91 protein-coding genes and 1 pseudogene are annotated in these 94842 nt (G+C 59.0%); 65 read left to right on the top strand and 27 right to left on the bottom strand.

Translation table 11 applies throughout. From position 1 onward, the window contains the following. Positions 1-237 precede the first annotated feature (237 nt). The gene (gene istA, locus QCE69_RS19685) at positions 238-1725 is read left to right on the top strand and encodes an IS21 family transposase (RefSeq protein ID WP_309932460.1); all 1488 of its coding nucleotides are present in this window, start codon (positions 238-240) and stop codon (positions 1723-1725) included. Continuing rightward, positions 1722-2573: an IS21-like element helper ATPase IstB gene (gene istB / locus QCE69_RS19680; protein WP_309932458.1), complete on the top strand. Its 852-nt coding sequence runs from the start codon at positions 1722-1724 to the stop codon at positions 2571-2573. The genes istA and istB overlap by 4 nt, the downstream gene beginning before the upstream one ends. A 148-nt stretch (positions 2574-2721) precedes the next feature. On the opposite strand, the gene QCE69_RS19675 is transcribed toward istB, so the two are convergent. Beyond that, positions 2722-2958, bottom strand: a complete 237-nt coding sequence (locus tag QCE69_RS19675; RefSeq protein WP_309932456.1) for a hypothetical protein — start codon at positions 2956-2958, stop codon at positions 2722-2724. Between the two features lie 130 nt (positions 2959-3088). Continuing rightward, on the bottom strand, positions 3089-4108 hold the full coding sequence (locus QCE69_RS19670) for an IS110 family transposase (RefSeq protein WP_309932454.1): 1020 nt from the start codon (positions 4106-4108) through the stop codon (positions 3089-3091). A 235-nt stretch (positions 4109-4343) separates the two neighbouring features. Between QCE69_RS19670 and QCE69_RS19665 the strand changes: the two genes are divergently transcribed. Continuing rightward, positions 4344-5192, top strand: a complete 849-nt coding sequence (locus QCE69_RS19665; protein WP_309932452.1) for an ATP-binding protein — start codon at positions 4344-4346, stop codon at positions 5190-5192. Positions 5193-5232: 40 nt separating this feature from the next. Beyond that, a complete protein-coding gene (locus QCE69_RS19660; protein ID WP_244195381.1) occupies positions 5233-5811 on the top strand; it encodes a TniQ family protein in 579 nt (192 codons plus the stop codon). A 64-nt stretch (positions 5812-5875) separates the two neighbouring features. Here QCE69_RS19660 and QCE69_RS19655 read toward each other — a convergent pair whose 3' ends face one another. The 3 genes from QCE69_RS19655 to QCE69_RS19645 form a co-directional block, all read right to left on the bottom strand. Then, positions 5876-7558 carry a phage integrase family protein gene (locus QCE69_RS19655; RefSeq protein ID WP_309932449.1) on the bottom strand — a complete coding sequence of 561 codons (1683 nt, stop codon included), beginning with the start codon at positions 7556-7558 and terminating at the stop codon, positions 5876-5878. Positions 7559-7606: 48 nt separating this feature from the next. Beyond that, the gene (gene ligD, locus QCE69_RS19650) at positions 7607-8659 is read right to left on the bottom strand and encodes a non-homologous end-joining DNA ligase (protein ID WP_309932447.1); all 1053 of its coding nucleotides are present in this window, start codon (positions 8657-8659) and stop codon (positions 7607-7609) included. A gap of 64 nt (positions 8660-8723) precedes the next feature. Next, entirely contained in the window at positions 8724-9011 is a 288-nt protein-coding gene (locus QCE69_RS19645) for a hypothetical protein (RefSeq protein WP_309932446.1), read from the bottom strand. 928 nt (positions 9012-9939) lie between these two features. Here QCE69_RS19645 and hydA point away from each other — a divergent pair. The 22 genes from hydA (at position 9940) to QCE69_RS19535 (ending at position 32185) form a co-directional block, all read left to right on the top strand. Further along, entirely contained in the window at positions 9940-11349 is a 1410-nt protein-coding gene (gene hydA / locus QCE69_RS19640) for a dihydropyrimidinase (RefSeq protein WP_309932445.1), read from the top strand. An 83-nt stretch (positions 11350-11432) separates the two neighbouring features. Continuing rightward, on the top strand, positions 11433-13073 hold the full coding sequence (locus QCE69_RS19635) for an ABC transporter substrate-binding protein (protein WP_309932444.1): 1641 nt from the start codon (positions 11433-11435) through the stop codon (positions 13071-13073). A gap of 51 nt (positions 13074-13124) precedes the next feature. Further along, positions 13125-14165, top strand: coding sequence for an ABC transporter permease (locus QCE69_RS19630; protein ID WP_309932442.1), 1041 nt, complete (start codon positions 13125-13127; stop codon positions 14163-14165). Then, positions 14162-15037 carry an ABC transporter permease gene (locus tag QCE69_RS19625; protein ID WP_309932439.1) on the top strand — a complete coding sequence of 292 codons (876 nt, stop codon included), beginning with the start codon at positions 14162-14164 and terminating at the stop codon, positions 15035-15037. The genes QCE69_RS19630 and QCE69_RS19625 overlap by 4 nt, the downstream gene beginning before the upstream one ends. Beyond that, complete coding sequence (locus QCE69_RS19620) at positions 15034-16698, top strand: ABC transporter ATP-binding protein (RefSeq protein WP_309932438.1); 1665 nt, start codon at positions 15034-15036, stop codon at positions 16696-16698. Before QCE69_RS19625 ends, QCE69_RS19620 begins: the two co-directional genes overlap by 4 nt. After that, on the top strand, positions 16695-17621 hold the full coding sequence (locus QCE69_RS19615) for an NAD(P)-dependent oxidoreductase (protein WP_309932436.1): 927 nt from the start codon (positions 16695-16697) through the stop codon (positions 17619-17621). The genes QCE69_RS19620 and QCE69_RS19615 overlap by 4 nt, the downstream gene beginning before the upstream one ends. After that, on the top strand, positions 17621-18379 hold the full coding sequence (locus QCE69_RS19610; RefSeq protein WP_309932435.1) for an SDR family NAD(P)-dependent oxidoreductase: 759 nt from the start codon (positions 17621-17623) through the stop codon (positions 18377-18379). The genes QCE69_RS19615 and QCE69_RS19610 overlap by 1 nt, the downstream gene beginning before the upstream one ends. A 14-nt stretch (positions 18380-18393) precedes the next feature. Beyond that, positions 18394-19317: an allantoinase PuuE gene (locus QCE69_RS19605; protein ID WP_309932434.1), complete on the top strand. Its 924-nt coding sequence runs from the start codon at positions 18394-18396 to the stop codon at positions 19315-19317. A gap of 56 nt (positions 19318-19373) precedes the next feature. After that, positions 19374-20090, top strand: a complete 717-nt coding sequence (locus QCE69_RS19600; RefSeq protein ID WP_309932433.1) for a GntR family transcriptional regulator — start codon at positions 19374-19376, stop codon at positions 20088-20090. Positions 20091-20525: 435 nt separating this feature from the next. After that, positions 20526-20795 carry a CopG family transcriptional regulator gene (locus QCE69_RS19595; protein ID WP_309932432.1) on the top strand — a complete coding sequence of 90 codons (270 nt, stop codon included), beginning with the start codon at positions 20526-20528 and terminating at the stop codon, positions 20793-20795. Then, a complete protein-coding gene (locus tag QCE69_RS19590) occupies positions 20792-21115 on the top strand; it encodes a type II toxin-antitoxin system RelE/ParE family toxin (RefSeq protein WP_309932431.1) in 324 nt (107 codons plus the stop codon). The genes QCE69_RS19595 and QCE69_RS19590 overlap by 4 nt, the downstream gene beginning before the upstream one ends. Before the next feature lie 1034 nt (positions 21116-22149). Beyond that, positions 22150-22542, top strand: a complete 393-nt coding sequence (locus tag QCE69_RS19585; RefSeq protein ID WP_309932430.1) for a hypothetical protein — start codon at positions 22150-22152, stop codon at positions 22540-22542. Between the two features lie 42 nt (positions 22543-22584). Then, positions 22585-23625, top strand: coding sequence for a hypothetical protein (locus QCE69_RS19580; RefSeq protein ID WP_309932429.1), 1041 nt, complete (start codon positions 22585-22587; stop codon positions 23623-23625). A 226-nt stretch (positions 23626-23851) separates the two neighbouring features. Continuing rightward, positions 23852-24109 carry a DUF3717 domain-containing protein gene (locus QCE69_RS19575; RefSeq protein ID WP_309932428.1) on the top strand — a complete coding sequence of 86 codons (258 nt, stop codon included), beginning with the start codon at positions 23852-23854 and terminating at the stop codon, positions 24107-24109. A 120-nt stretch (positions 24110-24229) separates the two neighbouring features. Further along, on the top strand, positions 24230-24622 hold the full coding sequence (locus QCE69_RS19570) for a hypothetical protein (protein WP_309932427.1): 393 nt from the start codon (positions 24230-24232) through the stop codon (positions 24620-24622). 339 nt (positions 24623-24961) lie between these two features. Continuing rightward, positions 24962-25594 carry a hypothetical protein gene (locus QCE69_RS19565; protein WP_309932425.1) on the top strand — a complete coding sequence of 211 codons (633 nt, stop codon included), beginning with the start codon at positions 24962-24964 and terminating at the stop codon, positions 25592-25594. Continuing rightward, positions 25591-27594, top strand: a complete 2004-nt coding sequence (locus tag QCE69_RS19560) for a helix-turn-helix domain-containing protein (protein WP_309932423.1) — start codon at positions 25591-25593, stop codon at positions 27592-27594. The genes QCE69_RS19565 and QCE69_RS19560 overlap by 4 nt, the downstream gene beginning before the upstream one ends. A gap of 25 nt (positions 27595-27619) precedes the next feature. Further along, positions 27620-28600, top strand: coding sequence for an ATP-binding protein (locus QCE69_RS19555; protein ID WP_309932420.1), 981 nt, complete (start codon positions 27620-27622; stop codon positions 28598-28600). Next, positions 28566-29207 (top strand): hypothetical protein, encoded by a 642-nt coding sequence (locus tag QCE69_RS19550; protein WP_309932418.1) that lies wholly within the window; start codon positions 28566-28568, stop codon positions 29205-29207. Before QCE69_RS19555 ends, QCE69_RS19550 begins: the two co-directional genes overlap by 35 nt. Before the next feature lie 100 nt (positions 29208-29307). Then, on the top strand, positions 29308-31014 hold the full coding sequence (locus QCE69_RS19545) for a site-specific integrase (protein ID WP_309932416.1): 1707 nt from the start codon (positions 29308-29310) through the stop codon (positions 31012-31014). Between the two features lie 288 nt (positions 31015-31302). Next, entirely contained in the window at positions 31303-31737 is a 435-nt protein-coding gene (locus QCE69_RS19540; protein WP_309932414.1) for a YeeE/YedE family protein, read from the top strand. A 1-nt stretch (position 31738) separates the two neighbouring features. Further along, positions 31739-32185: a YeeE/YedE family protein gene (locus tag QCE69_RS19535; protein WP_309932413.1), complete on the top strand. Its 447-nt coding sequence runs from the start codon at positions 31739-31741 to the stop codon at positions 32183-32185. A gap of 117 nt (positions 32186-32302) precedes the next feature. Here QCE69_RS19535 and QCE69_RS19530 read toward each other — a convergent pair whose 3' ends face one another. Continuing rightward, positions 32303-32488: a hypothetical protein gene (locus QCE69_RS19530; protein WP_309932411.1), complete on the bottom strand. Its 186-nt coding sequence runs from the start codon at positions 32486-32488 to the stop codon at positions 32303-32305. 144 nt (positions 32489-32632) lie between these two features. Here QCE69_RS19530 and tnpA point away from each other — a divergent pair, with 144 nt between their 5' ends. The 3 genes from tnpA (at position 32633) to tnpC (ending at position 34988) form a co-directional block, all read left to right on the top strand. Continuing rightward, positions 32633-33019 carry an IS66-like element accessory protein TnpA gene (gene tnpA / locus QCE69_RS19525; RefSeq protein ID WP_309932409.1) on the top strand — a complete coding sequence of 129 codons (387 nt, stop codon included), beginning with the start codon at positions 32633-32635 and terminating at the stop codon, positions 33017-33019. Further along, positions 32986-33354, top strand: a complete 369-nt coding sequence (gene tnpB / locus QCE69_RS19520) for an IS66 family insertion sequence element accessory protein TnpB (RefSeq protein ID WP_309932407.1) — start codon at positions 32986-32988, stop codon at positions 33352-33354. Before tnpA ends, tnpB begins: the two co-directional genes overlap by 34 nt. Before the next feature lie 65 nt (positions 33355-33419). After that, the gene (gene tnpC, locus QCE69_RS19515; RefSeq protein ID WP_309932406.1) at positions 33420-34988 is read left to right on the top strand and encodes an IS66 family transposase; all 1569 of its coding nucleotides are present in this window, start codon (positions 33420-33422) and stop codon (positions 34986-34988) included. A gap of 35 nt (positions 34989-35023) precedes the next feature. On the opposite strand, the gene QCE69_RS19510 is transcribed toward tnpC, so the two are convergent. The 4 genes from QCE69_RS19510 to QCE69_RS19500 form a co-directional block, all read right to left on the bottom strand. Beyond that, on the bottom strand, positions 35024-35275 hold the full coding sequence (locus tag QCE69_RS19510) for a hypothetical protein (protein ID WP_309882173.1): 252 nt from the start codon (positions 35273-35275) through the stop codon (positions 35024-35026). A 535-nt stretch (positions 35276-35810) separates the two neighbouring features. Continuing rightward, positions 35811-37430 (bottom strand): cytochrome c oxidase subunit I, encoded by a 1620-nt coding sequence (ctaD, locus tag QCE69_RS19505; protein WP_309932405.1) that lies wholly within the window; start codon positions 37428-37430, stop codon positions 35811-35813. Positions 37431-37471: 41 nt separating this feature from the next. Next, positions 37472-37906, bottom strand: a complete 435-nt coding sequence (locus tag QCE69_RS39555; RefSeq protein WP_409021222.1) for a DUF2244 domain-containing protein — start codon at positions 37904-37906, stop codon at positions 37472-37474. A gap of 44 nt (positions 37907-37950) precedes the next feature. Then, positions 37951-39204, bottom strand: a complete 1254-nt coding sequence (locus QCE69_RS19500; protein ID WP_309932404.1) for an FAD/NAD(P)-binding oxidoreductase — start codon at positions 39202-39204, stop codon at positions 37951-37953. Between the two features lie 102 nt (positions 39205-39306). Here QCE69_RS19500 and QCE69_RS19495 point away from each other — a divergent pair, with 102 nt between their 5' ends. The 14 genes and pseudogenes from QCE69_RS19495 to QCE69_RS19430 all read left to right on the top strand — a co-directional run bounded on the left by QCE69_RS19495 (position 39307) and on the right by QCE69_RS19430 (position 49571). Next, positions 39307-40026, top strand: coding sequence for an MBL fold metallo-hydrolase (locus QCE69_RS19495; RefSeq protein ID WP_309932403.1), 720 nt, complete (start codon positions 39307-39309; stop codon positions 40024-40026). 7 nt (positions 40027-40033) lie between these two features. Beyond that, entirely contained in the window at positions 40034-40828 is a 795-nt protein-coding gene (locus QCE69_RS19490) for a sulfite exporter TauE/SafE family protein (RefSeq protein WP_309932401.1), read from the top strand. Next, the gene (locus QCE69_RS19485) at positions 40825-41388 is read left to right on the top strand and encodes a DsbC family protein (protein WP_309932400.1); all 564 of its coding nucleotides are present in this window, start codon (positions 40825-40827) and stop codon (positions 41386-41388) included. The genes QCE69_RS19490 and QCE69_RS19485 overlap by 4 nt, the downstream gene beginning before the upstream one ends. Continuing rightward, on the top strand, positions 41385-41873 hold the full coding sequence (locus tag QCE69_RS39550) for a DsrE family protein (RefSeq protein ID WP_409021213.1): 489 nt from the start codon (positions 41385-41387) through the stop codon (positions 41871-41873). Before QCE69_RS19485 ends, QCE69_RS39550 begins: the two co-directional genes overlap by 4 nt. 21 nt (positions 41874-41894) lie before the next feature. After that, positions 41895-42704: a TlpA disulfide reductase family protein gene (locus QCE69_RS19480; RefSeq protein WP_309932399.1), complete on the top strand. Its 810-nt coding sequence runs from the start codon at positions 41895-41897 to the stop codon at positions 42702-42704. Positions 42705-42751: 47 nt separating this feature from the next. Next, positions 42752-43539 (top strand): annotated as a pseudogene (locus QCE69_RS19470) (transcriptional initiation protein Tat). Continuing rightward, positions 43536-44576 carry a substrate-binding domain-containing protein gene (locus tag QCE69_RS19465; RefSeq protein WP_409021212.1) on the top strand — a complete coding sequence of 347 codons (1041 nt, stop codon included), beginning with the start codon at positions 43536-43538 and terminating at the stop codon, positions 44574-44576. The pseudogene QCE69_RS19470 and the gene QCE69_RS19465 overlap by 4 nt, the downstream one beginning before the upstream one ends. Before the next feature lie 79 nt (positions 44577-44655). Beyond that, a complete protein-coding gene (locus tag QCE69_RS19460) occupies positions 44656-45357 on the top strand; it encodes a c-type cytochrome (protein ID WP_309932391.1) in 702 nt (233 codons plus the stop codon). A 35-nt stretch (positions 45358-45392) separates the two neighbouring features. Next, complete coding sequence (locus QCE69_RS19455; protein WP_409021221.1) at positions 45393-46298, top strand: c-type cytochrome; 906 nt, start codon at positions 45393-45395, stop codon at positions 46296-46298. A gap of 453 nt (positions 46299-46751) precedes the next feature. After that, entirely contained in the window at positions 46752-47546 is a 795-nt protein-coding gene (locus QCE69_RS19450; RefSeq protein WP_309932389.1) for an OBAP family protein, read from the top strand. A 743-nt stretch (positions 47547-48289) separates the two neighbouring features. After that, positions 48290-48673: a hypothetical protein gene (locus QCE69_RS19445; protein ID WP_309932388.1), complete on the top strand. Its 384-nt coding sequence runs from the start codon at positions 48290-48292 to the stop codon at positions 48671-48673. A 61-nt stretch (positions 48674-48734) separates the two neighbouring features. Next, positions 48735-49139: a hypothetical protein gene (locus QCE69_RS19440; RefSeq protein ID WP_250482171.1), complete on the top strand. Its 405-nt coding sequence runs from the start codon at positions 48735-48737 to the stop codon at positions 49137-49139. After that, positions 49123-49338 (top strand): DUF3717 domain-containing protein, encoded by a 216-nt coding sequence (locus QCE69_RS19435; RefSeq protein ID WP_309932386.1) that lies wholly within the window; start codon positions 49123-49125, stop codon positions 49336-49338. Before QCE69_RS19440 ends, QCE69_RS19435 begins: the two co-directional genes overlap by 17 nt. A gap of 26 nt (positions 49339-49364) precedes the next feature. Continuing rightward, positions 49365-49571 carry a hypothetical protein gene (locus QCE69_RS19430; protein ID WP_309932384.1) on the top strand — a complete coding sequence of 69 codons (207 nt, stop codon included), beginning with the start codon at positions 49365-49367 and terminating at the stop codon, positions 49569-49571. A gap of 101 nt (positions 49572-49672) precedes the next feature. On the opposite strand, the gene flgM is transcribed toward QCE69_RS19430, so the two are convergent. The 4 genes from flgM to QCE69_RS19410 all read right to left on the bottom strand — a co-directional run bounded on the left by flgM (position 49673) and on the right by QCE69_RS19410 (position 52876). Further along, positions 49673-49978 carry a flagellar biosynthesis anti-sigma factor FlgM gene (flgM, locus tag QCE69_RS19425; protein ID WP_309932383.1) on the bottom strand — a complete coding sequence of 102 codons (306 nt, stop codon included), beginning with the start codon at positions 49976-49978 and terminating at the stop codon, positions 49673-49675. A 165-nt stretch (positions 49979-50143) separates the two neighbouring features. Next, a complete protein-coding gene (locus QCE69_RS19420) occupies positions 50144-50587 on the bottom strand; it encodes a response regulator (protein ID WP_309932380.1) in 444 nt (147 codons plus the stop codon). A gap of 42 nt (positions 50588-50629) precedes the next feature. Next, positions 50630-50812: a hypothetical protein gene (locus tag QCE69_RS19415; protein WP_309932378.1), complete on the bottom strand. Its 183-nt coding sequence runs from the start codon at positions 50810-50812 to the stop codon at positions 50630-50632. Positions 50813-51181: 369 nt separating this feature from the next. Further along, positions 51182-52876 (bottom strand): methyl-accepting chemotaxis protein, encoded by a 1695-nt coding sequence (locus tag QCE69_RS19410; protein ID WP_309932376.1) that lies wholly within the window; start codon positions 52874-52876, stop codon positions 51182-51184. Between the two features lie 328 nt (positions 52877-53204). Between QCE69_RS19410 and QCE69_RS19405 the strand changes: the two genes are divergently transcribed. Further along, positions 53205-53693 carry a chemotaxis protein CheW gene (locus QCE69_RS19405; protein ID WP_309932375.1) on the top strand — a complete coding sequence of 163 codons (489 nt, stop codon included), beginning with the start codon at positions 53205-53207 and terminating at the stop codon, positions 53691-53693. A gap of 180 nt (positions 53694-53873) precedes the next feature. Here the strand turns inward: QCE69_RS19405 and QCE69_RS19400 are convergent, their stop codons facing one another. Continuing rightward, the gene (locus QCE69_RS19400; RefSeq protein ID WP_309932373.1) at positions 53874-54392 is read right to left on the bottom strand and encodes an H-NS family nucleoid-associated regulatory protein; all 519 of its coding nucleotides are present in this window, start codon (positions 54390-54392) and stop codon (positions 53874-53876) included. Between the two features lie 200 nt (positions 54393-54592). Between QCE69_RS19400 and QCE69_RS19395 the strand changes: the two genes are divergently transcribed. From QCE69_RS19395 to QCE69_RS19380, 4 genes are all read left to right on the top strand, one after another. After that, the gene (locus QCE69_RS19395; protein ID WP_309932371.1) at positions 54593-55330 is read left to right on the top strand and encodes a nucleoside 2-deoxyribosyltransferase; all 738 of its coding nucleotides are present in this window, start codon (positions 54593-54595) and stop codon (positions 55328-55330) included. 47 nt (positions 55331-55377) lie between these two features. Beyond that, complete coding sequence (locus QCE69_RS19390) at positions 55378-56310, top strand: site-specific integrase (protein ID WP_309932369.1); 933 nt, start codon at positions 55378-55380, stop codon at positions 56308-56310. A 165-nt stretch (positions 56311-56475) separates the two neighbouring features. Then, positions 56476-57171 carry a TMEM175 family protein gene (locus tag QCE69_RS19385; RefSeq protein ID WP_309932366.1) on the top strand — a complete coding sequence of 232 codons (696 nt, stop codon included), beginning with the start codon at positions 56476-56478 and terminating at the stop codon, positions 57169-57171. Between the two features lie 185 nt (positions 57172-57356). Beyond that, the gene (locus QCE69_RS19380) at positions 57357-57551 is read left to right on the top strand and encodes a CsbD family protein (protein ID WP_309932364.1); all 195 of its coding nucleotides are present in this window, start codon (positions 57357-57359) and stop codon (positions 57549-57551) included. 464 nt (positions 57552-58015) lie between these two features. Here QCE69_RS19380 and QCE69_RS19375 read toward each other — a convergent pair whose 3' ends face one another. After that, positions 58016-59173, bottom strand: coding sequence for a mechanosensitive ion channel family protein (locus QCE69_RS19375; protein WP_309932363.1), 1158 nt, complete (start codon positions 59171-59173; stop codon positions 58016-58018). Between the two features lie 573 nt (positions 59174-59746). Between QCE69_RS19375 and QCE69_RS19370 the strand changes: the two genes are divergently transcribed. The 4 genes from QCE69_RS19370 (at position 59747) to QCE69_RS19355 (ending at position 65267) form a co-directional block, all read left to right on the top strand. After that, positions 59747-61039, top strand: a complete 1293-nt coding sequence (locus QCE69_RS19370) for a DUF2254 domain-containing protein (RefSeq protein WP_309932360.1) — start codon at positions 59747-59749, stop codon at positions 61037-61039. Positions 61040-61222: 183 nt separating this feature from the next. After that, positions 61223-62140, top strand: coding sequence for a serine hydrolase (locus QCE69_RS19365; protein ID WP_309932358.1), 918 nt, complete (start codon positions 61223-61225; stop codon positions 62138-62140). A 63-nt stretch (positions 62141-62203) separates the two neighbouring features. Beyond that, positions 62204-63466 (top strand): sodium:proton antiporter, encoded by a 1263-nt coding sequence (locus QCE69_RS19360; protein ID WP_309932355.1) that lies wholly within the window; start codon positions 62204-62206, stop codon positions 63464-63466. 169 nt (positions 63467-63635) lie between these two features. Next, positions 63636-65267 carry a penicillin-binding protein 2 gene (locus QCE69_RS19355; protein WP_309932353.1) on the top strand — a complete coding sequence of 544 codons (1632 nt, stop codon included), beginning with the start codon at positions 63636-63638 and terminating at the stop codon, positions 65265-65267. A gap of 3 nt (positions 65268-65270) precedes the next feature. Here QCE69_RS19355 and QCE69_RS19350 read toward each other — a convergent pair whose 3' ends face one another. Continuing rightward, positions 65271-66281 carry a peptidoglycan DD-metalloendopeptidase family protein gene (locus QCE69_RS19350; RefSeq protein WP_309932351.1) on the bottom strand — a complete coding sequence of 337 codons (1011 nt, stop codon included), beginning with the start codon at positions 66279-66281 and terminating at the stop codon, positions 65271-65273. Positions 66282-66798: 517 nt separating this feature from the next. Between QCE69_RS19350 and QCE69_RS19345 the strand changes: the two genes are divergently transcribed. Beyond that, the gene (locus tag QCE69_RS19345; RefSeq protein ID WP_309932349.1) at positions 66799-67488 is read left to right on the top strand and encodes a haloacid dehalogenase type II; all 690 of its coding nucleotides are present in this window, start codon (positions 66799-66801) and stop codon (positions 67486-67488) included. A gap of 101 nt (positions 67489-67589) precedes the next feature. Here QCE69_RS19345 and QCE69_RS19340 read toward each other — a convergent pair whose 3' ends face one another. The 5 genes from QCE69_RS19340 to QCE69_RS19320 form a co-directional block, all read right to left on the bottom strand. Continuing rightward, on the bottom strand, positions 67590-67799 hold the full coding sequence (locus QCE69_RS19340; protein WP_309932347.1) for a DUF378 domain-containing protein: 210 nt from the start codon (positions 67797-67799) through the stop codon (positions 67590-67592). 129 nt (positions 67800-67928) lie between these two features. Continuing rightward, positions 67929-69011, bottom strand: coding sequence for a hypothetical protein (locus QCE69_RS19335; RefSeq protein ID WP_309932345.1), 1083 nt, complete (start codon positions 69009-69011; stop codon positions 67929-67931). Positions 69012-69114: 103 nt separating this feature from the next. Next, positions 69115-70143: a cytochrome d ubiquinol oxidase subunit II gene (cydB, locus tag QCE69_RS19330; protein ID WP_309932343.1), complete on the bottom strand. Its 1029-nt coding sequence runs from the start codon at positions 70141-70143 to the stop codon at positions 69115-69117. Beyond that, the gene (locus tag QCE69_RS19325) at positions 70140-71543 is read right to left on the bottom strand and encodes a cytochrome ubiquinol oxidase subunit I (protein WP_309932342.1); all 1404 of its coding nucleotides are present in this window, start codon (positions 71541-71543) and stop codon (positions 70140-70142) included. Before QCE69_RS19325 ends, cydB begins: the two co-directional genes overlap by 4 nt. A 317-nt stretch (positions 71544-71860) precedes the next feature. Next, complete coding sequence (locus tag QCE69_RS19320; RefSeq protein ID WP_309932340.1) at positions 71861-74137, bottom strand: FdhF/YdeP family oxidoreductase; 2277 nt, start codon at positions 74135-74137, stop codon at positions 71861-71863. Positions 74138-74817: 680 nt separating this feature from the next. Between QCE69_RS19320 and QCE69_RS19315 the strand changes: the two genes are divergently transcribed. Further along, entirely contained in the window at positions 74818-75531 is a 714-nt protein-coding gene (locus QCE69_RS19315) for a DUF4396 domain-containing protein (RefSeq protein ID WP_309932338.1), read from the top strand. 325 nt (positions 75532-75856) lie between these two features. Here QCE69_RS19315 and QCE69_RS19310 read toward each other — a convergent pair whose 3' ends face one another. Continuing rightward, positions 75857-76096 (bottom strand): TSUP family transporter, encoded by a 240-nt coding sequence (locus tag QCE69_RS19310; protein ID WP_409021211.1) that lies wholly within the window; start codon positions 76094-76096, stop codon positions 75857-75859. Between the two features lie 722 nt (positions 76097-76818). Here QCE69_RS19310 and QCE69_RS19305 point away from each other — a divergent pair. Next, on the top strand, positions 76819-78264 hold the full coding sequence (locus QCE69_RS19305) for an IS1182 family transposase (RefSeq protein WP_309932337.1): 1446 nt from the start codon (positions 76819-76821) through the stop codon (positions 78262-78264). Positions 78265-78695: 431 nt separating this feature from the next. Here the strand turns inward: QCE69_RS19305 and QCE69_RS19300 are convergent, their stop codons facing one another. Both QCE69_RS19300 and QCE69_RS19295 read right to left on the bottom strand, forming a co-directional pair. Further along, positions 78696-79718, bottom strand: coding sequence for an IS110 family transposase (locus tag QCE69_RS19300; protein WP_309932335.1), 1023 nt, complete (start codon positions 79716-79718; stop codon positions 78696-78698). 169 nt (positions 79719-79887) lie between these two features. After that, positions 79888-80541: a TetR/AcrR family transcriptional regulator gene (locus QCE69_RS19295; protein WP_309932332.1), complete on the bottom strand. Its 654-nt coding sequence runs from the start codon at positions 80539-80541 to the stop codon at positions 79888-79890. A 164-nt stretch (positions 80542-80705) separates the two neighbouring features. On the opposite strand from QCE69_RS19295, the gene QCE69_RS19290 reads away from it, so the two are divergent. The 4 genes from QCE69_RS19290 to QCE69_RS19275 all read left to right on the top strand — a co-directional run bounded on the left by QCE69_RS19290 (position 80706) and on the right by QCE69_RS19275 (position 83586). Beyond that, the gene (locus tag QCE69_RS19290) at positions 80706-81152 is read left to right on the top strand and encodes a hypothetical protein (RefSeq protein WP_309932331.1); all 447 of its coding nucleotides are present in this window, start codon (positions 80706-80708) and stop codon (positions 81150-81152) included. Between the two features lie 86 nt (positions 81153-81238). Continuing rightward, positions 81239-81643, top strand: a complete 405-nt coding sequence (locus QCE69_RS19285) for a hypothetical protein (RefSeq protein ID WP_309932329.1) — start codon at positions 81239-81241, stop codon at positions 81641-81643. 53 nt (positions 81644-81696) lie between these two features. Further along, positions 81697-82035, top strand: a complete 339-nt coding sequence (locus tag QCE69_RS19280) for a hypothetical protein (protein ID WP_309932327.1) — start codon at positions 81697-81699, stop codon at positions 82033-82035. 72 nt (positions 82036-82107) lie between these two features. Beyond that, the gene (locus QCE69_RS19275; RefSeq protein ID WP_309932821.1) at positions 82108-83586 is read left to right on the top strand and encodes a 3'-5' exonuclease; all 1479 of its coding nucleotides are present in this window, start codon (positions 82108-82110) and stop codon (positions 83584-83586) included. 4 nt (positions 83587-83590) lie between these two features. Here the strand turns inward: QCE69_RS19275 and flhC are convergent, their stop codons facing one another. Both flhC and QCE69_RS19265 read right to left on the bottom strand, forming a co-directional pair. Further along, positions 83591-84175: a flagellar transcriptional regulator FlhC gene (gene flhC, locus QCE69_RS19270; protein ID WP_309932325.1), complete on the bottom strand. Its 585-nt coding sequence runs from the start codon at positions 84173-84175 to the stop codon at positions 83591-83593. A 2-nt stretch (positions 84176-84177) separates the two neighbouring features. Continuing rightward, positions 84178-84474, bottom strand: coding sequence for a flagellar transcriptional regulator FlhD (locus QCE69_RS19265; RefSeq protein WP_309932323.1), 297 nt, complete (start codon positions 84472-84474; stop codon positions 84178-84180). A 421-nt stretch (positions 84475-84895) separates the two neighbouring features. On the opposite strand from QCE69_RS19265, the gene imuA reads away from it, so the two are divergent. The 6 genes from imuA (at position 84896) to QCE69_RS19235 (ending at position 94139) form a co-directional block, all read left to right on the top strand. Then, on the top strand, positions 84896-85603 hold the full coding sequence (imuA, locus tag QCE69_RS19260; protein WP_309932320.1) for a translesion DNA synthesis-associated protein ImuA: 708 nt from the start codon (positions 84896-84898) through the stop codon (positions 85601-85603). Beyond that, the gene (locus tag QCE69_RS19255) at positions 85527-86999 is read left to right on the top strand and encodes a DNA polymerase Y family protein (RefSeq protein ID WP_309932318.1); all 1473 of its coding nucleotides are present in this window, start codon (positions 85527-85529) and stop codon (positions 86997-86999) included. The genes imuA and QCE69_RS19255 overlap by 77 nt, the downstream gene beginning before the upstream one ends. Positions 87000-87003: 4 nt before the next feature. After that, positions 87004-90147 (top strand): error-prone DNA polymerase, encoded by a 3144-nt coding sequence (locus QCE69_RS19250; protein WP_309932315.1) that lies wholly within the window; start codon positions 87004-87006, stop codon positions 90145-90147. 193 nt (positions 90148-90340) lie between these two features. Continuing rightward, entirely contained in the window at positions 90341-92281 is a 1941-nt protein-coding gene (locus QCE69_RS19245) for an AAA family ATPase (protein WP_309932313.1), read from the top strand. Positions 92282-92543: 262 nt separating this feature from the next. Then, positions 92544-92849: a helix-turn-helix domain-containing protein gene (locus QCE69_RS19240; RefSeq protein ID WP_309932311.1), complete on the top strand. Its 306-nt coding sequence runs from the start codon at positions 92544-92546 to the stop codon at positions 92847-92849. Positions 92850-92852: 3 nt separating this feature from the next. Further along, the gene (locus QCE69_RS19235; RefSeq protein WP_309932309.1) at positions 92853-94139 is read left to right on the top strand and encodes a HipA domain-containing protein; all 1287 of its coding nucleotides are present in this window, start codon (positions 92853-92855) and stop codon (positions 94137-94139) included. The last annotated feature ends 703 nt before the right edge of the window (positions 94140-94842 follow it).

Raw genomic sequence — 94842 nt, 5'->3', positions numbered from 1 at the left:
GCCACAACCGCCGGGGCTTAAACCACGGTTCGACATGCGCGTAAATCTGTAGGTTTGTACTGGCGTTGCGGCAGCGGTGGAGGGCGTAGCCCGGAACCGCTGCCGCATCGCCGCGCCGAGGAGTCCGCCCCGCTGGCGGGGTGCCTTGTCGGTGGTCGTGGTAAATCGGGTATGAACAGCTCTTCCATGTAGCGAAGGGAGGCTGAGTTGCCCGGCCGACACATCAACGACCATCAGATGAGGCTCTACATGAAGTACAGGCTCAAGGAAGGACCAGCTCAAGCGGCTGCGCGCGCCGGGTTCAGCGCCGCCACGGGTTATCGCATCGATCACGATCGGCGACTGCCATCGCAGAAGAAGGCACCACGCGGGCGTCGGCGTCCCGATCCCCTAGCGGCAATCTTTGACACCGAGATCGTGCCGCTGCTCCAGTCCGCTCCCGGCATCCGGCCGATAGCCGTACTGGACGAGATGCTTCGGCGCCACCCCGAACTTCCGAGCAACGTGCGGCGCACACTGGAGCGCCGTATTCGTGACTGGCGTGCACTCCATGGCGAGGAGCAAGACGTTATGTTTCGTCAGGTACACGAACCCGGTCGTCTCGGGTTGTCCGACTTCACCGAGATGGGCAGCCTGGGCGTCACGGTGGCGGGTGTCGCGCTTGATCACCGCCTCTATCATTTCCGGCTGGCCTGCTCGGGCTTTGAGCACGCTCACGTCATTCTCGGCGGCGAGAGCTATGTCGCGCTGGCTGAAGGGCTGCAGAACGCCATCTGGGCACTCGGGGGCGCGCCGCGCGAGCATCGCAGCGACAGCCTGTCGGCGGCGTTCCGCAATCTCGATGCCGACGCGCGCAAGGATCTCACCACGCGTTACGATGCGCTGTGCGCGCACTACGGCATGCAGCCCACACGCAACAACCGTGGCGTTGCTCACGAGAACGGCTCCATCGAGAGCCCTCATGGCCACCTCAAGAGCGCAGTGCGCGATGCGTTGCTTCTGCGCGGCAGTCACGACTTCGACAATCTCGGTTCCTATCGCCGCTTCATCGACGAGATCGTCGGTCGAATCAACGCGCGTAATGGCAAACGCATCGAGCTCGAGCGGGCACTGCTTCAGCCGCTTCCGGTCCAGCGTACGTGCGACTACGAGGAAACGCGCGTGTATGTCACGACTACCTGCGGCTTCGTCCTGCGCAAGGTGTTCTATACCGTCCCATCACGGTTGATCGGCCATCACCTGCGCGTACGGCTGTACGACGACCGGCTGGAACTATTTCTGGGCGGCACGGCCCTGATGACACTGCAGCGCGGCCGCGCGGGTCCCAATGGCAAGCACGGCCACGTCATCAACTACCGGCACGTGATCCACGCGCTGCGCCGCAAGCCCATGGCGCTGCTCAACTTGGTCTACCGCGATCAGATCTTTCCGCGCGAGGCGTATCGACTGACCTTCGATCGCCTGCTTGAGCAGCTACCGCAGCGCCAGGCATGCAGGACCATGGTTGAACTGCTCAGCCTGGCCCACGAGCACAACTGCGAAGCGCAACTGGCCCAGGCGCTGCAGCAGTGTCTGGATGATGGACAGTTACCCGACCTGGACGCACTGTGCTCGCGTTTCGAAGCGAAGCGCACGAACAGCATGCCGGAGGTGAACGTCCAGCTAGCACCGCTGAGCGACTATGAGGCTCTGCTTGACGACATCGCAACGGAGGTGACGGCATGAGCCTCGACATCGACGCCACCCGCCTGTCGCTGCTGCTTAACGATTTGCGGCTGCCCGCCATCAAGCAGATCTGGTCCAGCTTTGCCGAGCGCTCCGACACAGAAGGCTGGCCGGCAGCGCGCCTGCTGATGGCGCTGGCCGAACACGAGATCGCCGAGCGCGATCGACGCCGAGTCGAACGTCACCTCAGGGACGCGAAGCTGCTACCGGGCAAGACATTGGAGAACTTCGATTTCGACGCGGTGCCAATGGTGTCGCGCGCGCACGTCTCGGCGCTTTGCGCGGGCGACGGCTGGTTGCGGAACGGCACCAACCTGATTCTTCTAGGGCCTAGCGGCGGGGGCAAATCGCACTTGTCGTCGGCGATCGGACTGAGCCTGCTGGAGAAGGGCTGGAAGGTCCTCTTCGCTCGCACTACCGACCTCGTGCAACGGTTGCAGGTCGCGCGCCGCGAGCTCGCACTTGAGTCCGCCATCAATCGGCTGGATCGCTTCGACTTGGTCATCCTGGACGATTTCGCATATGTCAGCAAGGATCAAGCAGAGACGTCGGTGCTGTTCGAGCTCATCAGCGCCCGGTATGAGCACCGTTCCCTTTGCATAACGGCCAACCAGCCGTTTGGCGAATGGGACAAGGTTTTCCCCGACCGAGCCATGACGGTGGCCGCCGTCGACCGGCTGGTCCACCACTCGACCATCTTCGAGCTGAACGTCGAAAGCTACCGTCGCCGAACTGCCCTGCAGCGCAAGCAGCAGGGGCCGGGGCGCCCGGCCAGTAGAGCGACACCAAAGAACGTTGGCGTGCCACCGACACAGGAGGATCAGCACGGCATCGACTTCACCGAATGACCCGCTGTTCTCATCCTGATTGACGCGCGGCTTTATCATCCTGATTGTCGCGCCGGCAGAATAACTGCGACGTCACCATTACACAGCAATCCTCAGCTACCAAGGGCTTCAGATTGATTGTCGCGCTACACCCACTTGCCCGCGTCAATCAACGCCGCGCGTCAATCAACAAACGCTTGCCAGCGTCAATCAACATCGGCATCATCCATTCTGCCGCGACATTCTCAACTTGATTTATATGAACGCCCCCGATGCGCCAGGTTTTCTTGTGCTCTGATTCGACAGGATAGGTTGCAGCTTTATATGCGGCCTTTTTGCAGCCCCATCCGCTGCTGGCCCCGATGAAATCCGCTGACTCGCTCCTCATTTGTCGCACGAGCTGCATGCTCAAATCAAGTTTCAGGTTTGGCGAGTCCCGGTCCGACCTGTCTTGTCATCACACTCGATTGCCAACGCAACCTTTCGACGTCACCCTGTAATCTCCACATTCGCTTATCAGTTCGGTATTCCCGGATTCAGGCTGCCCGAATACTAACGTGGTCGGATCTGTACGCTTTGTCGTGCGCGAGAACTGCCCAGATCGTTCGGGCCATCTTGTTGGCCAATGCTACGGTTACCACGTTTGACGGCCGTCGCTTCTGCATCTCCTCGGCCCATGTTCCAGCGTGCTTCGCGTGAAAGAGAACGCTGCGAGCGCCGTGGATAAGCAGCGTACGTACATATGTGTCGCCGCGGCGGCTAATGCCCAATAATTGAACCTTTCCGCCCGTGCCAACCTGCTTGGGCACGAGACCGAGCCAGGCAGCAAACTCGCGCCCGGACCTGAAGGCCTTCGCGTCGCCCATGGTCGCAACGGTAGCTGTCGCTGTCAGCAAGCCAACGCCCGGAATCGCGGCGATTGCTTTGCATGCGTTATCGTCTTTCATCCACGTCTGCAGACGCCGTTCAATGTCAGCAATCTGTTTGTCAAGCCGCTCAAGGTCGCTCCAGAGTTCGCGTAACGACTCAATCAGCATCGCCGGCAGACGCTCGGCCAGCTTCGCGAGCACCCCGGGAATCGCCTTGTCGAGCGCGGCGCGGCTCTTGGCCATTACCTCGCCGTATTCGGTCAGCAACCCCCGCAGACAGTTCATCTGCGCCGTTCGAAACTTGATCTTCTGTTGCCGCAACCGGTGCAGCGCCAATACAGCCTGCTGCCCTTCTGTCTTTACTGCGACGGCCTTGCCGGGCATCTGCGTGGCCATCCAGATCGCACGCGCATCCGCCGGGTCATTCTTGTTGCCCATCACGAAAGCCTTGACGAACTTCGCCGGCATCAGTTTGACCTGATGGCCCATCTCGATTAATCGTCGCGCCCAGTGCTGGGCACCTCCACAAGCCTCCATGCCGATCAGACAGAGCTCGCGATTCGCGAAATGCTCAAGGAATACGGCACGCTTCAGTTGCTTGCTCACGATCTCACCTGAGTTAGCATCGACCCAATGCAGTTGGAAGACGTTCTTCGCGATATCCACCCCGACCGTCGTATACTTCATTTCGGACCCTCCGGTTCGCCTGTGAAGATCTCAATGATCTTCCATTTGGGCACTTTGATGCCGTCGGCCCGTGAGGGTCCCCTTCCTTCAGCCTCTCGCATCCGGTAGGTGGGGGCGTTCATTCCATTTGTCGCGCGTCTCTCATCCGGATTGTCGCGCCACAAACTACCGCATTGCGACTCCGGCGATCCAGGCCTTCTATGACCTGGTAATCCGGTGTCTGCACTACAGGATCATGGGGGCGCTGATCTACGGGCCGTCCCGCATCGGCAAGACGCGGGCGATCGAGTACGTGCGACTGCTGCTGGCGCGCAACTATCCGAAGATGACCAGCTACCACGCGCAGTGTGAGCACAAACCCCGGCATGCCGAAGGCCCGTTTTTTGCGAACTTGCTCGAGGCCGTCGGGGACCCTGATCCCAACGCGGGTTCGAACCCGTCGAAGCGGATGCGACTCTCGCTGAGAATACGCGAAGCAGCCGCGCGCGCGGGCAGCGGCACCGTACTGCTTTTTTGCGACGAGGCACAACGCTACAACGAGAACGAATATGAGTGGTTGCGCGATGTCCACGATGCTCTGGACCGTCAGCAGATCAAGCTTTTCACGTTTCTGGTTGGTCAGCAGGAGCTTCTCGCGCAGAAGACCGGCCTGCAGATCGCCGGAAAGACGCAAATCGTCGCGCGACTGATGGTCGACGAACTGTCTTTCTATGGCATCCGCGACGCGGAGGACGTGGCCACCTGCCTCGACGGTTACGACAGGACCGCTTACCCAGAGGGCAGTGACTGGAGCTTTACGCCCTTTTACGTCCCGCGCGCATTCCAGGCCGGATATCGTCTAGTCAGCAACGCCGGTGTCCTCTGGCACGCATTCGAGTCTGCCCACCACCGCGCCAATCTGCCCGGCAGGCTCGAGATACCGATGGAGTCGTTCGCGAGGGCGGTCGAAATCGTGCTGAAGGAGAGTGAGCTTAAGGACGCTCTACAATACACGCCGGACATTGCGCTGTGGGCCCATGCGGTGCATCACTGCGGCTATGTCCAGTCCCGTCATGCGACCGGCCGCGTGCTCGTCGCCGCCTGACGGAGAGCGCGGCTCAGCGCCGCGTTTTCCGATCATGAGGATGGACGAGCATGAATTGACGCCGGCCATGGGCTACGTCTTCAGCGCCCGGTGGGTGGATCCGTGTGAATCGCTCGTTTCCATCTTCTGGAAATTTGCCAGGGCGAACTCGGCCGCGGGTCACGTCATGGCGCGCCTGCTCGGTCCGGAGATTGATCCATACGAGGGTGTTGCGCCGAGGGCAGATGTGGTCGACGTCCGCCGGCTTCGCCACGCATTCGATGTCCCACCGAAGATGCTTTACGGATCGCTGATACAGACGTCAAAGCGGGGCCGTTGCAGCGATCGTCTTCGTCGGTGTCACCGCTGTATGGGGCGCGGCTACCACAGCGTCATCCATCAGTTCGATCGTGTCGATGTCTGCCCGGCCCATCATCTGCCGCTCGAGACCAAGTGCCGACGTTGCGGATACGAAGCACCCTTCGTGATCAATGTGCGGCTCCTCGAAGCGCCGTACAGATGCGCGAATTGCCGCTGGGCCTATGGAAACAAGGCATATTCGCCAGCCTCGCACCGGCCCATGACGCGCGCGGAGCGCATTGCCATTTGCGGGAAGTCCTACCGGCTGCACTTCGGGTAGGGCCCGCTGCGCTGGCAGTGCGGGCGGGCTTACCGGTGCTTCTTGGCGAGCCCCGGTTACCGGCCTACCACTTGAAGTGCCGTGCAGCAAACGCCTGATCGAACTGCCTGGCTCGCTGCACGTCGTCACTGTGCAGATAGGTCGATGTCGTCGAGATTGATGAATGGCGGAGGTTGTCGCGCACCATGATCAGCTCGGCGCCCCGCGCCAGCGCGTGCGACGCGTGCGTGTGCCGCATCCAATGCGGGCTCGCCCGGCGCAGCTTTTCGGCCGTGTTGGGCCGCTCGCCCTCGATCGCATCGGCTACTAGCACGAAGAAGCGTCTCAGAACGCGCCAGAGCCGCGTGCTTTCGATGTGGGCGCCGTCCTCGTCGAGACTTGCTACAAGCGGCACCCCCGGGTTCCAGCGGACGGGCGTGACCGGCAGGCCTCGCTGCACGAGGTACTGGTCGAGTGCCGTCCGCGCAAGCGGAGGCAACGCGACCTTACCGCGCTTGCCACCCTTGCCGAACACGTGCAGCCAGTGATCGCCGTGTTCATCCAGGCGGACGTCGGCGAGCGTTGCGCCCACCAGCTCGCTGGCGCGCAAACCGGTTGCATAGCCGAAGTCCAACAGAAACCGCAGGCGCTGGGCGGCCGGCTCGGTCCAGCCGTAGGACCATTCGAGACCGTCGGCGAGCGTGCGGGTTAGCAGCCACTCACCCTCGGAGAAGCTGCGGGACACGTCCAGGCCTACTCGCGGTGCATGGCTCCTAACCTTGACGCCGGCGAACGGATTGGCGAGCACGTAGCGCTGCTCGATCAGCCAGCGGAACAGCGCCGTCAGGACATTCAGTGCGTACGCTGCTGATCGGGGCGAAAGCGCACCGGTGAAGGGCCGCCATTCGACACTGTGTCGTGGCCGCGACGGCCCAACCCAGCGATCGCGCTGCGTTGGCCGTCGCAGGAATCCGCGATACGCGATGGCGTCGTCCGTGGTGAGCGACGACAGCGCACGGCAGCGCTCGATAATCGCCCACAGCATCAGGCGCTCTGCTTCTTTACGGTAGGCGCGCTGCGTGGCGGCCGACTCATGGAGCGACAACCAGGACTGGATCGCCTCGTAGTCGTTGGACGCATTCAATAGGCAGGCGGCCCGCGGTGCGCGGAACTGTCCGCCCGAACCATCGACCTCACGCGGCACGCGCAACTGCTCCCACGGTACGATGTCCCCGACTGGTGCTGCGGAGATCAACGCCCGCGCCCGCTCGGTCAGCGCCGGGGACGCAGCGAAAAACGCCTCCACGCGGCGTGCGCTGGTGACACCGAGTCCGGCGATTGCGGTCCACCAGCGGCGCCGGCGCGGAATCCGCACGGTCAGGTCAGCCAGCGTCCGGATGCCGTGCGCACGCAGAGCGGCCACCGCTCGCGGTGGCAACCAGCCGTCGATCTCGTCGGCAATGTGCGGCACCGGTGCTGGCAAGCTGCGCAACGTCTCGATTACGTGCGCGACGGTATCGGCCGATCCGGCGGACTGCTCACTGATGAATACCTCCGCCAGATCGGGCCGATGGTGGCTTGCCGCGTATGAGATCAAGGCGCGTCGGATGCGGCCGAGCGCGCCGCGCGCGGATGCCCCTCGCGGCTTGCGGTCGCCCAAATAGCGGGCCACGGCGGCTCGAGCGCCGAGCCCGGCGTACCAGGCACGCAGCGCGGCCAGTTCGGCGTCGTCGGGAAACGCGATGGGTTCGGTCTCGCGCGTTTTCATGCTTGCCAGTTTAGGCCGGAAACAGTGATGGACAGATAAGACTATTTATCAGTCTAGCCGCAGCCGCGGGCCCGGGCCATTGCACTCAGCCGTCCCGATTTCTATCGCGGTCAGCCCGTGTGGTGCGCCACGCCGGCGGCGGCAGACCGACCCATTGCTGCCGATCGGGTTCTTAGGGTTACGATAGCTCATATCGGAGTGAACCGCGCTGGCCGGCTTGTCCTCGCGCAGCGCATGAAAGACCGGATGGCGGACTTCGCCGTTGGGCGTCCATTCTAGAAAGGCGACCTCCGCCACGATGTCAGGCTTGAGCCAAAAGAATTCGCGATCCCGTTCCGGTTCAGGCGCGTTATAGAAGGCGGGTCGAGCCTGTTGCAAAGTCTGAACGCGCTTGCTGAACGCAGCGCTTCGCGCGGGCGTCAGGTGAGGGGCAACATGGCCGGCATACCGGAAGGTTCCATCGTGCTCGTAGACGCCCAGCAACAAGGAGCGCACGCCTGATTTGGCGCCCTTGACCCGCGAGAACCCGCCGATCACGAACTCTTGCCGGAGATTGCACTTGAGCTTGATCCAGTCGTTTGAACGTCCTGACCGGTACGGCGCGTCGGCCCGCTTGCCGATAATGCCTTCGAGCTGCATCTTGCAGGCGGAGGCCACGAGTGAAACCGGGTCCTGGGCGAAATCGTCCGAGTAACGCAGGAGCGGGCTCTGCAGTAGCGCGCGACGCGCGCGCAGCGGCTGTTCGCGGATGTCAGTGCCGTTGAGCCACAACAGATCGAAGATAAACAGGACGATATCGGCTGTACTGCGCCGGTCGAAGGCGTTCTGCAGGGCATTGAAGTCGGGCTTTCCCGTCGCATCAAGCACGACCGCCTCGCCGTCAATCCATGCGGTATCTACTGGAAGGGTTTCAAGTGCGGCGCGCAGCCGTGGCATGCGCTCGGTCCAATCGTGCCCGTTGCGCGTGACCAGCGCGACGTCACCATGTTCGATGCGCGCGAGCATGCGATAGCCGTCAAACTTGATCTCGTAGGACCAGTCGCCTTCCCCAGGATGACGTTCAACCAGCGTCGCCAGCTGCGGCTCGATCAGCGTGGGCATTTGGCCTGCCCGCGTATCAGGCGCGCGAACGCGCGTCGCGCGCGAACGGCTCCAGCGCCCCATGTTAGTCGTCCGCGCTCGGCGGCAAGCCACCGCGGTCATCGGCGTCATCGTCCTTCCAAAAAAGATTCGGCGGATGAAGCGCCTGCGTCGTGTCAATCCCAGCCATCTGAAGGGCAGCATCGATGCACTGGAGTTCGCGATCGAAGCGCATCGGCCAGCGCGACGGCGGTCCATCGTCGCCTAATAGCGTCATGCCGTCATGGATGACGGGGGCGTATCGGGCAACCAGCAGCGCATCGACGAGCTGCGCTTCCCGTTTGGCTTGTTCCAAGAATGTAGTCGCTTTCATGGCGGCGCCTCCCGCCCTCGGTGACGCAAGCGTTGCGCCCGGGGAGTGACGTGAACGGCGAGGCGTTGCCTATCGAAGACAGGTCGAACGGGACTTGCAGCCGAGCGCTAAGGGTTTATGCTGGGCCTGTCTCCTCCATGTCCACCGATATGGATTAAGCCCGCTCGATCGAGCGGGTTTTTCTTTTTATCGTCTGTTTGCGTCCACCGAGTTGCAGTTGCCGCTCAGCTTTGATAAACGTCGGAGTTGGCTAGGAGGCAGGCCTTTACACGGGGCGGTTAGTCAAAGAGGCGCTCTTCAAAAAGACAGCTGGTCATGAAAGGCGTGGTCGCGCGGCAGGACACATTTGTCGTCTTCCAAACGATGAGCCGTTAGCGGCGCAGGTCTCAATTGCGCTCAAGGCAGCGTCTTATCCCTGCAACGAGTGAAGCAGCGGCACCCATCGTAGCGTCCATTCCAAGAGCATGCGCCATTCGAAGCCGTAAAAAGTGTGTCGGACTGCTTATAGATGGTTGCGCGCATTTGCCATTGAAACCATGCCTGACAGTACGGATTATCAGGCATGGGATCGTTGCTGGCGCGATCGGTTCTGCCCAAGCACCCAGAACCGAGCAGTAAGGACGGGCGCTGCATCGAAAGGTCCGCCTCCGCGATCGGATCGCCAACAGAAGACCAAGCAGCAAGCTAAGCCACTGCCTTCCTGCGCGAGCGCACGGCGACACACCGCCGAAAGTCCGCCGGTTCCTCACATGTGCGTCCGATTATGGGTTTGCCCCTATTGCCGCCCTATGTGCGTGATTCCACCATTGCACTGTTGTCAACAACGATGTCGACTACCGACTGTTGAACGTTTTTTGACAAACTTGTTGACATGATTTTGTCGGGGTAGATTGCCGATCAACCGGGTGCAATTTTGGAGATGGCGAGGATGAGTTCGGGCTTGGATCTAGTAGTGCGAAATGCGCGGGTCGCCACGGCAAGCGATACGTTTGATGCAGACATCGGTGTGACGGACGGAGCGATCGTGCAGATGGGCGTTCGACTACCGGCCGGCGGTCGTGAAATTGATGCGAAGGGAAGGGTGGTGACCCCTGGAGGCGTCGATGGGCACTGTCATTTGGACCAGGTCATTCCGCCGCCAGCCAAGATGGCCGATGATTTTCTCACCGGAACACGTTCTGCCGCGTGCGGGGGAACGACCACTGTCATCCCCTTTGCGGCCCAGCAGAAAGGGGAGTCGCTTCGTGCTGCTGTGGAGGAATATCACCGCCGTGCTGAAGGGCGTGCATCCGTTGACTACGGATTTCACCTCATCGTCACCGACCCGACACCAGACGTTGTGATGAATGAGTTGCCCAAGTTGATAAAAGAGGGCTATACGTCATTCAAGATCTACATGACGTATGACGACCTTCGGCTCAATGATCGTCAAATGCTCGAGGTTATGGCAGCAGCCCGCCAGCACGGCGCGATGACATTAGTGCACGCCGAGAACTCGGACTGTATCGGTTGGCTGACCGAGAGCTTGCTGAGCGCGGGACTCACGGCGCCCCGCTATCACGCGGCTTCCCGTCCAATGTTGGTCGAGCGTGAGGCGACGCATCGTGCGATTAGCTTCGCCGAACTTGTTGACGTACCGATTGTGATCGTTCACGTTTCGGGCGGGGAGGCAGTCGAACAGATCCAGTGGGCACGGAATCGTGGCATTAACATCTTGGCTGAGACCTGCCCGCAGTATCTTTTCCTCTCCGCCGAGGACCTCGGGATCGACGACAGCTACGACGGTGCGAAGTGCGTCTGTAGCCCTCCCCCACGAGACCCCGAGAATCAGAAAGTGATTTGGCGAGGTCTTGCAGACGGCACGTTCACGATCCTCTCCTCAGACCACGCACCCTTTTCATTCGACGACGAACAAGGCAAGCAACCCAACGGCGACCAACCGGCTTTTCCGTATATCCCCAACGGTATACCGGGTCTTGAAACCAGGATGCCGCTGCTCTACACAGAGGGCGTCCTCGCCGGCCGCATTTCCCTGAACCGTTTTGTCGAGCTGACGGCAACAAACCCGGCCAAGCTATACGGCTTGCATCCTCGGAAAGGAACAATTGCAATCGGCGCTGATGCTGACCTGGTCATTTGGGACGAACGCGAGATGGTCCTCGCGAACGATATGCTGCATCACGCGGTGGACTACACGCCATATGAGGGAAGGAAGTTGCGCGCGTGGCCGGGCATGACACTTTCGCGCGGCGAGGTGGTCTGGGACGGGACGATTTTTAGAGGAAAACCCGGCCGCGGAAAATTTTTGAAGCGAGGCTTGCCCTCTATCAAGCAGTAAGCGAGTACTGACGTCAACGAAGAAAACCTTGCTAACCGATTAGACGTACGAACCGTTGTTCCCAAAAAAGAAGGGGCTCAATCATGATTCAACAGTGCGGCGATTTGGTGGTCAGAGTGCGTGACACAAAAAAACTTCATCTGGCTCGGGCCGGTCTGACTACACTTTCCGCAATAGTGGCTCTAGGTTGCGCCACTCCAGTTTTGGCTCAAAACAACAACTCCGTCCTTCTGGTCGCTGGTCCGCGCACCCCCGAATCGTTGGACCAAGAATACCCGCCGACGGAGGCCAGCCACGAGGCGCGTCGAAACATATACGAGCGGCTCCTAAGCTACGAAATGAAGCAGGGTGAAAACGGAGTCATGGTCGAGAACTTCGATAAGCTCAAGGGCGCCCTCGCGGAATCGTGGGAGACGTCGCCGGATAAGACGTCGATCACGTTCCACCTCCGCAAAGGAGTGAAAAGCTTTGTAGGGGACACGCTCACCGCCGATGATCTGATGTGGACGTTCGAACGAGGTTGGAATCTTAAAGCGAATTTTCACTGGTACATGACGCAAGTCCTGAAAATCCAGGACTTTAAGGCCGCCTTCCAAAAGGTCGATGATCAGACCGTGAAAGTCATGCTACCCAAACCGTCGCCCCTCATCGAGCGAATCTGGGTCAACAATGACCTTGGAATCATCGATTCTGTGGAAGCGAAGAAGCATACGGCGACCGACGACCAATGGGCCTCCAGATGGCTCGCTAGCCATTCAGCTTCGTATGCTCCATACCAAGTCACCAAATACTCTCCTGGCCAAGAAGTCGTATACGAAGCCAACAAGAACTACTATCGCGGGGCTCCTAAGATCACTCGCGTTATCTTCCGGGAGATGCCAACGTCGTCGAATCGACTTGCCGCATTACAGGCGGGAGCCGTGGACGTCGCTGAATGGCTTCCGGCCCGGGAACTGAACACCCTCTCCAGCGTGCCCACCGTCAAGGTATGGAAGGTGTATGGAAACTATGTGCAGCGTGTTGAGATGAACAACAGCACGCCCCCGTTCAACAACGAGAAAGTCCGACAAGCTCTCAACTATGCGGTGCCACGGGATGAGATCTTGAAATCTGTCTTTTATGGGACCGCGCGGCCGACAAAGAGCCCAATCTCCGAGATCTATCCCGCATACACGGACAAATACTTCAACTACTCCAACAACCTCGATAAAGCGAAGGCGCTCTTGAAAGAGGCGGGCTTTGAGAAGGGCTTCAAGACGCAGCTGGGATATCCGACGGGAGATCAGACCGAAGAGGAGCTCGCAATCATCCTCAAGACGGCGTTCTCCAAGATCGGTGTTGACGTTGAGCTTCAGAAACTGCCCGCTTCGACGCTCGTCGAGCGTTATTCGAAGGGCACCATGCCAATGTACTTCTTCCGCGACATGGCGATCGTACCGGACGCCGGTTACGTCGCAAACCTTTGGCTGAACAGTGCCTCGTTGATCAACTACTCCCACTATAAAAATGAAGAGGTGGATCGCCTTATCAACGACAGCCTGTCGTCGACGGATGAACCAAAGCGAAAGGCCGAGATGGACCGCGTGCAGCAACTTGTCATGCAGCAGGCGCCCTGGATATTTCTCATCAACCCCGGTTACCAGCTCGCCACGCGAAGCAATGTGAAGGGCTATAGCTGGAACACCACCAACGGCAACACCTGGTACGACTTTTCAAAAAACTAAGCGCGTGGGGCCGCGTTGCCCCACTTTGCTGTCGACGTAAGAGAGGTCCTGATGGCACTCATATCATTCTGGCGCACAATACCGCGATCGCTGCGCATCATACTCGCTCGACTCGCTACCTTGGTGCCGCAGATGTTCGGCGTGATGTTTGCGACATTCTTGCTCGTGCGCCTCCTTCCCGGGGATCCTGCGTTGTTAATGCTGGGCAATATGGCGACGCCTGAGGCAATTGCAGCGCTTCGTGACAAGTTGCACCTCAACGCATCGATTTGGTCGCAGTTTGGTGCCTATCTTTCCGCGCTCACGCATGGTGACTTGGGTACCTCGATGTTTACATCGAACCCCGTCACCGTAGACCTAGTTCAACGCGTGCCTGCCACGATGGAACTGATCGTTTACTCAATGATGCTGACCATTCTCATGGGTGTCGGTCTCGCTGTGGTCTCGGTGGTCCGAAAGGGTGGTGCGGTGGATCGACTTGGGAAGGTGTATGGATTGGCTGCGGGCGCCATCCCGGATTTTTGGGTGGGCCTGTTGTTGATCTACGGACTGTTTCATTTGGCAGGGATTGCCCCCGCGCCATTCGGGCGAATCGATACGTTCCTTACGCCACCGCCGATGATCACAGGCTTCTACACAGTCGACAGCATCCTGACTGGAGACTGGGCTGCTTTCCGTTCCTCCGTGTCCCATCTGTTCTTGCCGGTGTTGACTCTCAGCATCGTCAATGCCGGAGGCTTGATGAAACTGAGTCAGTCGGTGTTTGCAGACATTTATAAAAGCGAGTTTATCCGGCATGCCCGAGCGTCCGGACTGTCGGAGCGTCGCATTATTGCGAGTGCTCTGCGAAACAGCTTGCCACCAATTATCACGATGATTGGATTCCTGTTCAGCTTTCTCCTCGGTGCGGCGGTCCTAGTCGAGACGATCTTCGCGTGGGGTGGACTGGGCCAATATGCGGTGCAGGCGGTCACTAACAGTGATTACCCGGCGTTACAAGGCTTCGTACTCGTCGCGGCGGGGTTCATTCTTCTCGTGTACACGGCAGTTGACGTCTTCTATGGTTTGGCAGACCCGAGGATCGAAATATGAAAGCGATCAGATCTTTCGCAATCGGCAGACTCAGTGCCGTACCTCTGTCAGGCGGCCGATTCAGCGCCGGCTTGATTTTCGGCAGCGCTCTACTGTGCTTGCAGGTGATTCTCATTATTTTCGCCCCCATGATCGCACCATATTCGCCGGTCGATGCTGATCCGCTCAACGTGCTGAAGGCGCCTTCGTGGGCGCATTGGTTCGGGACGGACGTGTCCGGCATGGACATCCTGTCGCGGGTTATTTACGCGACTCGGATCAACCTTCTGATCAGTGTGACTGCCGTAGCAGCAGCCTTTGTCGTTGGCGTTCCTATCGGCTTACTCATCGGCTTCTACCGCAACACGGTAAGTACGCTGGTGATGAGAGTCTTTGACTTTATCCAGTCGTTTCCGGTGTTCGTGCTTGGTATGGCGCTCGTCTCGGTCATGGGTCAAGAGATTTGGAACGTTGCGATTGTGCTCGCCGTTCTCTTTGTCCCAATGTTCGCACGCCTCATCCGTGCGGAAGTTCTTTCGCTTCGTGACCGACCGTTTATCAGCGCTGCGCGATGCAGCGGCGCAACCGACGGGACGATCATGTTCAAGCACATCCTGCCCAACGCGATTACACCGGCCATCGTACAAATCTCCATCAGCATCGGGATGGCGATCTTGCTTACCGCAGGGTTGTCGTTTGTAGGCGCGGGAGTTCGTATGCCGACCCCTGAATGGGGACTGATGGTGGCCAATGGCGCACAACAGATGATCCTCGGCGTATGGTGGGCGGCGCTTTTCCCTGGGCTTGCGATCGTTTTTTCAGTGCTGACTTTCGCGGTCCTGGGAGACGCGCTCAAGCGATTTTCGGAACCCGCATCAAGAGGTGAAGAATGAACGCATCTGTACATCCGTTACTGCTCGAGGTTGAAGGCCTCAGCGTGAGTTTCGGCAACACTGGCAAAGACAAGGTCCTTGATGACGTCAGCTTTTCACTCCGGCGGGGGGAAATCGTCGGTATCGTAGGGGAGACAGGAGCGGGCAAGTCCGTTCTCGCACGAGCGATCATCGACATGCTGCCGGAAGGAGGACGTGTCGCAGCCGGGGCGATCAAGGTGGAAGGGCGCGACGTCCTCAAGCTCACTGAGCAGGAGCGTCACGGCTACAGAGGCGGAGACGTCGCGCTCATCGGGACAAACGCCAAGATGCTCCTTGATCCCGTCGAGACGGTCGGTGCCCAGGTGGTCCGAGTGCTTCGCGACCACAAAAGAATGAGTAAGAAACAGGCGTGGGCCGAAGCAATCGAGTTGTTCAAGCAAGTCGGCATCGTGAACCCGGAGGCTCGCGCACACGCCTACCCACATGAGATGTCCGGCGGGATGGCGCAACGAGTCGTGATTGCGATGGCGCTAGTTGCACAGCCGAAGATTCTACTCGCAGACGACGCTACCTTAGGGCTAGATGCGACGATCCAGTTGCAGGTCCTTGATCTGATGGTTCAGAAAGGCAAGGACCTGGGGCTGGGCGTACTGCTCATTACACACGACCTTGGGATTGTGGCGAATTATTGTGACCGCGTCGCAATTATTAAGGGCGGAAAACTCATCGAGCTTGCCGAGGTGGGTCAGTTCGTAAAGGCGCCGGCGAAGGAATACAGTCGCGAGCTGCTAGATGCCGCCAAGGTACGTCCATCAACCCTCCGTCGCGAGGCACACACCAGTGCTCCGATCACCGTCAAGCCGCCGTTGCTTGAGGTCGAGAATTTGGTGAAGACGTTCAAGTCGGACCGTTCTCACGCTGTAGTGAAGGCAATCGACAACGTTTCGTTCAAAATCGCAAAGGGCGAAACACTTGCTCTTGTGGGCGAAAGCGGATCCGGCAAAACAACGACCGGTCAGTGTCTGCTGCGTCTGCTTGAATCTGACGCGGGCACGATTCGCTTCGACGGACAGAGCACACGAGAAATGAGCAACAGTGAGTTCAGAACAGTCCGGCGCCGAATGCAGATGGTCTTTCAGGAACCTTATGTCTCGTTGAATCCTCGCTGGCGCACAGATGATCTCGTGGCTGAGCCATTCGGTCTTTTGCCGCGAATGACGAAGGCCGACCGGCGAAAGCGAGTTCTTGAACTTCTACAGCTTGTCGGCGTGTCCACGCGCAAGGTCGGGTGCTACCCGCACGAGCTGACCGCCGGCGAACAGAAGCGCGTTGGGATTGCTCGGGCGCTAGCAGCGAATCCGGACTTCATCGTTTTCGACGAGTGCACGACGGCTCTCGACATACGAGTCAGGGCGCAGATCATCGACCTCGTGCGCAATCTTCAAGCGGAGATGGGTCTCTCTGCACTCTTCATCACGCACGACTTGAATTCGGTCCGTTCTCTAGCCCATTTCGTGGCTGTCATGCAGCACGGAAAAATTGTCGAAACAGGTGAGACCGAGCAAATCTTTGCCTCGCCAGTGCAAGCGTATACGAAGAAGCTCCTGCAGGCGGAGCTTCCGATTGAATGCGAAGCGCGGGCAGCGCATCAACTGGACATTGTCGGAGTAAAGCAATGATTGAAGGAAAAGTGCTCGTTACCGGCGGGGCGGGCCTCGTCGGGAACGCCGTCGCTCGCGCACTGATGGATAGGGGGACAGAGGTCGTCGCCATTGATCGGGCCGGCGGAGTCATCAACGGCATTACGGTCGTACCGTGCGACCTGAATGATATTCATCAGCTTCACGCCGTGACTCGCCGAGGACTGGACGCGATCGTTCATTGTGGAGCGTTTTCCGGCCCAATGGTCGCGCGCGACAACCCGTTCGCCATGGTGCAGGTCAACATCGTCGGCACCGCGAACGTTCTCGAGCTGGCGCGCATCTACAAAGCAAGGCGCTTCGTGTTCTGTTCTTCCACTAGCGCTTATGGACACACGAGACCCGGGCCGGTCCCCGAAGAGTCGGTGATGGTGCCGGAAAGTTTATACGGAGCCAGCAAGGTTGCCAGTGAGCAAATGGTGTCAGCCTATGCCAAACAGTATGGTGTAGACGGCGTCAGCTTGCGCCTGTCGTGGGTCTACGGACCACGGCGTACCACAGACTGTGTCATTCGCAGGATGATCACCGATGCGATCGCCGGACGCACGACACGTATGGAGTTTGGCGCTGACTTCTTCCGTCAGTTCGTTCACGTGGACGACGCGTGCGCATCGATCTTGAGGGCGCTGGACAGCGCGGCGCTGCCCAGGAGAATCTACAACGTAACTGGCGGCACAAGAGTAACGCTTCAAGAGGTCGCCGATATCGTTAAAAAAATCTACCCATCCGCGCATGCGATTTTGGCAGCCGGACCCGATCCTATCGACGAGTTTCAAGACACGTTCGACATATCGGCCGCCAGGACCGATCTGGGATATACGCCGAAGTATGACCTCGAGGGCGGAATCCGCGCCTATGCACGCTGGATTGAAGTATCACAAAAGACTAAGGAGGTTCGCTAATGGAGTCGTTTTCGCTTGAAGGAAGGACAGCCGTGGTCACAGGCGGTAGTACGGGGATTGGTCGGTCGATCGTGGAACTGTTCACTACACACGGCGCAAAGGTCCTCATTTGCCACCACCGTGACGAAGTTCGCGCGGCGGCCTTTGCCGAGACTCTTAGTCGGACTGGCGCGAACGTCGCATTTTTGGAATGTGATGTCACAGACGAAGGGTCGGTAGCGCAATTAGGGGACTGGACTAGACGAAATCTTGGCTCGGTCGACATCCTCGTGAACGGCGCGGGAATTTGCGGCGAAGTCCCATTTAGCAACTTGTTGGTCGAACAGTGGGACCAGATGATGGCGGTCAACCTGCGCGGCGCATTTCTCGTGACCCGACAGTTCTTCGACGGGATGAAGGAGCGTCGGTACGGGCGCATCATCAACATCGCCTCACAACTGGCCTACAAAGGAACGGTCGATTCCGCGCACTACTGCGCTTCTAAAGCCGGGCTTGTTGGCTTTACGCGAGCGCTGTCTTATGAAGCCGCGCCTTACGGAGTGACAGTCAACGCCATTGCGCCGGGTCCGGTCGAGACCGCGATGCTGGCTGGCTTCACCGATGAGTGGCGCGCAATGAAGTTCGCTCAGTTGCCGGCGGGCAGGTTCGGTCAGGTAGACGAGATCGCGCCAACGGCGCTTCTCTTGGCTTCCGAAACGGGCGGGGCCTATTTCATCGGGCAAACATTGTCGCCGAACGGCGGCGACGTCATGCTTTGATACAGGACAACGCAATGGCTAGCAAACCCTTGTTTTCTCCCAGTCGCGATTTTCAAGGCTATGGCGCAACACCGCCGAACCCCAACTGGCCGAATGGCGCGAGGATCGCTATTAATCTCGTGTTGAACTATGAAGAGGGATCTGAGCCATCAATCGAACTGGGAGAAGAGGCGTCGGAGACCTGGTTCACTGAGTCGCATGGATTGCACTCAGGTGTTGTTGGACGGGACCTCGCCGCCGAGGGATTGTTCGAATATGGGAGCCGCGTCGGCTTCTGGCGCCTCATGCGTATAATTCAGGAAAGGCGGCTTCCTGCCACGATATTCGGTTGCGCTCTGGCGTTGGAGAGGAATCCCGCCGCAGCCGCGGCGATCCGGAGTTCCGGCTTCGACGTTTGCAGTCATGGGTGGAGATGGGTTAAACACTATACCCTGTCACCTGACGAAGAGAGAAAGCATATCCAGATGGCCGTCGAATCGCTGAAGCAGACGACAGGACAAACTCCGCAAGGGTGGTACTGCCGTTATTCGCCATCTATCCATACAAGGCGTCTGCTGGCGGAGCATGGTGGCTTCATGTACGACTCGGACTATTACGGCGACGAACTTCCTTTTTGGACGACAGTCGACGAAGCCCCGCATTTGGTGATCCCGTATTCCCTTACGACGAACGATGGTCAGTACGCGGCGTCGACCGGAACTTCACAGCAGTGGTTTGAGTTCATGCGCGACTCGTTCGACACCCTGTACAGGGAAGGGCAAACCTCGCCCAAGATGATGTCGGTGGGACTTCATCTGCGCCTTGTCGGCCACCCGTCGCGAGCAGCAGGGCTAGAACGCTTCCTCGACCATGTGCTAAAGCACGAAGGTGTTTGGTTCACGCGCCGCATCGATATCGCCCGGCACTGGATTGAAGAGCATCCCTATAAAGCCAATTGAAGCTCAACTTTCATGACTCGGGCGAAGCCCCACGCCCGAGCTGATGATCTACGAACATGCCCAAAGCCTCTTCTCAGCCACGCCAAAAAGACCTGAAGTCAGGCGAATGCACGAGTGACGAGATTTACGAGCGCATTTACCTCGCGTTGTTGGAGCACAGACTCACCCCGGGAACCAAGCTCGCTGAAGAGCGGCTTGCAACGATCTTCAACGCCAGCAGAGCCCGCGTACGAGAGGCGCTCAGTAAGCTGGCGTACGAGCAGATTGTTGAGGTTTATCCGAAGAAGGGTTGGTTTGTCGCGAAGCCGTCGGTTGAACAAGCTCGTGACGTTTTCGAAGCGCGAAGGGTGATCGAGCCTGCAGTAATGCGCCGGCTCGCGCTAGGGATGGATTCAGAGAAACTCAGCGTCCTTCAGACGCATCTTGCTAAGGAGATGAGTGCACGGCAATCAGAAGATAAGCGAGCCATCATCCGCCTGTCCGGAGAATTCCACAACCTTGCGGCAACCCTTGCGGGCAATTCGTCGTTCACACGTAGCCTTCGAGAGCTGTCCACTTTGACTTGCCTCGTAATTCTGGTCTATGACGCTCCTGTCGTAGCCAGTTGCCGGGCCGATGAACACGAAAGAATTGTTAGAGCGTTAGCGGAAAAGGACGGCGAGACGGCTGCGAAGATAATGCTTGAGCACTTGGACCACATCGAGCACGCTTTGAAGCTTGAGGCGGCCGAGGAGGAAGCAGACCTGGAGGCGATCTTCACAATCTTGTCTTGACTGCTGGATGCTCGTTTTGACATTTTCCCGCCCCCATTGCCGAACCAATCGCAGACCGGAAGGGGCACACTTCTTGATCGGTCTCCGCAAGCGTCACAACGATCGCGTCATGGGCGGTCTTCGGCGCTTGAGGGATGGTCACTGGGCTACGCGCCGGCGTTGGCTCAGGGATAGGCGCGCCGGGGTCACACGTCATAGAGCAGAGCGATGCCGGTGACGCCGATATAAAGTTGACATAAATATTATTATCACACGACCGTTCTATTATTAAGGGAGCTTTCGACTCGTCGCAGTTCCCCGGGGAAAGTTGTCGCAGCTCAGTTTCACCGGTGAAACCCGCGCGAAAGACGCCCGCGACCAGGACTAGCCATGCCCGTTGGGCATTCTATTGCTCTACAATAAGCCTTATTGGATTGCACCGGGAGGCAGCCTGCTATGGCCATCGAGACTAGAACGTTGACGGCGCAGGTGCCCGTCGAACTTGCTCAGGAAGTCGACGCGCTGTCGGAGCTTCTTGAACGGCCACGCCAGTGGATCATTAAGAAGGCGCTTGTCCAGTTTCTTGCGCGTGAGGCTGAGAAGCGACGCTTGATTCAGGAGGGGCTGGATGACGTCACCGCGGGCCGCCTGCTTTCAATGGAGCAAGCTCGTGCGTGGGCAAATAGCCTGGGCACGGACAACGAGCTGCCGGTGCCAAAGGCGTGAGCGTCAAAGTCCTCCCCACCAGCAAAGCGATGTCCGATTTGAGCGCGATTGCGGCGCACGTAAAGAAATACAACGACGCGGCCACCGCGCGTAAGGTCGTCAACGTGCTTCTCGACGAGGCAGAGCGATTGGGTCAAGACCATTTTCATCGTATCGGTGAAGAACTGGACGGATACGATGGGCCACCGGCGCGCGAAGTACATCGGTGGGTGTGCCTCGCTGGGCGATACGAACTGCACTATGAGGTTTTGCCTGCCTACGCGGAAGAGCCCGCGGCTATCGCAATCCTTCGTGTCTGGGACACTCGACAAGACCGTTGAGACGATAACTCGGTTATCGATGTAGACGAGGTTGAAATGGCGGTTTAGGGGTCGGTGTGGCCGGCATTCTTTCGCCATAACGGAAAAGGGCCCATCCGTTCGCCTGCATTTGCTTTCTATTAACGGACGCCCTAACCACCAAAACTCGATAGCACGGCAGATCCGTCGACCTGTTCGGGCGCTCGGCCGAGGCCGCCGGCGTCGTCCCCAATATCGTCGAGCCTGGTGAGTAAGGCAGTTACCGCGGAGAATTGATGGTGCAGGAGGTGACGGCTACGCAAGAGGTGCTCTAGCCGCCTGCGCCAATAAATAAGCGGGAGAGCCGAATTTGGCTCCCGCAGCACCGCTGCAATAGCGAGTCGTATGTGGGAAATATCGGCGTCGATCGTTCGGAGTTCGAACGCCCCCAGGAGGTCAGTGTCACGGGTGTTCATGTCTCCATAACGGCATGAAAGCACCACTGCTGAAGCGCGACTTCGGGAGTGTGTGCCGCAGATGACTGAATCTGCCGCTCGCTCCAAAAGTGCAAAACTACGGTTCTGGGTCCAACTTAGCTTTGGACCATCGCCGGAAGGACTTTCACTTCCGAAACGTGTCGACTTTTACTTCTTCGGACGCGAGTGTATGCCTCGCGGCTTTTGCTGACGGTCTGCGGCTTATTGGCCATGGGTGGCTTCTTGATTCGCTGGAAGGCCCGTCTGGACGGGACGTAGATCCCCTACCCCCCGGATTTTACCCATTAAACGCAATGGTGATAATACGAATTATCACCATTGAAGCAGGGAAGGACTGGGCGCCTGTGGGTTCGAAGCGCTTCGACAGCTAACGCGGGACAGCTCTGCCCACCCTAGCTGGCTCGAGGTTTGACGCCCGGCCGCGTCGGTAGGCTTGGACCTCAGTCCGACATGTAAGAAAACACTAAAAACTTGCCCGCCAATGCCGTTATTCACCGGTAATGCCGCTAAACACCGACAGGGTTACGGTGGGTCGGCCACTTGGCCGCAACTCCCAAGGTCATACGGAGAAGAACAGTCGTGTTGAAACCGCCAGTCAAGATTTTTGCTATCGGCAAGACCTTGGTGGAAGCCAAGGATGCGTTAGTGAAGCTCGCCATCGAAAAAGCCGCGTCCGAAGGGTCGAACGTCGTTGCAGCCGAGCGGAAAGGCGCATCTTTGTTTCTCGAATACGCCAAATATGAATTTGGCCTATCGAAGGAGACGACCGCCACATACGTGCGCGTCTACGAGCGCTTTGTCCAATCACGGTATCGAGCCAAGATTGAAGAGCTATTCACAGTGGGCGAACTTGCTGTTCTCGCGGCCTACTCGGACGACGAACTGACGGAGGTCGTGTCGGCAAAGGCAGCAAACCCCAGCCTCACTCGCGAAGGACTCAAACAGCTACTAAAGACCCGTCAGGCAGCTTGAACGGGCACTTCGTTACCGAGAAGGCCAATCTTTACAGGGGTTATGTTGAAAAGGTTTTTCAGTTTTTTGGCAGCGGCAATTGTAAGTGTCCTTGCGGTGCCCTCCGCGCATGCCACGGAATTCAATATCGCCGACTACAAGTTCGGCGAGGACTACGCCAACACGGTGCGCGATAAGCTCGAAAAGACGTTTTCTTCGGGCCAGGTATATGTGGACGGCAACGACTGGATCGTCAAAAACGCGAAGGTTGTCGGCGGTGTGTACAACCTTCGCGCCACTTTTTCGCCTGACGACCACAAGTTGAAGAGCATCACGCTCGACGGTAAGCCTCAAAAGAGCGGCGCCCTGCAAGGGTTCGCTCGCAAAACAGAAGAGACGGCTGCTACGGCAAGCGGTGCCTCTGCTTCCAATGTGTCCGCCAGCGGGACCCAGGTGTTCACCAAGGACGACATTCAAGCTTCGGTGACGCACAAGGGCGGGAGAGTCTCGGTGGTATATGAAGCGGTGCCGGAGACCAAAACTGACCGGTTTATGACGTTGCTGAAGATCGCGGCCGGTATTGTTGTTGTACTGCTCGCTATTTGTGCGCTTCGGTACTGGTACTGGTGGATTGCGGGTCTCGCGATCGGATACATCAAGTTCGACGACTTGTTCATGGGCGCAATGCTCGGCGCAGCGATGGCGATGCTTCACTTGGTCATCGCATGGATATGGGGGAAGGTATCCGGCTGGAACTACAGTCGCAAAAATCCGCCTTTGATGAAGGTGAAAATGAGCGCGGAGCAGTTCAGGTCATTCCAAAACGACGTGCGCGCTCGAACTGGAGCGCACGCGCAGCAGCAACGGCAGCCGGGCGTCGCCTCAGGAGCTGGACAGGCTGGACAAAATGACGGTGCGCTCACCAGAATCAATCCCGCCACAGGCCTGCCGATGGTCGGGATGGTTGATGTAGAGGGTAACGTCGAAGGCCACACGCCCATTAATCCCGCAAATGGTTTGCCGATGTTAGGCGGCCACGGAAGCGTCGACGTGCACGGTAACACGTACGGCACGAATACCAACGACTTTCACGCGCCGATGTAACAGGGCGGATTTGGAGACCCCAACAACGGGTTCTGATCCTGTTGTTTCACTCCTCGAACGTGCAGGCTGCGTTGGCGCGGAACTGGCCCACTTGAGTTGAAAAGCGAAGTAAAGCACTAGCACGGTGCCGGTCAACCGTCTCGCTAAAGCCGTTGCCTTTACTCTGAACAGAAAAGATGCGATGCGATCGTCGAGGCCTCGCCGACAAGACCCGACGAAGAGGAATATGATCGCATTCGATAGAGCAACGGCAGCTAGCAGGATGAACGAGTACACGATCACTGATATTGAGAACGCCATCAACTACTGGCGATCGCGGCAGGCGGCCACAGATGACTTCGCTGTCTGCCCAAGAGCAAAGGTACTGGCCGACGTGTATGGAATGATGATCTATCATCGACGAGAGCGCGTCGAAGCAAGACACTTGACGGCGGAACAGAATGAAGCGACAGGTCTTGCGCTTGCCCAGCAGGAACTCTTCTGATCCCAACGGGAGGGTGAAGATGTCGAACGATGATAGCGCCTTGGTGTGGGTCGACGCCGTAGCCGGCGGTGGCCGCGTCGAGATCTATTCGCGAGAGGTACCGAGGCCGACGCACTCCGCATGTTTGCTTCAGCCAGCAGCGACACGCGAGCGTTCGAAGAAGACCTCACCGACTGGGTTGCAACGGAGATAATCGGCGACGTTCTGTACGCGGGCTATTTCTGCCCTGCGAGCAAATGCCTAGACGAGGAAAAGCAAGTGTCTTTCGCGCTCGTACATGCGTGCGAGGCGATCAGCAAGCATTTCGGCATTGACGCCGGCGTCCTCGAACACGCATTGCGGCCAGAGAATTTGGCGGAGTTGGCCGCCGCACGGGACGCAGAGATTGCATCTCTGGTCCATGCTGTTCCCAAGGACGCCGAGGCCGTCCGACAAAAGCATGCGTCAGTGCAAGCGGCCCTGGCCGACGAACTCGCGAAGGCCATCGCTGCTGGCAAAATCACTTCGCACTGAGCGTTAGACGATACCGACCTTTCCGGACGACCCGCGCACCTTGTCTAACGATGCTGCGGCTACTACATAGAAAGCGTCTACTGGTAAACAACTCTTCGTTCTGGGCCCCGCCCTCTCCGACGTGACGCCAGCGTGCAAACCAATGCAAATGCGCAAGGTAACCGTAGAGCGCATTAATTCTGTCAATCCAGATTGGTCGCCGCACAAGCGACTATCCGGTTGAATTGACAATATTATTTCCAGTCTCAACGAAATAATGTCGTCAATTCGCATAAGTCCGCATTAAATTCGTCAATTCACGTCCTAGACTTCGAATTCCGCCCGTAAGGTGTTGATCTTATGGAAAATTCAGACGACATGAAACAGCCCGTGGCGTTTGCCAGACCGCGAGGCGCGCACCGTCTTGAGGTCTTCAGTCCGAAATTGGACCGGCGGCTGACGTTTCATAGGCGCTCCGCGCTTGAGCAGTGGATTCTGCTCGAAGCCGATCCTGCGGTTGGCGCTTTCTGCGAAAGGCCGGGGTTTATCCAGTACGGCGGACAACGATATCTCGCGGAGTTCTGGGTTCGTTACGTCGATCGCGAGGAATTAGTCCTCCTTGGCGATTCGATTGTCGATATGGACGCGCGCCCCGCGATACATCTGGCTCAGGCGGAGTTGACTGTCCGGTCGGTCCTGCCGGCTGAACTCGCGGCGTCACGCATGTGGATCGACAACTGGCAGCGTATGCTGCCGTACATCGTGGCGAACCGGGGACTGGTTTCAGATGCCTTGTCGCACGCGATCGAACGCTTCCTTCGCGATCCGCAAAGACTGCTCGCAATCGAGCGGGAGTTCTCAACAGGCGATCCGATTCTCGTGCGTGCGGCAGTGTTCGGGCTGCTGTACAGCGGCCGCGTGGGCGCTCAATCTCTGAGAACCGATGCATTGTCGCTCCTCACTGAGTTTGTCGCTGCGGAGCCAGCGCCATGAACCGGCGCAAACCTGACTTTCAGGAACTCGACGTCACAGCCTGGCCTAACGTCGCCTACACTGAACTCGACAAGGAAGAAGCGCACGCCTTCCAGGTGCGCATGCAGGCGATCGAGCGCTACGCCCGGGGCGAGTGCGTCAAGGATATCGAGCAAGCGACCGGCGTCAACCGGCGGCAGCTCTATCGTTGGCTCGAACGGGGTTTGTCGCTCCATCCAGACGGACGCCCTTACGGATTTCGCGCACTGATCAAGCATGTGAGGATCGGTGGATATGTCCGGGTGAATCCAGTGACGGTTCGGGGCGAACGCGGCAGTCGCGGTACGGTCGGGGCGCTGTCGCAACTTTTCGAGCGCCACCCGACGCTCGCGGCCTGGCTGCTATTGCAGGTCAGGCAGCGCCGCGTGCTGCTGCAGCAGCTCAACACCGATGGACGGTTGCGGACACGTCTGCGAGGCTTGCAGTCGCTGCACGACGAATTCTTGCGACAGTGCAGGATGGTCGGGCTGACAGCGGCGGATTATCCGTTCAGTACGGCCGGCCACGCGATCCGATCGCTGTCGCAGCGACTGAAGGCGGAGATGCTGCGCGGTTTTGGAACGGCCGCCCGCTCGGCGGGGGCCTCGCACCTGAAAGGTCTGCCGCGCACAGAGGGCACAAAGAGCCCGGCCGCGACGCGCCCGTATCAGGTAGTGGAGTTCGACGGTCACCGGCTCGACATCCGCCTGAAGGTGGTCGTTCGCGATCCACTGGGCTTCGAGCACGAGTTCGAGATGGAGCGGGTGTGGCTCCTGGTGATCATCGACGTGTGCACGCGCGCCGTGCTGGGTTTCCACATCGTGTTGGCCAGCGAGTATTGCCGCTACGACGTGATCAAGACCATCGAAAAAGCGCTGGAACCCCATCGCCCCACGGCATTCAACATCGCCGGGCTCGGCTACGGACCGCAGGATGGTTTCCCCTCGCAGCGATTGCCGGAACTCGCCTACGTGACGTGGGAATGGATGAAGCTTGACAACGCGAAAGCAAACCTTGCGAACGAAACGTTGACGGCACTGTGCGAATTCATCGGCTGCTGTGTCGACGCCGGTCCGCGCTACAGTCCCGACGAGCGTCCCTACGTCGAGCGCTTCTTCGGCACGATCGCGAGCCGCCTGTCGTCGCGCCTGCCAGGCTACACCGGTTCGCATCCACGCGATCTGCGCCGCGCTCTTTCCGACCCGAAAGACAACCTGCGCCTGTACGTGTCCCTCGACGAACTTGAAGAACTTGTCGAGTATGCGATTGCTGCCTACAACGGCACACCACACAGCGGCCTAAATAATGCCACACCCCTTGAGGCGATTGAATATTTAGTCCGCGGCAAGCAAACGCTGGTGACGTGGCTTGCCGAACAGCGCCGTCGCACGCTGTGCCTGATGCAGTCGGCACGTCGCTGTCGTGTTCGCGCCTATCTCGAGCAGGGCGTGCGCCCGCACATCAATCTTCATGGCGTGCGCTATACCAACGGCGTGCTGGCGACCAGCACTCACCTGATCGGCAGGAATCTGCTCGTGTATATGAATGCCGATGACCTGCGCTGCGTGCGGGCGTTTCTACCCGATGGCACCGAACTGGGCGTGCTCGAAGCGCAGGGCGCGTGGCGGGTGGTGCCGCACAACCTCAAGCTGCGTCAGGAGATCCGCAAGGGAAAAGGCAAACGTCGCAGTCACGTCGGGGCCGACGTCAATCCAATCGAAGCGTATGTGCGGGAGAAGCTGGCACAGGCGAAGACGACGCGCAAGGCCGCGACCCAACTCGCTCAAGCGATGCGGTTGCTCGCGACGGCGCCCACCGTGCGCACCCCGGCCGGGCCGCAGCGAACGGCCGAGCCCGGCGCCGCGCCAGTGTCGACGGTCGCGCAATCGCCCGCGACGTCACCTGTCAATGAGGCGGATCTCGCGCCGCGTGCACCCGTGCGGCCGAAGAAACTCTCCATTGGCACCGGGCAGGTTTTCTAACCCTGTCATTTGCTTGGGAGGTGTCATGTCGCCCCAGTTACTGCGTCCGATTGATCCGTCGCTGCATCCGTTGGTCACCGGCAATTACCGTATTGCTACGCCGGCGATCGAGGCTTTCTATGAAATCGTCGAGCGTTGCCTGCGCTACCGCATCATGGGCGCGCTCATCTACGGTCCATCGCGCATCGGCAAAACCCGAGCAATTGAATATGTACGCCTGCTGCTGGCGCGTAATCATCCCAGGATGACGAGTTACCACGCGCAGTGTGAGCACAAGCCCCGACATGCCGAGGGGCCGTTTTTTGCCAACTTGCTCGAAGCCGTCGGCGACCCTGACCCCAACGCTGGCACCAATCCTTCGAAACGCATGCGTCTCTCGTTGCGGATCCGTGAAGCCGCGGCGCGTGCCGGCAGCGGCACCGTGCTGCTGTTCTGCGATGAGGCTCAGCGCTACAACGAGAACGAATACGAATGGCTGCGCGATGTCCACGACGCCCTTGACCGGCAGCACATCAAGCTCTTCACGTTTCTGGTCGGCCAGCAGGAACTGCTCGCGCAAAAGACCGCCCTACAGATCGCGGGTAAGACCCAGATCGTCGCGCGACTGATGGTCGAGGAACTGTCGTTCTACGGGATTCGTAACGCAGAGGACGTTGCAACGTGCCTGAACGGTTATGACCAGACCGCCTATCCTGAGGCTACCGAATGGAGCTTGACGCGCTTCTATATTCCGCAGGCCTTCGACGCAGGGTACCGGCTGGTCAGCGACGCCGACCATCTGTGGCGTGCGTTCGAGTCCGCGCACCACAAGGCGAACCTGCCGGGGCGACTGGAAATCCCGATGGAATCGTTCGCGCGTGTCGTTGAGATCGTGTTGAAGGATAGCGAAATTAGGGATACCCCGGGCTATTGCCCAGATCCTGCCCTGTGGACCTATGCAGTGCATCACTGCGGCTATGTCCAGTCTCGTCATGCAACCGGTCGTGTACTCGTCGCCGCTGCATAGCGCTGCACCGCTGGGGGCACCGCGCTTTCCGATCCTCACGCTCGACGAGCGCCGACTGACGCCTGCGCTGGGCTATATCTTCAGCAAGAAGTGGCTCGATCCCTGTGAGTCGATCGTCTCGATTCTCTGGAAGTTTGAAAAGGCGAATGCTCTTCCAGGTCATGTGGTCGCGCGATTGATGGGACCGGACGTCGATCCCTACGACGGTGTCGTGCCAGAGCTGGGCATGGTCGATCTAGACCGATTGCGTGAGAGCCTGTCGATTCCGCGTAAGACGCTGCGTGCGGCGCTGCTGCAGCCCACCCAGCGGCGACGTTACAGCAGTTTCTTTCGATACTGCCGCAGCTGCCTGGCGCACGGCTATCACAGCGTGTTGCACCAGCTGGAGAACATCAAGGCGTGCCCTGCACATCATCGATCACTGGAAACGGCGTGCCGGCTCTGCGGCTACGAAGCGCCGTACTTGCTGAGCGTGCGGCTTCTGGAGACGCCGTACCGCTGCGCGCATTGCCGCGCGAGCTATGGCGGTCAGAGCTGGACGCCCAACACCGCCCAACCGATGAAAGCGGAGTATCGCAAGGCGTTTACGCGGCGATATTTTGGCTGACTACGGCCATGATCCTGTCTCCAAAAAGTCACTGAATCGGCAACTATTCAGATAATCCTTCTTATCGTATTAGCTGGATTTCAAGCCTAAACTGGTTTCCATGAAAACGCGTCTCACGCCGACCTCCGTTCCTGCTCCTATCTCACAATCCGCCGAGTTTCCCAATGCGGATCGGCTCGCTGCGCTGCGCGGCTGGTATGCGGGACTTTCCTCCCGGGCAGCGGTGGAGCGTTACTTGCCGAGCGCGCGGGCGATCGGGGCATCAGCCCGTGGTGTCATCGGCGACATTCGGCGGCAGCTCATCGATTTCGCCCAGCAGCGCCAGCGTGCCGATTTGATTCAACTTCTTCAGCACCCCGTCAACGACCGGATGGCTCGAGCCAGTGCGGTCGCGCACGCAATCGAGCTGTTGCGCGTGCTTCCTGTTCCGCGACCGCAGATCACCGACGACGTCGGCCTGTGGCTGACGCCACGTGCTGCGCGCGCGCTGCACGACCACCGCATCACGACGCTCGCGGACCTGACGGTGCGCGTGCCGCGCCGGCGCGGCTGGTGGCGCGCAATCGGCGGTCTCGGGAAAACTAGCGCCCAACAGATTGAGTCGTTCTTTGCATCCCATCCGCAGTTGACAGCGCGGGCTCGTGCGTTGATTGCCGGAGCGACGCCGGGCGTGATTATGCCGTGGGAGCGCCTACGGCTGCCCCGCCAAGTCGACGGCTCGGCCGGCGCCTTCCGCGCACCGCGCCAAGCCTGCACACTGGACGCGGCCAACGACTACGATGCCGTGCAGGCATGGTTGTCGTTGCACGAGGCACCGACCACTCGCCGCGCCTATCGCAAAGAGGCGGAAAGGCTGATCCTGTGGGCGATCGTCGAGCGCGATCGCGCCTTGTCGTCGTTGACGATTGAAGACGCGATCGCATACCGCGCATTTTTGCGCCGGCCGACCCCGCGCGACCGTTGGGTCGGGCCGTCACGGCCGCGTACTGCGCCTGATTGGCGGCCGTTTGCTAGCAATCTCTCAGCACGCTCGACCAGCTACGCACTATCAGTACTGGGGGCGCTCTTTCGCTGGCTCATCGAGCAGCGCTATGTGCTTGCAAATCCCTTCGCGGGCATTAAAGTGCGCGGCAGGTCGCGCGTGACGCAACTCGACACGGCACGCGGCTTCACTGAAGGCGAATGGGGGCTGATACGCGCGATCGCCGACGGCCTCGAGTGGTCGTACGGCTGGTCGGAGCCGGCGGCGCAGCGGCTGCGCTTCCTGCTCGACTTGGCCTACGCGACCGGGCTGCGCGCGGGTGAGCTTGTCAGTGCCACACTCGGCGACGTCCGCGTGAGCGAGCATGGGGATCATTGGTTACATCTTGTCGGGAAAGGCAGTCGTCCCGGCAAGGTCGCGCTGCCGCCGCTGGCGCGCTCGGCGCTTGATCGTTATCTGATACAGCGTCGGCTATCCGTCACGCCGACGCGATGGGATCCCAAGACACCGCTCATCGCTAGTCTCGACGCGGACAGTGGAACGGGCATTACCGGTAATCGCCTGTGGCACGTGATGCGGCGGTTTTTCCGGCAGGCCGCCGATGTGATCGGCACTGAGCATCCCGTCGTCGTTGAGAAATTGCGGCGTGCCAGCCCACATTGGACTCGGCATACCCACGCAACCCACGCTCTCGCCCGCGGCGCCGAGCTGACTACGGTGCGCGACAATCTACGCCATGCATCAATCGCCACGACCTCGATTTATCTGCAGAGCGATGAGGTCAAACGGGCTCTCCAGATGAGTCGGGCGTTCAAGGCTCGATAGCGAGTCGGCCCGCATGGATCCAGATCCAAGTTCGAACCCCTTGCCGATGACGTGCTGCAGGACACACGGGCAGGTTACCGAGTAGATGGTTATCCCAGCCTGCTTTCCTGAGGACAAAGGTTTCGGTGTTTCGCACACGTGTTTCGTTCGAACGTCGGCGGGACGCAATGGGGAAACTCGAGTGGCCTTCGATCGTCCAACAAAAGCATCGTTGCTGTAGAGCGCGTCGTATATCCTTTTAATATAATCAGCAGCGGCATGCAGCTTTTCACTCCGGAGTGTGACCTTATGAGCATCGACTTTGCCGCCTTTACGCCAGGTTCGGCGCTGGTGGGCGGCCTGATGGTGGGCGTTGCTGCCGCCCTGTTAATCCTAGGAAACGGGCGCATCGCCGGTATCAGCGGCATTGTCGGGCAGCTGTTGAGGGGCAACTCTTCCGACGCCGGATGGCGGCTCGCGTTCCTCGTAGGTCTTCTTGTCGCGCCTTGGGTATTCCGCGTTTTTACGTCGCTGCCCACAATTGAAATCAACTCGTCGTCCACGACACTGGTTATTGCGGGCCTGCTCGTAGGACTGGGAACCCGCTATGCATCCGGCTGTACGAGTGGCCACGGCGTGTGTGGAATCTCACGGGGCTCGGTGCGCTCCATGATCGCCACTATCACTTTCATGGCAGCGGGGTTCGTGACCGTCTTCGCCGTTCGCCATCTCCTTGAGCACTGACATGCTAATTTTCAACGCGCTGCTCAGTGGTCTGGTATTTGGCCTGGGTCTGATTGTTTCTGGCATGGCAAATCCCGCCAAAGTGCTTGGTTTCCTCGACATCGCTGGCCTGTGGGATCCGTCGCTCGCGTTTGTAATGGCAGGCGCCGTTTGCATAGGTATCGTCGCGTTTGCCATTGCACGTCGCCGCAGCAGGAGCTTTCTCGATGCGCCGATAGAGCTGCCGCAGGCGAAAACCCTTACCTTCCGGCTGGTCGGCGGCAGCCTTCTGTTCGGAATCGGATGGGGGCTGGCCGGCTTCTGTCCGGGACCAGCAATCGTCGCAGCGGGCAGCGGACAAGTGAAAGCCTGGATCTTTGTGCTCGCCATGCTTGCCGGCATGACTGCCTTTATTCTCTTCGAACGCCTCGCCGGCCACGCCTCACGGTCGACTCCTCTAAAAAACTAGATCAATCACCGCGACGATACGCGACGCGGCGACACGCTTTCCGTGCGAGGCGAGTTGTATTGACGCCCGGCCTCTTTGCGGTTCGATCGTAGTGCCGTGCCGAGTGATAAGTCCCGCCTACGTGCTGAGGATGCGCCGGACATCGTCTTCCAGCTTCGTAAGCCCGTGTTGTCGACCGATTTCAATCGCTTTAGGCACGTCGACTCCTTTCACCCATGCGGCGCGCAGCGCGAACAGCGCGCCGACGCGATTGCCAGAACCGCAGTGCACGATGACTGGCAGGTTGTCCTGAACTTGCAACACATCATCAAGCGCCTCGACAGCATCTCGAGTAAGCGCGCTTGCGTCTGCGATCGGGATATGAAAAGTAAGCGGCCGGGCAACTCACCTTGATCGTAGTTGAAGCGCTTGGGAGTATCGTGTCCACCAAAGCGAATAAGCGGACACGTGAACACTATCGAAGAAGAGGCGTTGCCGACGCGTCGCCGTCGTCGCCGCTACACCGAAGAATTCAAGGCGCGCGTTGTCGCCGCTTGCCAGGGCACCGGCGTGTCGGTGTCGGCCGTCGCGCTGGAACATCGGCTCAACGCGAATCTATTGCGCCGCTGGCTTGATCAGGCAGAAGGCAGACTTCCGAAGCGGTTGTCTGAACGCCCGGTAGAAGCTCAATCGACACCACTATCAGCCTTCGTTCCTGTTGCTATGGGGGCGAAGCAGGTAGCTTCGACGGAGATCAGGGTCGAAGTTCGCCGGGGCAATCAGTCGATAACGGTGAGCTGGCCGGTCTCCGAAGCCGCGCAATGCGCGACATGGCTGCGCGAGTGGCTGCGGTGATTCGTGTCGACGAGATCTGGCTAGCAGTCGATCCGCTGGACATGCGGGCTGGCTTCGACACGGCGTTGGGGCGCGTGGTGAAGGTCTTCGGCGCCGCGCATCCGCACCACGCGTACCTGTTCACCAACCGCCGCGCCAACCGACTCAAGGTCCTGGTCCACGACGGCATCGGTATCTGGTTGGCAGCGCGGCGGCTGAATCAGGGGCAGTTCGTCTGGCCCCACGCTGGCAGCAAACCCAAGCAGCAGGTGCTCACGCACGAACAATTGGCGGGCTTGGTGCTGGGGCTGCCGTGGCAACGCATCGGCCAGGATGGCGTGATCCGCATCATCTGACGCGTCGGCAGTGACGTATACAGTTCTCCTTCTCGCGCGTGCGGGGTTCTGGCAGACTGGTCTGCATGAACCCGCCGGCCGACCTCGACGACCTCAGTCCAGAGCAGTTGCGTGCTCTCGCAGCGCAACTGCTCGCCGAGGTCCACGCCAAGGATCTGGAGGTGACGGAGAAACGCAGAGAAGTCGATGCGTTGGAGCGGGAGCTGCATTACCGGCAAACCCGCATCGACCAACTGACTCACGAGATCTCCGTGCTCAGGCGCCAGCAGTTTGGCCGTCGCAGCGAGCAGCTCAACAACGAGCAAATGAACCTGCTTGACGAGGCGATTGATGGCGACCTGGCTGCCATCGAGATAGAGCTCGAAGAGCTCGAGCCTGCACGCAAGCGCCGACACCAGCAGCCAAAGCGCGCACCCTTGCCGCCGCAGTTGCCGCGTGTCGACATCCGTCATGAACCCGACGACACGGTGTGCCAATGCGGATGCGAACGTGTTCGTATCGGCGAAGACATCAGCGAGAAGTTAGATTACGCGCCGGGCGTGTTCACGGTGGAGCGACACATTCGCGGTAAATGGGTATGTCGCCACTGTGAGACGCTAATCCAGGCACCCGTGCCCGCGCACGTCATCGACAAAGGCATCCCAACCACCGGACTTCTAGCATCGGTACTCGTCAACAAATTCGCAGATCACTTGCCGCTGTACCGTCAGGAGCAGATCTTTGCTCGGGCGGGCTTGGCGATACCAAGGTCCACGCTGGGAGCGTGGGTGGGCGCATGTGGCGCGCAGTTGCAGCCACTGGTCGACGCCCTTCGACGAGAGATCTTGGAGCAAGGCGTGTTGCACGCCGACGAAACGCCGGTACAGATGCTCAGCCCCGGCAAGGGGAAGACACATCGGGCTTATCTGTGGGCGTATACGCCTACGCAGTTCAGTAACCTTCGCGCGGTGGTGTACGACTTCGCCGGCAGCCGAGCCGGCGAGCATGCCCGCACATTCCTAGAAGGCTGGTATGGCAAGCTGGTGTGTGATGACTACGGTGGTTACAAGGCCTTGTTCCTTCAGGGCGTCACCGAGATCGGCTGCACAGCGCACGCGAGACGCAAGTTCTTCGAACTGCATGCCAATCACAGCAGCCAGCTCGCTGAAAAGGCATTTCCATTCTTCACTGAGCTCTATGACATCGAGCGCGATGCCGAAAATCTCGATGTCGATACCCGCCACCGGCTTCGGCAGAGCCGTGCCAAGCCAGTAAGCGATGCGCTTTACGAATGGCTCGTTACTCAACGCAAGCTCGTTTCCGATGGCTCCGCCATTGCCAAGGCGTTGGACTACAGCCTGAAGCGTTGGCAAGCGCTGACGCGTTATCTCGAAGACGGGCGCGTACCCATAGACAACAATTGGGTCGAAAATCAGATCCGTCCGTGGGCCATCGGCAGGTCCAACTGGTTGTTCGCAGGGTCACTGCGAGCGGGGCAGCGTGGTGCTGCAATCATGAGCCTGATCCGCTCGGCGCAGCTCAACGCGCATGATCCCTACGTCTACCTAAAAGACGTACTTACGCGATTACCTACTCATCGCGCCAACGACATCTCGCAATTACTTCCGCATCGTTGGGCGCCCACCATTGGTTAAGCATTAGTAGCGAAACCAGGCGCGCAGACAAGGAGCTACCGGAGTGCGGCAACGACTCTAAGGCCAAGGGAGGAAGCCAGCGCTGTCGCCTCCCCCGGTGTCTCGCAGCAATCAATCCAAAAAGCGGTACCCGCAACGGCGATTGCGTAGGGCAGGACATCGCTGCCGCATTCATCCTGCTTGTAGATCACCACTTCCGCGCCTGCCTCGAGGAAATCGGTCATCTCGGCGCGGCACTCCGGGAAAACCTTCGCAACGTGGTTAGCTTGGGCAACGGAAAGAGGCATGGATAACTCACAGGAATCGAACGATCCGAAAGAAAAATTCGGGTACACCGACACGCTATCACATCGAGTCAGTTTGGCAATCTGATGGGCGTCGCGACTACAGGCCGTCTAGATGCCTTCCCTGGGCGCTTACTATGAAAATAGCTCAGACCCAGGCGAGCGGCTTCGGCCGGCTCGTCGAAACCTGTGTTCTCAGAAGCCGGCCTTAGACTAACCACTGAACGAAATCCTTCTTGTTTCAGCTCAGCCAGCTGTTCGGCCGATGGTTGACCTGCGATAGCTACTTCAGGTGCAGGCCGTTGAAACCCGGGAATCGGTGCAGTCATTGAAGAAGTTTCCTTGTAATGGCTTACGTTGATCAATTTGCATGCGCAGAACCTTCCATTCTCCGCGACGAACAGTTGTAGGCTGTCTCTAGCATAGTGAGCAGGTCGGAGATACACGGTCGGTTTCGCGGTAGACATCAGTCATTGCAAACGCGAACCGACCGAGTGCAGACCTCGACAGAGAAGCAACCGGCGTCACAAAATTGGCGCTATTGGACTTCCGGCGGATGTTCGAAAGTATGAAAAGGCGCAGGGCTTGGCACTGACCATTCGAGGCCTTCGGCACCATCCCAAGGTTTGTCACTTGCTTTTTCCATTTCGTCACCTCCTCGATAAGCTGGCAACGCTACCGCGAAGAGGAAGTACACCTGTGCAAGGCCGAAGCCGAATGCTCCGATCGTTGCGATCTGGTTGAAGTCCGTGAACTGCGCCGGATAGTCCGCGTAGCGGCGCGGCATGCCGGCGAGGCCCAAGAAGTGCATCGGGAAGAACGTGACGTTGAAGAAGATCATCGAGGCCCAAAAGTGGATCTTGCCGCGCAATTCGTTATACATCCATCCTGTCCATTTCGGTGACCAATAGTACCAACCCGCAAATAATGCAAATAAGGAACCCGCCACCAGTACGTAATGGAAGTGTGCCACGACATAGTAGGTACCGTGCATCTGGATATCGAGCGGCGCCATCGATAAGATCAAGCCGGTAAAGCCTCCCATCGTGAACACGAACAGAAAGCCAATGGCAAAAAGCATTGGCGTCTCGAAGGTAAGCGAGCCGCGCCACATGGTGGCTACCCAGTTGAAGACCTTCACACCTGTGGGCACCGCGATGAGAAGGGTCGCATACATGAAGAACAACTGACCGGTGACCGGCATGCCGGTCGCGAACATGTGGTGTGCCCAAACCATGAACGAGAGAATTGCAATCGAGGACGTGGCGTAGACCATTGATGCATAACCGAACAGAGGCTTACGCGAGAACGCCGGTATAACCTGCGAGATGATGCCGAACGCCGGCAAGATCATGATGTACACCTCCGGGTGCCCGAAGAACCAGAAGATGTGCTGATACATGATGGGATCGCCGCCGCCCGCGGCGCTGAAGAATGACGTGCCGAAATGGCGATCGAACAGGACCATCGTGATCGCACCGGCGAGCACCGGCATGACAGCAATCAACAGATAAGCGGTAATCAGCCACGTCCACACGAACATCGGCATTTTCATGAGCGTCATGCCGGGTGCGCGCATATTCAGGATCGTCACCACAATGTTGATTCCGCCCATGATTGACGAAGCACCCATGAGGTGGATCGCAAAAATGGCGAAGTCCATGCCCGGGCCAATTTGCACGGAGAGCGGTGCATAGAGCGTCCAGCCCGCAGCCGTCGCACCACCTGGAGCGAAGAAAGAACCCATGAGCATGACCGCTGCGACGGGCAACAGCCAAAAGCTAAAGTTGTTCATCCGCGCGAACGCCATGTCCGATGCGCCGATCTGTAACGGCACCATCCAGTTCGCGAATCCGACGAACGCTGGCATGATGGCCCCGAATATCATCACCAGCCCATGCATTGTGGTGAGCTGATTGAAGAATTCCGGACGCATGATCTGCAAGCCAGGCTCGAAAAGCTCCGCGCGAATTCCAAGCGCCATTACCCCGCCGGACAGAAACATGATGAAGGAAAAGAGCAGGTACAGCGTCCCAATGTCTTTATGGTTTGTCGCGAGCAGCCAGCGGCGCCATCCGTAGGGCACGCTGTGTTCATGATCATTGTGGCGAGGTTCGCTGCCCGGAACGCTGACGTGGTCGTGTGCTGTCGTGCTCATCTTGCAACTCCGCAGATTTGCTGCATGGAAGCCATTGGCGATTAACAGGAAACGTTTAGCAATGCTCGGCGACTCTCGTTTGCCACCGATACGCGCCGGTGAGGGAGGAGAAACGCTCCAATACGGATGACGTTACCCCCGTATCGGATTTCAATCTTCGGCCGTCGGGCCCGCTCGAGGCTCACGTTCGCCCATCGCGCATTGCATTCAATGTGAGTGACGCTTGAGCCGTGAGCCATTTCGATGCATAGACGCGAACCAGAAATCGCGACGCGCTCGTAATCGCAAGCGTGCCTCGCAAACACAAGGAACGCGACGCCCACGACGATCAAGTCGACGGCGGCAAACGGCAGCACGGTCCACGCGCCAAGAAACGTCCAAAAGCTTGCGACCAGCACCGTGACTGAGGCGAGCGAGCAGTAGAAAAGGACGAACTGCCGCGGCGTGCTTGCGCAGTTCCGCCTAAAAAGCCACACGCAATCCTGCTGGTCAGGTCTCGACACAAAGCCTCCCAACAATCTCAAGGAACAATCGGCGGTAATGCCTCTGGAAACTCACGACGTCTGTGCGTAATCGGCCAATGCCTTCCGCGGATGACAATGTTCCAGTAGAGAAAGGGCAGGAAGCGTTGCTTGAGCCACCAATAGAATTTACGGGGCCGTCTAGGATCAGCGGGAAAACTCGGTGTAACCACGCCGTCGTAACAAAACTCTGCGAGCATCACTTTGCCGGCCGAGGTGGTCAGCGGGCACGACGCATAGCCGTCGTAACGCATTGATTCGCCAGTTTGTTTGAGCATGGCGAGCGCATTCGTTGCCACAACCGGCACTTGATTCTTTACTGCGGCTGCGGTCTTACTGTTGGGCGTCGATGTGCAGTCTCCGATACCGAACACGTTGGCGAAGCGCACGTGGCGCATTGTCTCCTTGTCAACGTCCAGCCATCCTGCCGAGTCGGCCAAGGCACTTTCACGGATGAACTGCGGCGCTCGCTGCGGCGGCACCACATGCAGCATGTCGAACTGTTCGATCTGAATTGACTTGTTGCCGTCGGCCTCGACTTCGAAATATGCCAGCTTCGCCTCACCATCCACCTTGACAAGTCGATGCCCAAAGCACGCGGTGGCGTCGTACTCTTGCATCACGCGTGCTAGCGCCTTTGCATAGAAAGGCACACCAAACATCGACGGCCCCGGCGTAAAGAAGCGCACGTCTGCGCTGACCCGTTTGCGCCGAAAATAGTCCGCAGCAAGATACAAGATCTTCTGGGGCGCCCCGGCGCACTTGATGGGCATAGGCGGTTGCGTGAACAACGCACGCCCACCCGAAAACGATTCGATGCACTGCCAGGTATATGGTGCGAGATCGTAGCGGTAATTGCTCGTCACACCATTCTTGCCCAGTGTTTGCGATAACCCCTGAATCGCCTCCCAGTTCAACTCGATTCCTGCGGCGACTACCAGGCACCGGTAGCTGAAAGTCGTTCCGCCATCGACAACCAATGAATTGGCTTCGGGCACAAAACCGCATACTCGGCCAGCGACCAGCTCAACGCCATGCGGCAAGCACGTTCGCGTAGATCGACGCGTCCGCGCGATGTCATATTGGCCGCCGCCCACCAACGTCCACGCCGGCTGATAGTAGTGGTATTCCGATGGCTCGATTACCGCGATGCGCAGCGCCGTGTCCATTCGTCGCAGACGCGCAGCCACACTCATGCCCCCGGCACCCCCACCCACGACGACGACATCGAACGAACGCACGCTTACGGTCACGACTTTGCCTCCGATTGACTTTACTCAATTTCAATACTATATTCTATCTAGGCATAAGCTTATACCGATTAGTAATATAGAGTCATTTTTGTGGGAATAAGTATGTTTTTCCGCCAATTCTTCGATAATTCTTCAAGTACTTACACCTATTTACTTGCTTCGCGCGTAGGGGGGGAGGCATTGATTATTGATCCGGTCAAGGAGCAGCTTCAGCAATACCTCAGTGCGATCGAGGACCTTGACCTAAAACTGGTCCAAGCGATCGACACGCACACGCACGCGGACCACATCACGGCGTTGGGCGACCTGCGCGACGCTACGCACTGCATCACCATCATGGGAGAGCTCTCGAAGGCTCACTGCGTCTCCGAATATGTTCGCGAGGGCGACACGATACGGTTGGATGGCATCGAACTGGGCGCGATATACACGCCCGGTCATACCGATGAGTCATTCAGCTTCGTGTTGAATCCGTCGTCACCGAAGGCGGTATTTACGGGCGACGTTCTTCTGATTCGCGGTAGTGGAAGAACCGATTTCCAAGGCGGTGATGCACATCGGTCATGGGACTCCATTGTCAACAAACTGTTCCGCTTACCGGACGATACGACTCTGTATCCCGCTCACGACTACAAGGGATGGACAGCGTCAAGCATCGGGGAAGAAAAGCGTTGCAACCCGCGCCTGGCCAACAAGTCCGAAGCAGACTATGTCGCGATCATGAACGGCCTGAATTTGCCCGATCCAAAGATGATGGATGTGGCTATTCCCGCTAATCTGGCATGCGGTCAACCGACTAAGTTGCCAAAGCGGCAGGGCTAACAATCCAATGTTCGCCTCAACTCCCGCCACGCAAGGTCTTGCAGCCGTTCTGTGCGGTGGCTTTGTCAGCTTTTCGCTTGGGCTTGTCGGAGGAGGCGGTTCGATCCTAGCGGTCCCGTTAATCCTTTATGTCGTGGGTTTGCATAATCCTCACGTTGCCATTGGCACCGCCGCTCTGGCCGTTGCTGCCAACGCCTATCTGAACATGGTTCCTCACGCCCGAGCGGGGCATGTCCGTTGGGGGCCGGCATTTGCCTTCGCCGCGAGCGGCGTACTCGGTGCTGCCGTCGGGTCCTCACTGGGAAAGCTGGTGGATGGGCAGCGCCTGCTGGTGTATTTCGCGTTTCTTATGTGTGTCGTGGCAGTGCTGATGCTACGCGTCAACCCGACGCCCGCGCCGGCCTCAGCAACCTCTATTCGCCCACCGAGCCAGTACCCGCAGTTGTGCGGCACGGGCCTCGGCGCGGGCAGCCTTTCAGGCTTCTTCGGAATTGGAGGCGGTTTTTTGGTGGTGCCCGGGCTAATGTTCGCCGGAAGAATGAGGATTGTCGATGCCATCGGAACTTCGCTGTTCGCAGTCGGCTCGTTTGGCTTGACGACTGCCGTGAATTACGCACGCTCGGGCCAAGTTGACTGGCTGATAGCAATCGAGTTCATAAGCGGGGGCATCATCGGCGGGTGGCTTGGGACAAACGCGGCCGGTCGATTAGCCAAAAAGCGTGGGGCCCTTAACCTTGTTTTCTCATCGATGATCTTTGCTGTCGCAGCCTATATGCTTTATCACGCGTGGTTAGCCCGATGAAACAACCGACGATGTTTGCCTCGTCTTCTCGACGCGCGGTATGGGTCATATGCGCAGCGTTGTGCTTGTCCAGCTCTGCGGTCCTTGCCGAGGGCTTTGCCTCCCTTGTCCGCGTACAAGACCAACGCGTGGACTTTTCAAGCTTACCGCTTAACAATGCGATCAAAACCGTTCAAGGAAACGGGGCACGCAAACTCGCCGTGTTTGCTGACCCTTACTGCCCGTTTTGCCGCAAGCTCGAGCAGACGTTGAGTGAGGTAAAGAATGTCACGATTTATACGTTCCTGTTTCCGATCCTGACACCGAAATCTCGACCGATGTCGGAGGCCTTGTGGTGCGCCCCAGACGCCGACGCTGCCTGGCGTGCCTGGATGCTCGAAGCGCGCCCGCCGGCTCAAACCGCTTCCTGTACTCACTCACCGATCGCAAGCAATCTCGCACTGGCCATGGGCTTGGGCGTGCACGTGACGCCGACCGTCGTGTTCTCGGATGGCGAACTGATGACAGGTGCATTGCCACTCGATGACCTGAACTCGATACTGGATTCAAAGCCGCGATGACCCAAAACCGAAACGCCGTCCAGACGCTAATCGGACGTTTTGGGAATGCGCAATTGATTGAAGACTCTGTGCATCGCCCGGACCCGCTTCGGTCTTATCGCATTGTGTTCTCCGTGACTTCGCCTAGTAACAGAAACGACCAGCCAAATAGTGGGCTCGAGCGCGTCGCTCGCGCGATCGATCTCTTCCTAATGTCCGGCGTGCCGACGAGTCAACTCGACTGCGTCGCGATCCTGCACGGTGAGGCGACTCCGTGCGTGCTAAATGAAGCCTGCTATCAGGCTTACGACGGTGTGGGCAACCCGAACGGCGAGCTCATTGCGGCTTTGCAGGCAGTGAACGTCGAAGTAACTGTGTGTGCGCAGGCTTTGCTTGCGCGTGGGTTCTCGCCAAACGGACTACTGCCCTCCGTCACTCGATCGCTCTCAGCGCTTACGACGCTCGCAATCTTGCAATGTGACGGTTACGGTTTGATAGCGCTTTAAGCGTTGGGGGTTGGAGGGGGTATGAACATCGGTGTGTTGGCGATACCGCAAGAGGTGCTAGCATTTTTGGGTAGCGTTGCAACCATGCTGTTCGTCAATCAGTGGCTGGGCGGCGGCGACCGCGACGTGCGCCATGCGTTGTTGAACGCAATTTTGGTCGCCTTACTTGTGGCTCGCGTCGCTTTCGTATTGCGCTATTTTTCGACATACCGGAACAATGTGGTCGACATGTTCGATCTGCGCGACTTGGGCTTTGACCCCTGGTCCGGCGTGATCGCGGGCGGCCTGATGGCGTGGGCCGCCATGCGCCGGCTTGCCTCGCGGCGCAAGGCAATGTTAATGGCATTGCTCGGGGGCGTGCTCACGTGGAGTGCAATCTCCACGGTTTTGGCAGTTACGCAGAGCCGACCAGGTCTACCCGATCTCACCCTTGAAAATAGTGCCGGCCCTACAACGCATTTGAGCACGAACGACGGCAGGCCGACCGTCGTGAACCTTTGGGCCTCATGGTGCGGTCCGTGCCGAGTCGAGATGCCCGCTCTCGCACGTGCGCAAGTGGATTACCCGGGCATACGCATATTGTTCGTGAACCAGGGCGAATCCCGCGCGACGGTGCAGCGGTTTTTGAAACTGCACGACTTGCACATTCAGAATTCGCTTTTAGATCCGTCGCGATCCGTTGCCCAACTCGTGAACGCGGTCGGTTTCCCGACGACACTGTTCTATGACCGGAAGGGGCTGTTTATCACTTCGCACCTCGGACCTCTATCGCGCGCGACCTTCAAGCAGGTCGTAGATAGACATCTCCGGGTGGGGGACGCGTCACCTTAACGACATAAGAATCACATATACCGCATCTTTGCAATTGGAGCGCGACCATGACAGATCGCAACTTTCGGCGTAATGCGTTGAAGACGTTCGGCATCGCGGCTGGCACCGCCTGGCTCAGCTCAGCGATGCCGACACACGCGCGTGCCGCACAAGATACGTCATTGCTTCCTGCGGGTGCATCGAGCTTGCGCGAGCTGACTCAACGCTTAAGCAAAGCCCCTCGGCGCCGCGACTTCAAAACAGTTCCCATGATTTTGCAAAAGCCGGAGCAATGGATCACGAGGCCTTAAGTGAACTCCTTGCTTATCGAAGCGGTGATCGGCAGGTATGGGATAACACCGAATTGAGCGGGCCTTGGCTGAACTTGATGCGCAACTCCCTTAATGCTCAGATCTGGTCGTTTAAGCACCCGGAATTTCTGGTTGTGTCCGCCACGCATGGCTCCGCTCATCTCGCGCTTTTCGACCAGGAGGCGTGGCGTAAGTACGAGCTCGCAAAGCTTGCCGGCTCAAAGGCGGCCAACAACGTGTGGCTCGGCGAAACGGCTGAGGCACCAAGCCCGACAGACATCGAAAATCCGAACGGTGCATTTTCCGCTCACAACAATAGCATTCACGCGTTGCAGCAGCGCGGGGTTGTCTTTCTATCGTGTCATAACGCTATTTGGGAAGTCGCGGAGAAATTAGTCGGCGCAGATACGAACCCCGACAAACTTTCCCATGAGGCGCTGGCCGCAGATCTTACGAATCATGTCATCGCTGGTGCGATTGTGACGCCGGGTGCGGTCGGCACGCTTCCGGAACTGCAGCGGGCCGGATTCCACTACGCCAAATGAGTGATGAGATTGTGCATCCCAATGTGCTTCACAGCCAGGCGCGCGAAATTAAACGCGTTGGGCGCCTAGTCGTTGTGGCGCTATGCATTCTGAGCTCAATGAGCGTGACGCATGCTGCGACGTGTGCGCCACCATGCGGCGCGACAGCCACGTTCTCACCGCCTTGGGAAAATGGCGAAAACAACGATGCAAGAAATCGTGGCCTTGAGTTCACCGTCGGGCAAATCGATGTCCTTGCCGATTTTCATGGGGATCTCAGCTCGCCCAAGCTCGTCCTCTACGTCGGAGGCAACTATTTCTTTGCGATGGCGCCCTTGGTTGAGCAGTTTGAGAAAGAAAACCCTGCATACCGTGGCCGGATATTTTGGGAAACCCTTCCTCCCGGCTTGCTCGAACAGCAAATGAAGGCTGGCGGCCGGATTACAGTCGGCAACATGACGTGGACCGTCAGGCCCGACGCATATTTTGCTGGATTGGGCAAGGTTAAGAGTCTGATCGCCGAGCGACTACTCGAAGGTCCCCCTGTCGCATACGTCACCAACGAGTTGACCATCATGGTACGTCAGGGTAATCCGACTCACGTGAACACCTTGAATGATCTGGGCCGGCCCGATATCCGTTTGGCGATGCCAAACCCCGCATTCGAAGGCGTCGCTCGTCAAATCAAATCTTCTCTCGGCAAAGCGGGCGGTGATGCGCTTACCAGCGCGGTGTATGAAGGAAAAGTGCGCGACGGCACCACACAGCTGACGCATATTCACCATCGAGAAACAGCGCTGTTTTTGATGCAAGGATGTGCGGATGCAGGTGTTGTCTGGAAGTCCGAAGCATTGTTTCAGGAGCAGGCCGGCCATCCCTTGAACCACGTCGACATTCCTGAGGCTGAAAACACCACCGCGACCTATGCAGGTGCGCAGGTTAGAAACGCTGCACATCCGCGAGCGGCTCAGAAATGGCTTGCTTTCATTCGCTCGCCCTCGGCGTTTCGTATTTTCGCGACGTTCGGATTTGGCCAAGTCGACACGAGTAGCCGGTAACGTTGCCCGGCTCAATAGTTGCAGAAGTGCCTCACCACAAAATTGCGCTACCCACAATACAAAAGACGTAGGAGACAACATGGACCCCATCAAGAAGAGGCTAAAGGTCGCCTTCAGGATTGGAGGTTGGCTGGGCGTTAGCTGGCTCGCGCTCAACGCGATGGGCGTGTGGGCACAAGACACACGCGGTCAAGCCATCGCAATGCGGGGTACATCGAACGGCGTTGCAGCGTGTATCAGTTGTCATGGAGCGCACGGCGAAGGCAATGCGGCGACAGGATTTCCACGATTGGCTGGCCTGAGTGCGGTGTACCTGGCTTCCCAGATGACAGCATTTGCGAGCGGCGAACGACAAAGTCCGATCATGCAACCATTCGCCAAATTGCTTTCAGCCGGAGACCGACAGGCTGTCGCCGATTACTTTTCCAACCTGCCTGCTCCGGTGAATACCCGCACCGAAGACCGAGTTTCAATTGCGCCGACGCAAGCCGGCGCTTGGATTGCAACGCGCGGACGCTGGGAGCAAGGGGTACCCGCGTGTGTGCAATGCCATGGCCCGGGCGGCATCGGCGTGGGCAGTACTTTTCCGCCGTTGGCGGGACAACCCGCAACCTACATCGTCAGTCAGTTACAAGGATGGAAGAAAGGCGCCCGGCCGCCTGGCCCATTGGCATTGATGCCGGTGATTGCAAGCAAGCTGTCCGATGGCGACATGAGCGCAGTCGCAGCGTACTACGCTGTCGCTACAGACGATGGCAAGAAACAAGGGAGTGGGAAATGAACTCTCGCCTGATCATGTCCCCGGTCGCCTTGGTGATGAAGGTGTCGATCGCTTTAACCTTCACCGCTTTGGCTACACGCGCCGGTGCCGAAGCGCCGAAGTCGGCCGCCTCTTCGCCACAGGCTGACAAGACGGCCTCGACGCCGCAAGCTCATGCGTTCACACCTCCGGCGGAAAGCGCCATGCCGAGCGATGAGTTCGGCAAGTCGGTCAAGCTCGGCGAGCAGATCTTCACCCATACAAAGGAATTTGCCGGCAAATATGTCGGCAACACACTTAACTGCGCGAGCTGCCATCTGGATGCGGGACGCAAAGCGGATTCGAGCCCGATGTGGGGCGCCTATGTTTCGTACCCCGCCTATCGAAGCAAGAACGGACACGTTAATACGTTGGCCGAGCGCATGCAGGGCTGCTTCCGATACAGCATGAACGGCAAAGCGCCGCCCTTGGGAGATCCGGTGCTAGTCGCGCTAGAGACTTACGCTTTCTGGCTCGCCAAAGGCGCGCCGGTTGGTGAGAAAGTTCAGGGACGCGGATACCCAAAGCTCGCAACGCCCGCACAGCATCCTGACTTCCAGCGTGGCGCTCAGATTTACGCACAGCATTGCGCGGTATGTCACGGTCCCGACGGTCAAGGTCAGTCCAGCGGCGGCAAGACGGTGTTTCCGCCGCTGTGGGGCGCGCATTCATTCAACTGGGGCGCCGGCATGCATGAGATACAAAACGCCGCTGGATTCATCAAGGCCAACATGCCGCTTGGGCTAGGGGGAACACTCACCGACCAACAAGCATGGGACGTCGCGACGTTCATGGATAGTCACGAGCGACCACAAGATCCACGATACAGCGGCTCCGTCGAGGCCACGCGCACCAAATATCACGACTCGCCGAACTCGATGTACGGCAAGACAGTTAATGGGCATGTGCTCGGAAGCCCTTAGCCGGTCAAGGAAGCCTTGCAAGGTCACCGTATAAGTCGGACCCGGTGCGATCGAGTCCGACGCTTCGAGTCGGTACAAACGCTAGGGACTCCAGCACCGCGACAAAAATAAATCGACCGTGCTTGTCTGGCTCCGCAAATAAAAATGCATGGGCGCGCTTCCTCCGGCAGTTGACCGCGCAATGACACGCCGGTTAACTGCCGGGCTGTCCCGCCTGATTGATTGTGCTTGCCGAACTGCTCTCGTAGCATTCCTCGCGCCCGAAGCTGAAAATTGAAGCAGGCAGGGATTGATCGAAGCACGGTCCAAGGAGCACTGGAGACTTTCGCCGGTACGCCACTCGTATATCGAGTTCAGCGCCTGCCTTCACGGTAGCAAGAAAGTTCGATTCCGTCGGGCGAATTTTGTTGATCGGCGGACTGGTTAGCCGCCCCTCACTGAGAAGGAGAAGCTATGACTCGACTATTTGGTTGCGGCTGCCGCCGTACTTTTACATCCTCACTTTTCAAAAGTGCGTTACTGCTGCCGTTCTCAGGTCTGCTGACTCGGGAAGCGGGGGCGCAAGACAAGCCTGAAGCGCCGACACCGGGTCCGAAACGAACCATGAAAAGTCATGTGCTCGACACGGGCGCAGACGTACTGCAGAACAAGAAGCCAATTGATGCGATGAGCGAATATCTCAACGGCTTTCATTTTTATGCAGATGACATGGGACGCCAAGTGGAGGCAAACCATTTCTGTACCCATCTCACCGAGGATTTTCATCAATGTGTGATTTATGATTCGAACCAGAGCAATGCGAAGCTGATCGGTATCGAATACATCGTAAGCGAGCGTGTTTTCAAGTCACTGCCCGACGAAGAAAAGCGCCTTTGGCACAGCCATCATTACGAGGTGAAATCTGGAGAACTGGTGGCCCCGCGCGTGCCTGACATCGCTGAACATGCCTTCATGAAAGACCTTGTCACGACGTACGGAAAGACATGGCACACATGGCAGATCGACCGCGACAAAGCTTTCCCGTTTGGTATTCCCCAGTTGATGATGGGTTTCACGCAGGATGGCCAGGCGAATGCTTCGATGGTTCAAGATCGCGACCGCCGTTTCAAAGTTTCGGCGGACGCTCAAAAGAAGGACCGCGCCGACATCCCGATGCCGACGGTAGTCTCCGGTGCAAATGCGTGGGAGGGCGGTAAGACGGTGCAACTCACTTTGACCGAGGTTCCAGTGAAGAATCTGCGACGCTAGCGCGCGGCAGTAAGATCGAGAACCGACTGCTGGGCGAAACCACCGCTAACAGCCGGGGCTTACCGCCAGGGAAAAGCCGAGGGGCGCGGTGCTTCGAGTCTCGCCCTGAAAAGCCGACCGCACGTGAAGGCATGCTGGTACTTCGACCATCGTTGGCAATAAGATGCCGCCAACGATCGGCGCCTTCGATGCGAAGTTATAACGTGTCGCGGCGGCGCACTCTCGCGCTTCTAGACCGGTTGCGTAAAAGAAATCGATAGAAGGAATGGGCATCGCGCTTCTGCTGCGGACGAGCCGTATGCTTCCGAAGCCGCCGACTTCGAGGCGGTCCGCCCATCCGGCGTGCACAGCGTGTTTAGCGAGCGAACGAAGCCGGCCGCAAACTGCCAAATGCGGTCGGCATACGTCGGCCGCAATATTTCTAAACGACGGTCGGGGCGCGATCAAGGCTTGAAGCAGAGTGACAAACTCATTTCGCGTCCGGCAGATCTATACCTGAAGATAGCTGCTCTCCCGACTGCAGGCGCGCCGTCCCGAGTTGACAACTTTATAGTCGCAACGTTGACATCTTTAATGCGTTCTACGCGAACGTCGGCTTGACTCTCCCACGCGAATCGTAACCTGTCACTTGCACTGCGCGGCCTAAACAATTCGAACGGGTTGCCGTTATGCACAGTTGCGCCCATATGCGGCAGTCGTGCGCATTCACAATCTGCAACAAGAACAAGTGACAGAGGAAAAACATGTATTTCACTACGCCCGAATGGTGGGAAGACGCCCGACAACTGGCCGAGATTCAGCGCAACGTTACTGGCAAGATCGTAGAGTCGTCAGTCGCCGCCGGAATGACCGACCTGGAAGCGAAGCGCAAGGCCTATGGGATGTTTCTCGACCTTGCGAAGGCAAAGATGAATTCGAGCAGGGAATTGATTCGCGCGACCGTCCGTATTTATGAGCGCTTTGGGCAATCGGAAATGAGGCCCGAGCTGACGCGACTGTTCGGACTTACGGACATTTCTGCGCTGACTTCGAAAAGCGACGAGAAGGTGAAGCTTGCGCTGACGCTGAAGGGAGCCGATCCCCACATGACGCGCCATGAACTGATGAGCCGTTTGGCAACGCACTAAACGGACGGGTGACCGTGCCGCGGACACGGTCGAACGGTTCCACAATCGAAAAGATCACGCAATGATGCTCGAGTCGTATAAAAAGCTGAAGACGTCTGACTGGATGGAAATCGGTCGGGAGCTACTGGCCTACAAGAAGCAAGTGCGAGCCGCGTACCCGAGTGACTCCATTTACCACGAAAGGCGCGCTGCTCGCCTCTTCTATGACTACGCCGAAGTCACCCACAAGCTCAAAGAGCAAACGGCGAGAAACCTGATCAGGAACTACGAGCGGTTTGGCACGTCTCATATCCGAGACGACCTTGAACGTGCTTTCACCACTAGCGAGTTGACTATGCTGGCGGCGAGGACCGACGATGAGGTCGCTGCCGCACTCGGGTTTAGGCTGGCAAACCCCCAAGCTGGCCGCGAAGAACTGAGAGCCTATCTCAAATCGACGACTGCAAAGCATGTACTCGATCACTGACGTTGAGCAGGCCATCAACTATTGGCGGGGGCGCCAAGCTTCGACGGACGATTTCTCCATCTGCCCGCGCGGCCGCGTCCTCGCTGATGTCTATGGCTCGATGATTTTCCACCGGCAAGAATTCGTTGAGCCACGGAGCCTCACACCGGAACAGAACGAGGCGTTGAGCCTAGCCCTTGCCCAGAAAGAGCTTTTCTAGGTTAGTACGTCTAGCGGAAAGGCGTGTTGGAAAGCTCAGCACACCTACCCTGTGAAGTGCGCGTCGATGTTACGTTTGTATCTGCCGCTGCCCGCTCCGCCTTTATTGAGCAGGCGCGCCGCGTGAATCCCGCAGTCCTTGGTCGCGCCGACCACAACGACGATGTATTGGCATCGGAGTATGCACGAGCGTTGCTCGCCGAAGCGGAAAAAATCCTGCTGTCTCGCCTCTGACAGTGACGCAGCTCGGTCACGTCTGCACCGGACTCCACGCCCATCCGTCACGTTACCGCGCCTGGGTACTTGTCGGTCCCAGAAGACGACGGCCCATTTCTCTACTCACGTGGCGCTTTTCGCAAGAGATCGCGCGCCAAGCCGAGCATTCCGTCGGCGATGCTGCCCGAATCGATACGGTAGGTACCGTTGCTCAGCGCTGCTTTGATGGCTGCAACCTTGTCTGCGTCGATGTCGGTCGCGCTCGACGTGCGGAACGCGGAAGTCGACGAAAGCGTGACTGCCGAGCTATCTGCGGCAACGGCGTCGGAATGCTGCGGGGCGGCGGCAAAGTCCGCTTCATTCGTTGCGCGCCGGACGGTAATCGGCTCCGGCATGGCCGGGTTGTTCGTCGACTGGATCTTCATGGTTTCGTTCCTCGCTTGCATGATTCCTTAACGGTCCAAGCGTTGAAATCTTTACCATGAGCCATGGCGTGCGGCGCGTCGATCACTACATCACGCGCGCGAAACCCTTATCCGGCGGGGCACTTCCTCAATTGAAACAAAGTGAAACAAAGTGTGAGGGGCGAGTTACGAAGCCGTGTTGAAGATAGCGCCGAACACGGACGTACCGCCTGTCGGGGCGGAATTGGCTGGGAGTGGGGCGACTTGGGCGAGCTTGTCGGCCAATGCCGCCTCCGAGAACGGCTTCACGATGTAGCCGTTAGCACCGGCGTGAATTGCGGCTAGTACGTTTTCACGCTTTTTTTCAGCCGTGACCATGAGTACCGGCAGGTGTGCCATCTCCTCGGATTTGCGAATCTCTTGCAGCAGGGACAGCCCGTCCAGATTGGGCATGTTCCAATCAGTGATCACCAGATCGAAATGCTGCGCTCTGAGCTTCTCGAGCGCAGCTACCCCGTCCTCTGCTTCTTCGATGATCGAATAACCGATCGCCTTGAGCATCTTCCGAATCAAATTGCGCATGGTGGCCATGTCATCGACCACCAACAAGCGCGTATCAGCGTATGCCATCGGTGAAACCTTTCCCTTTCCTTTGATCGAGTACTGCGATCTTCACGCCGCGCCGCACACGATCACGCTATGTGCAGGCAAGCGGAAGTATTGTGCGACGACCCAATGCAGTGGCCGCTCGTCGTAACAGCGCTTCTCAGCGAACTGCATGATCGCGTCAAGCTGCTGTCCGGAGCAGCCGAAGACTTCGCGGCTCGATGATCTGCTGTCTTTTTGTGTCTTCATGTTCTGGTGCCGGTGGTTATCCGGTCAGTGTTTGGCTACCGGGACGCGCCTAAAAAGGCATCGCCCCTGGCAGCAGTGCAGTCACGGATGAGCCGTCCGATCCGACGCTTCGCGGGCGCTAACCGAGCGAAGGAATTCGTCCAACTCGACGCAGGCCGTGATAACGGACTCAATCGCCTCTTGCGAGGCGCTGCTTTCGATCCCAGCCGAGCGACGCCGGAGCTGATGGAGTTGCTTGACCATGTTATGCATTTCGTAGCGGACTAGGCGCTCCGCGTCTGAGCGGTCTTTGAAAGGCAGCGCTTCCGCAGTGGCCGCTTCCGCCGTCAGCGGCCTACTAGTTAACGGCATGGCAACCACGCCCCAGGCTTAAAACGTCGACCAGTCGCCATCGTCCCCCGCGTGAACGGGTTGGGCGGCAGCGGGCGCTGGCTTCGCCACTTTTGTCACCGTCGGCGCTTTCTTGGGGGTCGACGGGCGCGCCATCTGCGGCGTGTGCTTGATTGTCGATGCGACGGAGCACGTTTGGGCAGTGCGGAAGACGGCGACGGCCGCGGAGAGTTGCTTGGCTTGATCCTCCATCGACCCCGCTGCTGCCGCTGCTTCCTCTACGAGCGCAGCATTCTGCTGCGTCACCTCGTCCATCTGCGAAATCGCTTGATTCACTTGCTCGATGCCGCGGCTTTGCTCGTTCGACGCAGAGGCAATCTCGCCCATGATGTCGGTGACGCGCTGAATGGCGGTGCCCACGCGCTGCATGGTTTCCCCTGCCCGTGCGACGAGTTCCGTACCCGCTTGCACTCGGTTGCCGGAGGTTTCAATCAAATCTTTGATCTCTTTTGCTGCGGCTGATGAGCGCTGTGCGAGGCTGCGGACTTCGCTCGCGACTACCGCGAAGCCGCGGCCCTGCTCGCCGGCGCGCGCCGCTTCAACCGCCGCGTTAAGCGCCAAGATGTTGGTCTGGAAGGCGATGCCTTCGATCATGGCGATGATCTCAGCGATCTTCGTGGAGCTTTCCTCAATGCCCGCCATCGTGTCGACGACCTGACCGACGATGGCACTGCCCTCGTTGGCGACGACGTTGGCGTTGTCCGCCAGACCGCTCGCCTGCTTGGCGTTCTCAGAATTCTGCTTGACCGTGGAGGTGAGCTCTTCCATGCTCGCGGCGGTTTCTTGGAGCGAAGCGGCTTGCTCTTCGGTACGCGATGACAGGTCCGTATTGCCAGCAGCGATCTGTTTGCTGGCGCTGGCAATCGCCTCACTGCTCAGTCGGACAGTCCCCACCGTGGCGGCCAATTTTTCTTTCATGGTGGCGACGCCGGCAAGCAATTGCCCCATCTCGTCGCGCGTCTTAATCGTCACCTCGTGCGTGAGGTCGCCGTTCGAAATGTGCTCGAAGTGCTTCAGGGCCTCGGCAAGTGGCGTCATGATTGCCCGGCGCAGCAAAAACCAGCCAAGCGCTGCGGTAGCAAGACCCACGAGCAATGCCAACACTCCAAGGGTGCGCAGCGTCGACACCCGGGCGTCGCTCTCGGCCGTCTGGCGCTTCGCATCGGCGAGTTGGAAACCCTGCAGCTTGTCGAAGGCTTCGATGCACCGGGTGTACGACGTTGGCAAGTCCTTGAACGCGATGCGGTCTATCGCTTCTTTGTCGCCCGCTTCTATCGCGGCGCTGAATTTGTTGATCACTTGTCGCACATCGGTGCGAGCATCTGCGACGCTCTTTGCCAATGCCATTTCGTCGGTTCCACGCGGGATCGAGTCATACTTTCCGTACCATTCATCCGATTGACGCATGAATCCATTGGCGCGTGCAACCAGTCCACCGGCGTCCTTGTCTGCCGGGTTCAACGCGTAGCGGTCAAGCGCAAGCCGCGCACGAGCGATGTAGTTGTTCGATATGCCCAGAGCGTTGACTGCTGGCAGCGAATTGTCAGAGATGTCTTTGGCCGTCGAATAGGTCGCACTGATGCCGTACAACCCGAAGCCGACTGAAAGCACCAGCAGAAAACCGAGGAAAGCCATGGTGAGCGCAAGCCGCGCCCGAATCGTGAGGTTCTTCATTGTTCTTGGTTATAGCGCTCAACAGTAAGGCTATACGATCGCGCCGGTCGCAGGTGCCTGCCGCTTCTCGGATAGAAGACGATCAATGTTTATCGGCAGTGCATCGCGCACAGTTCAGCGAGAAGTCTTCAACTTCGCATGGTCCCGGAATGAGATCGGTAACGATGCCCGCATGCGTCAACATATCCTTCTGCCCGCGCTAGGCTGCTGCGCGATCCTGCAGAAGCTCCCTCCCGTGTTCAGTTTTTTTCCAACGTGCCGTTGTCCGCAGTAGCAGCGTCCGTCGATATCGGCGGCGCAAAGGCAACCCCTAATGGCACTTGAATAAATGAACAGCGACCAAAGAAAAGGCACGCCCGAAGCGAGCTCAAACGAATTCCTCATCTTCAGTCTGGGCCAAGAGCAGTACGGCATCGACATCCTGAAGGTTCAGGAACTCCGTGGATACGACGCGGTGACGCGCGTGGCCAACGCCCCGGTGTTCATCAAGGGCGTCATTAACTTGCGCGGCGTCATCGTGCCGATCGCCGACATGCGCCTGAAGTTCGAGTTGGAGAGCGCCGTCTACGACGACCAGACGGTTGTTGTTGTGCTCAACGTTGCAGGACGCGTGGTGGGCATCGTCGTTGACGGCGTATCCGACGTGCAGACGCTTACGTCCGACCAGATCCGGCCAGCACCGGCATTCAATTCGACGGTCAACACCGACTACATCACCGGCATCGGGACGATCGACGACCGCATGTTGATTTTGATGGACATTGAGAAGCTCATCACGAGCGAGGAAATGGCGCTGGTCGAGACCGCCATCGCCTGAACACCGCAAGGGAACCTAAAAGCCACACCGACAACGAAATGATGCGGGCCGCTGACTGCTTGGCCTTTTCTAAAGAAAGAAGACGCCCCACCCTGCGCCCCTATGTCCGCTTCGCATGGGGGGACTTTGCCGCGTTGGGCGTCTTTGCGGCCTTGGTCGACGCGCCGGCGTCGCGTTCGTTTATGACTTCGGCTTCTTAATGCCAGCAGTTTTGGTATCAGCAGTGGAGATCAGAAACTTGGTCCTGTCCTTCACCGAAGCCAACCATCCCGGCGCCTTGCCGCGGCCGCTCCACTCGGCTCCCGATTTGGGATCTCGGTACTTCGCCGGTTGCGGACCCCGAGGGTAGTTCCCGGTGCGCTTGCCCGAGTCGCTATTGTTAGACTCGACTGCCGGAGAGACTAGGAATCTCGCACGATTCTTAGCGTTCGCAATCCACGCCGGCGCTCGGCCTCGACCGCTCCACGTCGCGCCCGTCTTCGGATCACGATACTTGCCGGTCGCAGCTACCGCTGCATTGGCTGAGCCCTTTGCTGCGCCAGCTCTACCTCGATTAGTCAGGTCGTCGATTGTCAGGCCATGCTCTTTCATAAGCGCATGAATCTTTGCGACGGCAGCAATGGCCTGCTTCTTTTGAATCGCGTCTGCTCGAGCCTGCAATTTCTTAATCCTTTCTTCGATGTTCGAGAGCGTCGTCATATTCTCCCCAGGGTTGTCTAACGTCTCGCACTATGCCATACGTCTTTTCGTCCAGGCTCGGAGACGCAGGTAACGAACTCGCAACCGCCATTGTTCAGTTCCGCGTCGCTTGAGGAGGGAGGGGCGAGTGACTTGACTACGCGGGGTTATTGGTAAGCTTCTAGGCGTTCCAATAGCCCTGCAGTCGAAGCCACGAACCGATGTCCAAAAGAAATCCGACGAAGTCGCAGCGTGCCGTGATGGAGTTGCTCGATCAGGGCTTACCGGTCGAGCAGATCGCAAACCGTCTTGGCAAGAGCGCCTTGGCTGTGAAGAAACAGCTAAATCGGATCAAACGCCGGGTACGGGAAGGAAGGATCGACCCCTCTCCTCTGCCGATCGAGCGCGCCGCGAGCGAGCCACGCATCTACCTCGCAGGCTTCGATGTCTTCCGCCGCGACGCGAAAGAACACGGCGAACGCCTGAAGCAGCTCTGCCGCGATCGCGGCTTCGTTGGGCTCTATCCGCTCGACGGCAATGTCCCCTCTTCTCTGACACCGCAGGACGCTGCGCGCCACATCTATGCGGCGAACGTCCAGTTGATCCGTTCAGCCGATATCTTGATGGCGAACCTCGATGACTTTCGGGGCCTGGGCGAGCCGGACAGCGGCACTGCTTTCGAAGTCGGCTTTGCCGTGGCGCTCGGCAAGCCGGTGTGGGCGTATCGATCGAGCGAAGCGACGCTGGCTCAACGCGTTCAGGCGGCGGCGACTGAAAGCGACGGCACTTACTGCGCGGGCGGCTATCTCATTGAGGACTTTGGGATGAGCGTCAACCTGATGCTGGGCTGTTCCGCACGCATCGTCGTTGGTGGCCCGGGAGCTTGCCTTGACGCTATTGAGAGCGAGTTCGCCGGCAGAGGCCCCGTTTTTGGTGGCTCGGGGTTGGCGAAGCGTTAGCTTCGCTGTAGGGTTTGGGGTGAGCGAATCTCAGTATATCGATTTAAATGCCTGACGATCTTTGGCTTGCTGCCCCCGAGGACGCCTACGCGCAATGGCAACGTGAAGAAGCCACTGGCGCAGATCGCCGCGCCTTTGCCGACCAGTCGATCGTTCAACACCGGTCGATGTTCTCGCGGTTCAACGACTACCTGATCGCACACCATGCGAGCGTGGCAAGCTATGGGGCGGACCACCTCGACGGTTTCTTCGCCGAGCTAGCGCACGACTGCTCGCCGGGCACGACCACCCGCCTTCGCTACCTCAAGCTGATCGACCGGTTCACGCGACACCTCGTCAACATCGAACTGCGTGCGGACAATCCGGCCGCGCAGATGCTCATCAATGAGAGCTGGCCAGAGGACGAGCCGACGCCGATTTATCTTTCGTCGGAAGACGATGTGCGCCTACAGGCCGTCTGCGCTGAGACGGAAGGCGCTGCGTTCAAGGAACTGCGGAACACGGCGATCGTGGCGCTCTTTCTCGCCTCTGGTGTGACGGCGGCCGAGCTGAGGCAATTGCGGGTCGATGATCTGGACGTCGCTAGCGACCGCGCCACTGTCTTCGTCGATAAGCACGGGCCTCGCATCGCGCGTCGGGTTCCCATCGATTCCTTTGCGGTGTCCGTGCTCCGCGACTACCATGACGCACGCCGGAGTATTCAGTGCGCGACGCAATGGCTGTTCATCGCCACGTCAGCAGGAAAACCAATGCAGCCGGACACGATGCTCAAATGCGTGCGTGTCTCTCTTAAGCGGGCCGGCTTGACTGCCGCCGACGAGAGCCCGCGCTTGCTCAGGAACACTTACGGTCGCAGGCACATCGCAGCAGGCAAGACCAACGAGCAGGTGAGCAATCTTATGGGCTTGTCGAGCCACCGCACCGCCACTCGCCTTCGTCAAACTCTTGATCCTAGTGAGATGTCGGAAGAACAGGCTTAGAGGCTTCCGACTGGCCTCGGCCAAAAGCGCTCATACTTAGTCGTCGATAATCGATGCTTCTTTCTGCAACTTGTCTTTCTCAGCAAGTAGGCCTGCGTGTCCACTAGATGGTGCGTGCTGTGCGGCGAGGAGAGCTGCTCCGGCGTGCGCGAAAGGACTCACACGATGCTACGTAAGCGACCTGCCGACGGGCAAACGCATGGTGCCGAGCGCGGACTCGACCGCTTCGAGGGATTCAGCGACGCGGTTTTCGCAATCGCACTGACCCTGCTGATCGTCGAGATCAAGGTCCCCGGATCTCCCGAGGGCGCGCATGGCTACAGCGACCTGGCAAGGGCCATGGCGGAGCAGTGGCGCGAATTTCTCGCACTCGTCCTCTGCTATGTCGTGATTGGGGCCTACTGGCTGCAACACCATTATTCGGGTCGCATTTATGCGAAGAGTGATCACTGGTTCGGCGTGATCAACCTCCTGTTCCTGCTGGCGATTGTCGTCATTCCTTATCCAATCCGCGTCTGGTGCTTCCACCTTGGCACGGGCTTCGAGCCGGTCGCGTCACTGACCCTGGTTGCCGGTCTTGCCCTGACCGCCTGCACCTGGATGGCAAAGTGGTTCTATGCAATGACGAGCCGCCGGCTGATGGACGAACGGCTCGCGCCCGATTTCCTCCAGCAGATGACGCGCCGCTACTGTGTTGCGACGCTAATCCAGATCGCTGCAGTACTGGTCGCGATCGCGGCGTGGCGGATCGGGGTGGCCATTGCACTGCTGTGCGTCGCCTTCTTTTTGCTGCCACCGCCGAAGCCGCGCTACAAGCCCGGAGAGGAGCCGAGCGAGGCTGAGAAAACTGACAACAACTAGCTATTGCGGGAGGTTAATCCAGAAACAGCAGGCGACAACGAGGCGAATGACGCGGTGCACAGCACCTCAGGATTTCCTTGGTCTTCATCTACATCTGCACCGGTGGCGCAACCCTCAAAACGCGGCACCTTCCTTGCGCGTGAAGGAGCACGCCTACATTCGGTAGGCTCACTTCGGAGAAAACCATGAATGAAGACCAAGTCAAAGGCGTCGGCGAAAAGGTCAAAGGTAAGATCAACGAAGGCGTAGGGAAAATGACCGATGACCCTGTGCAGGAAGCGAAGGGAGACGCCCAACAGGCGGAGGGGGAAGCGCGAAAGGACCTCGGTAACGCAAAGGAAGATATGAAGGATGCTGCCAACAATGCGTCAAAGCCGTGAACTGGATCATTCACCCTTGATGTAAATCCGTAGGGCCCCTGCTCTTTGCGGCCTTTGTTCAGTCCTCCGGCCGCACGTCCCGCGGCTGAAGGGAAAGCCCCCCGCTCGCCAAGAACACTTACGGTCGCCGGCACATCGTCGCTGGCAGGAACGACGAGTAGTTCAGTAATCCGCGGCCTAGTCAAGCCGACGCACGCCTGCGTCGAAGCCTTCGAGGTGAGCACATATCCATGGCGGAGGCCTAACGGACCGTTGGGGCCGAATACGGCCAGTTTCCGCCGTTCGGTGAACCTATCGTGAGTCACTCGAACGGCCGCTTCGGTCGAACAATGGACTTCCGCGGACGCCGTGTGCAGAATTTTGCGACGGCGACCTTGATCGGCGGTCTTCTACTTGAGCGATTGTGGCCGACGCATTGGCAAACGAACGCGCAATCCGACGCAACCGACGCTCACTCAGCCGCGTCAACCATTGCGAGACGCCGAAGGACTTCCAAAAGCGCGGATGCGAGGCCGCGTCGTCTCGTTTCGGGTACTCGGCTCAGCTTGACTTGCGGCGTTCCCGACAACGTAAAGAGTTCGCGTGGGAAACGCGAATTCTATGCCCCGCTCGGACAACGCCGTCATAAGGTCCAGGTTGATTCGCTGCTGGATATCCATGTACAGGTTGAAGCTGGCATCGGTAACGTAATAGACGACTTCGAAGTCCAGCGAACTCTCGCCGAACTGCTTCAAGTGAGCCCGATCGAACCGCGTGGTTCCGGCGGCCTCGACGGCTGTCTTCACGATCTGCGGAACTTCTCTTAACTGCTCGGGCTTGGTGTCGTAGGTCACTCCGAAGCCAAACACGATGCGGCGCTCAGCCATTCGCTTGTAGTTGTGTATCGTGTTCTTGAGCAGTTCCGTGTTGCTACAGACAATCTGCTCTCCGCTCAGACTACGAATGCGGGTGGTCTTGAGACCGATATGCTCGATGCTTCCGGCGACGTCATTGAATACGATGAAGTCACCGATCTCGAACGGCTTGTCGAGACCGATCGCCAAGGACGCAAAGAGATCGCTCAAGATGCTCTGAACAGCCAGTGCAACGGCCACACCGCCGACGCCCAGACTGGCGACGAATGCGGTAATGTTCACCCCCATATTCGCCAGAACAGCCAGCAGGAGAACAGACCACAGAAGGGCCCGGAGCATCCACGACATCATCGTCGTAATGACGGGGTTATGAGCGGTAACGGCAGCGCTGTCGAGCCGCCGAGCGGTCCAGACGGAGACGCCGTGATTAACCCAGAGTGCCAACTGAAAGCCGACAACAAGAAACCACAAGTGGCTGATCCGACTGTCCCATTTGGACGACAGGTCGATGAACTCCGTTGCGATCAAAACCGATGCCATCACGATTGTTAATCGATGAGTTCGGTCGAGCACGTCTACGATCATGTCGTCGAAATGAGTCGACGTCCTCGCCGATAGCGCACCGAGGCGAGCGACGCAAAGGCGCAGCGCGCCCGACAGAATGAAGTAGCTCGCTACGAAAGCGACTGCGGCGTACAGCCATTCGATCGGCGGGATGCCAAAAACGGCGCTGAAATCTAACCATTTTGCAGGGTTGAACCATTGCATCGGTACTTTTCTCCTTTGCGGTTACTGTCACTTACAGTCAGTCCACTACAGAGAGCAGTAGTTCCCGCAGTTCATAAGGTTTTGTGGCACGCAGCGGTGGCTTATTCAAGCAATGTTGTCTCTGCCTTACGCGTCAGCGAGCACTGAACGCTAGCAGACGCACTTTTTGTGAAGGGCACCACCGGGGAAGGTGGTCCCAACAGGAAGATCCGGACTTCACACGCGCTCTATAGCCAAGACTGCGGTCCAATCAGTAGTCGTGGCTACATCCAGAAGTACTCGCCTCGCTGCTGCTAACGGCAGACCGGACCGTACTTGCGTAGGAACGCCAGTCCCCAACGAGACCGGGGACGTTAGAATGTTCGGCCAAGAGCGATTCGGCCAAGCGCCGGTGGCATCGACGCTCCGAAGCAAAAATGCAGTGCGATCAGTGCGTCCGCCGCGCCGGCTAATCCGGAAACGAGTTCATCGGCGACTGCTTGCGCAAAGGCCTCTCCTTGCTCGTCGGCGCACCGTCTAAGGTCGAATCACATCGAAGGCAAGCCTGCAACTGACGCTTAGAGGACGAGTTCGATGGATCTCACGATGATCAAACGGTGGCAGTGGGTGCTGAGGCGCATCACCAGACGCCTTTGGTTTCGTGCAAGCCTCTTTTCTCTCTTGGGCGTGGCTACAGCGTTTCTAGGTCTCTTGCTCAAGCAGTACATACCGGATGAAGTATCTGCGCGAGTTGGCGCTGACGCGGTAGACAACATCCTCGAAATTCTCGCATCGAGCATGCTCGCTGCCACGACGTTCTCGTTGAACATTATGGTGTCAGCTTATGCGTCCGCCACGACCAACGTTACTCCTCGCGCGACGCCGCTTCTTCTGGAAGATCGAACCACGCAGAATGCGTTGGCGACGTTCATTGGTTCCTTCCTATTCAGCCTCGTTGGCATCATCGCGCTCAGCACCAGTCTTTACGGCAAGAACGGGCGAGTCGTCATGTTCGCAGTGACGATCGTGGTCATCGCGTTGATCGTCTATACACTGTTGCGTTGGATCGACCACCTCGCGCACCTGGGCCGACTCGGTGAGACAACCGATCGAGTCGAGGCGGCGGCAATTGCCGCGCTGAAGCAGCGCATGAAGAGACCGTATCTTGGGGGGCACGCGCTCCCTCAAGCGGGGCGGCCAGTGCACGCGCGCGCGGTATGCTCCGCGGAGGTCGGCTATATCCAGCACATCGATGTTCCCGCCCTCGGCAAGCTCTCCGACAAACCTGGAAGCGCTGTGTACGTGGAGGTGTTGCCAGGAAGTTTTGTAGACGAGCATTCAGTATTGGCATATGCGGAACGGCTTGACGACTCAGCTACTGAGTCGCTCCGAGCGGCGTTTTCGATCGGGACACAACGTTCGTTCGAGCAAGACCCGAGATTTGGCCTTTCGGTGCTTGCCGAGATCGCTTCACGTGCGCTTTCGCCGGCCGTGAACGATCCCGGGACGGCGATCGACGTCATTGGCCGGGCTGTGCGAGTACTTTCGTTATGGAACGGACGATCGGAAGTGCAGGAAGCGCCGATTCCCGAGTGCAGACGGGTGTTCGCGCCTCTTCTGGACGTCAATGACATGTTCGACGACATCTTCGGACCTATCGCACGCGACGGCGCGGGGATAGTTGAAGTCGGCGTTCGTTTGCAGAAGGCGCTCTGTCTGCTTGGACGCGGCAGCGACCCTGCCTTCGCAGCGGCAGTGGTCAAGCACTCTGAGCTTGCGGTCAAACGGGCAGAATTGGCGCTTAACCTCGAAGAAGACAAGCAGGCTCTACGCGAGCTGGCGTCGAAGACGCAGCAATGCGCTCTACGCCCGCCAGGGCGATCATAGGCTTGCCTTCTTTCATGGTCACAAGCATCTATCGTCGACCGGTTTCCTTCGAGCCTGCACGCGCGCGGAAGCGCAACTCTCAACGTACCGCCTCGCAGTGCATGAAACTCAATCGATCTGCGCTCGTCCGCCTTGCAGTACATCAAAGCTAATCGTTTCGCGCTCGTCCGCATATAACGCCTCATGATCAAGCTCCACATCCTGCTAGCCGTGCTGCTGTTTGCCAGCCTCGTGCCGGCGGTCGTCCAGGCGAAACACGCCGCGCATCACATCGCCAAACATCGCGGTACAAGGGCTCACGTCGTCAAAACGAAACACAATCAGCGACTCATCAAGAAGCGGAGTCTTCACCAGCCCAAGGTGATGTCGCGTGCCGTAGTGGTCGTGGACTTACAGACCCAGCGCACGCTCTACGCGAAGCAGGCTGACAGGCGAATGCCTATCGCATCTCTGACCAAGCTGATGACGGCGATGATCGTGCTTGACTCCAAGCGTTCACTGATCAAGCCAACTCGCATCACCGATGCGGACGTTGATCGACTCAAGTGGTCAAGCTCGCGCCTGCCGGTCGGTTCGCTGCTTCTGCGCCGAACCATGCTGCACATTGCGTTGATGTCGTCGGAAAATCGCGCGGCCTTCGCGCTGAGCCGCGACTTTCCTGGCGGACGAACGCGCTTTGTTGAAGCGATGAACCGCAAGGCACAGAGCCTGAGGATGACGCATAGTCATTTTGTCGACCCAACGGGGCTGTCGCCGCGCAATGTGTCGACGGCGCGCGACCTGGCTCGTTTGGCGCGCGCCGCATATCGCTATCCGACAATCCGCGAATACGCAACTTCCCGCGAGAAGCTCGTGCTCGGCGGCGACGGACCGTTGATCTATCACAATACAGATCCGCTCGTGTACAACCGTTCGTGGAACGTTCTCCTTCAGAAGACAGGCTTCACGAACGAGGCGGGGCATTGCCTCATCATCATCACTATGATAAGAGGACGCCCGACGCTGTTCGTGCTGCTCGGCGCACCCGGGTCGCATGCTCATTTCCAGGACGCGGCGACGTTGCGTAGTTGGCTGCTGAGACAGCCGGCTCACGGTCACTGATTAGCGGGACCAGGTCCGGATGCTGCGGGCGAATGAGAGTCCGAGAATGAAGATACGTCATCCATGTTGAACGCGGTCACCGGAGTTGTCGTCCTCGCGGCGTTGCTCGCCTATGTGAACACAAAGTTCGTGCGATTACCGATGACAATCGGCATCGCAGGCCTCGCTTTGGGCTTGTCTTTGCTGCTGATCTCATTGGCCAACCTGGGCGCACCGCAGTTGCGCACTGCCGCATTGTCGTGGGCGGATCAGCTCGCCTTCAGTCAGCTCGTTCTGCAGGGAATGCTCTCTTTTTTGTTGTTTGCCGGGGCGCTGGACGTCAACGGCGACGTCTTGCGGCGCTACGCGTGGCAGGTCGCATTCTTGTCGATCTTGTCCACAGTGGCGTCGGCGTGCGTCGTCGGTGCCGCGATGTACTGGATCCTGAAGTGGTGCGGCATGCCGCTGTCAATTCCCTATTGCATGGCCTACGGGGCCCTGATCGCACCGACCGACGCAGTCGCCGTTATTGGGGCGCTCAGAAGGTCGAAAGTGCCGGAGTCCGTGGAAACCGCCGTCGCGGGAGAAGCCTTGTTCAACGACGGCGTGGGCATTGTCTTGTTCAGCGTTTTCTCGTCGATGGCGTCGAGCGGTGACACATCGAGCATTGCCGATGCGGCGACGCTGTTTCTGCGCGAGGCGGGCGGCGGTTTGGTGCTGGGAGCCGCGACAGGCGCGATACTGTTCTCGATGCTTCGCAGCATCGACCGCTACAAGGTCGAAGTCATGCTGACACTGGCGGCAGTCGCGGGTGGCTATGCGCTGGCCGATTCGCTTCACGTGTCGGGGCCGATTGCCACGGTCGTCGCGGGCATCATCGTGGGAAATCAGGGCCGTGAGCAGGCCATGTCCGAGCGAACGCGAGAAAGCGTCGATACCTTCTGGGAGCTGATCGACGCTATTCTCAACGCAGTGCTCTTCGCGCTCATCGGCCTGGAAGCCGTGGCAATCCGGGCGCCATCGAGTCTGCTGCCCGCCATCGCCGCTGTCGGGCTCACGCTGCTTGCACGAGTCCTCACGGTCGGCGTTCCGGTGGCGATACTGCCTCGCTTGTTGCGCCTTCCAGCGGCCGCCGCGCCGCTGATGGTCTGGGGCGGGCTGCGAGGTGCCATTTCGATTGCACTGGCTCTCTCACTGCCCTCGGGGGACGCTCGCGAAACCATCGTCATGCTCACCTACGCGGTCGTGCTCTTCTCCGTTTTCGCTCAGGGCTTGTCGATCGAGCGCGTGGCGAGGCGTTTATCAAGAGTGCAAGAGGCTGCGGGCCGCGCGGCGACGGGGAAATAGCGAACCGACCCTCGTGCGAAGCACGCGCTACAACTGCAGCGAGTCAATCCCTTCCTGCATAATCGTCCTCATGAGACGAATACGCAGATACATCAGCTTCTCGCAATCGGAAGTCAACGCTCCTCTACAGCACACCTGGCGCTCTCACGCTGTCGGTGGCGCCTTCGCAGTGGCGTTCGCCGCACTGACGGTTCGTGCCTTTTGGGTCCAGGGCGTTGATGATGGCTTTTACCGCAAGCAAGGCGACATACGGCAGGTGCGCGATTTGCCTCTTCCCGCGTCGCGGGGCCGCATACTCGATCGCAACGGACGTCCGCTCGCGGCGAGCATCGCGGTCCGTTCCCTTTGCATCGATGCATCCGGTGACAACGCACGCATCTCGCCGCAGCAAGCCAGCACGCTCGCGCGCCTGCTCGATCTCGACGCCGCCGATGTCATGCGTATCTATGCAGCGAAGCGAGGCTTCGCGTATCTCAAGCGCGAAGTACCGGTCGATCTCGCCGAGCGCGTGCTGCGGCTCGGCGTACCCGGTCTGTTCGCTCAGGACGAGTTCCTGCGGTCCTATCCTGAGGGCGAGATTGCGGCTCAGGTAACCGGGTTCACGGGGACGGGCGGAAGGGGTCAGGAGGGCATGGAGCGCGTTGCTGAGAAGACGTTGCGCGGTGAGGACGGACAGCGTCGCGTCTTACGTAACGCGCATGGCGAGATCATCGAGACGCTCGCATCCAGACCGCCGCACAACGGAGCAGACCTGAGGCTGTCCATCAGCCGCCCGGTCCAGTTCGCCGCGTTCAAAGCACTGAAGGCCGCTGTTCAGCGCACCGATGCGCGGTCGGGTTCAGCCATTGTGATGGACGCGCACACCGGCGAGATCCTGGCGATGGCCAACTGGCCCAGCTACGATCCGAACGAACGCGCAGCGCGCAGCGGAATGGCCATGCGCAATCGCGCCGTGACCGATATCTTCGAGCCCGGTTCTGTCATGAAGCCGCTCACGATCGCATTGGCGCTTCAACAGCATCGCATTGCACCCGACACCGTTGTGCCGACCGACGGCGGCCGTCTGCGCCTCGATGGTCGGACGATTCACGACGACAAGAACTTTGGCACGTTGACGACGACAGGCGTCGTCCAGAAGTCGAGCAACGTAGGGACGACGAAGATCGCGCTGCTCATGCCGGCGCGCGATATGTACGTCAATTTTCAGGCGCTCGGGCTCGGCAGGAGGCCTCGCTCGGGGCTGCCGGGCGCCGCTGCCGGCCGAGTGCGGCCGTATCGGAGCTGGCGACGCATCGAGCAGGCAACGATGTCGTACGGCTACGGGCTTGCTGCTTCGCTGCTGCAGCTTGCGCAAGCCTACACGAGCTTCGCGAACGACGGCCGTATTGTGCCGGCTACTGTCTATGCGCGGGACAAGCACCTCGGCCAACCCATCGGACGACGGGTGTTCTCGAAGCAGGTGGCTCGCGAGATGCGCATGATGATGCAAAGCGTGGTCAGCAAGGATGGCACGGCGCCGCAGGCAGCGGTGCCCGGTTACAGCGTCGCGGGCAAAACCGGCACGGCCTATAAGTGGACCGCGAAGGGTTACGACCATGCCCAGTACCGGGCCTCGTTCGTGGGAATCGTGCCTGCGAAGCATCCACGCGTGGTGATTGCAGTGTCCATTGACCGGCCGCGTCGCGGCTCGCACTTTGGCGGAGCCGTAGCGGGTCCGCCGTTCGTCGACATCGCTGGGCAGACCATGCGATTGCTTGATGTCGCCCCCGATCAGAACACCGGGCAGGGCGGTGCGACCTGAGCGTCAGCTGGCGCCAGCGCGATCGTCGCCGCCTTCAAGGACATGTTGCAGAACCCGGGCGTTCGTCTCGAAGCGCGACTTGTCCTGCGATGCCAGCCGCGTTTGCGTCGGCAGTGCGACCGTGAGCGGATCTTTCGGCACTGAGCGCACATGGACTTCATAGTGAAGGTGCGGTCCCGTCGTCCATCCGGTCCGGCCCACGTACCCGATGACCGCGCCGCGTTTAATGCGGCTTCCCCGTCGCAGGCCCTTCGCAAAGCGCGAGAGATGCGCAAAGACGGTCGAGTACGAACGCGGGTTCTGCAGCACGATGACCTTTCCGTACCCTCTTTGCCGTCCGATGAACTTCACCACCCCGCGCGCCGTGGCGTGTACCGGCGTGCCGACCGGAGCGGCCAAATCCACCCCATCGTGGCTTTGCCAGCGATGCGTGACAGGGTCAAGGCGGTGAGCCGAGAATGTGGACGACACCCGCGTGAACTGCAAGGGAAATCGCGAGAACGAGGGCCGGGTATCCTTTCCATCAAGCGACAGATAGAAACGCTTCGCATCGAGCGAGCGGTGCAGGAATAGGTCATGGGCGACGCCCTTCGCCGTCAGCCTGACGGCCAACGGTTCATCAGGCGCCGATGCATCGCCGGGCGGGGGCATCACGACGCTGAGCGTGTCGCCTGCGCGCAGATCCCGACTAAGATCGAGTTGATTCGCGAACGCGTGCGCAAGCGTTGCGGTCGTTTGCGGATCGACGCCTAGACGTCGTGCCGCGTCACCGAAGGTACTCTCAACGGAGACGCTACCGACGATGTGCGGAGGCTTCTCTGGCGTCGCTGCGGTCTGGTTCTCCTGAGGTTGCTGGCGCGATCCAGGCGACGATGCAGCTACGGGCGCACGGTCTTCCTTGTACGAGACGGGGACATCTTCCGCCGATTTCGGCGTCCGAGCGCAGAGCAGCGCGGCGGCTAGTGCGGAACTGATCGCGCATAGAGCGAAGATCTGACCTGCCTTGCCGGGCAAGGCCAGCGACTTGAGTAGAGGCGTCATGAAGCGATGGGCGGCGGGGTGTTGCCGCGCAGTGGTCGAGCCGGTGAACGTTGGGCGGTGCTGCGCGGCCGGTGCGAAAGAGCCTGGGGCCGACCGCTTAATTGCTGCACGGCCAGCGCATTCGTCGAGAGCCAGGAGGCTAGTCGTGTTGACTTAAGCACGGCTTAAGCTGGCCCCGAATTAGCGCGTCCGTGCTTTACTCCATTGTTCTGACGCCTCGCAGGCTAACAGGTGCCCGGTAACGAGCGCAGTGACGGCCGCAACTCCATTCCGACATAGCCCAACCGTAGCATTTATGTCCCCGGCAATGACACTGCGCACAGGCTCGGTCGAACACCGATAGCCTAAATATGAGGGCAAGCGACTGTGCAGTTGGTTCAGAGGTTGCTTTCTCCGAGTCACGATTGTCATTTCCTCACGTCGCGACCCCAGCTGAAAGTACCCACGGTGCAGCGCCGAACGATGATGCAAGACTTCCTCAGAGATAGCTATGCCACTAAGTAACAGGCGTGACCGTATTCTCGTATTCGACGTCAACGAGACGCTCTTGGACGTAGAGGTCCTCACACCTTACTTCGCCCGTACTCTCAGAGAGGGCGAAGTCATGCGCCAATGGTTTGATCAGCAAATCCTCTATTCGCAGGCGCTAACGCTCAGCGGGCGCTATGTCGACTTCGGCACTCTCGCCGTCGCGGTGTTGAAGATGGTCGCGCAGACCCGAGAAGTTGAATTGTCGTGCGATGACATCGACGAATTCATGACGACACTCAACGCATTGCCTCCGCATGCGGACGTAGTTCCGGCGCTCGAAATGCTCGCGCGCGCCGGCTTCAGAATGGTGACATTGTCGAATTCCCCAAAGGAGTCAAGCGAGAGAGCGCTGACCCGAGCCGGCATCCGTCAGTACTTCGAGGACGTCTATTCTGTCGATGAGATCGGTCAATTCAAACCCGCGCGTTCGGTCTACGATGAGGCCGCTGAGAGGCTGTGCACCGAGAATGCGCGCTTGCGGCTATTTGCTGCGCACGTCTGGGACACCATCGGTGCGCAGGCTGCCGGATGCGCTGCAGCGTTAGTCATGCGACCGTGCAATGCACCGCTACCATTGGGGGAACAACCAGATATCATGGAGCGAACCCTTGACTCCCTGGCCGATCGCATTATCGCTTCGGATTGTTGACGCGCTTGTTCATTCTTCTGGTGCCAACCGGGCCTGCCTGCAGCCCGTATTGCATGCCTGCAGACCAGCACCAAGCCGGCAGCTGTTCCGACGCCACCGGGTTACGCATCCCGCTTTCTTGCGCGTCGCAAGACCAGGCCCACTGCTGTGTAGACTGCAGCCAACCCTATCATCATCTTCAGGCCGTTGCTGACTACGGGCGCAGCAGAAAGCGCCGTTTGAAGAACGTCTCGCTTCAATAACCCGTCCAAACCCAGGACAAGCCCCCCGATGATGAGCAGTGTAATAGCCAGATAGTCGGTCTTCGTCATGTGGATCACAGAATGGACTCCCGTTGAGAGAGTCGGCTGTTGTCACGTCTCTATGAGAGCAAGCGGCGAGACGGCGAAATAGCGCGAGAAAGCAGTCGGTCTCCACAAGCGAGCAGGAACTGGTTCATCCTAGCCTTCATGAGATAGTGCAATGGCGATCAGGCCGCAGGTTCCGACGAGGTAAAGGACAAGCACTGTGAGAGAATCGACGCCCATACCGAGGACTTTCCGCTTCGGTCGAAAAATCAGCCCAGCCAGATACACGCTTGTCAGCAGCACGCCGAGCCCGGCAAGGTAGATGTCCGTCTTCTGCGCCTGGGGGAGGACGGCCTTTCCCGATACGACGGTCGCCAGCAGAAACAGGACGGGCAAGAACGCGTTACCACCGAAGATGTCGCTTACCGCAAGCTGGTAATCACCTGCCTTCGCGGAGGCGAGTCCGGTAGATAATTCCGGCAGCGACGTCGCTGCCGCGAGCACGGTCGCGCCGAAGAGAACTCCCGTCATCCCGATGTGCTTTGCGATCGCGTCGCCGCAGCGCTCGAGCACCACTCCGCCTACAAGGGTGACGACCGCTGCAGCGAGGAAAACGAAGACTGTCTTGGCAGTGCTCACGCCGCGTCGGCTCGCGTCATCGTTCTTCTCGGATTGCGAATGCCCCTTCGGCTTGGCTTGCGTATCCGGCGCGTCTCCAGTCTTGTCGTGCCAGGGCAGTCCGCGGTTTGCGACGCCAATGAGCCAGACACCTACTAGCCAGATTACGGCGATGACGACGGCAACGGGGGTTAGCCGCGCCGCAATCAATGATGCTGGCATCTGAGCGCCCATGATCGAGACGATGAGGACTGCGACGACCAGCAGTCCTTCGATGACGAGCGTTAGACTAGCGGCCTTGTACATAAGCGGAACGTTTTCCCGCATCGCAAACGCGTCCAGGATGACGAGTACAACGGTCTGTATTGCTATACCGCCCAAAATGTTACCGACGGCAACGCCGATATTGTTTGAAGCCGCCGCACTTATGGTAATGGCGATTTCGGGAAGGTTCGTCGCAATCGCCAGAAGGATGACGCCGCCGAGGGCTTGGCCTAAGCCAAACCTCGTAGCCAGGATGTCGGTCGTATTGGACAGCTTTATCCCCGAGACCCACACCGCTCCGGCCGCACCCGCAAAGATCGCAAATAATGCAGTAAGTGGCAGCGCGTCAAACATGGCGTTTCCTCCTATCGCGGATTGTTTTATCAGAAAGCGTGGACATGGCGGGCACGCGATGCGGCGCCCCGCCGAGCTACATCGTTGGGCGATGTACGCTTGGTTACTGACCCTCTACGCTGGCCGATGAGACCTTGCCGCGGAATACCCAGAAGGCGAAGGTGCTGTATATCAAGATCGCCGGGACCAGCACGGAGGCCCCGCTTAGCACAAACGCTAAAGTATGCGGTGGCGAGCTACCTGCCTGGATCGTGATGGACGGAGGTAGCACCAGTGGAAAAATGGTGAAAAAAACGCATACCAGCGAGAACGTGAACCAGCCTAGTGCGATAACCAACGGCAAGAATGGGCGCTTTGCGATGACAACAAGCAAGAAGCAAGCACCCAGCAAGGCGTAGACAGCAATCGCAGTGATCAGCGGCGCCCGACCAAAGTCGTTCACCCAGTGGCTCGCATACATTGCATTCAACTGCAACGTCCAGATCGAAACGCACGCGGTGCTCATTGCCGTGGTGGCTGCAAGGACAATGCTTGCCCGCCGTGCGCGTTGTTGCAGCCGGCCCTCCGTGCGCCACATGAGCCAGCATGTCGCGAGCCACGCATAGCCGCCCGCCAGCGCAACGCCACAAAACAATGTGAATGGCGAAACCCAGTCCCAAATGCCGCCATGGTATGTGCCGCCTTCCGTGCGAATGCCTTGCACAAGCGAGCCGACCAGCACGCCCTGACAAAACGCCGCGGCGAACGACCCCGCCAGCATGATCCACTCCCAGCCCGTCTTCGCGTTTTGTCCCGCTTCGCCCCGAAACTCGATGGCGACGCCACGAAAGATAAGCGCAAACAGCATGCAGAAAATCACGGGATACATGGCGCTGAGCAGCGCGCCATAGACGATCGGGAACATCGCGATGAGCCCGCCGCCGCCAAGGACGATCCAAGTTTCATTGCCGTCCCACACGGGCAAGATCGTGTCCACCATCAGCTCCCGGCGCTTAGGATCGCGCTCGGCTATCAGTAAAACGCCAACGCCTAGGTCGGTACCGTCGAGCAACACGTACATCAGAACGGCGAAGGCGAGCGTCGCAGCGGCGGCGAGCGAAAGCCAGTTCGTCGTGAAGACGGCGTCAATCATTGGCTATCTCCACCGGCCTCGGCCGACTTTCCCCGCGGCCTGAAACGGTCCGCAAGAGACGGATTGGGACCCTTTTCGCCCTCTTGCGGGGGCCTGCGCAGCAGCCGGACCAGGAAGTAAAGTCCGGCTGCAAACATCGCGAAATAGATGACTGCCGTGATCCCGAAAGACCAGGCGACGGCTGACCATTCGATCTGCGGGGAGGAACTCTGGGCGGTACGCATGACGCCATAAACGGTCCAAGGCTGCCGGCCGACTTCCGTGACAGTCCAGCCGGCCAGCATGGCGATAAAACCCGTAGGCGTCATGGCGACCATTGCGCGATGTAACCATCTTGCACTGTTTAACCGCCCGCGCCAGCGGACCACGAGCCCCGCGATACCCGCACCAATCATCAGCAGCCCGAGGCCGACCATCACTCGAAACGCGAAGAACACGATCGGTACCGGGGGAATGTCGTCCGGCGGAAAGTCCTTCAGCCCACGTATGGTGCCCGTCAAATTATGTCGTAAGTAGAGCGACGCGACGCGTGGTATTGAGACTTCGTAGTGGTTGCGGCGCGCTTCCATATCGGGGATCGCGAACAATTTCAATGGTTCCCCGCTTCCGGGTGGCCGCGTTTCCCAGTCCCCCTCGATTGCGGCCAGCTTTTGGGGCTGGTGCTCCAGTGTGTTCTCGCCGTGCTTGTCACCAACATATAGCTGCAACGGACCGGCGAACAATGCCATCCACAGCGCCATCGACAACATCGTGCGTGCGCCGTGGCTGCGGTGATCCTTCAGAAGGTGCCAGGCGCCGACGCCGCCGACAAAGAACGCAGTAGCAAGGAACGCGGCGATAGTCATATGGATAAGGCGGAAAGGGAACGAGGGGTTGAAGACGATCGCCCACCAATCGACTGGCATGAAGCGGCCATCGGCCGCAAGCGTGTATCCCGCTGGGGTCTGCATCCACGAGTTGGCGGACAGAATCCAAAACGCGCTCAGAATTGAGCCGATTGCGACTAGTGTTGTTGCCGCGAAGTGCAGTTTCGGGCCGACTTTCTTCATGCCGAACAGCATGACGCCAACGAACCCGCTTTCGAGGAAGAAGGAGACGACGATTTCGTACATCATCATCGGCCCGATGACAGAGCCAGTGCGCGCGGCGAAACGAGACCAGTTGGTGCCGAACTGATACTCCATGACGATGCCTGATACCGCGCCGACGGCAAACGTCAAAGCGAACGGCTTAAGCCAGTAGTTGTAGACGTCGATGTACACCTGTCGGCCCGTCGCGAGCCATAGTGCTTCAACGACCATCAGGTAATTGGCAAGGCCGATTGAGAACGCGGCCAAGATAATATGAAGCCCGATCGTGAATGCGAACTGTGAGCGCGCTAGATCCGTTGCTGCTTCCATCAGCCATCCTTTTGTTATCCCGAGCACGTTCCTATTACTACGCGGCCAGGGGCGCTACTCGACTCACGCATCGCAGAGCCCGAGCCGGTGGGCGGGCCGACCTCGGTCGGTGGGCATATGAGAACGGCTCGCGTGTCCAGTCGGCGTTTGCTTCATCGCGACGATTCTCCACTCACCTCTGAGAACGTCGCCTGTACATCCAGCCCGTTCGTTAGCGCTCTGTCTGAAGACCTCGACGATGTTTGTTACTAGCGACGCGTGTAGATGCACTGCATCCGTTCGGACGGGCGCAAGCTGCAAGCAGCGCCGTTCGCTTGTCAAACGACGCGCACGGGGATCGACTTAGCCGCTGGCACTTTGCTATCCTCGGCGTACTGCCAGAGTGGCAAGAGCACGTTGCACTCGGGATAGTAGCCCCCGATGCAGCCTTCCGGAATCTCGTACGCCTTGACCTCGAGGCTCCCGAGACGACGATCGATTCCGTCATCGGCGATGGTCTGCAACGTGATCTTTTGCCCCTCGCGGAGGTTCCGCTTGGCGATATCAGCTTTGTTCATCAATACGACCATCCGACTGCCTTTGACTCCTCGAAAGCGATCCTCCAGGTTATAGATAGTCGTGTTGAATTGGCTATCACTACGCAGCGTCATCAATCGCAGCGCGTCGGGAAACTTCTCGGGCATGTCCGGATCCTCGCCGAGCGACTGCGGCGTGAGAAACTCTGCCTTGCCCGACTTCGTTTTCCATTCGCGGTGGCAGGCCGGGAGCGGTCTATGAAAGCCACCGGGCTCCCACATGCGCTCGTTGAAGTTCCAAAAGGTCTCCGGATACGTTTTTGCAATCTCGTCCCTAACGAGCGAATAGTCGTTGCACCATGCATCCCAGTCGCCCTTCGCGCGCTCACCGAGAGTCGCCTTGGCAATTCGGGCAACGATGTACTGCTCGGGGCGAGCCTTGTCACTTGCCGGTTCGGTGACGCCGCGGGAGCCGTGCATGCAACCCGTGCTGTCTTCCATAGAGACCGCTTGATCGCCAAGCGCCGTGCGGTGGTATTCGATCCGACTCAGGCACGGAAGAATGTACGAAATTTCTCCATGAACCAGATGGCTCCGATTGAGCTTCGTCGCCACATTGATGGTCAACCGTAGCCGCGCCCATGCGGGCTCCGTCTGGATGCGGTCGGGAACGGAGCGCACGAGATTGCCCCCGAGGTTGAAAACGGCTTTGACAGTGCCCTTTACAGCGGCTTCCATCGCTTCCACGGTATTCAGCCCCTTCTTGCGTGGCGGCTCAAAAGAGAACTGCTTCGCAAGTTGGTCGAGCGGCGCGAGCTCGGGCTTTTCGGTGATCCCGACCGTGCGTTGACCTTGGACGTTCGAGTGACCGCGAATTGGCGAGGGGCCGGCCCCCGGCTTGCCGACGTTCCCGCGCAGCAAGAGCAGGTTGACGAGCATTCGGACGTTCTGTACCCCAAGCCGATGCTGCGTCAGCCCCATGCCATAGTGCGCCATGACAGCGTTCGCGCGCATGTACTCGTTGGCTGCGTCGAGCAGTGACGCGCGCGACAGCCCAGAGTAACGTTCAATCGCGGTCCATTCGGTGGCGCGCGCACACGCGGCGAACTCCTCGAAGCCGGTCGTATGTTCTTCGATAAACGCGGTGTCCAGTACTCGTTGCATCCCTTCCGCTTTCGCCCCATCGTCGGCTTCAATGACGGCCTTACAGATTCCGACGATTGCCGCCGTATCACCGCCGGCCTTCAATTGATGATATTGAGTGCTGATCTGCGTTTGAGCCGGGGTCAGCATTTCCACAGGAGATTGGGGATTCGCGAATGACACAAGTCCGGGCTCACGCAGCGGATTGAACGTGATGATGGGGACACCTCGCTTGCGCGCATCTTGCAACTGATGGAGCATCCGGGGGCTGTTTTGCCCGACGTTCTGCCCGAAAAAGAACATGAGATCGGTTTTGCCGAAATCTTCCAGGGTGATCGTCCCAACGCCGACGCCGATGGCCTCTTTCAAGCCGACGCTGGTGCTCTCGTGGCACATGTTGGAGCTATCCGGCAGGTTGTTACAGCCATACATGCGCGCGAAAAGCTGATACATGTACGCGGTCTCTAGCGAAGCTCGCCCTGACGTATAGAAGACAACGCTTTCTGGATCTAGCGCGTTCAACTCCCTGGCGATTCCCGAGAACGCCTCTTCCCAACTGATCTCGACGTACTTGTCGGTTGCGGCGTCGTAGCGCATTGGCGCAGTCAGGCGGCCGGCTTCTTCCAGGTCGTGGTCGTGCCAATTCAGAAGCGATTTCACTGTATGAAGCTCGAAGAATGCGGGCGTCATTCGTTTGGCCGTCGTATCCCATGCGGTCGCTTTCGCTCCACTCTCGCAGAACTCGAAGACATGCGGATCCGCAGGTTTCGCCCACGAACAACTGACGCACATGAAACCGTCCGGCTTGTTCTGCTTGAGAAGGATTGCGCTATCTTTCAGCGGCACTTTCTCTTGCGTCACGATGGTTGCAACGGCCTTGAGCGATCCCCATCCGCCGGAAGCAAAAGGGTATGAAGGGGCTTTCGTATTGGACATGGCTCTTTCTCGTCAGATACGTCACAACGTGACACAGCAATGCATATTCCGCCGACCTGGCCGGTCGTTCCGCGACACCTTTCTCAAAGCGGCATGAGCGTGCTGAAAGCCCGCCGCAATCGCCGGAGCGGCTGCTCGCGCTGATCGGTCAGATGCTTGGATGTGGTTGCTCTCTCGCCGCGGTTCGCTTGGACGGACAACGTGTCAAGGCAACCCGGGGTTGTCCCTTGTAACTTCGATCTTATGCGTACCCATGCTGAACGCAGCCACGAGACTCGTTGTTCTCGGCAGTAGTCTCGGCGTGCCTAAATACAATACTGCTACGCCCACGGATGATTATCACAATCGCCGGGCGCGGCCGTCGGACCCTCTGTGTCATTTCTCGCCGTCGCTGCCTGTTTGGCCCTCGCAGTCGCGCACGGCCGCCTTGTCATGGTCGAGCGGCTCGGCTCGAGCCATTGAGATCCGCAGGGGATGCTCTACTGCCTGTTGTTGGCTGGCACGCTCGTCATAAACGGTAAGTCCTTGCGCTGCGATGCGTGGAAGGACGCAATGTCGCAAGAGGCACGGCACGACTCTGGCGGGACTCAGCTGGCTGCTCTGAGCAGCTTAGCATCAGCCGCCGGAGCGGCACGAGGCTTGCGCGGATTTCACACCGACGCCGTTCAACTTGAAAAGCGATGACCTACGGCAACTTCCCAAACTGGCTGCACACCCTTTCAATAACATGGATCGTCATAGGTGCCATCTGCGCCGTCGTTATCTCTGTTGACGAGATTCGACACCCACAAAAAATGTGGATCATGAACCTCGTCTGGCCGCTAACGGCGTTGTTCGGTACCGCCCTGTGGCTGGCTGCCTACTACGCTTGGGGGCGCAACGTACCGGACGCGGGAAAGAAGTCGGATGCTCAGCCGTTTGCAGCGATGGTGATGAAAGGAACGAGTCACTGCGGTGCCGGCTGCACGCTCGGGGACATAATTGTTGAATGGTCGGCTTTTGCCTATCCCGCTTTAGCTACATGGTTCGGGTGGCATACGTTATTCAGCGAAAAAACGTTCGCGGTGTGGATCCCGGATTTCATCGTCGCATTTTTGATCGGGATAGTGTTTCAGTACTTCACAATCAAGCCAATGCGTGATCTGTCCGTAGGTGCAGGGATGTTCGCCGCTGCAAAGGCTGACATAGCTTCTATTACGGCTTGGCAGATTGGCATGTACGGACTGATGGCCATCATCCAGTTTTTGTGGTTCAAGCCAGTGTATGGCGGAATTGCGAACGTCGCTAGCCCTGAATTCTGGTTTGCTATGCAGCTTGCCATGCTCGGGGGATTCATGACCAGCTACCCCGTCAATTGGTGGCTCATCCGTGCAGGCGTGAAGGAAAAGATGTAGTCGTCGATCCGACGGTCCGACGAACTGTCGTTCTTTTCGGACATGGTCACGTTAGCGAATATGCGCTGTGCGGCGTGAGGAAAAACGACAGTCTGGGAGCCGCAATCCCCACTCTGAGCCCCGGAGGGTCGAGTGGCACAACCGAAAAATGAGTCTTGCATAGAGGCGTGCGAAGCGTGCGCTGCAGCTTACGACCATTGCACAACGGCATACCTTTCGGAATAGAACGCGTGCGCATGGAGCGCATGTACCAGCGCCAAGCATACTCGAGTATTCGAGTGACGCGAAGAAGCCCGGAAGTATGGTGAGCTTCTTATCCGGGAACTCAAGCCGAGACGGCTACCTTGAGGACCATGCCGACGGCAATGAGACCAGTGACGAACGCGAAGCCCTGTTGCAGCCTGTTAGCGCTCAACCGGCTGGCTACGAACCGTCCAGCCAGCATGCCGCTCAGCGCGCCTGCTGCGAAAGGCAGTGCCACTGGCCAGTTAATGTGCCTTGAAATCGCGGTTGCGATGACCCCGTACGCGGACACAAGCGCGATGACCGCGAGCGATGTTGCCATGATTGCAGGCACCGGCGCGTTGGTGCTCCCCTCAGCGCAGGGACGATGACAAAGCCTCCGCCCACCCCGAGCAGGCCACACACGAAGCCCGCGCCGATGCCCGCTAAGGCAAGTGCGCGCGTGCGGGCGGCCGTCCTGACGAAACGGCCTGCCGCTATTCAGCTGACATAGTTGCGTCGAATCGCTACGACCTTCGTGAGCCTTGCCGGCATGCGCCGTTTATCACCCAGTCGTTGCGGGGGTGCCTTCATAGACCGGACAATTGCATCCAAACCTGCAGCGATTCGGGCCGACGCCTGCAGGTATGCATCCAAGGCTTCCATGCGTCGGCCAATTCGATCGCTGACGGCAGACACTCACGCCTCACGAAGTAGAAGTCGTTGATGCACAGGCCGAGGCTGGCGACCTTCACATAGACGTTGGTCAATCGCGCAAGCGCCCATCGAGCGCGACCTCGTTCGAGCGCCTAACCGGCAGGCGAGTGCGCGGAGCGGGAGGCGCTATTCCGAGGAACGGTGACCGAAGTGACCTAAGTCAACTAGTCTGATGGATACTCCGGCAGTGGGAGAATGCGCCTCTGTTATCAGGAGCCCTCAATGACAGCTGCTAAGCCGAGAAGCGACGCTGGAGCTCTTGGGCATTGAAGGGCCGCTTTGGGTCGAGGCTGTGTGAAAACGCATTGATCGCCTAAACTGAATCAACGCGTTCGGGTCGGGGGATTCATGAAGCGATTCGTTGAAGGCGAAGACCGCAAGCAGGTAACGTTGTTGCCAGAATGTCTGGATGATTTCGTTGCCGAGGATAACCCGGTGAGGATCATCGAGGCCTTCGTCGAAGAGCTGGAACTGGAATCGATGGGTTTCGAAGGTGTCACACCGTCGACTACAGGTCGCCCCTCCTACCATCCGGCAGTGCTGCTGAAGATATACATCTACGGCTATCTCAACCGGATTCAATCGAGTCGCCGCCTGGAGCGTGAATGTCAGCGCAATGTCGAGCTGATGTGGCTCACAGGCCGACTGGTACCAGACTTCAAGACGATAGCTGACTTTCGACGGGACAACGGCACCGGCATCCGCAACGTCTGCCGCCGGTTTGTCGTTCTTTGCCGTGATCTGAAGCTCTTCTCGCAGGCACTGGTTGCTATTGATGGAAGCAAGTTCAAGGCATCGAACACTCGCGACCGTAACTTCACAACGGGCAAGATCGACAAGCGGCAGCAGCAGATTGAGGAGAGCATCCAGCGCTACCTGAGTGCATTGGAGACGGCTGACCGGACGCAGCCACCCGAGCTTGAAGCGAAGACCGCGCGGCTGCAGGAGAAGATCGGTCAATTGCGCGATCAGATGCATCGCCTCGAACAGATTAAAGAAGAACTCAAGACGCAAGCGGATGGCCAGCTCTCGCTGACTGACCCTGATGCGCGCTCCATGGCGACGAGCGGCAGGGGCTCGGGCATGGTGGGCTACAACGTGCAGATGGCCGTAGAGGCCAGGCACCACCTCATCGTTGCCCACGAGGTAACAAACTCCGGCCACGACCGGTCGCAGCTCAATCCGATGGCGCAAGCTGCTCGTGATTCCATGCGCAAGAGAAGATTGAAGGTCATCGCCGACCGGGGGTACTACAGCGGCCCACAGATAAAAGCTTGTGCAGATGCAGGCATTGCCGCCATTCTGCCGAAGAACCTGACATCAGGTGCCAAAGCCCATGGTCGCTTCGACCGAGCGGACTTCATCTACATTGCCCGGGATAACGAATACCTTTGTCCTGCTGGGCAGCGCGCGATACACCGCTTCACCCGTGAAGAGCATGGCATGCAACTGCATCGTTACTGGAGCAGTGCCTGTCCTCGTTGTGAAATCAAATCACAATGTACTCCGAGTGACTATCGACGAATCACGCGATGGGAACATGAGTCTGTACTGGAAGCTGCGCAGAAGAGACTGGACAGGATGCCGGATGCGATGATGGTGCGCAGGCGAACCGTTGAACATGTCTTCGGAACGTTCAAGCACTGGATGGGCTATACGCACTTCCTGACGCGCAGGTTATCCAATGTCAGTACTGAGATGAGCCTGCACGTGCTGGCGTATAACCTCAAGCGCGTGATGGCGATATTGGGATTCTCGCGAACCATGAGGGCCATGCGGCTGGTGGGTGCGTGAGGCACCTAGGCCTTCCAACATATGCCGTGAAACGGCTTGCGTTGAGGTAGCGCAGCCACCCAACAACTCTCAGTTGATCGATTGATTCCGAGAGCGCAACGCCGCTATATAGTCGTCGAATCAGATTTTTTGCACGTCAAATCTGCGTTCCGGGTTTCCACACAGCCTTATATGGACACCGCCCGGTTTGCCAAGTTGATCTTGTGTGATACGTAAACGAGGTATCGGCTGCGGTCTTATATGCGGCCTTTTGCAAGCCGAAGCTGCGGGCCCTGATGGAATTCGCCAGGAACGTCCTCATCTCGGCCACGTGCTTGAAACACAAGGCTGTGTTCAGGTTTGCGTTCCTGCGGTCCGACCTGTTTCGCCATCACATTGAAATCAACCCAAGCAACCTACCAGTTCTTCACTGCCTCAAAGTAATCGTCCCGCTATGCAGATCTGTTGCTGATATGACGTGCTTCGTACGAAGTCCCGTGAGCGAGGATCGCCCAGGCGATTCTCGCCATTTTGTTTGCCAGGGCCACCGTTGCCACATTTGCTGGACGTCGCTCCTGTATTGCCTTTTGCCACGCGGTTGGTACCTTGGTGTGACAGAGAACGGAGCGTGCCCCATGTATCAGCAACGTACGCAGGTAGGGGTCGCCACGTCTTGAGATCGAGCCCAGCCGTATCTTTCCTCCGGTACCGTGCTGACGAGGAACAAGCCCCAGAAACGCTGCGAACTCACGCCCCGACCTGAATGTCTTCGCATCTCCAATTGTTGCTACCAGGGCCGTTGCAGTCAGGCGGCCGATACCCGGCACTTCGGAGATCGCACGACATGCCGCTTCGTGTTTCTGCCAGGCGCCAATCCGCTTCTCGAGTTGATTGATGTCTTCCTCGAACACGTTGATGCGACGTAACTGTTCGAGAAGGTTAAGAACAATCGATCGTGGCAGTGCGTCTTCGAGTTCTGCCATGCGCTCCCTGATTTCGTCGAGTCCTGCTACGCGTCCTGCACGAAACGTAACGCCGAACTCATACAGCAGCCCACGCAGCTGATTTATCTGCATCGTTCGAAACTTGACGAGCAGCGAGCGCATACGATGGAGGCTTAGCATTACTTGCTGATCCTCTGTCTTGGCGGCAACTGTACGCATGCCGGGTTGCTGCACGGCAGTCCAGATTGCCCGGGCGTCCGCAGCGTCGGTCTTGTTCGTTTGCACGAAGGGCCGAATGAATTGGGCGTGTAATAGCACCACCTCGTGTCCGAGCGCGCGGATCTTACGCGCCCACCAGTGCGCGCTTCCGCATGCCTCGAGGGCGACGCGACCCGCGGGACGCTGCGCCAGAAATGCAATCAAATCGTCACGTCCGAACTTCCGGTTCGCGATCTCGCCAGTTTGGGCGTCGACCCAGTACATCTGGAACACCCGTTTTGCAATGTCGAGTCCATATGTCGTAGCATTCATCTGGGGCCTCCGTTCCTCAAGTGGTGTGTCGCAACTCCACTTTGGCACATTGATGCCGTTCGGTCCTGGGGGCCCTCAATCGTGGCCACTTCCCCGGAGGGAGGGCGGTGTCCATTCCATCTCGGTCGATCAGCGCCGTTGCGAATGCGATCGTTGGCCGAACCGTTGCCTATACGTTCGGACGCAAGTATGCGTCCAACATGCCTTGATGCATCTCAAAGATTTGTTCCCGTTGCGGATGTTGCGAGTAGTCGCGTCCAGTGAACGCGCTGATGGTGAAGCGGTTGGAGGCAGTGTAGTAGCCCATTCCGACCAGCGTCACGTAGAAGTCGAGTGCATCAACGTTGGCACGAAATTGACCGGCGGTCGCCCCGCGCTTGAGCACCTTGTCGATGACATCAATCACGGGCGAGATAGTCGCGCGCAGCTTGTCTGAAGCCTGCAGGTACCGACCTTTATGCAGGTTCTCGCAGTTGATCAGGCTGAGCCACTCAGGGCTATTCCAAAGGTGCGTCCATATCGATTTTGCGAGTGTCGCTATTGCGTCGGGCGGCTCCAGTCCCGAAAGATCAAGGCCGCTTTCCTTCTCGGCGAAGTCCGCATACATCGATTCCAGCACGGCGACATAAAGCAGCTCCTTGCTACCGAAGTAGTAGTAGAGCATGCGCTCGTTGGTTTCCGCCGCCTTCGCAATTGCGTCTATCCGTGCGCCAGCGAGTCCTAGCGTCCCGAACTGCTCGGTCGCCGCTTCAAGAATCCGCCGCCGCGTACCCTCGGGGTCTCTTTTGACCGTTTTCGTGCCTGTCTCCGAGATCTGTGACATGTCGCTCCCCCTCAATCAGCCCGGCGCGTTCGACTATGTAGGTACATCCATTATGGTCGATCCGCGCCTTTTTTCCCGCCGCAATGGCGCCTTGACTTTGCCCGCCGGTATTTAGCCTCAATGAGGTGCCGTGACCACCTGTCGCGGCCCTGACCGGAGTTCGCATGACATACAAGGGCGTATTCAAAGATGCCGTCTTTCCTGGCCTCGACCGCGATGCGCGCGTTGCCCGATATCGACTGGTGCTGAGCGAGTCACGCGGGCGCATTACCGTAGTGATCCATCTTCGCCTTGAGGCGCCTCCTTGCCGCTATCAGCTTGGCAGTGAGCGGGAGTTCGACGTCGTCATTAATAGGATCGTGAACACGGAGCTTCGTGGCATACGTGTGGATTCGTTGCGTCTGGTAGTCGAGTCCGACCATTCGTCCATCGATTACCCGCTCGACTTCAATGCGGCCGACCTTCCAGCTCCGCGATCACTTAGCCAACCGTGGGTGGACGCCGCTGACTTGCGGTCGCGCGATATCGTGGCTGGCGGCGTCGCGCTTTTTGTAGACGTCGATGGCGGTCGCCCCGCCGAAGCGTGGCTTATGGACGTCCTGCGAGACTAATTAGAGGCGCAAGACTGTTGAGCAGACCTCTTAAGAATGGCCGGTTCCATCCGCTAACTAGATTCATTCCAATACGCTCAACCGCCATGTCGTACGAACCACCTGTGCTGTCGGAATTTATCGCCGCCGGTGACGAAATCAACCTCGCGCTGCTGGAGATCGATTCCAAGGAATTTGCGACCGACGGCGACCGCAAAACTGCGCGTCGAGCGGTGCTGGCCGACGCAGTGACGAAGTACCATTTGCCGGGCGTTCGCGAAGCCGTTTTGAGCCACGAGATCAGTGGGTTGGTCGCGAATCGCCCGATGATGAGTAGGCTGTTTGACTATCACGAGCTCAAGGCGATGTGCCTGCTGAGAGCGACACCGTCACTGGTCGACCAGTTCGTCGCAGTGAAGCGAAAGAACCCAGTGTTCGGTCTAGGTGAGATCATGGCGCTAGCCGTTGAAGCGCCTGAACGACACCAATGGGGACAGCTCTGGGAAGAATGATGCAACGATATGCGGTCGGCGAATGGGACTCCCTGTGGAGCAGCGACCCATACATGATGCACCGGTTCGTGCTCGATCTGGAGTCGCGTACCGTGATCGCCGGCGAAGACCGCATTCGCCGTCGCTGGTGGTCGATGCGTCTTGAGGACGTCGCCTATATGCAGCAAGTCCTCAACGAGACATTCGATTCGATATGGGTCGAGCCAGAGGAGTTTGGCTTTGTCCGTCATGCCGAAATTCCATCATGGGCGACCAAAGCTTGGCCGTGGCCACCGTTGCCCGAGGTCGAAGAGGTCGAAAAGACGTTGGACGATCCTGACGGTCCGCTCGAGCGCGATGACTTGGGCCGTCTTGTCTTTCCACCACGCTTCGTAGCGGACGGACGGAAGTAGCCGCCGCGACCACGGCGCTGCCCGTCAGTCCGACTTGGGGCACACTCCTTCTTTTCGTTGGAAGGGCGATCGGTGGCCAAGGCATATAAACCGACGGCAGAACAGGAAGCCGTTGTCGAAGCCGCGAAAGGCGGCGGCGACCTGAAGGTCAAAGCGTACGCCGGCGCGGGGAAGACTTCGACGCTTCGGCTTGTCGCTCAGCAGCTCACTGGCCAGCGCGGTAGCTACCTTGCGTTCAACAAGGAAATCGCGGACTCGGCACGCCGCGGCTTTCCGGCTCACGTCTCGGCACGCACCGTCCATTCACTGGCCTACGCTGGCGCCCCCGCGTGGCTGACCGCGCGTATCAATCTGCCGTCCGAGCCACCGCACGAACTCGCTGCTCGATACGGTTTCGGTCCGATCGAAGTGCCGACCATCACCGGAAAGAACGCGGAAGTCGCGCCGTTCGAGATCGGCCGCATGATCGCGGACGGTCTCGGCCGCTTCTGCCGGTCCGCCGACGACACGCCCCAGCCTTTTCACGTCCCGGTCGACGAAAAGATCCGCGATGACGCCGCCGACTGGCTGCGCGAGCAGCTCGCGCCGAGCATCGCGCGGCTCTGGGCCGAAAGCGTCAATCCGCGCGGGCTCAAGGCGATCCAGCCGGACGTATATCTCAAGGTATGGGCGCAATCGAATCCGCGTATCAACGCAGACTTCATCCTGTTCGACGAGGCGCAGGATAGCGACGGCATCATGCTGTCTGTCCTTGCACGGCAGCGGCACGCGCAGACGATCTACGTTGGCGATCCCTATCAGCAGATCTACGAGTGGCGCGGTGCCGTCAACGCGATGGCGCAGATCGATGCGCCCGAGCGGCCGCTGACAGAGTCGTTTCGCTTTGGGCCCACCTTCGCTGGACTTGCGAGCTGTGTGCTTGCGCTTCTCGGCGAGGCCGCGCCGATCCGAGGCCAGGCCGGCATCGGGTCGATCATGGTCGAAGACCCCTCAGTGCAACCGCCGGTGGACGCGGTGCTTTGCCGCAAGAACGCGACCGCAATCTGGCAGTTCGCCGCGGGCATCGAAATGGGCCATCGACCGGCGCTTCGCATGAACCCGAGCGAGATCATCGCGTTCGCCGACGGTGCCGATCAGTTGCTCAACGGAAGGCGTGCTTTCCGGCCGACCGCCCTGTCGCTCTTCGAGAACTGGAGAGAAGCGCAGGCCTTCGCGCGCAGTGCGGTCGGGCGCGACTTGCTGCCGGTTGTCGAGATCGTCGACGATCGGGGCACCGACTACTTGCGCGCGCTCGCTCAGCGTCAGACGCCCGAGGGGCAAGCCGACTATGTCATCTCGACCATTCATCGCGCGAAGGGGCTTGAATGGAAGCGCGTGCGGATCGTCAATGACTTCCGCTTCAAGATGGTCGACGGTCGGCTGACGCTGGATGAGGACGAGATGCGGCTGCTGTATGTGGCGCTCACGCGTGCTCAGCACGTGATCGACATCTCAGATGTGCGCGATGAGTTGCTGCGGCTCTTTAACGTGCCCAAGGCGGCACGCGGATAAGCGATCAGGCCGCCTGTGCTTGCAACGCGGCGTCGCGCTCGAGCGCTGCTTTCGCGGCCGCCTTCGTCTTGCCGGCTCGCGACGGCGGCTGACAAATACCGCAGACCATCGAGTGCGACGGCTCATGAGCGTGCGCGACAAACTTGCCGCGGCAACGCGTGCAGCCCACCAGACGAAGGATCCCTGCGTCCTTGAAACGGATAAAGGTCCAGGCGCGCGTCAGGTCCATCTGCAACGCCTCGCCGTTCATCTCGAAGTGCTCCGCATACAGCGAATAGGCGCGCGTCAGCAGGTCGACGCGGTCCAGCCCTTCGCTGTTCGCTTCCAAGAACGCGTAGACGTTAGCAAACATCGAGGTATGGATGTTCGGTGCCCACGTCAGGTACCAGTCCTCGGAAAAAGGCAGCATGCCCTTGGGCGGCGAGACGCCCTTCACTTCGCGGTATAGACGGATCAGTCGCTCGCGCGAGAGCGTCGGGATTTCAGACTCCAGGACCTGCATGCGTGCGCCAAGCTTGATCAGCGTGATCGCGCGCATGACTTGAGCAGCTTCGTCAGCGAGGCTTTTCGAGGCGGGCGTCGCGGTCATGGTCAGGCTGCCAGCAGAGCGTCGTCGGTTACTGCCGAGACCGGTGCTTCGCTGCTGCGGCCAGCGAGGCCGGCGAGCATCGCATCCGTGCTCATGCGGAAGAAGCACAGCACTTGCGACGATGATGCGAGCTTCTGCGCTTGCTCCGGCGAAAGCTTGAGAAGCAGGTCTGCCATTTCCACCGTGAGACCCAGATGCGACTGTGCCGCTTCCCGGTCCGATGCCAGAACGCGTCGCGCGAGCATCAGGTACGACAGGTTCAATTCGCGAATGGCACTGAGATCGGAGGTGGCGTTCATAGCAGCAGACCGGTAAGTATTGTTGACTCGCTTATCGCGCCGTCCGTCCGTAGGCGCAAAAGAATTGTCTGATCTACAAGCGACCTTTGCAACAATTTGTTACCTCGGGTTAACGTTTGCTATGGAGTAAATAGCTCGCTGTAAGCCTTACCGGTGAAATATTCCTCCCCGCCGAGTGGCGCGTGTTTCGAATATTGTTCCGCAAATTGCGTCGCGGCGAGTAATTAATTGCGGCCGCCGCTGGCTACATCCGCGTTCGGCCGCTTGCCGATTCGGTAATCTTTTCCTTTCTTTCGATTTTACCGACGTTTATTTACGACAAACTTACCCGCACGACTTCCCGCTCGTCCCCGCGCTAACGCGCAACTATCATCCAGCGATCGTGTAGACTACTGTACAAACATACAGTACTGGGTTCGACATGGGAGCGTTAGCCCTCGAAGACATTCATCCATCACTCTGGCGCGGCGCGCAGCTCTCATCCGCTCGCCTGAACGTCGTGCCATGTGGTTCCGAGAACCTCGCAGCCGAACTGCCAGGCGGCGGTTGGCCCAAGGGTGCCCTGACCGACCTGCTGGTGCAGCAACCCGGCGTCGGCGAGATGCGATTGCTGCTGCCCGCGTTGAAAACAGTCGCCCAGCGGCGCATTGCTCTGCTGCAACCGCCTCACCGGTTCCAGCCTGAAGCGGCGGCGTACTGGGGTCTGCCCGAAACGTCTGTCAACGTCGTGCGAGCCACGAAGACGGCCGATGCGCTGTGGGCCGGTGAGCAAATCCTTCGCGCCGGGACGTTTGGCGCTCTGCTCTTCTGGCAAACGCATGTGCGACCGGAGGCGCTCCGGCGCTTGCACCTCGCCGCACAAACGAGCGAGTCGCTGTTTTTCATGATCCGGCCGCTCGCTGCCGCAAGCGATACCTCGCCCGCCCCGCTTCGGATCGCCGTGCGTCCGGCGCGCGACAGCGTCTCATTGCAGTTCGTGAAGCGGCGCGGTCCCGCGCGCGATGAGCCGCTTGTCGTTGAACTGTCCCATTCGCCCATCCTATTGAATCGCCATGCAAGTGTGGATCGGCGTGTATCTGCCGCACCTCAGCCGAGAAGTCTTCCAGCCGAACTGGTCGTCCACGAGTGAGACCGGCTCCGGGTTGGTCGTGCTCGACCACGAACGTGTCACTGCACTGGATCAGGCGGCGCATGAGGCGGGGGTTCGCATGGGCATGCGCAAAGGCGGCGTACTCACGCTCGCGCCCGACGCGCGCATTCACGACAAGGACGAACTCAAAGAGCAGCAGGCTGTCGCGGATGTGGCCACGGCCCTCATGCAGTTCAGCCCGCAGGTCGCGATCGCCGAAGAGCAGACGGTGCTGGTCGATGTATCCGCGAGCCTCCGGCTATTCCATGGCGTGCGTGCGCTGCGACGTGCAGTTCGCGCCTCGCTCGCCGCCTTCGGCTTCACAGTCCGGATGAGTGTCGCGCCCACCGGCCAAAGCGCGTGGCTGCTTGCGCGCTATCGAGGCGGTCACCGTCTTTCGATTTGCTCCCTGATGCGGCAGTTGCCGCGATTGCCTGCGCTGCTGGTGCTGGAAGCCCGGCGCTACGCTGACTGGTTCGACGGCCTTGGATGCACGAGTGTCGCCGACTTGCGGCGCCTGCCGCGCGCCGGACTCAAGAAGCGCTGCGGTACCGCACTGCTGGACTCGCTTGATCGCGCAGTCGGCGAAGCGCCGGAACTCTACGAATGGGTTCATACGCCGCCGACGTTCAATGCACGGATCGAACTGCCCGACCGCGTTGAGCATGCGGAAGCCGTGCTCTTCGTGGCGCGCCGTCTCATCGTCCAGTTGACCGGTTGGCTCGCGAGCAAGCAACTCGCGCTCACCCGCTTCTCGATCGAACTCGAACATGAACGCGGGCGTGCGGCGTTGCCGCCAACGACGATTGAGGTCGCGCTCGCGGAACCGACATGGCACGAGGAACACCTCACGCGCTTGCTGAAGGAACGGCTTGGGCGCGTCGAACTGGCGGCCGCAGTGATCGCCGTACGCCTCGAAGTGAACGACGTTGAAGCGGCCGAGCCGCCATCCGATTCGCTATTCCCCGAGCCGGGCGGCAGCGCTGCTGACCATAACCGGCTGATGGAGTTGCTGGTCGCCCGCCTTGGTCATGAGAACGTGCTGCGCGCCGCGCCCGTAGCCGATCATCGCCCCGAGATCGTATCGAACTGGGTCCCGGTCACAAGCGACGTCAAAGGCTGTGCCCTGCCCGGCGATCAGCCGCGCCCCTCGTGGCTGCTCGAGACGCCCGTCCAATTGATGACGCGCCAGCACCGTCCGTTCTACGGCAGCCCGTTGCGCACCGTATCGCCGGGCGAGCGCGTCGAAGCGGGATGGTGGGGCGGCGAGCTCGTCACGCGCGACTACTTTGTCGCGGAAGCCGACGACCACACCTGCTACTGGATCTACCGCGAACGCGTCGGCAGTCGCGCCGAAGAAGATCCTCGGTGGTTCCTGCACGGTCTGTTCGGGTGAGGCGATGGACGTCTACGCCTCCATGCTGCCCGGCTATGCCGAGTTGCAGTGCTTCTCCAACTTCACGTTCCTGCGTGGGGCCTCGCATTCGGAAGAACTGATTCTGCGCGCCGAGCAGCTCGGCTATCTCGCGATCGCCATCACCGACGAGTGCTCGCTGGCCGGTATCGTCCGCGCCCATGTCGCCGCGAAGGAAGCGAATATCCGGCTCATCGTCGGCGCGCATTTCCAGTTGACCAACCCGGACGGGATGCCCGCCCTCGCCTTCACGGCGCTGGCCATGAACCGCAACGGCTATGGAAACCTGTCGGAACTGATCACGCTTGCACGCACGCGCACGTCGAAGGGCACATACCTGCTGACGCCGAACGATCTCGCGCAGCCTGAAGCGCCGTATGAACACCTGAAGGGACTGCCGGACTGCCTCGTCGTCCTGTCGCCGGAATATCCGGCGAAAGAGGAGCGACTAGATGCGCAGATGGAATGGCTCGCGCGCACGTTCGAGGGCCGCTGCTGGGCGGCGTTGACACTCCACGCCCGCGCGATGGACGACATTCACCGCGGCATCGTCGAATACGTCGCCGACCAGCACGGCGTCCCGGTAGTCGCCACCGGCGGCGTCACCATGCACGTCCGCTCGCGCAAGCCGCTGCAAGACACGCTCACGGCTGTGCGTCTGAACCGGTCGATTGCCGAGTGCGGGTTCGAACTCGCTCAGAACGCAGAGCAGCACTTGCGCGCCCGCCTACGGCTCGCGAATCTCTATCCGGAGCGGGCGCTCGCCGAAACTCTGACGATCGCCAGTCGCTGCACGTTTTCGTTGGATGAACTGCGGTACGAGTATCCCGATGAACTGATCCCAGAAGGCACAACCCCGACCGCCTACCTACGACAGGAAACCTACATCGGCGCGCATCGCCGCTTTCCCCAAGGCATCCCGCACAAAGTGCAGACGCAGATCGAGCACGAACTCGCGCTGATCGCCGAGCTTCGCTACGAGCCGTACTTTCTGACGGTGTACGACCTTGTGCGCTTCGCGCGCAACGAAGGAATTCTGTGTCAGGGGCGCGGCTCGGCGGCGAACTCCGCGGTCTGCTACTGCCTGGGCGTAACTGAGGTTGATCCCGCGCGCAGCTCCATGCTGTTCGAACGCTTTATCTCGAAGGAGCGCGGCGAGCCGCCCGACATCGACGTGGATTTCGAGCACCAGCGGCGCGAAGAGGTCATCCAGTACATCTATCGCAAGTACACGCGCACCCGCGCGGCGCTGGCGGCCGCCGTCACGACCTACCGTCCGAAGTCTGCATTGCGGGATTCGGGAAAAACACTGGGCGTCGATCCGATCATCGTCGACAAGGTAGCCAAGTCGCACCACTGGTTTGATTCCAGCGCTGACCTGCTCAATCGTTTCGTTGAATCGGGCCTCGACACATCGACGCCGATCATCCAGCAGTGGGCGAGCCTCGCGTCGCAATTGCTGAACTTCCCTCGCCATCTGTCGCAGCACACTGGCGGTTTCGTGATTGCGCGCGGCAAGCTCTCACGGCTCGTGCCCATTGAAAACGCCGCCATGGTCGATCGCAGCGTGATCCAGTGGGATAAGGACGACCTTGAAGCGCTCGGTCTTCTGAAAATCGATGTGCTTGCGCTCGGCATGCTGTCCGCGATCCGACGCACGCTGGACCTGATCGCTAAGCAGCGCGGCGAGCCGTTTGAATTGCAGGACATTCCGGCAGAAGACGCAAAGACGTACGAGATGATCTGCCGCGCCGATACCGTCGGCGTGTTCCAGATCGAGTCGCGTGCACAGATGAGCATGTTGCCGCGCCTGCAGCCCCGGCAGTTCTACGACCTCGTGATTGAGGTGGCGATCGTGCGACCGGGTCCCGTGCAAGGCGGCATGGTCCATCCGTATCTGCGCCGGCGGCAAGGACTGGAACCGGTGTCCTTCCCCTCACCTGAGATGGAAACGGCGCTCGCTCGCACGCTCGGCGTCCCGATCTTTCAAGAGCAGGTGATGCAGGTCGCCATGCTCGCAGCGGGTTTCAGCGCCGGCGAGGCCGACCAGCTTCGCCGCGCAATGGCCGCATGGAAGCGCAAAGGCGGCCTGCAGCACTACTACGATCGCATCGTGAACGGCATGCTTGAGCGCGGCTACGACCGTGAGTTTGCTGAATCGATCTTCGCGCAGATTCAGGGCTTCGGCGAGTATGGCTTTCCGGAGAGCCACGCGGCGAGCTTCGCCCTGCTCGTCTATGCGAGCTGCTGGCTCAAGTGCCATGAACCGGCTGCATTCCTCTGCGCGATGCTTAACAGCCAGCCGATGGGCTTCTACTCGCCTTCGCAGCTCGTACAAGACGCGCAGCGCCATAAGGTCCGCGTGCTGCCGATCGACGTCACGATCAGCAACTGGGATTCGTTCCTCGCAGGCGACGGCTCAATGGCGCCGGTGCGGCTTGGTATGTCGGTGATTCGCGGGATGCGAGACGAGTCAGCAGCCCGCATCGAGGCCGCGCGTGCTGTGCGCCCCTTTGAGTCGGTCAACGACCTTGCTAACCGTGCGCGGCTTGATCGCCGCGACCTGCAATTGCTTGCGGACGCGAACGCCCTATCGGCACTTTCTGGCAATCGGCGCGAAGCCCTCTGGCAGGCGGTGGCAGCCGTGCCCGACAAGGACTTGTTGCGCGCTACGACGCGCGAGGAAGAACTGCCGGTGCTCGCTGCGCCGAACGAGGCGCAGGAGATCGTCAGCGACTATCGCTCGACGGGCCTGACACTGAATCGCCACCCGCTTGCGTTGCTGCGTGAAAGGCTCAACGAGAAGAAGATCTTTGCGGCGTCGAAGCTCGCGACCTATCCCAACGGGCGGCTTGCCAAAGCATGCGGGATCGTCACCGTGCGCCAGCGGCCCGGCACAGCGAAAGGCGTCCTCTTTATTACCTTGGAAGATGAGACGGGCCAGATTAACGTAATCGTCTGGCCGTCGTTGGTCGAAAAGTTCAGAAAGGAAGCGCTGGGAGCATCGCTGCTCGGGGTCTATGGCGTCTGGCAAAAGGAACGCGAGGTAAAGCACCTTGTCGCGAATCGATTGGTTGACATGACGCCGCTACTTGGAAACCTGGCCACGGCGAGCCGCAACTTCCACTGAAACAGTAGCGGCCGCCCACGTGCCGACAACGCCGTTATGCGGTTTGCTTAACTGGTAGTAAGCCCAGCATGGCATTAAACCGGCGTGAGAGAATGCAGCGCGCGCCAAAATGCGCGGCTCTTAAGAGGCGGCAGAGTGGTTTGGTGATGCGGTCGACCACCCTATAACCTGAACATCTACGGGGAACAAAACGATGCTCGTTGGTCTGTTTTTGCGTCACTACAAAGTTTACAAGAACATCAACTTCATTCCAATAACGACGGGTGCCGGCCTCGCTGCCTTCCTAGGGCAAAACGGAGTAGGAAAGAGTTCAATCCTTGATGCGCTGGACAAGTTCTTCAACGGCGGCGATTGGAGCATCAATGCGCAAGCCAAAAGCGAAGGCGGAATATCCACTGAGGACAAGTTACCGTACATCGTTCCGGTCTTCTTGATCGAGAAGGGGCTGCTCAGTGGCTCGGAAGAAGCCACCGCGACAATCATAAGCGATCACCTCTGGAGTACCGCCCTCAAAACCACTGACGCTTTAACTTCTTTCTATGCCTTGCGCGGGGCGCTTGCAGAGAAGGGTTATAGTCGAGAAACGCACCTGCTTGTCGCCATTGGGCGGCAACACAATCGGTGGACGGCATATCTGGGATCATTCCACACCGACAGTGAGCTGAGTAAAGCGATGAAGGCCGCTGAAAAATCGCAACTTGAGCTGAACACCCTGCTGGATAAAATTAGCGAACGATACGCGTATTTCTACATTCCTGTAGAAGCCGACCCAACCGTATTCTCTAAACTTGAGTCGACGCACGTTCAAAAGCTTCTCGACGAGGACATACAGGGCACTATCCGAGAGGCAATTGGCCATAAAACCATCAACACGATCAATTCAAGCCTTCAAAACTTCGTAAATCAGATTAGCGACAGTCTCAGCGAGTACCGATACAAAGGAACGTTCAAGGACAAACTCACCATGAACGACCTGGTAGAAAAAGTATTCGAGGCATATTTTTCAATTAAGGTGCTCCATAAGGTATCGAGCTCATCTTCAATTCCCATCCGAGAGATGAGCGCTGGCGAAAAAAGGCGGGCGCTAATCGACCTGTCTTATTCGCTTCTGCGGAGAAACGCCGATAGGAAACACAATATCGTTCTGGCAATAGACGAGCCCGATGCGTCGCTACACAATTCGGCGTGTCATGAATTGTTTTCAAAGCTTTCCGAGATCCCCGATCTTACAAGTCCGGCTTCGCAGGTGTTGCTGACAACGCACTGGTACGGTTTCCTCCCGGTCGTGCAAAAAGGCGTAGCCCACTCTATCACTGAGGGGACCGAGAAGAATGAGTTTTTCACCTTTGATTTGTATAATTTTCGCGAACAAATAAAGCAGGCCGTTAAAAGTTCCAACGGAGAACTACCAAGAGATATAGAACTGAAAAGCTACAACGACATGCTCCAGGCGATCGTATCTTCGACTGTTCGGCCGCAACCCTACAACTGGATTCTGTGCGAAGGATTGTCTGACAAGATCTACCTCGACTTTTACCTAAAAGATCTTGTGGAAAGCCACAATCTTCGAATAATTCCCCTTGGCGGATTCAAGGAGGTGCGGAGAGCTTTCACTTACCTGAAGACTCCTCTCGACGACCCAGAATACAAAGTTAAAGGCCGAGTACTTTGTTTGGTCGACACTGATGCTCAACTCGAGCACGTCCCATCTAAACCGGAAAGCAAGTCAATCGATTTCTTACGCTTGATTTACGACACGGAAAGATGCGACGTAAAGCTAGTTAAGATCGATGACCAATTAGTTTCTCCGTCTACCGAAATTGAGCACGCTCTCGAGGGCGATCGCTTTGTAAAGACGGTTGACGAAATCGGCGCTGGTTCCGGTGGCGCTTCGTTGAAGGAAATTGTGTCCGCCACGACAATCGTTGCTGCTGCAAGCTGCGCCTACGCGTACTTAGACCTAGCTCCGTCCGCGAATAAAAGGATGATGGCAGAATATTTTGACGTAGCGGACAACAAAGTGAAATTCGCACAGGCTTACGTCAGAACCGGAGAGGGTTCTTCGTCGCCCCCTGAGTGGGTGAGGGAGCTACGAGATCATTTCCTGCCTCCCATCAAGAAGAAAAAGCGATAAGCGCACTGCTCGTAGCCGCGCGCCGCTCCCGGCCTGAGTGGAAATGCGTTTGACGCCGGGCGCTCTGAAGTCTTAGACACGTTAGTCGTCAAACGAGTCCCAGACGAGCTCACAATGCGGCCCGGTCGTTGACGTCGTTCCCGTTCGGGTACGAAGTGCGCATTTACGGCCCGCATTGGCGCGTCCGTTCCCGCACGGATACGAGGACCGTCGTGCATAGGATAGTTTAGTATAATGTTCCCGATCGGGAACGGGAGGGCACATGCCTGAGCATCAAGATCAAATCACTGACGTTGTTGCGCTAGGCGCGCTGGTGCGCGCGGTACGGATCGCGCAAGGGTTCCGGCGAGACGAACTGGCCACAGCGACTGGCTTGTCACCAAAATTCATCACTCAGGTAGAGTTAGGAAAACCTACGGCGCAGATCGGGAAAGTGCTTCAACTGCTTACTGAACTGGGAATGTATCTCTACGTGGAGGCGCCGGGCACGACCTTTACACAGGAAAGTCTCAAAGCGGCGTTGAAACGGCGCCGCTCACGGCGAAAACCTTCTCCCGAGGCAGCGTAAATCGTGGCATCTCGCACTCTGATTGCATATGCCAACGGCCAGCGTATCGGTGCACTGAACGACGAAAACGGCATTTGGAGCTTCCGTTACGACTCTGATTGGATTACGGCAAAAGATGCCTTTCCTCTGTCTCCGGCGTTCCCGCTAAGCAGTGTCCGCGTCACCGATGGCTCGTCAGAGCGCCCCGTACAGTGGTTCTTTGATAACCTGCTTCCCGAAGAAGCCATGCGCGAGGCGCTCGCGAAAGAAGCGTCGATCGACGCCAGCGACGCATGGGGGTTGCTCGCCTATTACGGCCGTGAAACCGCGGGCGCGCTTTCCCTGATGGCTGAGGGCGAAACGGAGCCCAAGGGCGACCGGGTCCGGCTACCGCTGAACGAACTCGAAAAACGTATCCAAGCAATGCCGACGCATGCGCTGACTGCTACTTCGCCGAAGCGCATGTCAGCTGCGGGGGGTCAACAAAAGCTCCTCGTTGTCCTGACGGGGGAGCACCCCGAACACGAGTTATTTGAGCCCGTAGGCGCGGAACCGTCTATGCATCTGCTCAAGCCCGACATGCGTACCACCGGTTATCCACATTCGGCTATCAACGAGTTCTTTTGCGCGCGGCTGGCGCGTCAGTTGGGCTTAAACGTCCCCAACACGCACTTTTTGCGCGTGCCTTCGGCCTGTTACATCATTGAGCGATTTGACCGTGACTCAACGAGTACGCCAGCGTCGCGAATTCATACGCTAGATGCGACACAGTTGCTCAACAAAGACAAGGCGTTCAAGTACAACAACGCCAACGCCAAAGCGCTTGCCGATTGCGTGGCTCTCCTCAATACAAAGGCGCTAGCCCGGCTCACCCTTTTCCGGTGGACAGTGTTCAACATTCTCATCGGCAATGCTGATGCGCATTTAAAGAACGTTTCTTTCTTCTCCCGGTCAACGGGCTACGCTCTTGCGCCTTTCTATGACCTTGTGAGCACGGTCGTATACAACACCCCCACATACAATGAACATGGCGAGCGTTGGCCTCACGTGGAGCTCTCGATGCCCATTGGCGACGCGAGGCGGTTTGATGAAATGTCGCGCCCGAATCTGCTGGCGTTCGCTGAAGAGCTCGGAATCCGTGCGTCGGGCGCAGAGAAAGACCTCGAAAAAACGCTGACCGAACTCCCGGGCGCTATTGAGCGGACGCGCAAAGAGGTGAGCGCGATTGCTGAACCGAATGCTGGCGAAATTAGGCTGCTGCATTGCATCGAATACATCCCGCTGAGCGAGATGGCCCAAGCCCTTAGTTGACCCGAGCCGAGGCACCTCCTCGCGAATCGAGTCGTCGACATGACGGCACTCTTGGGCAACTTGGCCACGTCGAGCAGAAGTTTCCCCTGAAAGGAATGGCGCATGGACGGACGATCGTGGACCGCTATCGACCGACCCATAGCCGTCTTTCGATCCAATGTGGACGCTACGGCAGTTTCCCGGCTGGAACAGCCATTGGATTAGCCACAGCGGCGGATATTTCCCCGGCCCATGACGCGGCGCTCATTCATTCGGGTACTGCCGAACCGATCGCATTGCCATTCGAGCCGTCCGCGTTGAGTGCACACGCCGTGACTGTGGCACCGGCAGTCAAGTCGCTCGTAACCGATCCCCTGACCTGTTGATTAGGCGTTCCCGTAGCAGGCTGCTGCGTGTACGGGTCCGTGGCGTTCTGAGCCGTCGTGCTGCCCGTGCCAGTCCGGCCTGTACCAGTCGAGCCTGTGCCGGTTGAACCCGTGCCCGTGCTTGTGGCGCTGCCCCGAGCTCGTGCCGCTATTTGCGCTGCTGCCGCCACCGCCGCCGCCGCAACGCAGCAAGACCCGACGAAGCGCAGCAAGCGAGAAGATACGTCGTTCTAAGCGATGTCGTATGCGTCGCGCCAGGGCCGTTGAGAATTCTTTGGACAAGCGTCGGAGAATGCGGCAGGCTAAGCCTGCCGCAGGCAGAAGGGATCAACCCAATG

The organism is Caballeronia sp. LZ032, assembly GCF_031451315.1.
GTDB lineage: Bacteria > Pseudomonadota > Gammaproteobacteria > Burkholderiales > Burkholderiaceae > Caballeronia.
Note: the sequence above shows the minus strand (reverse complement) of the source record. Positions and strands in the feature narration are given on the sequence as shown.

Bases quoted from the DNA above. Each gene is read 5' to 3' on its own strand.
- istA (WP_309932460.1), top strand. From the start codon at position 238: ATGAGGCTCTACATGAAGTACAGGCTCAAGGAAGGACCAGCTCAAGCG.
- istB (WP_309932458.1), top strand. From the start codon at position 1,722: ATGAGCCTCGACATCGACGCCACCCGCCTGTCGCTGCTGCTTAACGAT.
- QCE69_RS19675 (WP_309932456.1), bottom strand. From the start codon at position 2,958: ATGCAGCTCGTGCGACAAATGAGGAGCGAGTCAGCGGATTTCATCGGG.
- QCE69_RS19670 (WP_309932454.1), bottom strand. From the start codon at position 4,108: ATGAAGTATACGACGGTCGGGGTGGATATCGCGAAGAACGTCTTCCAA.
- QCE69_RS19665 (WP_309932452.1), top strand. From the start codon at position 4,344: ATGGGGGCGCTGATCTACGGGCCGTCCCGCATCGGCAAGACGCGGGCG.
- QCE69_RS19660 (WP_244195381.1), top strand. From the start codon at position 5,233: ATGGACGAGCATGAATTGACGCCGGCCATGGGCTACGTCTTCAGCGCC.
- QCE69_RS19655 (WP_309932449.1), bottom strand. From the start codon at position 7,558: ATGAAAACGCGCGAGACCGAACCCATCGCGTTTCCCGACGACGCCGAA.
- ligD (WP_309932447.1), bottom strand. From the start codon at position 8,659: ATGCCCACGCTGATCGAGCCGCAGCTGGCGACGCTGGTTGAACGTCAT.
- QCE69_RS19645 (WP_309932446.1), bottom strand. From the start codon at position 9,011: ATGAAAGCGACTACATTCTTGGAACAAGCCAAACGGGAAGCGCAGCTC.
- hydA (WP_309932445.1), top strand. From the start codon at position 9,940: ATGAGTTCGGGCTTGGATCTAGTAGTGCGAAATGCGCGGGTCGCCACG.
- QCE69_RS19635 (WP_309932444.1), top strand. From the start codon at position 11,433: ATGATTCAACAGTGCGGCGATTTGGTGGTCAGAGTGCGTGACACAAAA.
- QCE69_RS19630 (WP_309932442.1), top strand. From the start codon at position 13,125: ATGGCACTCATATCATTCTGGCGCACAATACCGCGATCGCTGCGCATC.
- QCE69_RS19625 (WP_309932439.1), top strand. From the start codon at position 14,162: ATGAAAGCGATCAGATCTTTCGCAATCGGCAGACTCAGTGCCGTACCT.
- QCE69_RS19620 (WP_309932438.1), top strand. From the start codon at position 15,034: ATGAACGCATCTGTACATCCGTTACTGCTCGAGGTTGAAGGCCTCAGC.
- QCE69_RS19615 (WP_309932436.1), top strand. From the start codon at position 16,695: ATGATTGAAGGAAAAGTGCTCGTTACCGGCGGGGCGGGCCTCGTCGGG.
- QCE69_RS19610 (WP_309932435.1), top strand. From the start codon at position 17,621: ATGGAGTCGTTTTCGCTTGAAGGAAGGACAGCCGTGGTCACAGGCGGT.
- QCE69_RS19605 (WP_309932434.1), top strand. From the start codon at position 18,394: ATGGCTAGCAAACCCTTGTTTTCTCCCAGTCGCGATTTTCAAGGCTAT.
- QCE69_RS19600 (WP_309932433.1), top strand. From the start codon at position 19,374: ATGCCCAAAGCCTCTTCTCAGCCACGCCAAAAAGACCTGAAGTCAGGC.
- QCE69_RS19595 (WP_309932432.1), top strand. From the start codon at position 20,526: ATGGCCATCGAGACTAGAACGTTGACGGCGCAGGTGCCCGTCGAACTT.
- QCE69_RS19580 (WP_309932429.1), top strand. From the start codon at position 22,585: ATGTTGAAAAGGTTTTTCAGTTTTTTGGCAGCGGCAATTGTAAGTGTC.
- QCE69_RS19575 (WP_309932428.1), top strand. From the start codon at position 23,852: ATGATCGCATTCGATAGAGCAACGGCAGCTAGCAGGATGAACGAGTAC.
- QCE69_RS19570 (WP_309932427.1), top strand. From the start codon at position 24,230: ATGTTTGCTTCAGCCAGCAGCGACACGCGAGCGTTCGAAGAAGACCTC.
- QCE69_RS19565 (WP_309932425.1), top strand. From the start codon at position 24,962: ATGGAAAATTCAGACGACATGAAACAGCCCGTGGCGTTTGCCAGACCG.
- QCE69_RS19560 (WP_309932423.1), top strand. From the start codon at position 25,591: ATGAACCGGCGCAAACCTGACTTTCAGGAACTCGACGTCACAGCCTGG.
- QCE69_RS19555 (WP_309932420.1), top strand. From the start codon at position 27,620: ATGTCGCCCCAGTTACTGCGTCCGATTGATCCGTCGCTGCATCCGTTG.
- QCE69_RS19550 (WP_309932418.1), top strand. From the start codon at position 28,566: ATGCAACCGGTCGTGTACTCGTCGCCGCTGCATAGCGCTGCACCGCTG.
- QCE69_RS19545 (WP_309932416.1), top strand. From the start codon at position 29,308: ATGAAAACGCGTCTCACGCCGACCTCCGTTCCTGCTCCTATCTCACAA.
- QCE69_RS19540 (WP_309932414.1), top strand. From the start codon at position 31,303: ATGAGCATCGACTTTGCCGCCTTTACGCCAGGTTCGGCGCTGGTGGGC.
- QCE69_RS19535 (WP_309932413.1), top strand. From the start codon at position 31,739: ATGCTAATTTTCAACGCGCTGCTCAGTGGTCTGGTATTTGGCCTGGGT.
- tnpB (WP_309932407.1), top strand. From the start codon at position 32,986: ATGCGCGACATGGCTGCGCGAGTGGCTGCGGTGATTCGTGTCGACGAG.
- tnpC (WP_309932406.1), top strand. From the start codon at position 33,420: ATGAACCCGCCGGCCGACCTCGACGACCTCAGTCCAGAGCAGTTGCGT.
- QCE69_RS19510 (WP_309882173.1), bottom strand. From the start codon at position 35,275: ATGCCTCTTTCCGTTGCCCAAGCTAACCACGTTGCGAAGGTTTTCCCG.
- ctaD (WP_309932405.1), bottom strand. From the start codon at position 37,430: ATGAGCACGACAGCACACGACCACGTCAGCGTTCCGGGCAGCGAACCT.
- QCE69_RS19495 (WP_309932403.1), top strand. From the start codon at position 39,307: ATGTTTTTCCGCCAATTCTTCGATAATTCTTCAAGTACTTACACCTAT.
- QCE69_RS19490 (WP_309932401.1), top strand. From the start codon at position 40,034: ATGTTCGCCTCAACTCCCGCCACGCAAGGTCTTGCAGCCGTTCTGTGC.
- QCE69_RS19485 (WP_309932400.1), top strand. From the start codon at position 40,825: ATGAAACAACCGACGATGTTTGCCTCGTCTTCTCGACGCGCGGTATGG.
- QCE69_RS39550 (WP_409021213.1), top strand. From the start codon at position 41,385: ATGACCCAAAACCGAAACGCCGTCCAGACGCTAATCGGACGTTTTGGG.
- QCE69_RS19480 (WP_309932399.1), top strand. From the start codon at position 41,895: ATGAACATCGGTGTGTTGGCGATACCGCAAGAGGTGCTAGCATTTTTG.
- QCE69_RS19465 (WP_409021212.1), top strand. From the start codon at position 43,536: ATGAGTGATGAGATTGTGCATCCCAATGTGCTTCACAGCCAGGCGCGC.
- QCE69_RS19460 (WP_309932391.1), top strand. From the start codon at position 44,656: ATGGACCCCATCAAGAAGAGGCTAAAGGTCGCCTTCAGGATTGGAGGT.
- QCE69_RS19455 (WP_409021221.1), top strand. From the start codon at position 45,393: ATGAAGGTGTCGATCGCTTTAACCTTCACCGCTTTGGCTACACGCGCC.
- QCE69_RS19450 (WP_309932389.1), top strand. From the start codon at position 46,752: ATGACTCGACTATTTGGTTGCGGCTGCCGCCGTACTTTTACATCCTCA.
- QCE69_RS19445 (WP_309932388.1), top strand. From the start codon at position 48,290: ATGTATTTCACTACGCCCGAATGGTGGGAAGACGCCCGACAACTGGCC.
- QCE69_RS19440 (WP_250482171.1), top strand. From the start codon at position 48,735: ATGATGCTCGAGTCGTATAAAAAGCTGAAGACGTCTGACTGGATGGAA.
- QCE69_RS19435 (WP_309932386.1), top strand. From the start codon at position 49,123: ATGTACTCGATCACTGACGTTGAGCAGGCCATCAACTATTGGCGGGGG.
- flgM (WP_309932383.1), bottom strand. From the start codon at position 49,978: ATGAAGATCCAGTCGACGAACAACCCGGCCATGCCGGAGCCGATTACC.
- QCE69_RS19420 (WP_309932380.1), bottom strand. From the start codon at position 50,587: ATGGCATACGCTGATACGCGCTTGTTGGTGGTCGATGACATGGCCACC.
- QCE69_RS19415 (WP_309932378.1), bottom strand. From the start codon at position 50,812: ATGAAGACACAAAAAGACAGCAGATCATCGAGCCGCGAAGTCTTCGGC.
- QCE69_RS19410 (WP_309932376.1), bottom strand. From the start codon at position 52,876: ATGAAGAACCTCACGATTCGGGCGCGGCTTGCGCTCACCATGGCTTTC.
- QCE69_RS19405 (WP_309932375.1), top strand. From the start codon at position 53,205: ATGAACAGCGACCAAAGAAAAGGCACGCCCGAAGCGAGCTCAAACGAA.
- QCE69_RS19400 (WP_309932373.1), bottom strand. From the start codon at position 54,392: ATGACGACGCTCTCGAACATCGAAGAAAGGATTAAGAAATTGCAGGCT.
- QCE69_RS19395 (WP_309932371.1), top strand. From the start codon at position 54,593: ATGTCCAAAAGAAATCCGACGAAGTCGCAGCGTGCCGTGATGGAGTTG.
- QCE69_RS19390 (WP_309932369.1), top strand. From the start codon at position 55,378: ATGCCTGACGATCTTTGGCTTGCTGCCCCCGAGGACGCCTACGCGCAA.
- QCE69_RS19385 (WP_309932366.1), top strand. From the start codon at position 56,476: ATGCTACGTAAGCGACCTGCCGACGGGCAAACGCATGGTGCCGAGCGC.
- QCE69_RS19380 (WP_309932364.1), top strand. From the start codon at position 57,357: ATGAATGAAGACCAAGTCAAAGGCGTCGGCGAAAAGGTCAAAGGTAAG.
- QCE69_RS19375 (WP_309932363.1), bottom strand. From the start codon at position 59,173: ATGCAATGGTTCAACCCTGCAAAATGGTTAGATTTCAGCGCCGTTTTT.
- QCE69_RS19370 (WP_309932360.1), top strand. From the start codon at position 59,747: ATGGATCTCACGATGATCAAACGGTGGCAGTGGGTGCTGAGGCGCATC.
- QCE69_RS19365 (WP_309932358.1), top strand. From the start codon at position 61,223: ATGATCAAGCTCCACATCCTGCTAGCCGTGCTGCTGTTTGCCAGCCTC.
- QCE69_RS19360 (WP_309932355.1), top strand. From the start codon at position 62,204: ATGTTGAACGCGGTCACCGGAGTTGTCGTCCTCGCGGCGTTGCTCGCC.
- QCE69_RS19345 (WP_309932349.1), top strand. From the start codon at position 66,799: ATGCCACTAAGTAACAGGCGTGACCGTATTCTCGTATTCGACGTCAAC.
- QCE69_RS19340 (WP_309932347.1), bottom strand. From the start codon at position 67,799: ATGACGAAGACCGACTATCTGGCTATTACACTGCTCATCATCGGGGGG.
- QCE69_RS19335 (WP_309932345.1), bottom strand. From the start codon at position 69,011: ATGTTTGACGCGCTGCCACTTACTGCATTATTTGCGATCTTTGCGGGT.
- cydB (WP_309932343.1), bottom strand. From the start codon at position 70,143: ATGATTGACGCCGTCTTCACGACGAACTGGCTTTCGCTCGCCGCCGCT.
- QCE69_RS19325 (WP_309932342.1), bottom strand. From the start codon at position 71,543: ATGGAAGCAGCAACGGATCTAGCGCGCTCACAGTTCGCATTCACGATC.
- QCE69_RS19320 (WP_309932340.1), bottom strand. From the start codon at position 74,137: ATGTCCAATACGAAAGCCCCTTCATACCCTTTTGCTTCCGGCGGATGG.
- QCE69_RS19315 (WP_309932338.1), top strand. From the start codon at position 74,818: ATGACCTACGGCAACTTCCCAAACTGGCTGCACACCCTTTCAATAACA.
- QCE69_RS19310 (WP_409021211.1), bottom strand. From the start codon at position 76,096: ATGGCAACATCGCTCGCGGTCATCGCGCTTGTGTCCGCGTACGGGGTC.
- QCE69_RS19305 (WP_309932337.1), top strand. From the start codon at position 76,819: ATGAAGCGATTCGTTGAAGGCGAAGACCGCAAGCAGGTAACGTTGTTG.
- QCE69_RS19300 (WP_309932335.1), bottom strand. From the start codon at position 79,718: ATGAATGCTACGACATATGGACTCGACATTGCAAAACGGGTGTTCCAG.
- QCE69_RS19295 (WP_309932332.1), bottom strand. From the start codon at position 80,541: ATGTCACAGATCTCGGAGACAGGCACGAAAACGGTCAAAAGAGACCCC.
- QCE69_RS19290 (WP_309932331.1), top strand. From the start codon at position 80,706: ATGACATACAAGGGCGTATTCAAAGATGCCGTCTTTCCTGGCCTCGAC.
- QCE69_RS19285 (WP_309932329.1), top strand. From the start codon at position 81,239: ATGTCGTACGAACCACCTGTGCTGTCGGAATTTATCGCCGCCGGTGAC.
- QCE69_RS19280 (WP_309932327.1), top strand. From the start codon at position 81,697: ATGATGCACCGGTTCGTGCTCGATCTGGAGTCGCGTACCGTGATCGCC.
- flhC (WP_309932325.1), bottom strand. From the start codon at position 84,175: ATGACCGCGACGCCCGCCTCGAAAAGCCTCGCTGACGAAGCTGCTCAA.
- QCE69_RS19265 (WP_309932323.1), bottom strand. From the start codon at position 84,474: ATGAACGCCACCTCCGATCTCAGTGCCATTCGCGAATTGAACCTGTCG.
- imuA (WP_309932320.1), top strand. From the start codon at position 84,896: ATGGGAGCGTTAGCCCTCGAAGACATTCATCCATCACTCTGGCGCGGC.
- QCE69_RS19255 (WP_309932318.1), top strand. From the start codon at position 85,527: ATGCAAGTGTGGATCGGCGTGTATCTGCCGCACCTCAGCCGAGAAGTC.
- QCE69_RS19250 (WP_309932315.1), top strand. From the start codon at position 87,004: ATGGACGTCTACGCCTCCATGCTGCCCGGCTATGCCGAGTTGCAGTGC.
- QCE69_RS19245 (WP_309932313.1), top strand. From the start codon at position 90,341: ATGCTCGTTGGTCTGTTTTTGCGTCACTACAAAGTTTACAAGAACATC.
- QCE69_RS19240 (WP_309932311.1), top strand. From the start codon at position 92,544: ATGCCTGAGCATCAAGATCAAATCACTGACGTTGTTGCGCTAGGCGCG.